Annotated in this window: 95 protein-coding genes, 1 tRNA gene and 8 pseudogenes (1 of these 104 running past the window's edge); 16 read left to right on the top strand and 88 right to left on the bottom strand. The window is 40.1% G+C overall.

The features are described from left to right. From atpD to IGJ45_RS03835, 26 genes are all read right to left on the bottom strand, one after another. On the bottom strand, positions 1–552 hold the 5' end (the start) of the coding sequence (gene atpD / locus IGJ45_RS03960; protein WP_003127589.1) for a F0F1 ATP synthase subunit beta. The gene continues 855 nt to the left of window position 1, outside the view; 552 of the gene's 1,407 nt are visible here — the first part of the coding sequence; it begins with the start codon at positions 550–552; its stop codon lies off the left edge, out of view. A gap of 26 nt (positions 553–578) precedes the next feature. Beyond that, positions 579–1,481: a F0F1 ATP synthase subunit gamma gene (locus tag IGJ45_RS03955; protein ID WP_003127588.1), complete on the bottom strand. Its 903-nt coding sequence runs from the start codon at positions 1,479–1,481 to the stop codon at positions 579–581. Between the two features lie 15 nt (positions 1,482–1,496). Further along, entirely contained in the window at positions 1,497–3,053 is a 1,557-nt protein-coding gene (gene atpA, locus IGJ45_RS03950) for a F0F1 ATP synthase subunit alpha (RefSeq protein WP_003127587.1), read from the bottom strand. Between the two features lie 23 nt (positions 3,054–3,076). Then, positions 3,077–3,619, bottom strand: coding sequence for an ATP synthase F1 subunit delta (gene atpH, locus IGJ45_RS03945; protein ID WP_349703927.1), 543 nt, complete (start codon positions 3,617–3,619; stop codon positions 3,077–3,079). After that, the gene (gene atpF / locus IGJ45_RS03940) at positions 3,606–4,130 is read right to left on the bottom strand and encodes a F0F1 ATP synthase subunit B (RefSeq protein WP_003127585.1); all 525 of its coding nucleotides are present in this window, start codon (positions 4,128–4,130) and stop codon (positions 3,606–3,608) included. Before atpF ends, atpH begins: the two co-directional genes overlap by 14 nt. Positions 4,131–4,212: 82 nt before the next feature. Beyond that, positions 4,213–4,428, bottom strand: coding sequence for an ATP synthase F0 subunit C (atpE, locus tag IGJ45_RS03935; protein ID WP_003127584.1), 216 nt, complete (start codon positions 4,426–4,428; stop codon positions 4,213–4,215). 32 nt (positions 4,429–4,460) lie between these two features. Beyond that, on the bottom strand, positions 4,461–5,180 hold the full coding sequence (gene atpB / locus IGJ45_RS03930) for a F0F1 ATP synthase subunit A (protein WP_003127582.1): 720 nt from the start codon (positions 5,178–5,180) through the stop codon (positions 4,461–4,463). 292 nt (positions 5,181–5,472) lie between these two features. Continuing rightward, positions 5,473–5,931 carry an SsrA-binding protein SmpB gene (smpB, locus tag IGJ45_RS03925; RefSeq protein WP_003127581.1) on the bottom strand — a complete coding sequence of 153 codons (459 nt, stop codon included), beginning with the start codon at positions 5,929–5,931 and terminating at the stop codon, positions 5,473–5,475. Between the two features lie 12 nt (positions 5,932–5,943). Further along, positions 5,944–8,277 (bottom strand): ribonuclease R, encoded by a 2,334-nt coding sequence (rnr, locus tag IGJ45_RS03920; protein ID WP_103300945.1) that lies wholly within the window; start codon positions 8,275–8,277, stop codon positions 5,944–5,946. A 3-nt stretch (positions 8,278–8,280) separates the two neighbouring features. Beyond that, positions 8,281–9,036 (bottom strand): alpha/beta hydrolase, encoded by a 756-nt coding sequence (locus IGJ45_RS03915; RefSeq protein WP_349703926.1) that lies wholly within the window; start codon positions 9,034–9,036, stop codon positions 8,281–8,283. A 122-nt stretch (positions 9,037–9,158) separates the two neighbouring features. Next, a complete protein-coding gene (secG, locus tag IGJ45_RS03910; protein WP_003127578.1) occupies positions 9,159–9,395 on the bottom strand; it encodes a preprotein translocase subunit SecG in 237 nt (78 codons plus the stop codon). Between the two features lie 209 nt (positions 9,396–9,604). Then, positions 9,605–9,907, bottom strand: a complete 303-nt coding sequence (locus IGJ45_RS03905; RefSeq protein WP_225585961.1) for a GNAT family N-acetyltransferase — start codon at positions 9,905–9,907, stop codon at positions 9,605–9,607. Between the two features lie 12 nt (positions 9,908–9,919). After that, a complete protein-coding gene (locus IGJ45_RS03900; protein WP_103300947.1) occupies positions 9,920–10,855 on the bottom strand; it encodes an alpha/beta hydrolase in 936 nt (311 codons plus the stop codon). Positions 10,856–10,920: 65 nt separating this feature from the next. Further along, the gene (locus IGJ45_RS03895; RefSeq protein ID WP_208774862.1) at positions 10,921–11,232 is read right to left on the bottom strand and encodes a hypothetical protein; all 312 of its coding nucleotides are present in this window, start codon (positions 11,230–11,232) and stop codon (positions 10,921–10,923) included. A gap of 2 nt (positions 11,233–11,234) precedes the next feature. After that, positions 11,235–12,578, bottom strand: coding sequence for a hypothetical protein (locus IGJ45_RS03890; protein ID WP_279282477.1), 1,344 nt, complete (start codon positions 12,576–12,578; stop codon positions 11,235–11,237). 70 nt (positions 12,579–12,648) lie between these two features. Further along, entirely contained in the window at positions 12,649–13,032 is a 384-nt protein-coding gene (locus IGJ45_RS03885) for a hypothetical protein (RefSeq protein WP_003127574.1), read from the bottom strand. After that, positions 13,029–14,045, bottom strand: coding sequence for a hypothetical protein (locus IGJ45_RS03880; RefSeq protein ID WP_349703925.1), 1,017 nt, complete (start codon positions 14,043–14,045; stop codon positions 13,029–13,031). Before IGJ45_RS03880 ends, IGJ45_RS03885 begins: the two co-directional genes overlap by 4 nt. Then, entirely contained in the window at positions 14,042–15,028 is a 987-nt protein-coding gene (locus IGJ45_RS03875; RefSeq protein WP_081131225.1) for a helix-turn-helix domain-containing protein, read from the bottom strand. The genes IGJ45_RS03880 and IGJ45_RS03875 overlap by 4 nt, the downstream gene beginning before the upstream one ends. 46 nt (positions 15,029–15,074) lie before the next feature. Further along, the gene (locus IGJ45_RS03870; RefSeq protein WP_003127570.1) at positions 15,075–15,266 is read right to left on the bottom strand and encodes a hypothetical protein; all 192 of its coding nucleotides are present in this window, start codon (positions 15,264–15,266) and stop codon (positions 15,075–15,077) included. A gap of 74 nt (positions 15,267–15,340) precedes the next feature. Further along, positions 15,341–15,874 carry a hypothetical protein gene (locus IGJ45_RS03865; protein ID WP_103300951.1) on the bottom strand — a complete coding sequence of 178 codons (534 nt, stop codon included), beginning with the start codon at positions 15,872–15,874 and terminating at the stop codon, positions 15,341–15,343. 7 nt (positions 15,875–15,881) lie between these two features. Further along, a complete protein-coding gene (locus IGJ45_RS03860) occupies positions 15,882–16,730 on the bottom strand; it encodes a DUF2963 domain-containing protein (RefSeq protein WP_003127568.1) in 849 nt (282 codons plus the stop codon). Continuing rightward, positions 16,720–18,159: a glycosyltransferase gene (locus IGJ45_RS03855; RefSeq protein WP_003127567.1), complete on the bottom strand. Its 1,440-nt coding sequence runs from the start codon at positions 18,157–18,159 to the stop codon at positions 16,720–16,722. Before IGJ45_RS03855 ends, IGJ45_RS03860 begins: the two co-directional genes overlap by 11 nt. A 16-nt stretch (positions 18,160–18,175) precedes the next feature. Next, entirely contained in the window at positions 18,176–19,069 is an 894-nt protein-coding gene (asp3, locus tag IGJ45_RS03850; RefSeq protein WP_138371633.1) for an accessory Sec system protein Asp3, read from the bottom strand. A gap of 15 nt (positions 19,070–19,084) precedes the next feature. Further along, the gene (asp2, locus tag IGJ45_RS03845) at positions 19,085–20,677 is read right to left on the bottom strand and encodes an accessory Sec system protein Asp2 (RefSeq protein WP_257602463.1); all 1,593 of its coding nucleotides are present in this window, start codon (positions 20,675–20,677) and stop codon (positions 19,085–19,087) included. Continuing rightward, the gene (asp1, locus tag IGJ45_RS03840) at positions 20,664–22,265 is read right to left on the bottom strand and encodes an accessory Sec system protein Asp1 (RefSeq protein ID WP_230321091.1); all 1,602 of its coding nucleotides are present in this window, start codon (positions 22,263–22,265) and stop codon (positions 20,664–20,666) included. The genes asp2 and asp1 overlap by 14 nt, the downstream gene beginning before the upstream one ends. 21 nt (positions 22,266–22,286) lie before the next feature. Continuing rightward, on the bottom strand, positions 22,287–23,504 hold the full coding sequence (locus IGJ45_RS03835) for an accessory Sec system protein translocase subunit SecY2 (RefSeq protein WP_103300955.1): 1,218 nt from the start codon (positions 23,502–23,504) through the stop codon (positions 22,287–22,289). Between the two features lie 263 nt (positions 23,505–23,767). On the opposite strand from IGJ45_RS03835, the gene IGJ45_RS03830 reads away from it, so the two are divergent. Further along, complete coding sequence (locus IGJ45_RS03830) at positions 23,768–24,223, top strand: hypothetical protein (RefSeq protein ID WP_103300956.1); 456 nt, start codon at positions 23,768–23,770, stop codon at positions 24,221–24,223. Positions 24,224–24,264: 41 nt separating this feature from the next. After that, on the top strand, positions 24,265–26,634 hold the full coding sequence (gene secA2 / locus IGJ45_RS03825) for an accessory Sec system translocase SecA2 (protein ID WP_156248167.1): 2,370 nt from the start codon (positions 24,265–24,267) through the stop codon (positions 26,632–26,634). A 136-nt stretch (positions 26,635–26,770) separates the two neighbouring features. On the opposite strand, the gene IGJ45_RS03820 is transcribed toward secA2, so the two are convergent. The 8 genes from IGJ45_RS03820 to rpoN form a co-directional block, all read right to left on the bottom strand. Further along, the gene (locus tag IGJ45_RS03820; protein ID WP_438768653.1) at positions 26,771–38,389 is read right to left on the bottom strand and encodes a KxYKxGKxW signal peptide domain-containing protein; all 11,619 of its coding nucleotides are present in this window, start codon (positions 38,387–38,389) and stop codon (positions 26,771–26,773) included. A gap of 159 nt (positions 38,390–38,548) precedes the next feature. Continuing rightward, positions 38,549–39,661 (bottom strand): UDP-galactopyranose mutase, encoded by a 1,113-nt coding sequence (gene glf / locus IGJ45_RS03815; RefSeq protein ID WP_103300641.1) that lies wholly within the window; start codon positions 39,659–39,661, stop codon positions 38,549–38,551. Positions 39,662–39,888: 227 nt separating this feature from the next. After that, a complete protein-coding gene (gene eno, locus IGJ45_RS03810; protein WP_003127565.1) occupies positions 39,889–41,190 on the bottom strand; it encodes a surface-displayed alpha-enolase in 1,302 nt (433 codons plus the stop codon). Positions 41,191–41,301: 111 nt separating this feature from the next. After that, positions 41,302–42,057: a triose-phosphate isomerase gene (gene tpiA, locus IGJ45_RS03805; protein ID WP_003127564.1), complete on the bottom strand. Its 756-nt coding sequence runs from the start codon at positions 42,055–42,057 to the stop codon at positions 41,302–41,304. A gap of 69 nt (positions 42,058–42,126) precedes the next feature. Then, entirely contained in the window at positions 42,127–43,317 is a 1,191-nt protein-coding gene (locus IGJ45_RS03800; RefSeq protein ID WP_003127563.1) for a phosphoglycerate kinase, read from the bottom strand. A gap of 99 nt (positions 43,318–43,416) precedes the next feature. Beyond that, on the bottom strand, positions 43,417–44,418 hold the full coding sequence (gene gap / locus IGJ45_RS03795; RefSeq protein WP_003127561.1) for a type I glyceraldehyde-3-phosphate dehydrogenase: 1,002 nt from the start codon (positions 44,416–44,418) through the stop codon (positions 43,417–43,419). A 40-nt stretch (positions 44,419–44,458) separates the two neighbouring features. Continuing rightward, positions 44,459–45,496 (bottom strand): sugar-binding transcriptional regulator, encoded by a 1,038-nt coding sequence (locus tag IGJ45_RS03790; RefSeq protein WP_003127560.1) that lies wholly within the window; start codon positions 45,494–45,496, stop codon positions 44,459–44,461. A gap of 436 nt (positions 45,497–45,932) precedes the next feature. Further along, positions 45,933–47,246 (bottom strand): RNA polymerase factor sigma-54, encoded by a 1,314-nt coding sequence (gene rpoN, locus IGJ45_RS03785; protein ID WP_135172101.1) that lies wholly within the window; start codon positions 47,244–47,246, stop codon positions 45,933–45,935. Positions 47,247–47,300: 54 nt separating this feature from the next. On the opposite strand from rpoN, the gene IGJ45_RS03780 reads away from it, so the two are divergent. Continuing rightward, positions 47,301–47,372, top strand: a tRNA-Arg gene (locus IGJ45_RS03780). A 150-nt stretch (positions 47,373–47,522) separates the two neighbouring features. Here IGJ45_RS03780 and rpoE read toward each other — a convergent pair. After that, positions 47,523–48,128, bottom strand: coding sequence for a DNA-directed RNA polymerase subunit delta (rpoE, locus tag IGJ45_RS03775; RefSeq protein ID WP_005471809.1), 606 nt, complete (start codon positions 48,126–48,128; stop codon positions 47,523–47,525). A gap of 86 nt (positions 48,129–48,214) precedes the next feature. Next, on the bottom strand, positions 48,215–48,652 hold the full coding sequence (locus tag IGJ45_RS03770) for a DUF1934 domain-containing protein (protein ID WP_005471808.1): 438 nt from the start codon (positions 48,650–48,652) through the stop codon (positions 48,215–48,217). Between the two features lie 179 nt (positions 48,653–48,831). On the opposite strand from IGJ45_RS03770, the gene IGJ45_RS03765 reads away from it, so the two are divergent. From IGJ45_RS03765 to yidA, 3 genes are read left to right on the top strand one after another with little or no spacing between them, the layout of a single operon-like run. Further along, positions 48,832–49,662, top strand: a complete 831-nt coding sequence (locus IGJ45_RS03765; protein WP_349703920.1) for a lipoate--protein ligase family protein — start codon at positions 48,832–48,834, stop codon at positions 49,660–49,662. Next, positions 49,659–51,029 carry an HD domain-containing protein gene (locus tag IGJ45_RS03760; RefSeq protein ID WP_060813523.1) on the top strand — a complete coding sequence of 457 codons (1,371 nt, stop codon included), beginning with the start codon at positions 49,659–49,661 and terminating at the stop codon, positions 51,027–51,029. Before IGJ45_RS03765 ends, IGJ45_RS03760 begins: the two co-directional genes overlap by 4 nt. A gap of 9 nt (positions 51,030–51,038) precedes the next feature. Next, entirely contained in the window at positions 51,039–51,860 is an 822-nt protein-coding gene (gene yidA, locus IGJ45_RS03755; protein WP_003127553.1) for a sugar-phosphatase, read from the top strand. A gap of 29 nt (positions 51,861–51,889) precedes the next feature. Here yidA and IGJ45_RS03750 read toward each other — a convergent pair whose 3' ends face one another. Next, positions 51,890–52,351 (bottom strand): NUDIX hydrolase, encoded by a 462-nt coding sequence (locus tag IGJ45_RS03750; protein ID WP_138371624.1) that lies wholly within the window; start codon positions 52,349–52,351, stop codon positions 51,890–51,892. 145 nt (positions 52,352–52,496) lie between these two features. Here IGJ45_RS03750 and gloA point away from each other — a divergent pair, with 145 nt between their 5' ends. Beyond that, positions 52,497–52,871 (top strand): lactoylglutathione lyase, encoded by a 375-nt coding sequence (gene gloA / locus IGJ45_RS03745; RefSeq protein ID WP_003127551.1) that lies wholly within the window; start codon positions 52,497–52,499, stop codon positions 52,869–52,871. 184 nt (positions 52,872–53,055) lie between these two features. Beyond that, on the top strand, positions 53,056–53,769 hold the full coding sequence (locus IGJ45_RS03740; protein ID WP_005471805.1) for a gamma-glutamyl-gamma-aminobutyrate hydrolase family protein: 714 nt from the start codon (positions 53,056–53,058) through the stop codon (positions 53,767–53,769). Between the two features lie 303 nt (positions 53,770–54,072). Here IGJ45_RS03740 and IGJ45_RS03735 read toward each other — a convergent pair whose 3' ends face one another. The 9 genes from IGJ45_RS03735 to zapA form a co-directional block, all read right to left on the bottom strand. After that, a complete protein-coding gene (locus tag IGJ45_RS03735; RefSeq protein WP_311809865.1) occupies positions 54,073–55,326 on the bottom strand; it encodes an ABC transporter permease in 1,254 nt (417 codons plus the stop codon). Continuing rightward, positions 55,319–56,218 (bottom strand): ABC transporter ATP-binding protein, encoded by a 900-nt coding sequence (locus IGJ45_RS03730; RefSeq protein ID WP_003127547.1) that lies wholly within the window; start codon positions 56,216–56,218, stop codon positions 55,319–55,321. The genes IGJ45_RS03735 and IGJ45_RS03730 overlap by 8 nt, the downstream gene beginning before the upstream one ends. Before the next feature lie 25 nt (positions 56,219–56,243). Next, positions 56,244–56,924 (bottom strand): DUF2812 domain-containing protein, encoded by a 681-nt coding sequence (locus IGJ45_RS03725; protein WP_349703919.1) that lies wholly within the window; start codon positions 56,922–56,924, stop codon positions 56,244–56,246. Then, positions 56,911–57,237, bottom strand: a complete 327-nt coding sequence (locus tag IGJ45_RS03720; protein WP_003127545.1) for a PadR family transcriptional regulator — start codon at positions 57,235–57,237, stop codon at positions 56,911–56,913. The genes IGJ45_RS03725 and IGJ45_RS03720 overlap by 14 nt, the downstream gene beginning before the upstream one ends. A 479-nt stretch (positions 57,238–57,716) precedes the next feature. Continuing rightward, positions 57,717–59,936, bottom strand: a complete 2,220-nt coding sequence (locus IGJ45_RS03715) for a L,D-transpeptidase family protein (protein WP_171918137.1) — start codon at positions 59,934–59,936, stop codon at positions 57,717–57,719. A 154-nt stretch (positions 59,937–60,090) separates the two neighbouring features. Then, positions 60,091–60,405, bottom strand: coding sequence for a thioredoxin (gene trxA / locus IGJ45_RS03710; RefSeq protein ID WP_021149372.1), 315 nt, complete (start codon positions 60,403–60,405; stop codon positions 60,091–60,093). 94 nt (positions 60,406–60,499) lie between these two features. Next, positions 60,500–62,863: an endonuclease MutS2 gene (locus IGJ45_RS03705; protein WP_005471799.1), complete on the bottom strand. Its 2,364-nt coding sequence runs from the start codon at positions 62,861–62,863 to the stop codon at positions 60,500–60,502. A 72-nt stretch (positions 62,864–62,935) separates the two neighbouring features. Beyond that, entirely contained in the window at positions 62,936–63,490 is a 555-nt protein-coding gene (locus IGJ45_RS03700) for a CvpA family protein (RefSeq protein WP_219645182.1), read from the bottom strand. Between the two features lie 23 nt (positions 63,491–63,513). Beyond that, positions 63,514–63,954, bottom strand: coding sequence for a cell division protein ZapA (zapA, locus tag IGJ45_RS03695; protein WP_003127539.1), 441 nt, complete (start codon positions 63,952–63,954; stop codon positions 63,514–63,516). A gap of 205 nt (positions 63,955–64,159) precedes the next feature. Here zapA and rnhC point away from each other — a divergent pair, with 205 nt between their 5' ends. Further along, positions 64,160–65,095, top strand: a complete 936-nt coding sequence (gene rnhC, locus IGJ45_RS03690; RefSeq protein ID WP_003127537.1) for a ribonuclease HIII — start codon at positions 64,160–64,162, stop codon at positions 65,093–65,095. Positions 65,096–65,221: 126 nt separating this feature from the next. Here the strand turns inward: rnhC and IGJ45_RS03685 are convergent, their stop codons facing one another. The 3 genes from IGJ45_RS03685 to IGJ45_RS03675 all read right to left on the bottom strand — a co-directional run bounded on the left by IGJ45_RS03685 (position 65,222) and on the right by IGJ45_RS03675 (position 68,925). Continuing rightward, positions 65,222–66,949: an ABC transporter permease/substrate binding protein gene (locus tag IGJ45_RS03685; RefSeq protein ID WP_349703918.1), complete on the bottom strand. Its 1,728-nt coding sequence runs from the start codon at positions 66,947–66,949 to the stop codon at positions 65,222–65,224. Further along, complete coding sequence (locus tag IGJ45_RS03680) at positions 66,942–68,153, bottom strand: quaternary amine ABC transporter ATP-binding protein (protein WP_003127535.1); 1,212 nt, start codon at positions 68,151–68,153, stop codon at positions 66,942–66,944. The genes IGJ45_RS03685 and IGJ45_RS03680 overlap by 8 nt, the downstream gene beginning before the upstream one ends. A 118-nt stretch (positions 68,154–68,271) precedes the next feature. Continuing rightward, on the bottom strand, positions 68,272–68,925 hold the full coding sequence (locus tag IGJ45_RS03675; protein WP_003127534.1) for a GntR family transcriptional regulator: 654 nt from the start codon (positions 68,923–68,925) through the stop codon (positions 68,272–68,274). 345 nt (positions 68,926–69,270) lie between these two features. Between IGJ45_RS03675 and IGJ45_RS03670 the strand changes: the two genes are divergently transcribed. Further along, complete coding sequence (locus IGJ45_RS03670) at positions 69,271–70,797, top strand: AMP-binding protein (protein WP_208774714.1); 1,527 nt, start codon at positions 69,271–69,273, stop codon at positions 70,795–70,797. 119 nt (positions 70,798–70,916) lie between these two features. On the opposite strand, the gene menC is transcribed toward IGJ45_RS03670, so the two are convergent. Genes menC through menB form a run of 6 tightly spaced genes read right to left on the bottom strand, consistent with a single transcriptional unit; the run spans position 70,917 to position 78,172 of the window. Then, positions 70,917–72,020 carry an o-succinylbenzoate synthase gene (menC, locus tag IGJ45_RS03665; protein ID WP_103300635.1) on the bottom strand — a complete coding sequence of 368 codons (1,104 nt, stop codon included), beginning with the start codon at positions 72,018–72,020 and terminating at the stop codon, positions 70,917–70,919. Positions 72,021–72,041: 21 nt separating this feature from the next. Then, positions 72,042–72,860: a 2-succinyl-6-hydroxy-2,4-cyclohexadiene-1-carboxylate synthase gene (menH, locus tag IGJ45_RS03660; protein WP_208774711.1), complete on the bottom strand. Its 819-nt coding sequence runs from the start codon at positions 72,858–72,860 to the stop codon at positions 72,042–72,044. After that, the gene (menD, locus tag IGJ45_RS03655) at positions 72,844–74,562 is read right to left on the bottom strand and encodes a 2-succinyl-5-enolpyruvyl-6-hydroxy-3-cyclohexene-1-carboxylic-acid synthase (RefSeq protein ID WP_208774709.1); all 1,719 of its coding nucleotides are present in this window, start codon (positions 74,560–74,562) and stop codon (positions 72,844–72,846) included. The genes menH and menD overlap by 17 nt, the downstream gene beginning before the upstream one ends. Then, the gene (locus IGJ45_RS03650; protein WP_003127529.1) at positions 74,540–75,916 is read right to left on the bottom strand and encodes an isochorismate synthase; all 1,377 of its coding nucleotides are present in this window, start codon (positions 75,914–75,916) and stop codon (positions 74,540–74,542) included. Before IGJ45_RS03650 ends, menD begins: the two co-directional genes overlap by 23 nt. Next, complete coding sequence (menE, locus tag IGJ45_RS03645; RefSeq protein ID WP_003127528.1) at positions 75,894–77,357, bottom strand: o-succinylbenzoate--CoA ligase; 1,464 nt, start codon at positions 77,355–77,357, stop codon at positions 75,894–75,896. Before menE ends, IGJ45_RS03650 begins: the two co-directional genes overlap by 23 nt. Beyond that, positions 77,357–78,172 carry a 1,4-dihydroxy-2-naphthoyl-CoA synthase gene (menB, locus tag IGJ45_RS03640; RefSeq protein ID WP_003127527.1) on the bottom strand — a complete coding sequence of 272 codons (816 nt, stop codon included), beginning with the start codon at positions 78,170–78,172 and terminating at the stop codon, positions 77,357–77,359. The genes menE and menB overlap by 1 nt, the downstream gene beginning before the upstream one ends. A 126-nt stretch (positions 78,173–78,298) precedes the next feature. Here menB and IGJ45_RS03635 point away from each other — a divergent pair, with 126 nt between their 5' ends. Continuing rightward, a complete protein-coding gene (locus IGJ45_RS03635) occupies positions 78,299–78,664 on the top strand; it encodes a PaaI family thioesterase (protein WP_003127525.1) in 366 nt (121 codons plus the stop codon). Positions 78,665–78,874: 210 nt separating this feature from the next. Here the strand turns inward: IGJ45_RS03635 and IGJ45_RS03630 are convergent, their stop codons facing one another. After that, positions 78,875–79,087, bottom strand: a complete 213-nt coding sequence (locus IGJ45_RS03630) for a DUF2922 domain-containing protein (RefSeq protein ID WP_003127524.1) — start codon at positions 79,085–79,087, stop codon at positions 78,875–78,877. Positions 79,088–79,104: 17 nt separating this feature from the next. Beyond that, positions 79,105–79,308, bottom strand: a complete 204-nt coding sequence (locus IGJ45_RS03625) for a hypothetical protein (protein WP_003127523.1) — start codon at positions 79,306–79,308, stop codon at positions 79,105–79,107. Positions 79,309–79,478: 170 nt separating this feature from the next. On the opposite strand from IGJ45_RS03625, the gene IGJ45_RS03620 reads away from it, so the two are divergent. Next, a complete protein-coding gene (locus IGJ45_RS03620) occupies positions 79,479–80,654 on the top strand; it encodes an AI-2E family transporter (RefSeq protein ID WP_005471785.1) in 1,176 nt (391 codons plus the stop codon). 81 nt (positions 80,655–80,735) lie between these two features. On the opposite strand, the gene IGJ45_RS03615 is transcribed toward IGJ45_RS03620, so the two are convergent. The 10 genes from IGJ45_RS03615 to IGJ45_RS03570 form a co-directional block, all read right to left on the bottom strand. Then, positions 80,736–81,377 (bottom strand): GyrI-like domain-containing protein, encoded by a 642-nt coding sequence (locus tag IGJ45_RS03615; RefSeq protein WP_005471783.1) that lies wholly within the window; start codon positions 81,375–81,377, stop codon positions 80,736–80,738. A 127-nt stretch (positions 81,378–81,504) separates the two neighbouring features. Next, the gene (locus IGJ45_RS03610) at positions 81,505–82,176 is read right to left on the bottom strand and encodes an amino acid ABC transporter permease (RefSeq protein ID WP_003127520.1); all 672 of its coding nucleotides are present in this window, start codon (positions 82,174–82,176) and stop codon (positions 81,505–81,507) included. Beyond that, positions 82,176–83,018, bottom strand: a complete 843-nt coding sequence (locus tag IGJ45_RS03605; RefSeq protein ID WP_270790846.1) for a transporter substrate-binding domain-containing protein — start codon at positions 83,016–83,018, stop codon at positions 82,176–82,178. Before IGJ45_RS03605 ends, IGJ45_RS03610 begins: the two co-directional genes overlap by 1 nt. 46 nt (positions 83,019–83,064) lie before the next feature. Next, complete coding sequence (locus tag IGJ45_RS03600; RefSeq protein WP_142434729.1) at positions 83,065–84,516, bottom strand: amidase; 1,452 nt, start codon at positions 84,514–84,516, stop codon at positions 83,065–83,067. A gap of 350 nt (positions 84,517–84,866) precedes the next feature. Next, positions 84,867–86,639, bottom strand: a complete 1,773-nt coding sequence (locus IGJ45_RS03595; RefSeq protein ID WP_005471782.1) for an oleate hydratase — start codon at positions 86,637–86,639, stop codon at positions 84,867–84,869. Between the two features lie 485 nt (positions 86,640–87,124). After that, positions 87,125–87,943, bottom strand: coding sequence for an alkaline phosphatase family protein (locus IGJ45_RS03590; protein WP_029487204.1), 819 nt, complete (start codon positions 87,941–87,943; stop codon positions 87,125–87,127). 1,051 nt (positions 87,944–88,994) lie between these two features. Then, positions 88,995–89,837, bottom strand: coding sequence for a DUF368 domain-containing protein (locus IGJ45_RS03585; RefSeq protein WP_003127514.1), 843 nt, complete (start codon positions 89,835–89,837; stop codon positions 88,995–88,997). Positions 89,838–90,034: 197 nt separating this feature from the next. Next, complete coding sequence (locus tag IGJ45_RS03580; protein ID WP_005471780.1) at positions 90,035–90,541, bottom strand: GNAT family N-acetyltransferase; 507 nt, start codon at positions 90,539–90,541, stop codon at positions 90,035–90,037. 147 nt (positions 90,542–90,688) lie between these two features. Continuing rightward, a complete protein-coding gene (locus IGJ45_RS03575) occupies positions 90,689–91,315 on the bottom strand; it encodes a glycosyltransferase family 32 protein (protein WP_003127510.1) in 627 nt (208 codons plus the stop codon). Between the two features lie 248 nt (positions 91,316–91,563). After that, on the bottom strand, positions 91,564–92,667 hold the full coding sequence (locus tag IGJ45_RS03570; protein ID WP_003127508.1) for an alpha-hydroxy-acid oxidizing protein: 1,104 nt from the start codon (positions 92,665–92,667) through the stop codon (positions 91,564–91,566). Between the two features lie 248 nt (positions 92,668–92,915). Between IGJ45_RS03570 and IGJ45_RS03565 the strand changes: the two genes are divergently transcribed. Then, positions 92,916–93,437 carry an FUSC family protein gene (locus IGJ45_RS03565; protein WP_003127505.1) on the top strand — a complete coding sequence of 174 codons (522 nt, stop codon included), beginning with the start codon at positions 92,916–92,918 and terminating at the stop codon, positions 93,435–93,437. Positions 93,438–93,628: 191 nt separating this feature from the next. On the opposite strand, the gene trhA is transcribed toward IGJ45_RS03565, so the two are convergent. From trhA to IGJ45_RS03545, 4 genes and pseudogenes are all read right to left on the bottom strand, one after another. Continuing rightward, entirely contained in the window at positions 93,629–94,270 is a 642-nt protein-coding gene (gene trhA, locus IGJ45_RS03560) for a PAQR family membrane homeostasis protein TrhA (RefSeq protein WP_021149355.1), read from the bottom strand. Between the two features lie 73 nt (positions 94,271–94,343). Then, a complete protein-coding gene (locus tag IGJ45_RS03555) occupies positions 94,344–95,204 on the bottom strand; it encodes a class C sortase (protein ID WP_170081422.1) in 861 nt (286 codons plus the stop codon). A 39-nt stretch (positions 95,205–95,243) separates the two neighbouring features. Beyond that, positions 95,244–96,413: pseudogene (locus IGJ45_RS03550) on the bottom strand (SpaA isopeptide-forming pilin-related protein); the annotation flags it as partial. Next, complete coding sequence (locus tag IGJ45_RS03545) at positions 96,358–96,735, bottom strand: hypothetical protein (protein WP_003127501.1); 378 nt, start codon at positions 96,733–96,735, stop codon at positions 96,358–96,360. The pseudogene IGJ45_RS03550 and the gene IGJ45_RS03545, both read right to left, overlap by 56 nt. A 353-nt stretch (positions 96,736–97,088) precedes the next feature. On the opposite strand from IGJ45_RS03545, the gene IGJ45_RS03540 reads away from it, so the two are divergent. Then, a complete protein-coding gene (locus tag IGJ45_RS03540; protein ID WP_124018653.1) occupies positions 97,089–98,585 on the top strand; it encodes a helix-turn-helix domain-containing protein in 1,497 nt (498 codons plus the stop codon). Between the two features lie 565 nt (positions 98,586–99,150). Here IGJ45_RS03540 and IGJ45_RS03535 read toward each other — a convergent pair. The 3 genes from IGJ45_RS03535 to IGJ45_RS03525 all read right to left on the bottom strand — a co-directional run bounded on the left by IGJ45_RS03535 (position 99,151) and on the right by IGJ45_RS03525 (position 100,738). Continuing rightward, complete coding sequence (locus tag IGJ45_RS03535) at positions 99,151–99,543, bottom strand: hypothetical protein (RefSeq protein ID WP_161667433.1); 393 nt, start codon at positions 99,541–99,543, stop codon at positions 99,151–99,153. Positions 99,544–99,598: 55 nt separating this feature from the next. After that, positions 99,599–100,291 carry a DUF3800 domain-containing protein gene (locus tag IGJ45_RS03530; protein WP_010733550.1) on the bottom strand — a complete coding sequence of 231 codons (693 nt, stop codon included), beginning with the start codon at positions 100,289–100,291 and terminating at the stop codon, positions 99,599–99,601. A 201-nt stretch (positions 100,292–100,492) separates the two neighbouring features. Further along, positions 100,493–100,738 (bottom strand): helix-turn-helix domain-containing protein, encoded by a 246-nt coding sequence (locus IGJ45_RS03525; RefSeq protein ID WP_047638989.1) that lies wholly within the window; start codon positions 100,736–100,738, stop codon positions 100,493–100,495. Between the two features lie 104 nt (positions 100,739–100,842). On the opposite strand from IGJ45_RS03525, the gene IGJ45_RS03520 reads away from it, so the two are divergent. Both IGJ45_RS03520 and IGJ45_RS03515 read left to right on the top strand, forming a co-directional pair. Further along, positions 100,843–101,616, top strand: a complete 774-nt coding sequence (locus tag IGJ45_RS03520; RefSeq protein ID WP_010733551.1) for a hypothetical protein — start codon at positions 100,843–100,845, stop codon at positions 101,614–101,616. 122 nt (positions 101,617–101,738) lie between these two features. Beyond that, positions 101,739–102,097, top strand: a pseudogene (locus IGJ45_RS03515) (tyrosine-type recombinase/integrase); the annotation flags it as partial. A gap of 3,454 nt (positions 102,098–105,551) precedes the next feature. Here the strand turns inward: IGJ45_RS03515 and IGJ45_RS03510 are convergent. The 14 genes and pseudogenes from IGJ45_RS03510 to IGJ45_RS03445 all read right to left on the bottom strand — a co-directional run. Then, positions 105,552–106,228, bottom strand: a pseudogene (locus tag IGJ45_RS03510) (helix-turn-helix transcriptional regulator); the annotation flags it as partial. Between the two features lie 45 nt (positions 106,229–106,273). Next, positions 106,274–106,435 (bottom strand): annotated as a pseudogene (locus tag IGJ45_RS03505) (helix-turn-helix transcriptional regulator); the annotation flags it as partial. Between the two features lie 275 nt (positions 106,436–106,710). Then, the gene (aph(3')-IIIa, locus tag IGJ45_RS03500) at positions 106,711–107,505 is read right to left on the bottom strand and encodes an aminoglycoside O-phosphotransferase APH(3')-IIIa (RefSeq protein ID WP_001096887.1); all 795 of its coding nucleotides are present in this window, start codon (positions 107,503–107,505) and stop codon (positions 106,711–106,713) included. A 92-nt stretch (positions 107,506–107,597) separates the two neighbouring features. After that, a complete protein-coding gene (gene sat4, locus IGJ45_RS03495; RefSeq protein WP_000627290.1) occupies positions 107,598–108,140 on the bottom strand; it encodes a streptothricin N-acetyltransferase Sat4 in 543 nt (180 codons plus the stop codon). Continuing rightward, positions 108,137–109,045: an aminoglycoside nucleotidyltransferase ANT(6)-Ia gene (locus IGJ45_RS03490; protein WP_001255866.1), complete on the bottom strand. Its 909-nt coding sequence runs from the start codon at positions 109,043–109,045 to the stop codon at positions 108,137–108,139. Before IGJ45_RS03490 ends, sat4 begins: the two co-directional genes overlap by 4 nt. A 32-nt stretch (positions 109,046–109,077) precedes the next feature. Continuing rightward, positions 109,078–109,812 (bottom strand): class I SAM-dependent methyltransferase, encoded by a 735-nt coding sequence (locus IGJ45_RS03485; RefSeq protein WP_000662263.1) that lies wholly within the window; start codon positions 109,810–109,812, stop codon positions 109,078–109,080. Then, a complete protein-coding gene (locus IGJ45_RS03480) occupies positions 109,793–110,662 on the bottom strand; it encodes a nucleotidyltransferase domain-containing protein (protein ID WP_000228166.1) in 870 nt (289 codons plus the stop codon). The genes IGJ45_RS03485 and IGJ45_RS03480 overlap by 20 nt, the downstream gene beginning before the upstream one ends. Before the next feature lie 102 nt (positions 110,663–110,764). Further along, entirely contained in the window at positions 110,765–111,010 is a 246-nt protein-coding gene (locus IGJ45_RS03475; protein WP_000567888.1) for a single-stranded DNA-binding protein, read from the bottom strand. A 35-nt stretch (positions 111,011–111,045) separates the two neighbouring features. Continuing rightward, positions 111,046–111,711: pseudogene (locus IGJ45_RS03470) on the bottom strand (IS1182-like element IS1182 family transposase); the annotation flags it as partial. A 162-nt stretch (positions 111,712–111,873) separates the two neighbouring features. Next, positions 111,874–112,134, bottom strand: a pseudogene (locus IGJ45_RS03465) (topoisomerase DNA-binding C4 zinc finger domain-containing protein); the annotation flags it as partial. A gap of 169 nt (positions 112,135–112,303) precedes the next feature. Continuing rightward, positions 112,304–113,041, bottom strand: a complete 738-nt coding sequence (erm(B), locus tag IGJ45_RS03460; protein ID WP_001038792.1) for a 23S rRNA (adenine(2058)-N(6))-methyltransferase Erm(B) — start codon at positions 113,039–113,041, stop codon at positions 112,304–112,306. A 124-nt stretch (positions 113,042–113,165) separates the two neighbouring features. After that, complete coding sequence (locus tag IGJ45_RS03455; RefSeq protein WP_001814874.1) at positions 113,166–113,249, bottom strand: 23S rRNA methyltransferase attenuation leader peptide; 84 nt, start codon at positions 113,247–113,249, stop codon at positions 113,166–113,168. A 48-nt stretch (positions 113,250–113,297) separates the two neighbouring features. Continuing rightward, positions 113,298–113,467, bottom strand: a pseudogene (locus IGJ45_RS03450) (MLS leader peptide). Positions 113,468–113,672: 205 nt separating this feature from the next. Next, positions 113,673–114,647: pseudogene (locus IGJ45_RS03445) on the bottom strand (DNA topoisomerase); the annotation flags it as partial. Positions 114,648–115,343 lie beyond the last annotated feature (696 nt).

Raw genomic sequence — 115,343 nt, 5'->3', positions numbered from 1 at the left:
ACCGGTAAATACTGAAATTCCCCCATGCTCTTGAGCGATATTGTGAATCAATTCTTGAATCAATACGGTTTTACCAACACCGGCACCACCGAACAAGCCGACTTTACCACCTTTTAAGTAAGGAGCTAATAAATCGATAACTTTGATCCCAGTTTCAAGGATTTCTGTACTTGTTGACAATTCATCGAAATCTGGAGCTTTTTTGTGGATGCCACTACGTTTGGCATCTTCTGGGAATGGTGCTTCCAAGTCGATAGTATCGCCTAGTACATTAAATACTCGGCCTAGAGTATCTGTTCCTACAGGGACAGAGATTGAGGCACCTGTATCGATGACTTCCATTCCTCGTTGCAAACCGTCTGTAGATTCCATTGCGATGGTGCGGATCACACCATCCCCTAGTTCTAAAGCGGCTTCCAATACTACTTTTGTTTTTTTCTCGTCTTTTTTGTAAACGATCAACGCATTGTTGATATCTGGTAAGGATTGGTCTAGAGAGAATTCCACGTCGACAACGGGACCAATGACTTGAACAATCTTGCCTGAACTCATTCGTATTCCTCCATTCGTTCTCGAAATTATTCTAACGCGGATGCCCCCGCAACAATTTCAGTAATTTCTTGGGTGATTGCTCCTTGACGCGCCCGGTTATAAGAAATCGTCAAATCCCCAATAATATTTTTGGCATTATCTGTTGCCGTCTTCATCGCAGTCATTCCAGCAGCATGCTCTGCTGTTTTGGCATCGACAATGGCACCATAAATCAAGCTTTCAGCATATTGCGGCAACAACTGATCCAAAATTGCTTCTCTTGAAGGCTCAAACAAATACTCTTGTTCATAGCTTTCTGCTTCTTCTGGATCCAAATCTGAGATAGGCAGCATTTTTTCCACGCGAAATTGGCTCGTCAACGAATTGATGTGATGGTTATAACAAACATATAGTTCATCAAATACTTCATTTTGATACATCGTTGTAGCTAAGGTAACAATTTTACGCACTTCGTCAAAACTTGGCTGATCGGAAAGATTTCTCAACTCATAAGCTAACTTGATTCCTCGTGTTTTAAAGAAATCTGCTCCTGTCGCACCGATGGCGATCATAACATATTCTTCATCTTGAGCATGATCTTCGTCCAGCATCGTCATCATTTGTTTCAAAATCGAACTGTTGTAGCCACCGACTAAACCGCCATCTGAAGTAATGACGATATAGCCAGTGCGCTTTACAGGACGACTAACAAGCATACTGTTGTAATTGACGCCCTCTTTAGGTCCAGCAGCTGCAAGATCTGAGAGTTGTTGCGCAGTAAGGTGAGTAACGATCTCACGCACTTTCGTTGCATAGACTTGAAATTGTTTTGAGTGTGCTTCTGATTTAGTCAATTTAGCAGCCGAAACCATTTGCATGGCGTTTGTGATCTGACTGGTTTTCTTGGTTGAGGCAATTCGTTGCTTGATCTCATTTAATGAAGCAGCCATTCATTCTCACCTCTTTTATGCATTTTGCATTGTTGACATTTTGTCTTGTGCTGAAACACGTGATGTATTTGCAGCCATGAAAATATCTTTGAATGCTTTGATTGTGTCATCTAATAAGCTTTCTTCTGGCAAGTCTTTCGTTGCACGAATCGTTTCAAACACATCTGCTTGATTTGCTTCAATGTATTCAAACAATTCTGCTTCAAAGTCTAATACTTTATTTACTGGCACACTGTCAAGGAATCCGTGCGTCAATGCGTATAAAATAACCACTTGTTTTTCAACTGCTAATGGTTCATGCAGTTTTTGTTTCAAAATTTCAACAGTCCGACGTCCACGATTCAATTTTGCTTGAGTAGCGGCATCTAAATCAGAACCAAATTGCGTGAAGGCTTCTAACTCGCGGTAACTTGCCAAGTCCAAACGCAATGTTCCAGCCACTTTCTTCATCGCTTTGATTTGTGCAGAACCCCCAACCCGTGAAACGGAAAGTCCGGCAGCTACGGCAGGGCGAACACCTGAATAAAACAGGTCATTTTCTAAGAAAATTTGTCCGTCTGTAATGGAGATCACGTTGGTTGGAATATAAGCAGAGATATCTCCTGCTTGGGTTTCAACGAATGGCAAGGCAGTCATTGAGCCTCCGCCTAGTTCATCACTTAATTTTGCAGCCCGTTCCAATAAGCGAGAATGCAAGTAGAAAACGTCCCCTGGGTAAGCTTCACGACCTGGCGGACGACGAAGTAGTAAGGAAAGTTCCCGATAAGCAACGGCTTGTTTTGATAAATCATCAAAAACGATCAAAACGTGTTTACCGTTATACATGAATTCTTCACCCATTGCTGCTCCAGCATAAGGGGCGATATATAATAGTGGTGCAGGTTGAGAAGCACCGGCTGATACCACGATCGTATAGTCAAGCGCACCATAGCGGCGCAATGTTTCTACTTGTGCACGAACCGTGGAATCTTTTTGACCGATCGCTACATAAATACAGATCATATTTTGACCTTTTTGGTTGATGATCGTATCGATTGCGATGGTTGTCTTCCCTGTTTTACGGTCACCAATGACCAATTCACGTTGTCCGCGTCCGATTGGAACTAAAGCATCAATGGCTTTCAATCCAGTCTGCATTGGTTCTGAAACGGATTTACGTTGCATAACACCAGGTGCAGCTGCTTCTACCGGACGAGATTTATCTGTATCGATTGGACCTAAGCCATCGATTGGTTGTCCTAACGGATTCACTACTCGTCCAATCAAAGCATCCCCAACAGGAACTTCCATGATTTTTCCAGTACGTTTTACTTTGTCACCTTCACGAATGGATTCAAATTCACCTAAGATGATGATCCCTACATCGTTGGATTCCAAGTTTTGGGCCATACCGTAAGAACCGTTTGAAAACTCAAGCAATTCTCCACTCATCGCATTTTCTAATCCGTGAGCCCGGGCGATCCCATCCCCTACGTATGTGACTGTTCCAATTTCTTCTACAGAAAGTTCATTTTGATAATTTTTGATTTGTTCTTTGATCAAGGCACTTATTTCTTCTGCTTTGATGGCCATCCGATTCACCTCTTATCTCTTGTTTATCTGCCGATCTGTTGTCGCAGATAATCCAGTTGGCTCTTAATACTACCGTCGATCACTTGATGATTGGCTTCCACGATGACCCCACCTAAAATGGCTGGATCAACTTTTTCTGAAAGCACTGCTTTCTGGTAGCCGAGCGTCTGTGCGATTTGTTTCGACAATTGTTCTTTTTGACTTGACGACAATGCAACTGCTGTGGTCACCGTACCACTGACTAAACCTTGCTGCTCGTCATAGCGGCGTTCATACTCATCAATGATCAGCAATAGGTCGTTCATACGATTATATTCATACACGATCTCAAGAAAATTTTTGACTAATCCATCAAAGTTATTAAATAACTGATCAACAAGTTTTCTTTTTTCATGAAGATCCAAACGATTATCGGTCACGATTTGGCCAAACATCGGAATCTCTTGATAAATCTGACGTAGTGTCATCAACTCATGATAAACAGCTTCAGCTCGTTGTTCTTCCATCGCCAATTCGAACAACGCCTTGCCATAGCGTTTACCTACAGTAAATTTATCGAGTTTCATTGACTGAACCTAATCCTTCGATATATTGATTAATTAAAGATTCATGATTTTCGGGAGTCAATTCACGGCCCAAGATTTTTTCTGCGATTTGAAGTGAAAGATCTGCAACATCATCTTTGACTTCTTTTAACGCAGCTTCTTTTTCAAGCGTGATATCTGAGTGAGCTTTTTCTTTCAAACGAGAAACTTCTTCTTTGGTCTCGTTCAAAATATTTTGGCGACTCAATTCTCCGCTGTCTTTGGCGCTTTTGATGATCTCCGCAGCTTCTGAATGGGAATTGGCCAATTTTTCTTGGCGTTCTTTTTCCAGTTTCGCTGCATTCAAGCGGGATTGTTCCGCTGAATCCAAATCATTGGCGATTTTTTCTTCCCGTTTTTGCATCATGCTACTAATGGCATCCCATGCAAAGTGTTTCAACAAGAATAGCAAAAGAAGAATTGAGCCGCTGACAAGAATAATATTGCCAAGCATAGCATTTTTTACTTCTGCTAGAACCAAGTGATTTAGCATAACGACTCTTCCTTTCTGAAAGTAATTCTCTCATTTAAAAAAGCAAAAACGAGTGCATTGTTCGTTTCTGCCTTTTTCACGTTTAGCCTTGGAAGACTAATAGCAACGCGATAACTACCCCCAAAATAGGCACAGCTTCGACTAGCGCTACCCCGATAAACATTGTTGAACGTAATTGACCTGACATTTCAGGTTGACGTGCCATTGATTCGATCGTTTTGGCGATTACTTGTCCGTTACCATAACCTGCACCAATTGCTGCTCCGATAATTGCTAATCCTGCTCCGATGAAATTCATATTGTTTTTCCTCCTAAAAGTGTTTGTTTTGATTAGTGTTCCGCCACGATTTTGTGGCTCATAAATACCATGGTCAATGTGACAAATACATAGGCTTGGATGGCGCCTATAAACAATGAGAAGCCAATCCAAATCATTTCAAGCGGCATCGCGATAGGCAATGACCACCAACCTAGACTTGTGAACATATTCGCTATCAACCCTAACAAGACCTCTCCAGCAAAAATATTCCCATAAAGCCGTAAGCCCAAAGTAATAACATTTGTAAATTCTTCGATAATTTTCAATGGTAATAAGAAACCAACTGGTTTCAAGTAAGAATTGATCATAAAGTTTTTGAAACCAAGCGTTTTGATACCAAAGAAATGTGTCAAACTAATAACCATAAGTGCAAGTGTCAAGGTGACAAAAGGATCCGCTGTGGGACTCTTCCATAAAGAGACATCATCAGCTGTCACGATCTTTGTGACCAGCCCAATTTCATTCGCCACAAACACAAAAAGAAACATTGTTACACCCAGCAAATGAAAGTTGTTCACTTGCGATCCTGGTATATTGTCAGCTACGATTCCGCGAACAAAATCAATGACCCATTCAATAAAGTTCTGCTTTCCTTTTGGCTTCATTTGCAAATTTCGTGTACAAATGAACACCACCAAAAAAACAATTATACAAGAAATGATTGTCATCATTGCTACAGTTCCATCAAACCAAATCGGACCGATGTGAAACATAAGCGATTTTTCATCCAATCTTTCTCACCTCTTTTCCTGTCATCTCCAGAAAATATCTGGTGTTACAATGCGTTTCCTCTCATAACAATCGGTATCATACCACCACGACAAGAAAATTTCAAAGTATTTTCAAGAAAATTAGACAAAAAAGTTTTTCTGCCAAAATTCGAAAAAAAACTTAATTGAAACACTGTCGTGAAATTTCATGAAAAGCTTGGTACATCAGTACCTTTGCCTTAAATGCTACCAAATTTTTCCCTAATCTCAAAGCAATACACTTTAAATGATTCTAAAAGAACTTCTTAGAAGATTAAAAGTTTCTAAGAGCACGATCAATTTGCCGTTCCTGATCTTTTCGTTTTAGGGTTTCTCGCTTGTCATATTCGCGTTTTCCTTTGGCTAAGCCGATCAAAACTTTGGCATAACCATCTTTGATATAAACTTTTAGCGGAACAATGGTCATTCCTGTATTTTTGCTTTCACCGATTAACCGAGCAATCTGCTTTTTATGCAGTAACAATTTTCTTGTACGCAAAGGATCATGATTAAAAATGTTCCCCTGTTCATAAGGACTTATATGAACATTATACAAATAGGCTTCTCCATTACGGATACGAACAAAGCCGTCTTTTAGATTGATCCGACTGTTGCGGATCGATTTGATCTCAGTTCCTTGCAGCACGATCCCTGCTTCGATCGTATCAAGGATCGTGTAGTCATGACGAGCTTTTTTGTTTTGGGCAATTAGTCTGCCCTCTCCCTTAGGCAACGGTCATCCCTCCTACTTTTTCTTAATTCCTTTATAGAAAGGTTTCTTTTTTGAATTTCCGTTTTTTTTCTTTTTACGAGAAGATTTTCCCCGTAAATTTTCTTTTTTCTGTCGATCTGAGGTTTGTCTTCGCTGTTTGTTTTCTTTATTTTGCTTTTTTTTAGGCTGTTGGATTCGTATGACTTCTTCTGCTTCAATCAATTCAAAATCGATTTCGCGAGTCTCTGGATCCGCTTTGATCACTTTGATGCGGACTTTTTGTCCGATCTTAAACGTTTGCCCAGTACGTTCACCTACTAATGCGAGGTGGTTTTCCAAGTAATGGAAGTAATCTTGTTTCAATGCAGTAATATGGATTAACCCTTCGATGGTATTCGGCAACTCCACGAAAAGTCCGAATTTTACTACTGAGCTAATAATCCCGTCAAACTCTTCTCCTACTTTATCGGCCATAAATTCAGCTTTTTTAAGAGCATCTACTTCACGTTCTGCTTCCACTGCTCTTCGCTCCATTTGTGAACTGTGTAAAGCAATATCTGGAAGGTTCTGCTCCCACTTTTCTTGATTGCTTTCTGACGGATCCGTACTGTATGAACGAATCAGCCGATGAACGATCAAATCGGGGTATCGGCGGATCGGTGATGTGAAGTGGGTATAGTAGTCTGCAGCCAGTCCATAATGCCCATAGTTATCTTCAGAATATTTTGCTTGTTGCATACTTCGCAACAGCATGGTGTTGACCACCATCGCTTCAGGTTTATCTGCAACATCTTCCACGACTTTTTGTAGATCTTTGGGCGTGATGGAGCCTTTTGTCTGCTTGACAACAATTCCTAACGCAGAAGCAAAATCAAAAAAGCGCCGCATTTTTTCTTCTTTTGGTTCTTCATGGATCCGATAAATGAACGGCAATCGACGTTTGTTGAAATGCTCTGCCACTGTTTCATTAGCAGCCAGCATAAAGGACTCAATCAATCGTTCGCCAACTCCTCGTTCGCGAAGAAGGATGTCCTGAGGATGCCCTGCTTCGTCAACCAATACTTTGGCTTCACGATCCTCAAAAGAAACTGCCCCCCGCCGAACGCGCATCGCTTCTAAGATTTGATGCAATTCAGCCATTTCCTTAAACATCGGAACAAGCGAGGCATAACGAGCCATTGTCTCAGGCTCTTGGTCTTCCAAGATTTCATTTACTGCTTGATAAGTCATTCGTTCTGTTGTTTGAATGATGCTTTGAAAAATCTCATGTTTGATCACTTTACCTGAAGAATCGATTTCCATCTCACAACTCATTGTCAACCGCGGAACGTGAGGATTCAGTGAGCAGATACCATTTGACAGCCGCTGAGGGATCATAGGAATGACCCGATCGGTCAGATAGACACTGGTGCCTCGTTCAAAAGCTTCCTTGTCTAGGGCACTGTTTTCTGTCACATAATAAGAAACATCTGCGATATGGACCCCTAAGAAAAAGTTGCCGTTGGCTAATTTACGAACGGTGACCGCATCATCAAGGTCTTTCGCATCTGCCCCATCGATCGTGACAATCAATTGTTCCCGCAGGTCACGACGTTCTGGGAATTGTGCTGGATCAATGGCATCAGGAACTGCATCAGCTTCCGCTAATGTTGCTTCTTCAAACTTTGTCGGAATGCCGTTAGCTACGACGATCGACAAAATATCCATTCCAGGATCATTTTTATGACCAACTACTTTTTTGACTAGTCCTTCCAAGCTTTTAGAGTAGCCTTTCTCCGGATAGTGAGTGATCTCAACGATCACAATGCTGCCATCTACCGGACGAACGCCTTCTGCACCGATGAATACTTTTAACTCATTCATTTTTTTATCTTTTGGCTGAACGACTCCATAGAGGTCTGTTTCTTGGATCTCCGCTTCATCAAAGAGTGTAAACTCACCGACAACTTGTGTGACTGCCCGTTTGCGGATTTCAACGACTTTGCCCTCTGCCCCTTTATCGGAAAAAGGATCAGCAGCATGAAGTATGTCGATAGCAACTGTATCTCCATCCATCGCATAGCCAGTCGATTCTTTAGGAATATAGATGTCTTCTTCTTCCTCATCGATACTCACAAATCCAAAGCCTCGTTCGTTTGCTCGGAATGTTCCTTCAACTAAGACTCGCTGCATTGGCAATTTGACTTTGCCTTTCTTATTGAAGAGAATGCTCCCCTCTCGTTCCATTGCGGCTACTGTTTGAACAAGATTTTTGAAATCCTCGCTTTTTTGCAGTTGCAATGCTTCGGCAATTTCTTCCATGGAAAAGCTTTTCTTGCGGCTTTCTTCCATGAACTGAATAATTTTTGTTTTAATCGTCTCTTTCATTTTTTACCCTTCCCAAGCGAGGCTTTCCAGAAAAGCCCAAACATCTTGTTCTAATTTTTTTCGTTCTGGGCCGACAGTCACTACATGTCCACTATGTGGATACCACTGTAATGTGTAGGGCACATGAGACAATGCTGCTGCTGTGCGAAAAACCGTCTGAGGATCAATCATACGGTCTCTTCCTGCTTGTGCAAGAAAAACAGGCACATCGATCGTGTCAAGATTAGTTGCTGTTTCTTGCCCAATCGATTCAATTTCTAGCAGCTGAGCTCTGACTTGTTGCGGTACGCGAGCCAAAATCATTTGCTGCTCTTCGGATGAATAAGAAGAGTATTCCAGAATCATCTCTGCATATTTTTCAAAATTTCGCGGCACATCATTCTTTGTTTCAAAGAGCGGTGAACAGAATAGCCCACCACCGATTAGCGCAGGTTCCGCTTGTGTCAAACTGTTCATGGCAAAGATGCCTCCCATTGACAATCCCAACACAGCAATTTTTTGGTAACCTTTTTCTTTCAAAAATTCAATCGCTGCTTTGGCATCTGCTCGCCATTGTTGAATTCCTTGATTCAAAATATCTTCAGGGTTTGTTGTCCCATGACCCGAAAACATCGGTGTATAAACAGTATACTCTTTTTGTTCTAAAAACCGGCAAAGCATCCGCACATCATTGGGACTACCAGAATAAGCATGGAACAAAATCACTGCCCGATCTCCGTGGGGAGCAAACACTGGTTTTGGTTGGTTAAAATTCTTCATTTCTTCGTTTCACCTCACGTCCAATTCTACCATAGTTCGATGATTTCAACGATAAATGCGTTCATAAGATTTTTGGCAAAGAAAAAACCCCTCGCAGCCGAGAGGTTCCAAATTTCATCCAATTATTTTGATGACAAATAGGCCAAAAGAAATAGCAAGACCATCCATACAAAGCCTAAAATGGCAGTTGAACGTTGCATTACCGCTTCAAATCCACGCGCTTTTTGTTTACCGAACAATTGGTCTGCTCCACCCGTAAACGCGCTGGCAGCACTATTTTGTTTGCTTGGTTGCATCATAATCGTAATAACCATGATCACAGAAATCACAATCACTGCTGCTAATAATATATTGTACACGATAGCTCCTCCTTGCTTGCTAGAATCGTCCTTCTAACTCTACCACATTCGGGACCTTTTTTCCAGTATATTTTATTGATGCTATGGCGATGTTCCCTGCATCCAAACAAGACAACTACTAAATCCCGGAACAAAAAAAGACACTAGCCGTACAGCAACATAAAAATCGTTGTTGCACGACTGTTGTCTCAATCATTTTCTACCGAAATTCAGCGAGCCAATACATCATCATATTCTGATTTTTCTTTGAACTCTTTGACAGCGAATGAACAAACTGGCATGATTTTTCGATCTTCGCGGCGCGCTTTTTCTACCACCGCATTCAGTAATTTTTGTGCTAACTTCTGACCGCGATACGCAGAATCAACAAATGTATGATCAACCACCAACACATCGTCTGGCGCCTCTTGCCAGGTGATTTCTCCTATTTCCTTGCCGTCATCGTATAAGGCAAAACGTTTGTTTTCTTCTTTGATTTCCATTTTTTCACATTCCTTTCTAGTTAAAAAAATTCAAATGCACTATTACTCTGTTGCCTGGATAAATTGTAGAATAGTCGGCCAATATTCTGGACTTTCTGTGACCGCTTGAAGATGGCCCATCTTTGGAAAAATGACTCGTTTTTTTTCCCCAGCAGTTGCTTCCATCAATGTGTCTGTTTCTTCTGCTGAGACAAATGGATCTTCAGAACCATGTAAAAATAAAACAGGTAAATGGTTACTGCCTAGTTGGCGTGTGACAGAGATCTGTAGAAATGGGTACCCTACTAATTGTTTACTGTAACGATTTGCCATACGCAGGAACCGTTTGACGGGTAATCCAGAAAGACGCGGTAAATTGGCTCGTATCAAACTATAGATCGAGGTATAGCTGCTGTCTGCAATCAATCCTCGAACTTGAATAGGCAATACTTCTCCACTCGCTAAGAGGACTGTTGCGGCCCCCATCCCTTGACCATACAAGAAAATCTGGCATTGTGCATCTTTTTCAACTAATTTCTCGATCCAGAGAATCAGATCTAAGCGATCCAACCAGCCTAACCCGATTTGAAGCCCTTCACTTTGCCCGTGTCCGCGAAGATCTGGCACTAAGACATTGTGTCCGGCTTGCCACAAGCGTTCCGCGGCATCTTGACAATCGACTTGTCCAGAACTGCGATAGCCATGAAGACAAATCACCCATGTTTTGGCACACTGATCAAAGACCCGTGCATGTAACAGAACATCATCCGTTGCAGTAAGGGTACATTCGGACCCTTCTTGCCAGAAAGTTGAAGGTGCTTCCTGTGATCGCTGTCCCGAAGGAACAAGTTGTTTTCTGCCTTCTTTTTCATACCAATGGTTGTTGCGCATGATCAGAGCAGATACAAAATAACGTACACCTTTTTTTAGGACTGCAGTTCGGTAAATATAGTATAACCCAGCAATCAGTCCAATAAGTACAATTATCAGCCAAAGCATAGGATCCCTCCCTTGACTCTAGTGTACCATCTGCACAGCAAATGAGCCAAAAATTTAAACAGATTTTAGGTGTCCTTATAAAATAACCAGTAATCAAAAACCTTTGAGAAAAAACATTTCTGAACCAGATAAATTGATTTTCCCCAAAGATTTTTTTTACGGTGACGGTAGCTGAAGATACCAGCAATCAGAAGGAGCAAACCTCCGAAGAAGATTAAAGCACAGAATGATTCTTCATTCATCTGCGACAGTTTGGCTGACAGATGATTGCCGATGACCAATTCTTGCCCTATTCGAGTATCGGATTTAAGCAAAAAAACCCAATCACGAGAAAAAGAGAATCTTGATCGTTTATCGATCAAAATTCTCTTTTTCATTGCTAAATGGAAGGCTCCTTGTCATCATTGATCAAGAATTTAAGCAATTCTGACTGTTCTGCAAAAATTGCTTCCACAGATGAGCTTCGATAATGACTCTTTTGCTCGGTAACTTCTGATAGCTCGGAATCAATTTGGTTAGTTGATTCGACGTACTCTTCGATTGGTGCAGATTCTGCACGCACTTCCGGTTCTGAAAAACCATGATTCATAGCTGATGGACGGCTATCCTCAAAGCGATCAGCCGAAGTCTTCGGTTGGTCTTGCCAGAACAATTCCCCAAATAAATACATTCCCAGCGCATTTTTATTATTAAACACTTTACAAGATAGCCCCATTTTAGCTAATACCTGATTCACTGTGTTTTCATTGATCGTTCCTGCAGAAATATCCCGGATCAGTATTGTATCCGCATATTGAACATCCTGATCACTATTGACATAATCAATGAATTGATCCGTCAAAGCCGTCAGCTCTTTTTTAACGATTTCGGTTAAATCGACGGTCTGACGTCCATTGATCGTCACAATAAATGGATTGTTCTTCTTCGTTGTGACCAGCATATCGTAGATTACCCCAGCATCCAAATCAAAAGTTGGCGTGGGATGATTTCCCTCATTTTCTTGGTAAGCTTGTACCACGTTGCCGGCTAATTCATACAAGCCGTCTGTAACTTTTGTACTTTTGATCAGTTCGCCATTTTCATAACTGTCACAAGTTAGATAATGATCATTAATCTCAAACACATAAGTCAATCCCGCCAGAATTTCTTCAACGCCTAACATTAAATGAATATCGTTTCGTCTACTTTCAAAAATCACAGCCAACGATTTGGGAATCAGTTTTACTCGTTCGATTCGTATCCGATAGTGGGTACCATTAACGACTGTCTCGAATTCATCTGCCAGTTGCCTCTCGATTTCTGCCAGCTGGTCAAAACTTTCTGTTGCTACGCCAATGCACAATGAGCAGCTAAAGCAATCCTTTGCAATTTCAGTGAAAAGCGAGGTTCTCTTCTCTACTAAATAAGAAAGTATCGTTTTGATATATGTCTTAAAATTTTGGTCTCCAATGGCTGCCAATGGATTTCCAAAGGTTTGGTAAGCCTTCGAACGTCGACTATATAACTTGTCGAAGCCCCAAGTAATTTCTTGCTCGCTTCCCCCGAGAAGAATTCGTTCCCCAACTTTGTTTTTGGAGTGGGTCGGTTCATTATTCTTTCCTAAAAGATACTGCAGATTATTTTTTTTGACTTCTGAATAAACAGAACTTCTGACATCTTGATAACCATAGCCAACGACGCCTACTCGAAATTCATCAATGTCTAATGCAATGATTTTGTCCACACTAATCCTCCTAACTTCCCTATTTGTCATGATTTCTTGCTCCCCAAACATTCTGTTGTTGTTTCAGCCGCTACTCTTTTGTCTCCGCTTGAATAAAGAATGCATTTGACAGTTCTTGTATTTTCTTCGCCTGTTCGTTGACTTCTGTTTCTAAAAAAAACAAATCGTTGAAAATCGCTTTTGTATTGCGTACATGTTCCAAAAGATCATTGACTTTGACCCGCTGCAAGTCAATTTTTTGGCAGAGATCTCTCAGCTCATCTTGACTGTTCTTCAGAATAAAAAAATCGCGATACCCAATGGTGGACTGTTTTTTTTCTGAGATCATTTGCTTTAATCGCTCAATTTTACTATCCCGTTGTTCGATCGTTTGATTCATCTCTGCTAGCATCTGGTCTAGCTCGCTGATCTGGACGATTGCGGATAATTTCTTTGTGATCATCGATTGTGTCATTCTTGATTTGCCCCTTTGTTTAGGAGTATTTTTACTTCTGAATCCACTAGTGCAGTCCTAGTAAATATTCCCGATCGCAGTAAGCAACTAAATGAAAGAACATTGTTCTTCATTCGCAGCATTTCTTCATCTGTTAACTCACCTAATTTATGGTCAATTTCTTCAATCCCAGCGATAACAATCCCAAGTCCTAGTTTCTGTACCATCTCTGCTATGGCTGCTTGTTGCCATACAATGACAGGGATGCCTAATGAGAGATACAATGAAATTTTGTGAGGCGCATTATACTTCGTGTACTGTTGATAGTCACCACCAGCTGGCAATTTATCATCCCACGCAAGACCAAAGCCATTCTTCTCCATCTTGCGAATCAATTCTTCTTGCTCAAATACACCACAATAATGGACATTTGCGCCAAAAGGGCGATCATTCTTTTCACCATATACGAGAATTTCAGTGCGATTGGGCCATTGCTGTAAAAAAAGGGTTTTTGCTAAATTCCCTGCAAAGACAACTCGTTTTTCTGGCCGCTCATGACTGACACTTACTTCCTTGTGTCGATAGTCAAAAAACGGTTTTTGGACCATTTTTCGGGTCACTCCTCGTTCGACTAAGGCTGTCTGCATAGCTTGACTATGAACGATTAATAATGTGGCTTCGTTGAAAAGAGCAGCTTCATCAAAGTCGACTTTCCCTCGCAACATCTCAGCATCATGGATGAATAAGATCGTATAGATCCTTCTTTGCTTCATTCTTTGTAAAAACATCCGATCGAAATGGGCACCGTTATAGCTTGGATATTGGTAGACCACCATATCTTGATTGGCAACACCAGCTGTAATGCCATCGATCCTCGAGGTAAGTGCGTAATCATCTTCATTCTCATCGATATAACGATAAATATATAAAGGCTGATAATCCATCCCCTTGGCAATGTCACAAACATCTGCTTTCGCCTTTTTGACTGAATCTGCTGCATTCGATTCAATGATCGTCGTCACCCACCGATTCACGCTTGCCCCATCTCCTTTTCCATCATTGCTCGCACAAACATCACTTCATCTTTTGGTAAGCACCATTCTGCACCTTTCAAATTTTTGGAAAACAGTTGCACAGCTGGATCTTCTTGCGAAGTATTCCTTGTAAGGATCAGATATTTGACTAGCTTTAGAACCGTTTGATTGTAGACATCAATATGCCAATGTTCTTCCATTAAACGACTCGCATGTTGAAGCAATTGAATGGCATCTTCACAGCGTTGCATATCTACCAAACATTCCGACAAATCCAATACGGCTCCTACTAAAACTGGTCGGAGTTCAGTAAAGTCAGTTGCATTTATTTTCTTTAATAGACAGCTTTCTAACAGAAAAATTTGTTTTTCTAAAGAAGAGGATTGCAATCCATAGCGATGTTTGATGCGCAACGTAGCCAAATATAAGAGACTATCAAACAATGTATAAAAATCAGTTCCGAGAAAAAATGTTTCAAGCATCTCTAAACTTGCTTGTGGGACTTTCTGGTTCATACAGCCGAACACGAGGTCAGAATAGGCCAGCATAAGTTTAAACATCACATTATCCTCAGTAGCAGGACGAAATTTTTCTAACTCTTTTCTGACTTTGAGAAAGGTGACGAACATGTCCTCTTTCGTTGATAAAGAGCTATAAATCAGTACACTTAATAGATGAAGTTGTTCATCTGTTGACATAGCAAACATGTCTAACAATTCGGTATCTGATATGCTCAACATTTTCTTGATTCCAACAACCATTTCGAAAGGCAGGTCGATTTCATATTGTACCCACCTATAGTATCGTGAGCGAGATAACCCAATCTTTCTTTCAAAAGACTTCACAGATAGACCTTTACATTTGCGGATTTCTTCTAATTTCTCGCGATCAATATTGACAGCAACTACTGATGTATCAGGTATCTTTAAGTCTGGGTTGATCGTACTGATTAATCGACAAACGCTTAGTAATCTAGTTTCCATATTTTTCAAATCCTTTTTTCTAAAATGCAGGACCTATTTCCAATTTTTACTTCTGTAATGCTTCCAACAAAGAATAGACCAACGATCCAAGGATCACGATCGACATAACCAAGGAAAGCACGATGGTGACAGCTTTCCCTTTTTTTTTCTCTTCCGAGTGATCTCTTACGTTTTCTCGTTCTTCTTGAAATCCTGCTTGAATCGTTTTATCTAACTGATTATTTGCCAACGAAATCACCTCTCCCCAGTTTATTTCCAGCTAACAACTATGAAGAATACAGTGTTTAACTATTGGATTTGATCAGTTGCCAGCTATAGCGACTCACTCATTTCTGCAACGTTTTCTGTTGGTTCGTTTTCCTCTGCACCTGTATTAGCTTCTACTTCTGTTTCTTCTAATGAACGCAATTCATGAATCAGCTCTTGACTCAATTGACTCACTTCGCTATCCTGTCTTTCTACGGTTGAGGTCAACATATCAATGATCTGATCGGTTTCATTCAAGAAATACGTCCGAAGCATTTGCTTTTCAACCTCGTAAGCAGAAAAGAGTTTTTCATAAATCATTTGCAATCTGTTTTGCTCTTCCTGTTGCTGCTCAAAAGACGCATTGAATTGTTTTTTTAACGATTGGATCTCATTTAGATCGATGTCATTTTCTGACTTATTGATCATTGCTTTCATCTCTTGATTGATCTGAATCAATTGATCAATCAATTCTTTTTGTTGATGCAGGATGCGCTTTGCCTCCTCCTGCTCATTCTCAAAAGAGAGCATGGATCCGCTGTTTTCTTTGATTAATGACATGATTTGCTCATACAATTCATTGACCTTCATTTTCTTCATTTCGTCTTCATCCTTTCAAGACAACTTTGTCCATGCAAACATTCTTATTTGCCAATAGTTGATAATTCTTCTGATCCACTTCCACCCTATGGATGTAAGGGATGTGATCATCTAAAATACTCATTAAATTTCCTTTGATATTCCCTTTGCCATCAAGAGGCGACTCTTCCAGATACAGGGTATTTCTTGAATTAGATGTTGCTAAAGCGAACAATTCTAATCCCATGTATGAAATTCCCACGGTATCATTTTCTGTTAACCGCAAAGCTAACTGTTCCCGAATGAAATCAAGTGTTGTATTAAATTTCTGGGTTACCTTCAATGTTGCAGTATCACGAATCGTGACCAAGTTGATTGCTCCCTGATAAAAGTAATAATTCAAGATGCTTTGCTGCTGATCATTGAAAAAAGCAATCTCTTGAACCTGATCGTTACAATAATAAATAGTTGAGAACAATTTCCCGTCAGCGGCATATTCTTCAATGAAGTCTATCGTGCCATCCGGATAGAAGTACCGTACCTCTTTGACATGTCTTCTAGTCATAGGGTATAAGCTCACTTTGCCTATTTCATCCCCGTCTGTAATCAACGAAATGGTACGATCTTCGTTCATATAGACTTCTGTACAATAAGCCGTTGGGACTTGGTTAAAAAATAAAAAGGTTTCTGGATCGTGGCTCCGTTGTGTGACTTGATCTAAAATATTTATTCCCTGCACCGCTTCTTTTTGAAGCATCGCTTGAAAATTTGGACTTGGTGAGATAGACAACACTTGGTTTCCTTCTTTGATTCGTGATTTTTGTGTCATCCATATCCGGTCATTGGGTCGGATTACAGTGACTAATTCATAATGCATCGATCAACTCACTCCATTTCTCTGCAATTATCGAGTCTTGAAACATCCGGACAGACTTGCGGGTGTTGGCTTTAAGTTGGTTTAAATCAGTAGCGACTAACTGACGAATTCCTTCTGTTAGTTGCTGGACATTGTAGGTATCATCATTTCTGGAAAAGTCTTTCAAATACCCATTGACCCCTTCTTTGATCAACTCCATCGCCCCAAAACGTGCCTTGTACGTCACAATTGGTAATCCCGCATTCAATGCTTCGATATAGGTCAATCCAAATCCTTCTGAAAAAGAGCCAGAAATAAAGGCATCATAATTGGGATATACCTCATTGATCGCATGGGAGTGGCCTTTTAATTGAATATATTCTTCTGCATTTAGCTCCTTGATTATTGCATTCAACTTGCTTTCTTCTCCGCCTTGACCATAGATATCTAAAGAGAGTGTTGGATGTTCTTTTTTTGCTGCAGCAATTGCACGTATCACAAGATCAATGTGCTTTTCTGATGCCAAGCGAGAGACCGTCACAAACTTCTCCGCCTGTTGTTTGCCTTTTTCAAATGATTCTTCTGTCATATCGCGAATCCCCCCCACAGGGATCGTCACAATTTTTTCGGATTCGTTTGGAAAATCGATCAGTAGATCTTGTCTCTGCAATTCTGTCGCAACAACGATGTGAGTAACTTGCTCTAAATGCGTCAATGCATATTCATAATAATTGTTCCAAAGAGGCGCACGAGGTACATCACGATCAGATAAATGATCAGCATGTACTATTTCGATCAATTTGATTTCTGGAGGACAATGATCATATAAGGCGGCCTCACTTTCTTCTCCTCGATCAATGATGATAGTTTTGGTTTCTGGGAACTCTTCCATCAATTGTTTAAAGAAAAAGCGTTGCAGCAAGACTTCATTTCTAAAGAAGCGATGTTTGCCCTTAAAAGCAAACAAGTGAATATTCGTCATCACTCTTCCTCGATGAGGATCATTGCGATAGCTGTACATGATTTTTCTTTGATTCGTTCGATAGTCAAAAATCTCTACCCGATAATCTGAAACTAGCAATAACCCTTCTTTTTTTCGGCTAGGGGATTTTTCCATGTGCTCAACGATTTTCAATCCTGATGATGTGATGGTTTCTTTAATCCTATGCGTGTTCGTGGCGTCTACCAAGAGGTCCTGTTTCGCGGTAAAATTCGCTTTAGCTCCTTGTCTTAAATAGTCACCTTCTAGGGCAAAATATTCCCACATGGAGATGACTTTATTGTCTGGTATCTTCCAAGCTGCCATCGCTTCATGAAGATTCTTTACTAATTCCATAAAAATATATTTATACGGAATATTTTTTCTATCAAAACAAGCAGCACGGTAGAACTGTGCATGTTCCACACCAGAATTGCCGATTCCCATTGCTTTATTTACAAAAAAATTCATGATGTCCCCCTTTTATTTAGGTTGATTTTTTTCTATTTTCTTTTAAATTTTCTAATACATTCAGTGCCCTTCGATTAAGTACGATTTTTTTCTGCAAACGATGCATAAGCTCAGTTGACTCAGTTTCTTTGTTTGGTTTTGCAAATAATAAAGCCAGTATAGAAAAATCATCGTGATAACAGGATTCCAGTAAAGAAAAATTTTGTCCCATTTTAAGGGTGATTTGATCAGGATTATCGATTCGCTGATAGATTTGTTCAAGCAAAACTTCCAAAAACGATGAAGCAGCCGTAACACCGGGTTCAATAAATAATCCCGCTTCACAATCAGGAAGTGAATATTCTTTGACATAACTATTCTGTTTTTCGAATACAACCGATAATGCAGCACTTTCCCCCACCAACGGAGTAACTGCAACAATGTTTGCTCCTGAGTTTGAGCCTGAGTTTGCGCCTATAGGAACCACCGCCAAAGCTTGGTTCTCCTTAGTGGATAAAACCAATTCCTTAAAAAGAATCTGTTGGTGCTTCTTGTTTACCATATGAATTTGGTAATCAGTGGCGTTTTGTGGAAAACGGAAGCTCTCCTGGGTTGTTTCGAAGACCAGTTTTTCAAGAAAAAAGCCGTCTTTATCAAAAAATTCCACCAGCAGCTGGACTGCTTCTTTACGATCGAATTCAGCATGAAGTGTTAACTCGTACTCGTGTCCAGGCAGCAACATCGGCAACATAGGTGATTTTCGACTACTGTGAAATTCTGTTTTCGAATACCAGGACTTAATACTGACGCCAGGAGGCATCAGAGGTGAAGAATAAGCGACGTCACCAGAGGATGTGTAGGCTATTTTTGCGCCATAATTGTAATTATCATTAAAGTCGATCCCCCACTTGATACGGTACATGCTATTCATCGACTCCCCCATTTCTTATAAAATTTTCTTGATATTCCGATGAAATGTATGCACAAGAATATTCTTGTATTGTTTCAAAAACCAATTGTTGATGGCGGGACTATTGTCGTTATGACGGCCTATCATGCCTTTATATAGAACACGAGTCATGGGAAAATTGTTTTTTAGAAATTCAAATAACATTGGAAATGCCTTCATGTCATAATCGTCTTGTTTCATGTAGGCGATAGCAAATGTCGTTTGCCTGTAGTCTCCACTTTTAAACTTTTCCCAGAAACGTCCATTCAATTGACTACTTGCTTCTTCTGAAACAAAGCCAATATTGTAAAGCAGCATATCCAATGAGGTTGGAAATCCTGTTGGCCGATTGATGCGTTCATTGAGTGCAATAGATCCAAGATTCGTCAACGGTTTCCCCACGATGACACTGTTTGGACTCAAATCACTCGCATAATAAAGAGCGCCAAAAGTGCCCATCGACAATCCAGATAAAATGAGATCCGATTTTTGAAATCCCAACAATGCTAGTTTTTCTAATATGATTGTTACGATTTCTTGTTCAAATTTCTGGCTGCCTAGATAGAAATTTCCTCCTTCTAGACGGGGGTCACCAATCAGCAAAAAAGGACAGCCCATGCTCCCCATCATTCCACGTCCTTCGAATCCTTCAGCAGAGCGATATCCGGAAAAATAAACCGCTAATGGAGGTTTTAGGTCTCCTGGATTAAAGTAATAGATCACTTCTCCGCCCAGATGCTCATCATCCCGGATCCGGCCGCCCCCTGGAATCATGACACTTTCATCTGCCATTGCTCGTCGCAAGTGCATTTGTCCGATCGTAAATTGTCCTTGATTTCCTTTGGCATACAATGAGACGTTGATGTATGCCTGTTGATCCAATTTGAAGTAAATCGGATCCCCATTTATGATGCGATCGTGGGCGATCTCAATCACTTGAATGACCTGATTTGTGTTTTCTTTGATGAAAAAAAGTTTGATCTTCAGTATCACCTCTCCTTGGATATTTGCGATCTCGGGATAAAAACATGTCCGTTCCTCTTTAGGGATCAGGTTCGTCATTTTCCAAGTAGTGATTTGCTGATAATCTGGTGTCAATTGTGCCTTTACCTGACAAGCTGCATGTCCTTCTTTAGTGATTTGCAACGATACATCTTTATTAAATTTCATGTGATCCATCGATAACTTATATCCTTGCTGCTTCGCTGAAAATTGTTCATTGATGCTACTAAAAACATTTTCCAACTGTTGTTCATCAAACAGTTTTGCTGCTTTTAATGTGAAGAGCGCTTGAACTTCGGGAGATAGCTGACAGTTTTTTTCGTAAAAGATTTGATAGGCTGGCAGTTGTTCCAATAGCTCCTTGTCTTCAAAAATCAACGCATCTTTCTCTAGTAGAAAAAGGGCTCGATGGTACTTGCTGTTATATTTGTCTTTCTCGAACAGCTGCAGTTCCTGCTCATCTTTTCTGAAATCATAGGCTAACGGAAGCCATTGATAAACAAACAAAGAAGAAAGCTGTTTTTGCCACTCTGAAGAAACAGCTGCAGCCGCAATATGGAATATCTTTATTTGTTTAGACGACGCCATAGAGCAGATCCCTCCATTGTTTGATGACATTTTCTTCGCTAAATCGTTCAATATAACTGATATTTTCTACTAGTGCTTGGTTCCAATTGTTTAAATCATCCATATAAAAAGCGATTGCTGGATCTAGGTCTCTGATTTGACCAATGATTTGCCCATTCTTTTGGTCATCAACATAATCGGTTTTCTTCCGAACGAGCTGAGGAATTCCTGCGCTTACTGCCAATGCTTGTTTCTGCACATCAACTTCAGCAGACAAATCAATATACAAACGTGTCTCATTAAAATCCTGTCGAATCGTCGTGAGGTGAGAATCCAATCGAAAGTGAATCCTGAAGTTGACATCAACTGCTTCTACCAGATTTCTCCAGTTTTCGCTTTCTCGGATCTCTTCAATCGCCTCTTCATCTGTTTTAAATAACTTCTTGGCTTTTTTTGCTTCAAAATACTTCAGTACCTTCTGATACTCCTCAGATTCACTATCGACACCAAAGTGAGTATCAACCATTTCTTTTTGTGCTTCACGTAAAACGACTTCGCTTTGGAATGTCGTCGTTTCGATAATTAAGTCATAACGATCATTTTGAATGACTTTTTGCAGCAATAAGTGATGGATTCTCAGAACGTCTTCGTTAAGCTCACCGGCGTTCCAATAAAGAACCAGCTGCGGAATGGAGTTGCTATTGCCTAGATGGAAAGAAGTTGTGTAAATAGGTATGCGCTGTATACGAGATGGGTCATTGACACCGGAATGTCTCATTAAAGACAAGAGCGCTGTTTGATTACTAGTGGAATCAGTAATAATTTTATTTTCGGCTGCCCACAATTCTGCTTTTTCCTCTGGTGCACACTTTGAAAGTTGGTGAGCATCAGAAACGATCTGAATCACTCGCTTTCGTTGCTCATTCGTTTTGACCAATCGCAGATTCCGCTCATTTGTCAAACAGATCAGTTGATCTTCGGATTCACTATTCCATTGAAATTGATTCATCATTTCTAAGAGAAGATCCTCCATACTTCGATACTGACTTTTCTTTAGTCCAATTCTTTGAGAATCAATCAGCTCAACATGCGGATTTTCTCCAAAGTATTCCACACATTTTTCCATTCCCGATTCGTTATAGTAAATCCTCTTTACTTGTTCCCCATTGTCTGTCTGCAATGATTTTGCAGAAATAAATCCTCGATCATCGAAGAAGAGAATTTGTCGGTAAGGGTCCGTCATTAAATACATTTGTTCCGCAAAGCCAAAAGCATTGAAACGAATTTCACCAAATGGTTGATCTTCCTTGATCAACGTGATACCAAAAGGCGTATAGACTTTCTCCACATTGTGAGAAAGAGGCAAGTCATCTACATCTAAAGGAAACCCATTGATCTTGTGAATATCTTGCAAGCGATCGTAAAGCGAAGTCATCTGAGCTGCTTCTAACCCATACGCATGCATTTTATAGCGCAAAAACGGGATATGTTCCAATAACAATAAGTGGTACGGTTCTCGATTGTTCTTGAAAAGCTGAATGACATTCATCATGTAGTCACTTTCTAAATTGCCGCTGCTGGTCGTCCAATCGGGAATAAAATAATTCAAAGAATTGCCTCCTAACATCCTCTAAAAAATCCGGTAAGTGCGTCTGGAAAAGAGGAAGCGTATTTCATTTGTGATAGTTTCTAAAATAATGATCAACATAAAAATACTTCCAAAATAAAAAGCTAAGTTGGAAATGATCTGATTTTGCAACCCAATCAATAACGGAATCATTGAAATGATCACAAGATAACTGTTGCCAAGCAATGCAACCGTAGATAATCGCTTCAATATATATCTCTCCGTCTGTTTACCAGGTGCAATATTTAAAATATAGTCTCCTGTCTCTTTAAGATTTTTGGCTATATCGTAAGGTCGAACGTTAATAAAACTAAATCCATAACCTAAAACATAGAGAATCAGACCATAAGTGAAAACACCCCGCACATTATTAAATGAAAAGTAAGTCGTAATAAAATTCGAAAAGCCTGTGTCTCCCCACTTTTCATTCAAGAGTAAAAGCTGCGGCATTGAAAAGACGGTTACCGCAAACATAAACGGCATCGCTCCTGCAGGCAAAAGACGAATGGGAATATACGAATTGTTGAAGCGACTATCAATACCTGTCCGTTCAATATTGATGCGGTATTCTGCACTGTAAAGGAAAAGCGTTAGATAAATAAAGATTAAAGTCACTATAACCAAACCAATCATAAAATTTTGACTCAAGTGGACGGATTCTGTTTGTCCCGAAATTAACATAGCTGGGATGTTCATCAATAGACCTGGAACGATAAACAAGCTTTGACCACCGATTCCTTTGTCGATATTGATATCGGCTAGCCACGCAACGAACAATCCTCCAGCAGTCAAAATAAGGACTGCTCCTAAAAACAACAAGACAACGGATCCCCCAACAGCTTTTTGATCGATCATTGATGAACGAAATTTTAACACTAATGCGCAACTTTGAAGGACAGCAAATAAAAGAGTCAAACAACGTTGAATATAGCCGATTCTTTTTGTGGAAAGATTTCCGATACTTTCTGTATCAATCATGCTGATCGTTGTCCAGATGATCAGAGCAGTCATATACGGTCCCATTCCTAAAGAAAAAAGCGTTGGAACAGTGAAATTTCCACCGGTTGATGTTGCTAAGAATTTCAGAATCAAGCTAGTTGATTCCTCTGGTATCTTTTCTGAAATAAAAAAAGGAATCGGAATATGCTTTCCTATCTCAACGATGAACAACAGGAAGAAACTCGCGATGATCCTACGAATGAGTTCTTTTTGATTCTTCATTTTCATCTCCAATTTTTCTTACTTTTTTTTCATCTGTAAGGATTAACAAAATAATAGCAAGTTTAAATCCCCCTTTTTTATTTGTTTTTTTGTTGAAACGAAAAAAAAAATGAAAAGGTGGTGTTAGTCATTGTGGTATCATCGTTTTAAATTCAAATAAGAAAACAACGCTTCATTTTTAGATGATCATCTGAGAATGACGAGGATTGGAAAAAAAAGGGGAGAAAATTCCGTAGAAACATCCCCAAAAAGAAGGATTTCATATGAAGAAACTAATTGAACTCATCATACCTCTTGTTTTGCTGTTAGGAGGTATCTTTTTTTTGAAAGATACTTTGACGAATAATGAAACACAGACTGTAGAATCAAGGACTCCTGACAATGAACCTAGTCCTAGATTAGACTTGAAAGCTGTCGTTTTACGGACTGAAGATACTTTGGAGGTAGCTGATCAAGAGTCCATCTATCATGGGGAATTTCCCTACTATAATATGGACACCACCAAAACCTATACGTTTTCCCTTCACTTCGTAACAAGTTCTGGTGAAGCGTTACTTGATCAAAACAAGGAACCACTTATTGCGTCCAAAAAAATGAAACTAGCTGCTTCGAAGGGAAAAATCGTCTTTTTTTTAGAAGCCAATGATTTGATGCGGGATTATCTTTTTGAACTAGAGGACGTAATGATTCGTGCTAAATTAGCCAGTAACACAAATTAATCTGCTAACACTATCAATTTTTGGGGGAAGGATCAGCAAAAATGAAAGATAAAAAATTTCGCAAATATATGCGGTTAGCGAGAAAGGTTCAAAATCTCGCAGACAAGTATCGGCAATTGTCGGATCAAGAATTACAAATGCAAACTATTCTTTTTCGTCAACAACTCGAACTAGGAAAAAAGTTAGAGAGTATACTCCCACAAGCCTATGCTGTAGTTGTCGAAGCAGACCGTCGTGTCTTAGGAATGGAACCTTATTTTGTCCAAATTCTTGGCGCGATTGCTCTTTTTTATGGCAATGTTGCTGAGATGAAAACCGGTGAAGGAAAAACATTGACAGCCACCATGCCGATGTACTTACACGGTCTGGGAGGCAAAGGAAATTTTTTGATTACTTCCAATACCTATTTAGCATTGCGGGATATTGAGGAAACCGGGAAAGTCTATCGTTTTCTAGGACTAACCGTGGCTGCTGGAGTCCCCGAACATGAAGATGAAGGAGAAGAAGTCGACAAAGAGGTCGTCTATGCAGCAGACATTGTCTATACTACCCATAGCGCATTGGGATTTGACTACTTGTTTGACAACTTGGCCGTTTCTCCAGATGAACAATACGTTACCCACTTCAATTATGTACTGATTGATGAAATCGATGCAATATTACTCGATATGGCTCAAACACCATTGATCATTTCAGGAGCTCCCAAAGTCCAGTCCAACTTTTTTACGCTATCTGATTGGTTTGTAAAGAGCCTGATTGAAGGGAAAGACTACCTAAGGAGCGAAAATAAGCGCCACGTCTGGTTTACAGAAACAGGTATTCAAAAAGCAGAAGACTATTTAGGTATCGAAAACATTCTTTCAGAAAAATGGAAAAATCTTTACCGCCATTTAGTCATTGCCTTGCGAGCCAATTATCTCTTGCACTTAAACAAAGACTATGTTGTGGAAGACAATGAAATTCTTTTACTTGACGAAGCAAATGGGCGCAAGTTGATCGGAACAAAACTACAAGCTGGGCTTCATCAAGCAATCGAAGCCAAAGAAGGGGTAGAGATCACCACGGAAAGCCGATCCATGGGCTCCATTACCTATCAGAATCTCTTCCGAAAATTCAAGATTTTATCCGGAATGACCGGGACAGCCAAAACAGACGCTGACGAATTTCGTGAAACTTATAATATTGACGTAATCGAAATTCCAACGAATAAACCCATTCGCCGAAAAGATCATCAGGACCTCGTATATGTTACCAATCAGTCAAAGATCATGGCTTCTTTAGAAGCAGTAAAAAATGCTTTGATCCAAGAACGTCCCGTTCTGATTGAAACAGGATCGGTCTCAATGTCGACTTTATACTCTCTGATTCTCTTAAAGCATCGAATTCCTCATAACCTTTTAAATGCTACAACAGCGACCAAAGAATCCTGGATCATCTCAGAAGCGGGCAAAAAAGGGGCCGTAACAGTAGCCACTTCAATGGCTGGACGCGGTACAGACATTAAACTTGAACAAGACGCGCGGGAAAACGGCGGTCTGTTAGTAGTTGGAACCGAACGAATGACCAGTGACCGAATCGATAATCAGCTGCGGGGGCGCTCCGGACGTCAAGGAGACCCTGGTGATAGCATTTTTTATGTATCCATGGAGGATAAAATCGTTGTTGAAAGTGCACCTAAATGGGCAGCCCAGGAACGAGAACTATTAACTGAACAAGAAAAATCAGCCAATGGTTTCAAGCCATTAAAAAAGAAAAAATACAATAAATTGATCAATCAGTCTCAAAGCAATCGCAAAAATCAAGAAATTGCTGGACGTCAAACAACGCTAGAATTTGACTCAATCATCACCATTCAAAGAGACAAAATGTACAGCATGAGGAACAGTATCATGACAGGCACGCCAGTTGAGTTAGAAAAAATCTTCAACAAATGCATGGAAGAAGTAATCAATCAATTCATCACTAAGAAAGAGAATCTAAATAAACAAGCGATCCTTGATTTCATCTTTAATAATTTGGACTATAATTTTGATATTTTTGAAATCGAGAAACTGGATAAATTTAATAAACGAACCGTCAAAAAATTCTTATTAGCTCTGATTTCAGATCGTTTGACTCACATTCAGCAATTCATGCCAGACAGTTTCCAGCAGCTGTTCTTCAAGCGAATTGTTCTTTTAAAAGCGTTGGATACTCTTTGGATCGAACAATCAGACAACTTGCAGCAATTGAAAACAGTCATCAATGGAAGAAACTGGGGACAACACCGTCCCATCTATGAGTTTCAAGTAGAGGCACACCGTTCTTTCACTCAAATGCGTGAAGCAATTTATCTAGAAGCAATCAGAAATTTATTATTATCCGAGTTGGTAAAAACAGAAGATGGTTCATTCGATGTTGAATTTCCATAATCGGCTATAGCGAATAAAAAAGCGTCACAGTTAGGCAAATCTAACTGTGACGCTTTTTTATTGAGTAGTAACACTTCTATCATTTTAGAAGAGCTAGGAAATTTATCCCAGCCCTTCATAAACTGAAAGGAACTGATTAATCCGTTTCACGCTTTGCTGCATCTTTTTTCTTTTTCATTAAAGCAATCGCAGCTAACAGCGCGGCAATTCCAGCAAGAGACATTTGACTACCGCTTGCATCAGATTCACCAGTCTTAGGAAGAGTGGCTCCAGTCGCATGTCCCCCCACTCCTATGTTGCCTTGTGACGTTCCTGTATTTCCATTCGTTGCATTATTCTGCTCGGAATTTGTAGGAGTTGAAGTAGATCCGCTGATTGATGCACTTTCTGAAAGTGAATGATCTTGACTAGTTGATTGTGATTGTAGTTCTGAAAGACTTTCAGACAAACTATTACTATGATAGTCACTGACGATTTCAGAGTTGACATCACTTGTACTTGTACTTAACGAAGCAGATTCACTAACGCTTGTACTTTCGCTGATTGATTCGCTTGCGCTCATAGAGACGGAGTCCCGATCAGAAGCACTAAAGCTTTCACTCAGACTAGCAGAGTTGCTAGCACTTGTACTATCGCTTGTAGAGCCAGATTCACTTGTCTCAGCACTGCTTGACATTGAGTCACGTTCGCTATCACTGATGCTTGTGCTTTCGCTAGCTGATTCACTCACACTTAGACTTTCACTTGTTGAGTTCGAATCACTTACACTTGCACTATTCGACATTGAATCACGTTCGCTATCACTGATACTTGTGCTCTCGCTAGCTGATTCACTCACATCCAGGCTTTCACTTGTTGAGTTCGAATCACTCGCACTTGCACTATTCGACATTGAATCACGTTCACTGTCACTAATGCTTGTGCTTTCACTGACGGATTCACTCGTACTTGTACTTTCACTCGTTGAATTCGAATCACTTACACTCGCACTATTCGACATTGAATCACGCTCACTATCACTAATGCTTGTGCTTTCGCTAACGGATTCACTCGTACTTGTACTTTCACTCATTGAATTCGAATCACTTACACTTGCACTATTCGACATTGAGTCACGTTCACTGTCACTCGTACTTGTACTTTCACTGGCTGATTCACTCATACTTGCACTTTCGCTTTGACTAATCGATGTGCTTTCACTTGCAGAAATTGACTCACTTGTACTGAAACTGCGGCTTTCTTCCGTAGAAATACTTGCGCTTTCAGACTCAGAATTACGAGTGCTGGAGCTGTCGCTTATACTCTCAGAAGCAGAGACTTGGTCGCTAGTGCTCATTGATTGACTCAAACTTGTACTGTCACTTGCACTAACCGATTCAGAATCTCGGAAACTTTCACTCGTACTAATACTTTCACTAATCGAAGTTGATTCGCTAGGTGAAACCACCGTACTATTCCGCTCGCTTTCGCTAGTACTGATGCTGACGCTAACTGATTCACTTATACTCGAACTTTGTGAATCACTTGTTGAAGCACTCACACTTTGAGACTCAATCACTTCCTGTTTTTCGCTAAGCGACGTACTGATTGATGCCGATTCGCTTAGACTCGTACTAATTGATTGTGAGGTGCTAGTGCTTTCACTAGCACTTGCTGAGACAGAATCATTGGTACTTGTACTGTCACTTGTTGAAAGGCTAGAACTATTCGATCTTGAATATAGATCACTTAAGCTGTCACTTGCACTAGCGCTATTGCTGATCGATGTGCTAGCACTATCACTCGTGCTGAAACTACGTGATTCGCTTGCACTTTCAGATCTAGATACTAAATCACTTTGGCTCGTGCTTAAACTTAAGCTGTTACTGATCGATGTGCTGCCGCTATAGCTCAGGCTGTCACTTCGCGATTCACTCGCACTCTCTGATCTAGATAGTAAATCACTTAAGCTAGTACTTGCACTCAAGCTATCACTGATTGAAGTGCTCATGCTGTTGCTTACACTATCACTCCGTGACTCACTAGCACTTGTTGATTGAGAGTTCATTTCACTTAAACTTAAGCTAGTACTGCTGCTTCCGCTAAAGGAAGTACTTGTGCTTTGACTTAAGCTATTGCTCCGCGACTCACTGGCACTGGCTGAACGAGATAGTAATTCGCTCAAGCTAGTACTGCTGCTTTCACTCGTACTAATTGACGTGCTGCTGCTATAGCTGACGCTATCACTCCGTGACTCGCTGGCACTTACTGATTGAGATAGTTGTTCACTTAGACTTGTACTAGAGCTCAAACTCGTACTAGCTGAAGTACTATTACTGAAACTATTACTTAGACTATTACTTAAGCTAATCCCTTCGGAAAGCGAGTCGCTTGTCAATTGGCTCAAGCTAGTACTCAAGCTGGTACTGTTGCTCATGCTAGTTGACGATGAATCACTCAATGAAATACTAGTACTTGTGCTGAGACTCAGACTTGCAGAAGTACTACTGCTGTAGCTTTGACTTTCACTTGCAAATGATCTACTTTCTGAAAGACTATCGCTATTGCTCAAGCTTGCACTGATTGACAACGAGTCACTGATTGATGTGCTGATACTCAAACTTTCGCTCATACTTACAGAAGCACTATTACTAATACTTGTACTATCACTAGTGCTTGCACTAATGCTTGCTGAGGTACTACTGCTGTAGCTAGAACTGTCACTAGTACTTTGACTAATACTTGCCGAAGTACTGCTGCTATAGCTTTCACTCATACTAGAACGTGAATCACTGATTGACGTACTCATACTATTCGATTCACTGTTGCTGATACTTGAACTAATTGAAGCAGAATCACTGACTGAAGTGCTGACACTTGTGCTCAGGCTCAAGCTGGTTGAAGTACTACTGCTATAACTTTGACTTTCACTAGCCCGCGAATCGCTGACTGACGTACTTTCGCTTGTTGAATCGCTACTGCTTACACTTGTGCTGCCGCTATAGCTTGCAGAATCACTCGCACTCAGTGATGTTGAAATACTTGTGCTCAATGACATGGAGTCACTGATTGATGTGCTCACACTTGCTGATTCGCTGTTACTAATACTTGTACTTACAGATAATGAATCACTGATCGACGTACTTGTACTTGTCGAGTCACTGTTACTTACGCTTGTGCTGCCACTGTAACTTGCAGAATCACTCGCACTCAGTGATGTTGAAATACTTGTACTCAATGACATAGAGTCACTGATTGACGTGCTCACACTTGCTGATTCACTGTTACTAATACTTGTACTTACAGATAATGAATCACTGATCGACGTACTTGTACTTGTTGATTCACTGTTGCTTACGCTTGTACTTAGCGACGAAGAATCACTTAGTGACGTGCTTTCGCTTGTTGAATCACTATTACTGATACTTGTGCTTACTGATAATGAATCACTGATCGAAGTGCTTGTACTTGTTGACTCACTGTTACTTACACTTGTGCTCAATGATGATGAATCACTGATCGACGTACTCGTACTTGTCGATTCGCTATTACTTACACTTGTGCTACCACTGAAGCTTGCGGAATCGCTCGCACTTAGTGATGCAGAAATGCTTGTGCTCAGAGACAACGAATCGCTGATTGATGTACTTGTACTTGTCGAATCACTGTTACTTACGCTCGTACTACCGCTGTAACTTGCAGAATCACTCGCGCTTAGTGATGCCGAAATACTTGTACTCAATGAGGATGAATCACTGATTGACGTACTCAAGCTTGTTGACTCACTGATACTTGCAGATGTTGATTCACTTGCTGACGTACTTGTACTTGTCGAATCACTGTTACTTACGCTCGTACTACCGCTGTAACTTGCAGAATCGCTCGCACTTAGTGATGCAGAAATACTTGTGCTCAATGAGGATGAATCACTGATTGACGTGCTCAAGCTTGTTGACTCACTGATACTTGCAGATGTTGATTCACTTGCTGACGTACTTGTACTTGTCGAATCACTGTTACTTACGCTCGTACTACCGCTGTAACTTGCAGAATCGCTCGCACTTAGTGATGCAGAAATACTTGTACTCAATGAGGATGAATCACTGATTGACGTACTTGTACTTGTCGAATCACTGTTACTTACGCTCGTACTACCACTGAAACTTGCAGAATCGCTCGCGCTTAGTGATGCGGAAATACTTGTGCTCAATGAGGATGAATCACTGATTGACGTACTTACGCTTGTTGAATCACTATTACTTACGCTCGTGCTTAGTGATGATGAATCACTCATTGACGTACTTGCACTTGTCGAATCACTGTTGCTTACGCTCGTACTACCGCTGTAACTTGCAGAGTCGCTCGCGCTTAATGATGCAGAAATACTTGTGCTCAATGATGATGAATCACTGATTGATGTGCTCAAGCTTGCTGACTCGCTGATACTTACGCTAGTGCTTAGTGATGATGAGTCACTGATTGATGTGCTTACGCTTGCGGATTCACTATTACTGATACTTGTGCTTACAGATAATGAATTACTGATCGACGTACTTGCGCTTGTTGAATCGCTATTACTTACGCTCGTGCTACCGCTGTAGCTTGCAGAATCACTCGCACTTAGTGATGCGGAAATACTTGTGCTTACTGACAATGAATCACTGACTGACGTACTTGCGCTTGTCGACTCACTGTTACTTACGCTCGTACTACCGCTGTAACTTGCAGAATCACTCGCGCTTAATGATGCCGAAATACTTGTACTCAATGAGGATGAATCACTGATCGACGTACTTGCACTTGCGGATTCACTGTTACTGATACTTGTGCTTACAGATAACGAATCACTGATCGACGTACTTGCGCTTGTTGACTCACTAATACTTGCAGATGTTGACTCGCTAGCTGACGTACTCGTACTTGTCGAATCACTGTTGCTTACGCTTGTGCTGCCACTGTAACTTGCGGAATCACTCGCGCTTAATGATGCAGAAATACTTGTACTCAATGAGGATGAATCACTGATTGATGTACTTACGCTTGTTGAGTCACTAATACTTGCAGATGTTGATTCGCTAGCTGACGTACTTGCACTTGTCGAATCACTGTTGCTTACGCTCGTACTACCGCTGTAACTTGCAGAGTCGCTCGCGCTTAATGATGCAGAAATACTTGTGCTCAATGAGGATGAATCACTGATTGATGTGCTCAAGCTTGTTGAATCACTGATACTTGCAGATGTTGACTCACTAGCTGACGTACTTGCACTTGTCGAATCACTGTTGCTTACGCTCGTACTACCGCTGTAACTTGCAGAATCGCTCACACTTAGTGATGCAGAAATACTTGTACTCAATGAGGATGAATCACTGATTGACGTGCTCAAGCTTGCTGACTCGCTGATACTTACGCTAGTGCTTAGTGATGATGAGTCACTGATTGATGTGCTTACGCTTGCGGATTCACTATTACTGATACTTGTGCTTACAGATAATGAATTACTGATCGACGTACTTGCGCTTGTTGAATCGCTATTACTTACGCTCGTGCTACCGCTGTAGCTTGCAGAATCACTCGCACTTAGTGATGCGGAAATACTTGTACTCAATGACATAGAGTCACTGATCGACGTACTTATGCTTGTTGACTCACTAATACTTGCAGATGTTGACTCGCTAGCTGACGTACTCGTACTTGTCGAATCACTGTTGCTTACGCTTGTGCTGCCACTGTAACTTGCGGAATCACTCGCGCTTAATGATGTCGAAATACTTGTACTCAATGAGGATGATTCACTGATTGATGTACTTACGCTTGCGGATTCACTATTACTGATACTTGTGCTTACAGATAACGAATCACTGATCGACGTACTTGCGCTTGTTGACTCACTAATACTTGCAGATGTTGATTCGCTAGTCGACGTACTTGTGCTTGTCGAGTCACTGTTGCTTACACTTGTGCTGCCGCTGTAACTTGCAGAATCGCTCGCGCTTAATGATGTCGAAATACTTGTACTCAATGAGGATGATTCACTGATTGATGTACTTACGCTTGTTGAGTCACTGTTACTTGCAGATGTTGATTCACTAGCTGACGTACTTGCACTTGTCGAATCACTGTTACTTACGCTCGTACTACCACTGTAGCTCGCAGATTCGCTCGCACTTAATGATGCCGAAATACTTGTACTCAATGAGGATGATTCACTGATTGATGTACTTACGCTTGTTGAGTCACTGATACTTGCAGATGTTGACTCACTAGCTGACGTACTTGCACTTGTCGAATCACTGTTACTTACGCTCGTACTACCACTATAGCTCGCAGATTCGCTCGCACTTAATGATGCCGAAATACTTGTACTCAATGAGGATGATTCACTGATTGATGTACTTACGCTTGTTGAGTCAATGATACTTGCAGATGTTGACTCACTAGCTGACGTACTTGCACTTGTCGAATCACTGTTACTTACGCTCGTACTACCGCTGTAACTTGCAGAGTCGCTCGCGCTTAATGATGTTGAAATACTTGTACTCAATGATAATGATTCACTGATCGAGGTACTTGTACTTGTCGAATCACTGTTACTTACGCTTGTGCTGCCGCTATAGCTTGCAGAATCACTCGCACTTAATGATGCAGAAATACTTGTGCTCAATGATGATGAATCACTGATTGACGTGCTCAAGCTTGTTGACTCACTGATACTTGCAGATGTTGATTCACTTGCTGACGTACTTGTACTTGTCGAATCACTGTTACTTACGCTTGTGCTGCCACTGTAACTTGCAGAATCACTCGCACTTAGTGAGGCGGAAATACTTGTACTCAATGACAATGAATCACTAAGTGAGGTGCTCAAGCTGGTTGACTCACTGATACTTACTGATAGTGAATTGCTTGCAGAAATACTTTCACTTGTTGAATCGCTATTACTTACACTCGTACTGCCGCTGTAACTTGTTGATTCACTTGCACTTAGTGATGTCGAAACGCTGACACTCACTGAGGATGAATCACTAAGTGAGGTACTCAAGCTTGTTGAATCACTAATACTTACCGATAAAGAATCACTAGCTGATATGCTGGCACTGATTGAGTCACTGATACTTGTAGATGTTGATTCGCTAACTGACGTACTCACACTTGTCGAATCACTGTTACTTACGCTCGTACTACTGCTGTAACTTGCAGATTCGCTCGCACTTAGTGAGGTAGAAATACTTGTACTCAATGAGGATGAATCACTGATTGATGTGCTCAAACTGGTTGACTCACTGATACTTACTGATAGTGAATTACTTGCAGAAATACTTTCACTTGTTGAATCGCTATTACTTACACTCGTACTGCCGCTATAGCTGGCTGATTCACTACTAGACTCACTATTACTATCGCTAATGCTCAATGACATCGACGTACTAATTGAATTTGAGATCGATTCTGACTCCGATAAACTTTCGGATAAACTCATGCTTGCACTCAACGAATCAGAAATAGATTCACTTAAACTAATGCTTTCACTGAGGGAAGAAGAATCCGATTCACTGATAGCGACAGATAATGATTCTGATGCTGAAATACTTTCTGATACTGAGTCACTTTCTGACAGAGATAGTGACGTGGATTCACTTAGTGATTCCGAGAGTGAAACTGATACTGACTCTGATAAAGATAAACTTTCAGAATCACTTGTACTGTTGCTCAATGATCCAGAAACAGACGCACTTAAGCTGGAACTATCACTTTCCGAATCAGACTCTGATACACTAGCTGATATAGATAACGATTCTGATGCCGAAAGGCTTTCTGACATTGAATCACTATCCGATAATGAAATAGATGTTGAAATACTTTCAGATAGGGATTCTGACAACGATTCTGAATCACTAATAGAAATTGATAGAGACATTGATTCGCTTTCTGAAATAGATGTAGATAACGAACCACTTTCTGAGTCTGATACCGAAACAGATTCACTGATAGAAAGAGACGTTGACTCTGAGTCACTCAATGAAATCGAAACCGATTCTGAATCACTTAAAGAAGTTGAAGTAGAGATTGATGTTGACAATGATTCAGAAGTCGAGTCATTCATGTCAGATTCACTTTCTGAAATAGACGATGACACTGAGTTGCTCTCTGAATCTGATACTGAAACAGACGCACTAATTGATGTAGAAATTGATTCTGATAATGAGTCACTTTCTGAAATTGATTGAGAAAGAGAAACACTTTCTGACTCAGAAGTAGAAGTAACAATGGATTCTGATAATGATTCGCTTCCCGAAATAGACTCGGACGTAGACAATGATACCGGGTCTTGTTCATAATTGACCGTAAACATCTGTGGCGAAGAATCCGTTTGAGATGCTCCATTGCTGGTAGTATCAAAAGTTTGATTGGCAGCCATAGCTTCCGCTAATGTATTGTAGACTACTCCATCTGGTCCTGTAACCGTATAGATATACCCGTTTCTCTCTAAATCTGCATCAGTCACCCCAAGAGTGAAACTTTCATTTGAAACACCGGAAGTACCATATTTTCCAACAGTGACAGTTCCTGGGATTTGCTCAAATGCTTCCCCTGTAGCAGGATCTGATTCAGGTTGATTATTACCAACGACACCGACTTCTTGATAGGATGGATAAAGAGTGATCGTAATAAATTGTTGATCACTGTCTGTTGTACTGCCATTATTACTAGTACTATCAAAAACAAATGTTCCAGTTTGATCTGCATAATAACCAGCTTGAGTTAGGTAATCCGCGATTAAGTCAGAATAGCTTAGTTCTTGACCAGTCGTCCCATTGATAGCAACTGTGCCAACTTGGTTTTGTAATGGACGGCCATCTGAATTAACAAAAGTTACATTGACAGTTTGTGTGTCTGCTGCAACGTAAATGGTTGTCAGACTCGCTTCAGTTCCGACTGTAGTAGATCCAGGCTGTACATTGCCATTCAATACGGCACCTGTTGCATAATAGTAACCCGGAGGCAAATTAGTCGAAGTATAGTAACTATTTGTCCAATCGATAACATTCCCATAGTTTGCAGGAATTCTATCTGTTCCGGAAGCTTCGGTACCAGCATTCATATACTCAGAAGAGATTACTTGACCAGTCTTAACGTCGACATATTGGTACTGAACCGAATGATTGGCAACACCATATACATAAATATTATAAGTATAATTTGTGTTCTCCATTGGAACAATCGCAACCGTCGCTTGCCCATAGCTGTCCCCATTATCGGCATTAGTCGTACTATCTCCGCCGCTTTGACCATCATTTTTAGCTGAACTAGCAACTTGGGTACCGATTGCCCACATATAATTTTCAGGCATTAACTCATTGGCATACTCCAATGTTTGCAAATCAAGATACTCACCAATGTAATTAACGTCTGGATCAATTGGCATATCAACAGTTTTAATAATATTGCCGTACTGATCAACATAATTTACGGTTACGGTTCCTGGCGCAATCGCAACAGTCGCTAATTCACGGGTAGAAGTGTCTACAATGTTAGATGTAGTAACATTTCCAGCCGTATCTTTAATAGTTGTTGTCGAACCTGAAATAGTCATTTCCACGAATTTTAAGTTACGGTTGCCTTCTGGAGCAGCGGTTTGGCTACTGCTGCCTTGCCATGTACTGATCTGAGAATTATTCATGACAAATGTTCCCGAACCGGTAATCAATCGACCTGCCGAAACAGCTCCTGAAGAAGTTAGACGGGCTAAGTGCAATGCCCGCGGTGAAATAAAGCGAACTGTTGCACCGGAAGCCACGTTCACAACAGTGTTGGCATTCCATTGTTGCAGATCAAGTACTGTTCCTGCATTAAATGTAACAACCGCTCTATTCGTGACGTTTAGCGAGTTGGAACCTACTGTACGAGTTGCCGTCATTTGCAGATTTTGACCAAAAGTTGCGGTTCGGTCATTTGATTGACTTCCCGAGTAACGAGAAAAATCGAGTAGCATTTGGAAACCGTCTTGTTTCCAAGTTACGTCATCTCCGACAGTAATTGAGTTAAATCCATAATAGACAAGGGGATAGTTGTTGCTGTTATAGGTACTTAGCTCGTTTCCAATAATTGTCGCGCCATCGCCCACTTTAAAGGTGTGATTGAATCCTGTATCACTCGCATTATTGCCACGGATTGCCATATAGTAAAACATGGAGTAGCCGGTAGTACCAGCTGTCCGATTCAACTCTACATGGGCTCCGTTAGCGATTGCTACTTCACCAATTTGCATCAATTCTTGTTTGACATTTGCGATGACTTTACCTGATAAAGTAACGTGACTGTCCTCTGCATCCAGCAATCGTCGTGGTTGATAAGCGGTATCTGTCCCGCTAACACCATCTCGACCTTCGAGAGTCACATTATTGATATTGAAGTACCAGTACCCATAACCTCCGGTTGCTGATCGTGAATCGATCACTCCATCTGCATTACCTGTGCCACTGTCTCCTGAGTTGGTACCTGATTGCCAATGAATCAAATTCACATCTGTGATCGTAAAGATAGAACCGCGAACTGTAGAACTTGTCCCTACATTAAATGCTGCTCCTGCCATATTGACTGTAAACCCATTACCGTCAATAATCACACTCGTTGCCCGCCATCCTAAATCACGGGTAGCCACATTGGTAGCTGCCGTAATATTAGCGGTTACCTCAATATAGGTAATCGAAGCATTTCCATATGCTGCTTTCAGCGTAGCCCAGTCATTCACTGCTGCATAAGTGCCATTAGCAATAGCTGTTTGCTTGTATAATTCCTTATTTTTCACTTGGTCCGGAACATCAACCGTCACCCCAGAAGGTGAATTGGTTTTGTTACCATCGTTGATTGCCTGCTCAAATTCTTCTCGGCCCATATCTGGATCCGCAGAAACATTGATTTTAACAATCTGCCCTGATTGGGTGGTGATGGCAAAACTAGCAATCAAATTATTGGCACTAGCATATTGTTGTGCTGCCCGAATCAAAGATGTGCTTGGTGATTTGCCATCTTTGACAACAATTTCTAATGCATTCGTCGTGGTGTCAACCGACGCTTGTACTTTCTTGGGTACTAATTGATCGAAGAGATCTTGTGCTTTTTGTGACTCCACTTTATTTTTTTCGGAAACAGTTTGTTTTGGTTGGTTCTTTTGACTTACTGAAGTTGAATGAGAGCCACTTGTCGATTGTGACAACGATAGACTTGTCGATTCTGAGGCACTTGACGACAATGAGCCACTTTCAGAAATCGAGGCACTTTCAGAGATACTCAAACTTTCTGATTCAGATCCGCTCTTCTCTTCCGAAAGACTCATTGATTCAGAAACACTTTGAGATGCCTCGATACTGGTAGCTTTGTTTTCAGTTTCTGAATCACTCCTACTCTGTGATTCTGTTACACTCGTTGACTCTGTCGCACTTTGTGACTGGGTGTTGCTTTCGGATTCAGAAAAACTTTCCGATGGACGCATGCTTTCAGATTGTGAAGTAGCCTCACTTTCTTGCGTCGATGAAGCAGGAATTTTGGCATTCGTTTTATTTGCCAAGACGTTCTCGGCATTTGCTTCTTTACTTGCATCTAAAGGCGGTGTGATTTCTGAAGCATGCGCCACGATTGGTGTGATACTCAATCCAGCAATGCCAGTAAAAGAAGTGATCGTTGCATAGACCCAATGTTTTCCGCTTTTATACATCTTGTAGCGTTCACTTTTATTGGAGCGTAGCAACTTTCGATAATTATTCTTTTTACTCATTACGTTTATTTTTCTCCCCTTTCATAAAACTATTTTTATAAGCTTCCCCTAGTCCTATTTTTAAAAGATAGGACAATTCATTATTTCATAACTAGTAAAAAATTTACGTTTTGTCCCAGAATCGGGACAAAAAAAGAGCAACCTCTTCCATAAAAGAAGTTACTCTGCTTGAAATTCATGTTTGACTAGTTTTAAAGCGGCTGCAATCGTATCATCCATATCATAATAACGATAGTTTGCTAGACGCCCACCAAATAAACATTTTTTTTGCTGATGCGCTAATTTTTCATACTTGCGATACAGTGCATGATTGATTTGATCGTTAATTGGGTAGTAAGGAATGTCTCCCTTCCGCCAAGTTTTTGGAAATTCTTTCGTGACAACTGTTTTTTTTGTCACAACTGGACAAAAATGTTTATGCTCAATGATTCGCGTATAGGGCGTTTGACTGTCTGTAAAGTTCATGACTGCTGTTCCTTGATAATTATCTGTATCATATGTTTCAGTTTCAAAATGTAAAGAACGATAGGCCAACTCCCCGTAACAATATTCAAAATATTGGTCAATCATTCCAGTATAAACAATCTTCTTGGTTGATGCTTCATGACGCGTACGGTCTGCAAAAAAATCAGTTTCTAAAGAAACTTCAATCAGTGGATTTGAAAGCATTTTTTGAATCATTTCTGTATAGCCCAATTTTGGAATGCCTTGAAAAGTATCCGTAAAATAATTGTTGTTAAATGTATACCGGACCGGCAGTCTTTTAATAATAAAAGAAGGTAGCTGAGCACATCCTCGTCCCCACTGTTTTTCCGTATAGCCTTTGATCAGCTTATGATAAATATCTGTCCCCACCAAAGAAAGAGCTTGTTCTTCTAAATTTCGGGGTCTTTTTATTCCTGTCTTTTCAATTTGAGCCATTAGTTTGATGCGAGCTTCATCTGGTCTTTTGGTTCCCCATAATTGGTAAAACGTGTTCATATTGAAGGGGAGATTATATAGCTCACCTTTATAGTTTGCAATAGGTTCATGAATATAGGGATAAAAATCAGCAAACTGATTGACGTAGTCCCAAATTTTTTTGCTCGATGTGTGAAAGATATGCGCACCATATTTATGTATGTCAATTCCGACTTGTTTTTCTGTATAACAGTTGCCACCAATATGTGCTCGTTTTTCCAACATTTTCACCGAGTGTCCCCGTTTAGCTGCTTCATAAGCAAAAACCGAGCCAAATAGTCCTGTACCAACGATTAGATAATCATACACCATGTATTTCTCCTAAATTTATTTTTTCTTTTATTATAGAGTTTCGCTAAACCAGAACTATAATTTCTTTTTTTAGAAAAAGAAAATAAAGAAGAAAAGACTGCTCTCTGTTCCATGAGAAAAATAAGTCTTGATTCAAATCACTTAATCCAGACAGCAAAAAAGCTCTGAAATCACAGCGGTTGTTAAATCAACCGCTGCTCTTTCAGAGCAATGTAATCATCGAAAGATTATTTGTTTTTCAAGTTGTAAAAAGCTTGCAAGCCTTTGTATTCAGCAACTTCACCAAGTTGGTCTTCGATACGTAGTAATTGGTTGTATTTAGCAATACGGTCAGTACGTGAAAGAGAACCAGTTTTGATTTGGCCAGCATTTGTTGCAACTGCGATATCAGAGATTGTTGAATCTTCTGTTTCACCTGAACGGTGAGAAACAACGGCAGTATAACCAGCTTCTTTAGCCATTTCGATCGCATTGAATGTTTCAGTCAATGTACCGATTTGGTTTACTTTGATTAGGATTGAGTTACCGATACCGTTTTTGATTCCTTTTTCAAGGATTTCAGTGTTTGTAACAAACAAGTCGTCACCAACTAATTGAACTTTGTCGCCTAGGCGTTCAGTCAATAGTTTCCAACCATCCCAGTCGTTTTCATCCATACCATCTTCGATTGTGATGATTGGGTATTTGTTAACTAACTCTTCCAAGTAGTCAACTTGTTCTGCAGCTGTACGTTTCACACCGTTTTCGCCTTCAAATTTCGTGTAGTCGTACACGCCATTTTCGTAGAATTCAGAAGAAGCACAGTCAAATCCTAGGTAAACGTCTTTACCTGGTTCTAAACCAGCAGCTTTGATAGCTTCTAAGATTGTTTCAACACCATCTTCAGTTCCTTCAAAACGAGGAGCGAAACCACCTTCGTCACCTACTGATGTTTCTAAACCACGTTTAGATAAGATTGATTTCAATGCATGGAATACTTCAGCACCCCAACGTAGACCTTCTTTGAATGTAGGTGCGCCTACAGGCAAGATCATGAATTCTTGGAAAGCGATCGGAGCATCTGAGTGAGATCCGCCGTTGATGATGTTCATCATAGGTGTTGGCAATACTTTTGTATTGAATCCGCCTAAGTAGTGGTATAAAGGTACTTCTAAATAATCAGCAGCTGCACGAGCAACGGCAATAGAAACACCAAGAATTGCGTTAGCACCTAATTTGCCTTTGTTAGGAGTTCCATCTAAAGCGATCATTGCTTTATCGATAGCCATTTGGTCACGTACATCGTAGCCGATGATTGCTTCAGCAATGACGTTATTTACATTGTCAACTGCTTTCGTTACACCTTTACCACCATAACGAGCTTTGTCGCCATCACGTAATTCAACTGCTTCGTGTTCACCTGTTGAAGCTCCTGAAGGAACCATTCCACGGCCGAAAGCACCTGATTCTGTGTAGACTTCTACTTCGATAGTTGGGTTACCACGTGAGTCTAGGACTTCGCGTGCGTAAACATCAGTAATAATTGACATGTTTTGTCTCTCCTTTGAGTTTGTTTTATCTTAAGGGAATCTCCCTTGCGAACATCTTAATTGTAGTGAAAAAAGCTGTTTTCTGCAAACAATATTTTCATGAGAATGAAATTATTTTACTGCATCCAACAATGCTAGGAATGAATCAGCTTGCAAGCTTGCGCCGCCAACTAATGCTCCATCTACATTTTCTTTTGCCATGTATTCTGCAATATTTTCAGGTTTTACAGAACCACCGTATTGGATGCGTACAGCATCAGAAACTTCTTTACCGTATAATTTTTCAACTGTTTGACGTACAACACCACAGATTTCATCAGCAATTTGTGCATCTGCTGATTTACCTGTACCGATCGCCCAAATTGGTTCGTAAGCAATGACTAGATTGCTGACTTGGCCATCTGTCAATCCTTCTAAACCGGCAGTGATTTGTCCTTCGATCCATTCAGCTGTTTTTCCAGCTTCATAAGTTTCTAAAGATTCACCACAACATAGGATTGGGATCATACCATTTGCGAAAATTGCTTTCGCTTTTTTGTTGATGTCTTCGTCAGTTTCATGGAAATATTCACGGCGTTCTGAGTGACCGATGATTACATAGTCAACACCTAAGTCAGCTAAAGCAGCTGGTGAAGTTTCTCCTGTAAAGGCACCTTCATTTTCCCAGTAGCTGTTTTGAGCAGCAATTTTTAATTCTGTACCTTCTGCAGCTGTTACTAATGTTTCCAAGAACAACGCTGGTGCTCCGATAACAGAATCTACTTTATCGTTGCTAGGAATTTTTGTTTTGACTGCTTCAGCAAATTCTTTTGCTTCTTTCGCAGTTTTATTCATTTTCCAGTTTCCGGCAATAATTGGTTTGCGCATTTTTCTGGCACTCCTTTGTTATTTAAGGGTCACGGCTGCTTATTGCAACGCAGCCGCGTCATTGCTTGATTATTTGTCGTTGATTGCTGCTAATCCAGGAAGAGTTTTACCTTCTAGAAGTTCTAAACTAGCACCGCCACCTGTTGAGATGTGAGTGAATTTATCAGCAAAACCTAATTGTTCTGCAGCTGCAGCTGAATCTCCACCACCGATGATTGTTGTTGCATCTTCAAGGTTTGCGATTGCTTCACAAACACCGATGGTACCATTAGCAAAGTTTGACATTTCGAACACACCCATTGGTCCGTTCCAAACAACTGTTTTTGCACCTTTTAATGTTTCAGCGAACAATGCAATTGTTTCAGGTCCGATATCTAAGCCCATTTGACCTTCAGGAACATCACCAGTATGTTCTTCTGTTGGAACATCATTTGAAAATTCAGCAGCTGTGATTGAGTCAACTGGTAAAACAAGTTTATCGCCAGCTTTTTCGATCAATTCTTTTGCCAACTCAACTTTATCCGCTTCAACAAGAGAGTTACCAATTTCCATTCCTTTTGCTTTGTAGAATGTATAAGTCATTCCGCCACCGATCAAGATCTTGTCTGCTTTAGGAATCAAGTTTTCAATGACACCGATTTTGTCAGATACTTTCGCACCACCAAGAATCGCTACCATTGGACGTTTTGGTTCTTCGACTGCTTCACCAATAAATTTGATTTCTTTTTCCATTAAGAATCCAGCAACTGTTGGGATTCCTGTAGAAGCGATTCCGACGTTTGAAGCATGGGCACGGTGAGCTGTACCAAATGCATCATTGACAAAAACATCCCCTAATGAAGCCCAATATTTACCAAGCTCTGGATCGTTTTTGCTTTCTTTTTTGCCGTCAACATCTTCAAAACGAGTATTTTCGAAAACAACAACATCGCCGTCTTTCATGTTGTTGATTGCTGCTTCCAATTTTTCCCCACGTGTTTCAGGAACGAAAGTCACTTCTTTGCCTAACAATTCGCCTAGACGTTTTGCTACTGGTGCTAAAGATTTGCCTTCTTTATCTGCTTCTTCTTTGACACGACCTAAGTGAGAGAAAAGAATTGCTTTTCCGCCATTTTCGATCACGTAATTAATTGTTGGAAGTGCTGCTTTGATACGAGTGTCGTCACCGATCACACCGTCTTTCAATGGAACATTGAAATCCACACGCACAAGAACTTTTTTATCTTTTAAATCGATATCTTGAACTGTCATTTTAGCCATGAACAGATTCCTCCTAATGTAATTGTTAAAAAAAGCGGAGAAGCGCGCTGCTTCCCCGCTTTCTCTTGCGATGGTTTAAATGAATGTACGACGCAAATCTTATAATTTAGCGAAGTATTCTAAAGTACGTACTAATTGTGCAGTGTATGACATTTCGTTATCATACCAAGCAACAGTTTTAACTAATTGTTTGTCGCCAACAGTCATAACTTTTGTTTGAGTTGCATCAAATAGTGAACCGTAAGTCATACCAACGATATCAGAAGAAACGATTTCGTCTGTGTTGTAACCGTAAGATTCGTTTGAAGCTTCTTTCATTGCTGCGTTTACTTCGTCAACAGTTACTTCTTTGTCAAGAACTGTAACTAATTCAGTTAATGAACCAGTTGCAACAGGAACACGTTGAGCAGCTCCGTCTAATTTACCGTTCAATTCAGGAATTACCAAGCCAATAGCTTTAGCAGCACCAGTTGAGTTAGGAACGATGTTTGCTGCAGCAGCACGCGCACGGCGGAAGTCACCTTTAGGGTGTGGTCCGTCTAGAGTCATTTGGTCACCTGTGTAAGCATGGATCGTAGTCATCAAGCCTTCGATCACACCAAATTTGTCATTCAATGTTTTAGCCATAGGAGCTAAACAGTTAGTTGTACATGAAGCACCAGAAATTACTGTTTCATCACCTGTTAAAGTTTCGTGGTTTGTGTTGTAAACGATTGTTGGTACATCGTTTCCGCCAGGAGCTGAGATAACTACACGTTTTGCACCAGCTGTTAAATGTTTTTCAGCAGCTGATTTAGAAGTGAAGAATCCAGTACATTCTAGCACGATTTCAACACCTAATTCGCCCCAAGGCAATTCTTCAGGGTTGCGGTTTGCTAGAACTTTGATTTCGTTTCCGTTCACGTTGAATGATCCTTCATGAACTTCAACTGTACCGTTGAAACGTCCTTGTGTTGTATCATATTTTAACAAGTGTGCTAACATTTTAGCGTCTGTTAAGTCGTTGATAGCCACAACTTCGATTCCTTCTACTTCTTGGATACGACGAAATGCTAAGCGTCCGATACGTCCAAATCCATTAATACCTACTTTAACTGTCATTTAAGATTTCCTCCTTATGAAAATCATAAAAATATTTATTTTAAAGGGTTGCCCCTTTTAAAATCTCATTGGCACAGGCTTCATCTGTGATGAGCCATGTTTGTTTTGGTGCATTTTTCATGTATGCATTGATCGCTTTGGCTTTTGATTTACCGCCTGCGATTGCGAAAATGATCGGCACGTTCTGCAAGTCCTTCAACTGCAGTCCGATACGAGGAATCTTATAAACGACCTCGCCTGCTTCATTAAAGAAATAACCGAAGGATTCCGCTACTGCATTCTTTTGTTTCAGCATCAGGATCTCTTTTTCTGACATCTTTCTTCGAGCTGCCATATGCAATGCTCGTCCAATACTATGAATAACACAATTTGCTTGACTTATCAAGTTTAAGACATCAAGGATTGCTGGTTCTTTCAACAAAAATTCATAGGTGTTAGTGCTTAATTGTTCCGGTACAAATAGGGAACGATAATTACCATTGGTACGCATCGCCATCACTGATCCGACTGAATTTGCCTGAACATTGACTGCTTCTCCGATGCCCCCTCTGGCTGGGACAAACAAGTTATGGCGTTTGCCAGTTTCAAGATTGCCTAGTTCTTCGGCAACTTTTGCCATTGTCGTACCGCCCATCACAGCGATCGTATTCTCACCATCTGGCAGCAATAAGTCTAACGACTCATTAAGCAGCTGACCGAATTCAGCAATCACTTTCGGTTGACGGTCCCCATCACCGCTGGCAATCAAGCAACGATCAATCCCGAAGTACTCGGATAACCGCTTCTCTGTTTGATGCATGCCAAACAATTGATCCATCAAACTGCCGATTTTTGTATAGATTTCTTCGCCATAGGCCGTTAATTGCATACCGCTTTTAGACGAATCAATCAATTTAAGTTTTTTGAGGATATCCGTTTCAGACCTCAACACACGTTCCGTCATTGCTAAGCTTTCAGACAATGTCCGCCGCCCTACTGGTTGCATCCAATAGATAGTCCGTAAAATACGGTAACGTTCTTGAAGCACCGCGAGGATATCCGGGGTGATTGCCTCAATCAATTTCAATTCATCGAGCATTTTGCATCCTCCCGTTGGACTTTTTTTGTCCTACAATGACTTAAAATGACCCATCTATTCCAAAAAAAATTTAATTCATCTCTTACACCAATAATAGTAGCACTTCTGGACGCCTCATGCAACTATTTCAATTATAAAAAATGATTCTCCAAACTTTTTTAACCGTAAAGCGGATTCTTATCACAGCCAAAAATAGCTTTCAAACTAGTAAAAGAAATCAACAAAGAAAAACTCGATCAAAAGGATCAGCGACCGCCTATGAAAAGCGGGCAGAGCTATTTATCACAAGTAGCCCTGCCTTTGCTACGGTTATATGAAACCCAAATTGCTTACCTGTCTTCTTATGTATAAGAGGTGGGGTCATTGGACTTTTTGCCGTCATTCTTGTTGAATCTTTCTTCAATAGCTGGACCAGAACAAGAACTGTATCGAAAAATCAATCAAACCGCTTTCGTTTAGAAGATCCAGGAATATTAAGAGCCTCACGATACTTGGCAACAGTCCGGCGAGAAATTTCCACTTCTTCCGCTTTTAACAAATCAGCCAATTTTTGATCAGAAAGCGGCTTCTGCTTATTCTCTTCGTTGATCAAAGCTGCCAAACGTCGCTTGATTGCCTCCGTGGTGACATCCTCTCCACTTTGGGTGGACACTTTTTGACCAAAGAAGGACTTCAGTTCAAAAACACCAAATTCTGTCTCCAAATATTTCCCATTGACGGCACGACTGACTGTCGATTCGTGAATACCTAATTCGTCAGCGATTTCTTTGAGGATCAATGGCTTCAATGGTCGGTCAGCTTGTAAAAAAAAGGCTTGCTGATGATGAACGATCGCTTCTCCCACTCGATAGATGGTATCTCCTCGCTGCTGGAGAGTCTTTTTTAGCCATTCAAATTCTTGGGCTTTGTTGTCTAAATATTTCTTTACCTCAGCATCGCCACTTTGTTTTAATTGATCAAAATAGTGTTGTTGGAAACGGACTTCCGGCATTGCTCGTCGATTAGAGGTAACCACTGGCTGGCCTTCAGTAATCGTAACTCGCAAATCTGGGATGATATACAAACCATCTGTAGACCCAAAGGCCGCCCCTGGTGTTGGGGTCAACGTTTGGATATAGTCAAACACCTTCTGAATTTCTGAAAGCGAAACTGCTAGATTTTTCGCTATTTTGTCCCACTTACGCTCTGCTAATTCCGTGAACCATTCTTCAAGAACGATATAGGCGAGTTCTGGCGCAGCATCGTCCCGTTCAGTTTGAAGCATGAGGCATTCTCGTAGATCTCGTGCGCCAACACCCGCTGGATCCAACTGCTGAATCAGTGTCAAGGCATCGAGCATCTGAATCTCTGAAGCTCCGATCATTTGACCAGCCTTCACCAAATCAATGGTCAAAAATCCATTCAAATCAATATATTCCACTAGAAATAACACGACAGTGCGTAGAAAGGTATCTCGGTAATTTAAATGGATTTGATCGATCAAATACTCAAAGAGCGAACTTCCTCTATTTGGGATCTGATTCAAATATTCATTGAATTGCTCAGATGTCCCACTGCCTTGAGTATAACTCGTCGGATATTCATGGTCCGTTAAATCGATCAGGGGATTCTCTAATGCCTGATTATCTACGAAAGCAAGCAGTTCATCTGATGAAAATTGCAGCACTTGGATCGACTGCTGTAATTTCTGCGTCATCGCCAACTTTTGTGTCTGTTTTTGTTGTTGCGAAAATTGTTGTTGAAATTTCATCATTTTACCTCTTGTTTTTTCTGAGAAAATTGGTTAAACTGTTATTTGTGCTTCGCGCCTTTAGTGTAGTGGATATCACGTAAGATTCCGGTTCTTGAGACGGGGGTTCGATTCCCTCAAGGCGCGTTTTTCATTTCATTTATAGTATACTTTATCTCAAGGGATAATTCAAAAAACCACGGAAGTGCTGACAGCACTTCCGTTTTTTTTATTTTGATTGAGCTCTTGCCATCTTCCATACGCTGTTGCCTTTGCTAAACACAAAAAAGAAGAGGCCTATTCCTCTTCTTCCTCGTCATCAAATTCGTCTTCTTCATCATCATCGATGATCGTTAGATCTTCTTCAATGTTCCCTGGTAGTTCCTCTTCGTCATCATCGTTATTGTCTGCACCAATTTCTTGCAGATCTGAGTTATATGCGGAGATTTCTTCATCCTCATCGTCATCATCGTCAAAAAGATCCTCTTCATCGTCATCAGACAAATCAGTATCCTCTGGGTCATCATCGTTATAATCGATCGCGTCTTCATCGTCACTAATAAAGGCATTCACTTTCTTACGTTTGCGACGACGCGGTGTATCTTCATCTTCATCATCGATTCCGTGGTTGACTTCTTCATCGATTGAGTCGATCGCATACCATGAACGCAATCCCCAGCGATTGTCTCCCAAAGAAATAAAACTGCCATCGATATTCAAGTCTGTATAAAACTGCGCCAAAGAATCACGAATCTCGCTGTCCGAAGTTTCTAGATAGTTTTGGATTTGGTTGACCAAATCAGAAAAATCCATCACGTCACCGCGTTGCTCTAAAATCGCATGGGCAACTTCGATCATTGACAATTCGTTTTTATTTACACCTTCAAATACATTAATTTCCAAACGGGACACGTCCTTTCACAGTCTACTCCTAATCATACAAAAATGTGAGACAAATTGCAATTTATTCTTTCAAAATTTGCATTTATTTAAGCAGTAAACTCCAAAGAAAGTTTGTATTCTCCCACTTTGTCTTCCATCATAAATAAATCATAATGGACATCGACTTTACCTGAATAAGGACGATCTTTCAAACTGACATGTAAGTGACTTGTATATGTATGGAAATGCATCGTGCCGTAAGGCGTTTGATAACTTGTTTCTAAACGCTCTTTGTAAGCGAATTTCAAGCGTGTTCGCATTTCTCCCGAGCGAATCAGTTGGATCACGCCATCTGGCATAATTTTCATCGTCACTGGTACTTCGGCTCCTTCTGGCTGAATCTCTTTGTATCTCAGATACAGCGTATCGCCGATTTTGACCGCCTGTCCTTGTAAATCAAACAAAAAATCTTGTGTTTCTCCCGCTTGTTCGACCTTTGTCGTTAAATGGATCGAAATCGGAATTCCTTGTGACAATTCCCTCATGATAGTGTGCCTCCTTAGCAGATTTCAGTTCCATTTTTCCTTTTTTCCCCTCTTTTGTCAATCATTTCAGCTAAAACATCCACTATAGAACGTTTTCTTAGCTTTTTGATTAAGTTTTTTCATGATCTTCATATATAATAGTAGGAGATCTTATTATTGAAGGAGAATCTAAGCCTACCGTGACCATTGAAATGATTGATCAAATGTTGCCATTTGATCCCCAAACTACCGAGAATCGTTTTTTACCGTTTGCATTGACCGATGTATTGAGTGAATATGCAGGCGTTCATCATCAGGAATTTTTACACTTTTGGCAGTTGCCTGATACTATGATTTTAGGAATGAAAGATACCCGAGTGCCTTATTTCACCGAAGGAATATCCGCTTTGACGACTGCTGGCTTTCAACCAATCATCCGCAACTCAGGCGGGCTTGGGGTCATCAACGATGCCGGTGTTCTGAATGTATCGTGGATTTTCCCAAAAACGTTAGCTGCTACTACAGATGCGGCTTATCAGCGAATGGTCGACTTGATGCGAGAAGCATTTCCCGAAAAAGAAATTGCTGCCTATGAAATCCCAAACTCTTATTGTCCCGGTACCTTTGACTTGAGTATGGACGGAAAGAAAATCGCAGGGACTGCCCAGCGCAGGATCAAAGCAGGAATTGCAGTCATGATGTACCTTAGTGTCAACGGCGACCAACACTATCGAGGAGAAGTAGTAAGAACGTTTTATCAAAGAAGCTTGAAAGAGCAGTTTGGTACTAATGGCTATCCCGCCGTTGAACCTACCAGTATGACAACACTCCAAGATGTGCTTCAGCGCTCTTTCTCTGTATCAGAAGCTGCCTCACGACTGCAAGAGGCCTTGATGCGGCTATCTAAGTCCTCTCTCAGCCCTGTGACTGCATCCGAATGGGTTGAAAAAAATGATCAAGCGGCATTACTAGAGGCTCGTATGACCAGTATGTATCAACGAAATCAACCGATAAAGGAGAGTTCACAATGAGCATCCCATATAAGTATCAAACACTTGCTATTGAAAAAGTATTCCGTGATCCTGTACACAACTATGTGCATGTGCAGCATCAAGTGATCTTGGACTTGATCAATTCGAAAGAAGTACAGCGCCTGCGAAGGATCAAACAACTAGGAACTTCTTCGTTTACTTTTCATGGTGCTGAACATAGTCGCTTCTCACATTCGTTAGGAGTCTACGAAATTAGCCGCCGCATCTGTGATTTGTTTCAACGAAATTTCCCAGTTGAAAAAGTTGGGTCTGATGGCTGGGATGACCGGGAACGATTGGTCACGCTTTGTGCTGCTTTGTTGCATGATGTTGGCCATGGCCCTTATTCTCACACTTTTGAACATATTTTTCATACCGATCACGAAGCCATCACTGTAGCGATCATTACTTCTCCAGAAACAGAAGTCTATCAAATCCTCAATCGTGTGGAAGAAGGTTTTCCTGAAAAAGTGGCCAGTGTCATTACTAAGACATACCCAAACCCACAAGTGGTGCAAATGATTTCCAGTCAGATCGATGCGGATCGCATGGATTATTTACTGCGGGATGCATACTTCACGGGAACGGAATACGGCACATTTGATTTGACACGTATTCTGCGAGTCATTCGTCCCTATGCTGGCGGGATCGCATTTTCTATGAGTGGCATGCATGCGGTAGAAGATTATATTGTCAGCCGCTACCAAATGTATGTCCAAGTCTATTTCCATGCCAGTTCTCGGGGAATGGAAGTTATCTTGGCACATTTACTAAATCGCGCTGCCGAATTGTATCAAGAGCATGAAGAACTTTTCCAATCGCATTCCCAGCTTTTGCTGCCCTTTCTTAAACAGCACTTTACTTTGGAAGAATACCTAAAACTAGACGATGGCGTCTTGAATACGTACTTCACTCAGTGGACGGAAGAAAATGATCCGATTCTTAGTGACTTAGCCAAACGATTCTTGAACCGCAAACCGCTGAAGTCTGCACGTTTTGAAGAAGACACTCAATTGCCATTGATTCATGAACTGCAATCTCTTGTCGAAAAAGTCGGTTTTAACCCCGACTATTACACAGCAATCAATTCTAGTTTCGATTTACCTTATGACTTTTATCGCCCAACTTCCGGCATGCATCGGACACAAATCGAACTGCAAGAAAAAGACGGCTCCCTAGTGGAATTATCCAAGGCTAGTCAACTAGTAGCTGCACTTGCTGGGCAAACACAAGGAGACCAGCGCTTTTATTTCCCAAAAGAAATGATTGACCCCGCACTACAAAATCACTATGATTTATTTTGGGATACGTATCAAGAGTTTGCGAAACATATTCGCAATGGTGCCTTGATCAATACGAACAACTAGGAGGAAGTTATGAGCATCAAACTGATTGCTATCGATATCGATGGCACGTTACTGAACAATGATCGAAAAATCACACCTGGAGTGTACCAAGCACTAAAAGCTGCGGAGGCACAGGGTGTTCGAATCGTCTTATGTACTGGACGCCCCTTAACAGGTGTCCAAGATTTATTAAGTGAACTAGACTTGTTTTCAGAAACGGACTACGTAATCACATATAATGGTTCTCTCGTACAAAAGACTAAAACAAAAGAAATCGTTTCTGAATTCGGATTGACGCATGAAGAATACTTAGAAGTAGAAATGACTGCCCGTAAATTAGGGGTTCATTTGCATGTGGAAACCCAAGATACGATGTACACAGCGAATCGAGACATCAGTCCTTATACCGTCTATGAAGCCTTTTTGGTCAATATGCCTTTGAAATATCGTACACCGGAAGAAATGACTGCGGATCTGAATATCATCAAAATGATGATGATCGATGAGCCTGAATTGATCGATGCTATTATTCCGCAATTGCCAACTTCATTGACTGAGCGTTTCAATATCGTCAAAAGTGCGCCATTTTTCTTAGAAGTCTTGAATAAGAAAGCTCATAAAGGGGCTGCGGTTCAGAAGTTAGCTGAGGAACTAGGTATCTCACAAGCAGAAGTCATGGCGATTGGTGATAACGAAAATGATCTAACGATGGTCGAATATGCGGGTCTTGGCGTTGCAATGGCTAATGCAACAGAAAACGTCAAACAAGCGGCCGACGTCATCACTGCTTCCAATGAAGAAGATGGTGTAGCTAAAGTTATCAATGACTATGTGTTAAATGAACTAAAATAAAAGAGTAAAAAAGACAACGATCACTGCCTTTATGCATGATCGTTGTCTTTTTGATTTACCCATTGTTTCACTGCCCAGGCATGACTGCCGCGTTTCAATAAATGAATGGCTTCTTCTGGTGTATGCCACGAAAGTTGGTTGTGTTGTTCTGTTGGCTCACCTATTTTTTGCCAATCGGTCATCAAATAAAAATAAGCCGGATGATGGTAATACGTTTCTCGATGTCGCGAGTAAAAATAATCAACCGCCTCCCCTAAATAACTGGCGATCTTTCCTGCAAATCCTACTTCTTCGACCAATTCCCGTTTGATCGTTTGTTCCTTCGATTCACCGGGTTCAATCTCCCCTCCTGGTAAAAAAAAGGCGCCATTTGGCGCTTGGACCAAAATCACTTGTTGGTGTTCATTCGGAATCACGACATAGGCACCGAATCGTGAAATATAGTCAGCCCCCGGCTCTTTTTGCCCAAACACTTTCTCCTTGTTCCCCATGTTTCCCTCCATCATCTCTTTCTTTCCATTCTACCTTAGGAAGCCACTGGCGACAAGCTGCAACTTGACGGGGTGCACTTTTCTTACCACAAAAAATCGGGTTATGTTATTATAGGCTTACCACAATTGAAAGGATGAATGACAAATGAAAATGGCACATACTTGTGTGCGAGTGAAAGATCTTGAAGCATCACTTGCATTTTATCAAGAAGCATTCGGTTTTGAAGAATCGCGCCGTCGTGATTTTCCAGAAAACAAATTTACGTTGGTTTACTTGACATTACCAGGAGATGATTATGAATTAGAATTAACTTATAACTATGATCATCCCGGCTATGATCTAGGTGACGGCTATGGTCATATCGCGATCAGTACCGATGATTTAGAGAAACTTCACGAGCAGCATAAAGCAGCTGGTTTTGATGTTACTGACTTAAAAGGCTTGCCTGGTACTTCTCCTTCTTACTATTTCGTGAAAGACCCAGATGGCTACAAAATAGAAGTGATTCGCGAAAAATAAAAAAGTACTGTGACTTAAGTGCAGCAACAAATGGACCATCCGAACGATAACGAAATTGCATCTACTCTCTAGTAGGTCCTCGCAATTTCGTGGAAAAAGTCAGTTCGGATAGCTTCCTTTGTTTTCCTTTTGTCACAGTTTTTTATTCATTACTGCTGTCAAAACAGCTGGAAGGAGAATGCTTATGAAACCAGTGATTGGAATTGCTGGTAACGAACGAACGATGATTGATGGGGAAGCCCATTGGATTACATATACCCCGAGAAATTTTGTGACACAGATTCAACAAGCCTCTGGCCTTCCCCTTATTTTACCCATGGGAGCTCCCGAAAATGCCGCCCAATATGTTGCCCAGATTGATAAATTACTTTTGGCAGGGGGGCATGATGTGACTCCTCGCTATTATGGCGAAGAGATGCATCCACTGATCCAAGGTACACATCCTGAACGAGACGCATTTGAATTGGCGTTGATCAAAGAAGCTGTCGCACAAGAAAAACCAATTTTTGGTGTCTGTCGTGGCATGCAGCTATTGAATGTTGCTTTCGGCGGCAACCTCTATCAAGACTTGTCATTGGTCGAACAACCAACCATCAAGCATGTGCAAGCACCGACACCCTTTCGCTTTCCTACTCATGCCGTTGAGATCGTTGCTGACAGTCGTTTAGGAAAATTATTAGGAACCACCTATCAAGTGAATTCGTTTCACCATCAAGCCATTAAAGATGTTGCAAAAGATTTCCAAGTGATCGCAACTGCCCCTGACGGTATCGTAGAAGCCATTGAAACTTCTGCCTTTGCGGCGCCGATTTTAGGGATCCAATGGCATCCTGAATTAACCGCACAAGAGATTGCTTCAGAACAGCAAATTTTCGACTACTTTGTTCATCAGTTTTGACATTATGCCAACAAAGATTTCGCTAGCAGAGGCAATGCCTGATTGAAAAAAGACTTGGTTATATTTGAAACTAGTAGTTTAAATGACTCGTTTAACTTTAATAGTTAGTAATTAAAGGCTGAGTGGATACTAGCTTGATCAATTGGCGGTCTTGACTCATTAAAGCTACTTTACCTAATTCTACGTAGAAAAAAACCGATGAAAAGCAGAGGGTTTTCTGGATACCATTTGGTAATCAGAAAGCACAAGCTTTTCATCGGTTTCTTTATTGAAGCCTAACTAATCGGAGAATTTGTTGGCTGGTCATTTTTCATTCTTCATCAAAACGAAAGATTGTTTCAATGAAGCCAAAATGCCGTTATCGTTATAAATCAGTACGTTTGACTTATACATTCTTGCTGAGATCAGCATCAATGCCAATGTACTTACTGCTAAGATGGCTACAGAGACTGCCGCGCCTCCGATACCTACTGTGTCGTTAGCCAATCGGACTGGCATGATAAATGAAGATAAAAACGGGATATAAGAAGTGACCCGCAAAATGATATTGTTAGGATCTGTACCGCCTAGAATCAAACCTAACATATAACCGGCTAAAGAAAGGTAAGTGACAGGAATGATCGCCTTGGCAGTATCCTCTGCTTTATTGACTAATGAACCGCACAAAGCAGACAGGACAGAGTAAATCAAAATTCCTAATAGGACAAAGATGACCGAGTAAATCAAGAATGGACCGAATAATCCATCAATTGAGAAATTGGCTAATACATCTTTGACCATTGAAATGTCTTTGATCCAATAATAACTGATAGCAAAGATACCGGCGTAAGCCAATAACTGAGCTAATGCGACCATAATTACACCGGTTAATTTGGCATAAAAGTGAACCTGTGCTCTCGTACTGGACAAAATAACTTCCATGATCCGGGTCCCTTTTTCGGAAGCAATCTCTTGGGCAATGATTTGAGCGTAAGTCAAAATAAACATGAATAAAATAATTGTTCCGACATAACTCACAATGTATTGGATCGAACTATTGTCTTCCCCAAGCTCCATTTTGCCATCTTCGGTGAAAGAAACTTTTTGTTTACTGAAGTTTGCTGGCTCACTTAAACTAGCCACTTGCTCCTGATTTAATCCGAGTGCTGCGGCCCGTCCCGAGGCTTGCAATCCAGACAATAATTGCTGAACCGTCAACTCTGTGGTTTGTCCCATAGAAGATTCACTCAATAATTCACCTTTGATACTGTCGGCCTCTGAAGTAACGATCAAGAATGCATCGACCTTTTCATTCGCTAATTGTTTTTTTCCAGCTTCTTCAGAATCCACCACTTCAAATTGATAGTCTTCATTTTTCTGAGCTGCGATTGTTTGTGCAATAGCTGGTTCATTCGCATAAACAGCAATTTTATCGGCACTGTTCATTCCATCGGTAAAAATTCCTACCACATAAATAATGCCCAATGCAATAAATGGAATCAATATCATGATCAAAAATGAGATCGATTTCACGTTTTTCTTAAACACATCGAGCGCGATCACCCAAAATTTACTCATTGTCTTTTCCCGCCTTTCTCTTAAAGATTTCTTCTAATGTCGGCGGTTGTTGGTTAAACATCGGGATATAGCCATCAGCTGTGGCCAAATCAAACAATGTGCGACCGACTTCAGGATGCGATAATGTAATGTCATAACTCCCATCTTCTTTATGAAGAACTTTTTCGACACCTTCAACTGCTAGGATGGTTTCTTTTGACAATGAAGATTCCAAGAAGACTTTTGTCCGTCCAAACGATTCACGGATCTCATGAACTTTTCCGTTGAGAACCGTTTGACCATCTCTTAGCATGATCAAATGATCGCAGATTTTCTCAACATTATCCATGTTATGACTAGAAAAAATGACACAAGACCCTTTTTCTTTTAGTTCAATAATGCCATCTTTCAGCAACTCAGCATTGACAGGGTCCAATCCGCTAAATGGTTCATCCAAAATGACTAATTTAGGTTCATGAATCAATGTTGCGATCAATTGGACTTTTTGCTGATTCCCCTTCGATAATGATTTAACTTTATCTGTCTTTTTCCCTTTTACTTGGAATTTTTCCATCCATTCGTCGATCTTAGGTTCAATTTCTTCTTTCTTTTTTCCACGCAAGCGTGCAAAATAAATCAGTTGATCTTGGATGGTTACTTTAGGGTAAAGTCCCCGTTCTTCTGGCAAATAACCAATCAAATTGTATTCCTTTTCTGTGATTTGATGGCCATTCCATAGTACTTCTCCTTGTTCAGCCCGTAAGAAATCTAGAATCAATCGGAATGTCGTGGTTTTACCAGCACCATTTTGACCGATCAACCCCATGATCTCGCCATCGTTGATTTGAAAGGACAATTGATCCACTGCCCGATAGTCCCCAAATGTTTTCACTAAATTCTTTGCTTCTAACACAATTTCACCTTCCTTGTCTTTTAAGTTAGTATAAATAACCGGCTAAAAAGCCGATAATTCCTCCAATTAATGCGCCGACTCCCATAAAGAGCAGCGTATCCCGTAACACGTGTTGCCGCTTAGCTAGTTTCTCTGGTTCTTTGTAAAAAGAGGCGCGGTTCTTGTACAAGCGACGCATGAGAAATGACACCACACCGATGATAAGAGGCGCACAAATCAGCCCAACTGCAACACCATATGAGAAACCTAGTATCTCATTATAGGTAAGTACTAGCCAGCGAGCGAGGAGATAAATCAAAAGCAGAATAACCAAGCCAACACCTGTTATGCCAAAAGAACGTTTCATAAGATAGCGTGCCTCACTATCGATTCGTTCTTGATAGCTTTGCTGATCACTAAAAATAGCTGGTGTCTCTAAAGGAGCCTGAAAATAGTAGTAACGGCTTTTGTAGGAACTAATATACTCCCATCCGCCGGCTTCATACATTGCCAAGTATTCATCAACATCAGATTTGTCTCCTTGAAAAAAATCGACAGCAAACTTCTTCTCTTGTGGTTGGCTTTGAATAAACTTCAAAAAACCGAACTGATTCATATGCACAAACTGCCAACCTTTTGCTGCTTGCTCTTGCAGCCGCATCATTTCTTTTTCTGGATAATAGGCAACACCTAATGAATACAAATATTTTGTCTTACGTTTGCTCATCTGCCAGTCCCCCCAACTCACCCATAATCTGTTCACCAATCTCAAAGAAATGTTTTCGTCGCTGAATGTCCTTTTCTAAAGCCGTTTTTCCTTTGGCTGTGATCTGATAGATTTTTTTACGATCTGTCGTCTCTTCTAAACTGATCATTTCATTTTTGGTCAATTTTTTCAATATAGTATACATTGTTGCCGGACCGATTTCATAGGTACCTTGGCTTAATTCATTGATTTGCTTCATGATCACATAGCCATGTTTTGGCTTTAATAAAGCTAACAAAATCAAATAAGTTGAATCGGTCAATGGTTCATCCATGTGTTTTCCCCCATCCTAGGAAACTATATCACTTACTGATATATTATCGAATGATATAATAAGTGTCAATCTCTTTTTGTAAGCAATTTTCTCCCGGATTTGGGTAGTTTTCTGATTATCTATCGGCGTATTTCAGAACTATTTACACTTAGTTGACCGCTTTATACTTACCTTAGTTAGCAACTAGGGATTCGAGATTGATGCTCCCTATCAAGCTTCGAACGGACATGTCAGTCATTCAAAAGAGAAATCCTTTTCCCAAACGGGCGACACAGCTTTCAAAGGGCAGTTTTTAGTCAATTGACCCACTTTACAAATCTAACTTCTATCAAAATATCAAAAAGTAAAATATCAAAAAGGCCTTGATCTCTATTCAGAAGATAAAAACTTTCAACTCTAATTAGTGAAGTGCAAATCAACAACTCTTTTCGCTACAAAAAAACTGCTGCATCCTTATTCAAAGGATGCAGCAGCTAGAATCAGTTAACGATTTTTACGGGAGTGTTGTAAGGCATGTTGTAATAGAACCATTTAGCATCAGGGACTGCTAATCGAATACAGCCATGAGAAGCTCGCTGTCCTAGTTTTTTGCCTTCCACCGAACTAAATGAATTGGTTGACCAAGCAATGCTTGTTGGAACGGTATGGAATAGATAGACACCATGATCTTTGAAAGAACGGTAATAAGCCGCTCCTGAAAAGGCGGAGCCTTTCTCCTGCTGAATTCTAAAATTACCTAACGGTGTCGGCGTAAAAACTGTCCCCGTGGAACAAAGCATGGTATAAATGACTTTGTCGCCTGACTTAATGTAAACTCGCTGCTTACTGATGGACACATGAATGTTTAAATTTTTGACATTTAGCGAGGGGTACTTGCCACCAGTAGTGTACATCCAGAATTTATCATTCACGCTATACGTCTGATTCTCTTTGATCCACCCGATTTTCCCTGCTGGTGAAACCAGATACAGATAATTGCCATCACTCGTTTTGGCTAATTTGGTTGCTTTCGCCATATACCCTTTATAATTACTCTTTTTTCCTAATTTGCTGCTGTTAGGATCAGCAGCATTCAGAAAATTCCCGCTGGCATTGTTGACGATCACATAACGGCTAATATTGCTCTGCGAATGGATTACATGAGCATTTGTGACACCTGTAGCATTGATATAGCCGATCCATGTATTGTTTAAATACAATGAGTAATAGGTCGCACCGTTATAATGCTGATATTTTCCGGTGACTTTGATATTTTTGTTCATATAATTGCCACTCGAAGCTTTCTTCTTAGAAAAATTCAAATCTTGCCACAATGTATAGTTCTTACTTTTCATCCGGATCGTCTTGTTTTCACTCTGCCATATGCCACCTTGATTATTAGCCACAGTAGCGGCTTCAGCATTCAAATAGCCGATCCATTTGCCAGTAGAATCAGACAATGAGTAGTAAGTTGATCCGTTCCAATGTTCATATTTTCCTTTAGCCTGGTAAGTTTTTCCATACAATGAAGAGGTAGTGTTCTTTTTGCTCGACCAGTTAAAATTACCCCAAATTGTATAATTTTTCTTTGTTAGAGTAACATATTTACCGTAAGCCTGGTAAGCTCCCTGTGCATTTGATGTCGTTTTGACACCGGCAGCGTTGATATAACCTAACCACTTGTTCTTATTGTCATACAACGAATAATACGTTGCACCATTAACATGGCGGTATTTTCCTGTGGCTTTGACGGTCTTTCCATTTAAAGCAGCTGTCGTTCCTTTTTTGGCTGACCAATCAAAATTTTGCCATAATGTGTAGTTGCCACTGATGATCGTGGCGTATTTTGATTCAGATTGCCATATGCCTCCAGGTGATTTGGCATCCGCGGCTCCTTTGGCATTAATCCAACCAATAAATTGGTTCTTATCCGTGTACAGAGCATAATAGGTCGAGCCGTTTCCGTGTTTGAAACTTTCTTTTACTTGAAACGTTTGTTGATTGATTGTTTTTGTCGTGCCTAACTGTTTATCAAAAAAAATTGACTCCCATAAAGGATAATTGCCACTTTGAACAGTAGCATATTTTTTTTCTGACTGAAACACCCCATCTGCTGTCGTGACAGACTCTGCTTCAACAATACCAATCACGTGATTCTGTTCATCAAGTAGTTCACTATACTTCTTTTTCGTCGCTGTATCTTGGTACTGTTTGACACTTTTATAAACGTGACCCGCAAGTTCAGTAATTGATCCTGTGGCTGTTAGTTGCGATTGATTGAGGGTATATAAAACCTGACGACTATCCATTGCTTGCGACTCCGTTGTAGTCGCTGTGAAAGTGTTGATTTTGACATAGCGATTTGAATTGGCTAATTCCTTAACAGTGATGACTGGATTCACTTCTGAAGTATCCGTTTCTTCTGTGGAAGAAACAGTTATTTCTGAACTACTTGTAGTTGTTTCCCCAAAGCTATCAGTCGAACTGTTGGTACTCGCTTCGGAAGTTGACGTGTCTATTGTAGACGATGTCGCAGTTGTTGAGTCAGTCGTTTCGGTTGTCGTCCTACTGGTATTGGTGGTTGATTCAGTGACTTGATTGACTGAAGAAGTTCCTGTATCAATTGTTTCCGCGTAGGTCGCACCTGCAGATACAAGCGGTGCACTGACCAAGGAAATGATACAGAGCAGCCGGTACCCCCATCCTCTATTCTTTTTCATTTTTCATCCCCCTTTTCAAATAAAAGCACTCCATAGAAAGTAAACGCTCCCCATATTCACACTTTCATTATACCATTGCAAGAATAAATCCTCGCTTAAAACTACTCAAAAAAAGCAGCGATCGCTTAAGATCGCTGCTTAAAATAAAATTTTCTTACATGTGGCTTGCTACCATTTCTTTCAATTGATCTTTGGTATGAACACCAACGGCTTTATCTACCACTTGGCCATCTTTTTTCAACAATAGCGTAGGGATCGACATGATACCAAATGAAGCTGGCGTTTCAGGATTTTCATCCACATCCATTTTGACGATTTTTAATTCGTCTTCTTCATATTCATTTGCTAATTGTTCCAAGATTGGTGCTTGCATCCGACATGGACCGCACCATGTTGCCCAAAAATCAATAAGGACTAAGCCTTTATCGGTTTCTTCTGAAAAAGTTTTATCTGTAATTTCTTTTGCCATATTGTTCGCCTCCATTTGATTGCTAAAAAAAGTATAGCATGTTCACGTGCTTTTTTGAAATCCTCTGCTTACAAAAGGTAAGAAGCCTTAACGATTATTTAAATTTTACGATGGTCGCCCCATTGCCACCTTGATTTGCCGGTGCAAACTCAAAACTTTTGACACTACGATGATTTTTCAAATATTCCGTAATTCCTTGCCGTAATGCCCCCGTCCCTTTTCCGTGAACGATCGTCACTTGTGGGTAACCAGCAAGAATCGCCGCATCGAGATACTGATCAACTTCATTCAATGCCTCTTCATAGCGTTTGCCACGAAGATCCAGCTGATTAGGAACATGCGAAGACTCCGCTGAACGGACGGTATGAACGACGCGCTGCACAGGTTCTTTGACAGGTGCTGCCGGCTGTAGATCTGATTCAGGCAGCGTCATTTTTAAGATTCCCAATTGCACTTGCCATTGTGATTGTCCCATCTTTTTGATCAAAGTTCCTCGCTGACCATAGGAAGTAACTAACACTTCATCGCCGACCTTCAATGTTTTCGCAGCTTTGGCTTTTTGCAAGACCTTGTTCTTTTGCAAATGTTCTTCTTGATGAAGATCAGACAATTTTGTGCGGGCTGCGATCAACTCATGTTCTTTGACATGGCTCTGTCCGCTGCTCAATTGCATGTTGCGGATATCCGAAATGATTTTTTCCGATTCCTCTTTTGCTTCTTCAACGATTTGATTTGCTTTCTTGCGGGCTTTTGCTAGTTCTGCTTCGCGTTCTTCAAAGAAAAAGTTATATGCTTGTTTCAATTCTTTTTGCAGCCGTTCCGCTTCTTCTACATAATGCCGCATTTCCAAATACTCTGTTTCGGTCATCTTGCGCCGGTTTTCTAAGTCGGCGATCATCTCATTCAAGTCCTGACTTTCGCCATCCATGATTTGCTTGGCTTGCTCAATGATCTGGGTGTCCAAGCCCAGACGTTTGGAGATTTCAAAAGCATTACTGCGACCAGGCACACCGATCAGCAAACGATATGTTGGGCTTAGGGTATCGACATCAAACTCCATTGAAGCATTGATGGTATTGGCACGATTGTAACCGTACACTTTCAATTCCGGATAATGAGTCGTCGCCATCACATAGGCAGAGCGTGCACCAAGTTCATCAAGAATAGCAATCGCTAACGCCGCGCCTTCTTGCGGATCGGTCCCAGCTCCCAGTTCATCGAATAAAACTAAACTTGTATGGTCCACTTTTTTGAGAACATCGACGATCGTCGTCATGTGAGAAGAGAAGGTAGATAAACTTTGTTCGATGGATTGCTCATCCCCAATATCAGCAAAAATTTCTTGAAAAATGCCCATTTGGCTCTCTTCATCGACTAAAATCGGCAATCCAGATTGCCCCATGATTTGAAGCAATCCCAGCGTCTTCAAGGTGATTGTTTTCCCACCAGTATTCGGACCGGTAATTACCACCGCTTGATAGTCTTCACCAATAGCAATATCATTCGGTACGACTTTTTCTTGATCGATCAGCGGATGACGTGCTTGTTTGAAAACGACATGATTATCTGTATTGATAGCCGGCACGATTGCCTGCAATTCTTTCCCAAAACGTGCTTTGGCATTCATGAAGTCCATCATCCCGATCACATAGGCGTTGTGCAGAATTTCGCGTTGATAAGGAGCTAGCTCTGCAGAAAGTTCCGCTAAGATTCGTTCAATCTCCGTACGCTCAGCGATTTGATGTTGGCGCAGTCGATTATTCTGATCCACCACTTGTTTTGGTTCAATAAATAATGTCTGCCCAGAAGAACTCTGATCATGCACGACCCCGCCAAACACGCCACGATATTCTTGCTTCACCGGAATCACATAGCGCTCATTTCGCATCGTGACAATGGTATCGCTCAAATACTTGGCATTTCCGCCACGTACGAGACTATCTAACGTTTCTCTGATCGTTCGTTCAGAACGACGAATATTTTGTCGAATGACACGTAGCTCTGGAGATGCTTCGTCAGTCAACCGACCGTCTTCATCCACTGCTTCTTTCAGGCGACGGCTAAGCGTGGGCAGCGTTACTAACTGCTTTTCCCATTCATACAGTCGCTCGAACTCGATTTCGCTGTCTGATAGATCTTCAAAGAAACGCTTCAATTCATTGGCTGTCACCAACACTCGACCTACTTGCGCTAATTCTAAACCATTAAGGTCCGCTCCGATTTCGATTCGTTTCATTTGCGGACGAATATTTTCAATTTTTGGTACAGGAATACCGCCCCGCAATCGCTGTACTTTTAACGCATCTTCTGTTTCAGCCAGCCAAGTGGAAATTTGCTGAGCATCTGCTGATGGCGCTAATTGAGCTAATTCTTCTTTCCCTTGGGCGGTCACTAGATACTGCCCAACCAATTGTTTTACTTGATCGAAAGCTAAAACATCAAGAATTTTTTTATTCATAGTCTCACCTACTTTTTCATTTTTTTACTTAAGAAAAAAAGCAGCATGGGTCTAATGACCAGCTGCCTTATACTAACCAATCACATTAGTGATCCACAAACGGTAAAAGTAATCAGAAATGATTGGCGAACTTTCAACGATAAAGTGTGCCGTGCTGCTCTTATCAAACAAATTTTGGATAGTCGCTAAAGGAATCATCGAGAGGATCATAAAAAAGAAATAGATATTCAGGTAAACTAATAGCGTATTCAAGATCCCTGCTACGACCCAATCATAGCCTTTCAAAAAACGCAGACGTTTGAAACGCAGTCCATTTGCAAAAATGCAAATCAATTTTGTCACTAACCAGCCAGCAAAAAGGATCATAATAAAAGCGACAGCTGCATAGTACGCTTTGTCTAGGTCTAGAGCAAGATCTAGGTTATAAAAGACCAACTTTGAGTCTGCGGTCACAGACATATAAGGAACATATAATTCAATTTTTTTTGCCAAAGCTTGGTAATTTGCCACTGCAACTAAAAAAGAAAAAAGGTATCCTAAAACGGAGACCAGCTGCAATGAAGTCCCTCGCCGCGCGCCACCATAAAATGCCGCTAACAAAAGAATCAGAACCAAAAATCCTATCATTTCAGAGTCCTTTCCGCGCCTACTTAACCATGAGCTGCTTTTTCTTGGATTTTGCGCTTACGTTGTTCATTTAGTATTTGTTGAGCTTCCACATGATTATGGATCTCCACATCTCCGCGACCTGTCTCATCCAATACTTGGCGCGCTTCAGACTCAATCGCTTCGATTCGCTTAATCCGATTCTCTAGTTCGGTCGCCTTAATCGCTTGACTGCGTAACTCTTCTACCTTATTTTGCAAACTTAATACTTGCTCTTGTTTTTTCAACTGATCAGAAATCGCATTGATTGCTAATAGAATTGCTGCTTGCTCTTTATCGACTTGAGAAGACAGCCCCATGATTTCTGTCAATTGGTCATTGACTAATTTCGTTACCATATCCATATGTTGTTTACTTTCACGCCCAATAATCGTGTAGCTTTGATTGGCGATTACTGCTTTATAACGTTTCTTTTGCTCCGTCATAGGAAAGATTCCTCCCATTGCTGTTCTGTACTATTTTATCACTTTCTGCACGCGTATCGCAAACTCCTACCTATTATACGTGATTTCTAGTGTAATTTCCATGCCAATCGTTTTTTTAGAAAGAGGCTTCGTAAAATTTTTACCTATGGTAGAATCTAAGAAGATGTTCTATTCAAATAACCAGTATGTATATCGGAGGAAGACAATGAGTAATATCGTCATTAAAGTATCTCAAAAAACTATCGCAGAAATGATGAACTTCTATCAGCAAGCGCTGTTGAATAAAAAAGTTCCTTATACCGTGTTTGTTGCCAAAAAAGAACAAACGACCATCACCGCTTATACTTCTGGTAAAGTGATGTTTCAAGGCAGTGGTGCAGAAGCTGAAGCAGCTCGTTGGAGCAATTCTGCCGACTTGTCCAAAACAGCAAATGCGAACAACAAGGCTCCTTCATCCTCCTTGCCTGCTGACTTTTCACAGTGGAGTGTCGTTGGTAGTGATGAAGTTGGCAATGGCAGTTATTTTGGTCCTTTAGTCGTTTGCGCTGTCTATGCCAGTAAAGATCAGCTACCCGCATTGAAAGCATTAGGTGTCAAAGACTCCAAAATGTTGACTGATCCACAAATTCGGGCAATGGCCCCAAAAATAAAAAAACTTGTGCCTTATCAATTACTGACAGTTGAACCAACTAAATACAATGAGATCCAACCTAAATACAACACCGTTCGAATGAAAGTTGCGCTACACAATCAAGCCATTCGGCTACTGTTGCAAAAAATCGCACCAAAAACACCGGATGCTATCTTGATTGATCAATTCACTAGCGAAAAAAATTACCGTACCTATCTAAAATCAGAAAAAAATCAAATCACAGAAAAATTGTTTTTTGCAACAAAAGGGGAGCAATATCATTTAGCAGTGGCTGCGGCCTCCATTCTATGCCGCACTGTTTTTCTGGAGGAACTAGAGAAGGCCTCACAAGAAGTTGGATTACAGCTTCCTTCGGGTGCCGGCAGCAAATCCGATCAGGTCGCTGCTCAGCTTTTGCAAAAAGGCGGAATGCCTTTATTAGCAAAGTATACCAAACTGCATTTCGCCAATACTGAAAAAGCACAAAAAATTGCTGGCTACTATCAGTAGACAGTCAGTAGACAGTCAGTAGACAGTGAAAAAAACGAAAGTCTCACACCTGAACTCGGACACCGAGTCTAGATGCGAAACTTTCTTTTTTTGTTTATTTATCTGATCCTTTCATGCTTCATTGACTTACTTCGTCCAAGCTGCCACTTCTTCTGGGTGTTTGGTTACCCAATCTTTTGCAGCATCTTCAGCAGAAGTTCCATCGTTGATTGCCAGCATGACTTCTTCCATATCTTCTTGTGTCCAATTGAATTTATCCAGTACTTCATAAACTTCTGGCAGATCATCAGCTAATCCTTGGCGTACCATCGTATTGATACTCTCTGCTTCTCCCATCGTTCCTTCAGGATCATCTAGATATTTCAAATCATATTTTGCAAACATCCAATGAGGCGACCAGCCAGTGATCACAATGTCTTCTTTATTCTTGATGGCTTGTCCTAACGCCACAGTCATTGCCCCGGAAGAAGATGTCGCCACATTCCAATCAGAAAGATTATCATATGTTGCAACTGTATTTTCAGCAGCAGCGACCACACCTGCACCTGGTTCAATTCCCGTGATCGTTTTTCCTGCCTCATCAGATAGATCTGCGATAGAGTCAACTGCCATGTAGCTAGGAACTGCAATTCCCAGTTTAGCTCCCTCTAAGTTTGGTCCTAGATTTTCTACTTGGTCTTTATATTGTTCATATTGAGCTTGATGAGTTGAAGGCAACCAGGCAGCTACCATCCCGTCAACTTCGCCTTTAGCCACAGATTCCCACATGATCGCATTGTCTAATGGTGTCGTCTTGACTTCATAGCCCATTTCTTTTAACACTTCAGCTACCACATGAGTGGAAGCCACTTCTGTATCCCATTCGACATATGCTAAGTTGACTGTTCCTTTATTGTCTGAAACACGACCAAAAGCTACAGAAGCACCAATCAGCGCAACAACAGCTGCGGCAGCGATCCCGCCAAAGAGACGTTTTTGCTTGCGGCTTTTCGCGGACACGGCTTTTTTCTTATGAGCGGGTTTATTCAAGTTTTGGGTAAACCGATCCATAATGATCGCTAAGATCACTAATGAAACCCCACTCACAAATCCATTTCCGACTTGTGCCCGCTGCAGTGCAGATAGGACACCTCGTCCAAGACCAGGGGCACCGATCATCGAAGCAATCACTACCATTGAAAGAGCAAGCATCGTGGTTTGATTGACACCTGCTAAAATCGTACTTTTCGCTAATGGCAATTCTAACTTGACCAATTTCTGCCAGCCAGTTCCCCCAAAGGAATCCGAAGCTTCGACTAATTCACGAGAAATTTGACGGATTCCTAAATTAGTCATCCGTACAGTCGGCGGCAATGCAAAAATCACTGAGGCAAAAACCCCTGGTACCATGCCGATCCCAAAGAAAGCGACTGCTGGGATCAGATAGACGAAGCCAGGCATCGTTTGCATGAAATCTAAGATTGGCGTAACGATGCTTTGCGCCTTTTCGCTTTTTGCCATTAAGATTCCGAGGGGAATACCGATAATGATCGATACCAGACTAGAGAGCAGAACCAATGTGACAGTATTCATCAAATCAGTCCACAAACCTTGATTGTAGATAAACAGTAGCCCGACAAATGTAAATGCCGTCAGCCCCCATTTTTTACTTGAAACAAAAAATGCAGCGATTGTCAGCAGCAGGATCATGACTAGTGGTGGCACAAAAAGCAAAGTATTGGTCATTCCATCCATCACGAACTGACCAAAAGACTGCAATGCGGAAAAGAGCCCACTAAAAGTTCCTGTTAGCCAATCTGTAAAGGACTCTACCCAATCAGCAACTGGAATCGTTTGTTGAATAAAATTACCCATTGACGACCACTCCTTCCTCTGTCACTGATGAATCCGTTTCTGCCAGTGCTTCGATCACACTGCCTCGAATAACTACACCGATCAGACGATCATTTTCAACCACCGCTAACGGTGTCGGGGAATCATAAATTAAATTGAAAATATCCGTCACTAGCATATCTTTGTCGATTTTTTGTACATTTTTATCGATGACTTCTTTTAGGGTCAAATTGTTTTTGCGTGCTTCGCGAGCCGACTCAGCTGTCAAACTACCTTTTAGATGACGTTTTTTGTCTACCGCCAGCAACATACTAACTTCCTCTTTACGCATTCGATTTAGCGCAACGCTTGGCCCATCGATTTCGATATTTGTCGTTAGTGCTGGTACCATGATGTTTTGAGCCGTCAAAACTTTCGAGCGATCGACATCTTCGACGAAATCTCTCACATATTGGTTCGCAGGATTGGTCAGAATCTCTTCTCCTGTCCCAATTTGCATGATTTGCCCATCTTTCATCAAAGCGATGCGATCACCAATTCGCAAGGCTTCATTCAAATCATGAGTGATAAAAATAATTGTCTTTTGGACATTGGCTTGTAATTCTAACAACTCATCTTGCATTTCACGACGAATCAACGGATCTAACGCTGAGAATGCTTCGTCCATCAATAAGATCTCTGGATCATTTGCTAATGCTCGCGCCAGACCAACCCGTTGTTGCATCCCACCAGACAGTTGATCAGGATATTGATCCTTGAAAGATAATAGCCCAGAATTAGCTAAAGCTTTTTCGGCTTTGGCTACTCGCTCTTCTTTGGGAACCCCTCGCACCTCTAAGCCATATTCTGTATTCTCAAGAATCGTTCGGTGAGGGAACAAACCAAAGCTTTGGAAAACCATGTTGATCTTATGGCGTCGGACTTCACGTAATTCTTCTTTACTCATCTTCGCAATGTCTTCCCCATCAATATAAATGTCCCCACCGGATGGTTCGATCAACCGATTCAATAAACGGATCAAGGTTGACTTCCCACTACCAGAAAGTCCCATAATCACAAAGATTTCTCCTTCATTGACTTCAAAATTCACATCATAGACGCCAACAGTGGCCCCAGTTTTTTCTAGAATTTCATTCTTGCTGCGTTGTTCTTGAATCATGGCAAACGCTTGTTGCTTCTTCTTGCCAAAGATTTTCGTTAAATGTGCAACTTTAACTTTACTCACTTATACTGACTCCTTTTTCTGAAAAATTTCACGAAAGTGACCATACTATACTAACAGCATGTGGTCACTTTGTCAAAAAAAGATTCCATCTCTTCTTAGAAATGGAATCTTTCGCTCTTCAATTAGCGGAGTCTTGTGGATAAAAAAAGTTCGTCATACGTTGTAGTGCCAACTCATTTCCGACAAAATAAATCGTATTGCCGGCACTAAACTTGGCGTAAGGGCCTGGTGAGAGCAATAACTCCTGTTCCGTTTGGATTGCCACGATGGTTGCTCCCGTTACTTGCCAAATATTCAGCTCGTGGACACTTTTCTCTAAGTGCTGGGCATCTTCTTTCAATAACAATTCAAATGGCAGAAAAGGGCTCATATTATGCACTTTTTTCGTTTGCCGAACCAAAACATTCAATAGTTCCGAAAAATTATCCAGCTCTTGTTGTTGCCGTTCAACGCTTTCTAAAATGTCTTTACGAATCTCTTGGATCGATTGAACATCTTTGTACTGATCCAAAAAAGATTGCGCCTTTTCTTTTGAGGCAATATACGCGCCGCTCCCATGACGGACATCCATTATCCCCAAATCGACCAAGACATTGATTGCTTTACGGGCTGTTTCTGGCGACACATTGAAGTTACTGGCTAATGTCGAACGGGCATGAACCTTTTGTCCAACTTCGTAGCGATTTTCCACGATTCTTTCCGCGATCTCCACAGCGATCTGCTGGTATCGAGGAAGCGAAACATGTTTTTTATTTTGTATCTTTTTGGCCATCGGGATCTTCCTTTGTCTTTTTTTTCATGATAGCAATAAAAAGACATACTGACAACTATCGTCCTGCTGATGTTCGCAATAGAATCTTTTGTTCTAACTATCCTCGGTTGCCCTTGTGCCAATCAAAACATACCAATCGAGTATCACTAATCAAACTTGATTGTCTCAAAATAGCCCTACCCGGCTTGTAAGTCAGTTGATTTAAGACGTTATGTGAAAAAAATCCCAAAGTAACTATTCTTAAAAAAAACGCTATGTTAAAATGAACCATAGTTTGAGAAAGGTGACTTTATTAACCATCGAAGTTAACAAAACACCGTCATCAATTTAAAGGAGTGTGTTATTTTGTCTATTTTAGCGTATCAACCATTGAATCTTTATACCAATTACCGCGATGCGGCGGAGGCTTATCCAGACGTCCCAATCATTCATGATGAGATCTTGCCAGCTTTTCCTGAATTGGGTTACCGCAGCACATATCATTCAAGTCATGAAATAATCTTAAAGCGGGCGTATCAACTTGCCCACCTTGGCGTTCAAGCCGGAGATAAAATCATTATCTATAAATCATCAAAATTTGATACGTATCTTTTAGCTACAGCTGCTGCTTATTTAGGCGCTGTCCCAGCAATGATTTCTTATCATTTTCCAGCTTCAACGATCGAAGTCTTTGTTGACCGCTTAGAAGATCCTTATATCCTTTTTGATGAAGAGACAGAAAACCGAGTGGCAGCTGTCAAAAACAGCAGCCCGAACAAGCAGATTGCTGTCCGCAATCTATTGTTGCAACCAGCTGAACCTGTTGGCCAAACCGAATTGCCTCACGATCAAATTTCTTATATGACCCACACCTCAGGCACAACAGGAATACCAAAATTGATTTGTCACTCGGCCAATTCTATGGGGTGGCGGACAAAGTGGCAGCGAACTGTCTTCACAAAAATCGCAGAAACAAAATTAGTGGCGTTCCATATTTCACCGGTTCATTCTCGCTTCAATATTGGGATCTCTTCTTTGATGTCTATGGGCTTTCCAATGATGCCTCTTGCTAGTGCGAATGGTCCTCATATCGTTCGGATGTTGAAAGAGAATCCACCGATTGCCTTAGAGACACACCCAAATAACTTCGTGCAATGGCGATTCGTTGCAGAAGAACATCCTGAAGCTTTTGCTGGAATACGGTATTATCACTCCACATTCGATGCCATCAATAATCAAACAATGGCAGCTTTCTTACAAACTTCTGCCAATCAAGATGCCATCTTCTTGCAAGTATACGGCCAAAGCGAGTGCGGCCCAATGATCCTGAAAGCACATACGCTAGAAAGTATACAATCAAATGATGCTCGCGATATGGGGATTGGTTTAGGCGATTTGACCAAAGCACGAATCGCAGATGCTGACGGCAATGAGTTGCCTGCAAATACAGACGGACATATCCACTTCCTATCCAAAGGACGGGCATTGACTTATTATAAAGAAGATCAGCGTTTTACTGAGAATGTTTATGGAGATTGGTGGGATAGCGGCGATTATGGCAGCATGAATGAAGAAGGCCATTTATTCTTGAAAGACCGCCAAGTGGATCTGATTGAATCCATCGATAGTAATTTAGCTTTAGAAGATCTGCTTTTAGATACATTGGATTTTCTAGCTGAAGTGGTCATCGTTCGTGACAAAGAAAATTCACCGCAACCGATCATTGCCTTAGCACCAAACCGTGAAATGGATTGGACAGCTTGGTGGCAAGCAGTAGAAGATCTTCCTCGCTTGAATCAGCCAATTCTCTGGGACTTTGAAAAGATCCCTCGTACAGCAACAATGAAAGTTCGCCGTTTGCAAATTGAGAAAGAATTTAAAGAACAGGCTTAGCAACAGGCGCTTGCACGCCCTTTTATCCAAATAACAGCAAAAAGCACCCTCTCTAAAAGCGAGAAGGTGCTTTTTGCTGCTTGATAATTGATCTGCTGATCAAAAACTATTTCTAAAGTTCAACCTAACAAACGAGTACGGGAAACACAATAGTCAGCTATTTTCTTTTCATCTAGTGTGAAGCCCGCTCCCACACCAACAGGCACCTGAAGACAGCCATTTTTGATCTTCGCAGGTTCAGTGACGATGTCATCGTAAAAATAACGATCAGAAGCAGATAGATCACCAGGGAAGTGGAAGGGAGCTTGGCTGGCAAACTGCAGATTCAACGCTCGTCCCACTCCTGATTCGAACATTCCACCTAGCCAGACATCCAATCCATAATGTTGGCAGGCTGAAACAATTCGCATCGCTTCGGTGATTCCTCCCACTCGCGGAATTTTTAGATTGATTGCTCGGCAACTATCTAATGAGGCAACAACAGCGACATCTTCTGCAGTACGTATATCTTCATCTAAACATAGCGGCGTCTTTAACTGCTTCTGCAGACGGCGATGCCCCACTAGATCCCGGATCTTCAACGGTTGCTCGATCATTGCCAGCCCCAATTCATCTAATGCGAGAATCTTTTCCGGTTGATCTTCATAAGCGCCGTTCGCATCAGCCATCAGCACTAGCTCGGGAAAGGTTTCCCGAACGGCTGTCAACGGCTCTAAGTCGACTCCCGGCTTGATTTTGATTTTTACTCGCTGATATCCTTGCGCTACATAATCAGCGACTTGTGCGACTAGCTGTTCTGTGGATGCTTGAATCCCCACACTGACCCCTACAGCAAGCTTGTCTCTTGTTGTAGGATAAAAAGAGGTCAGACTGCAATGTTTTTGGCGGCCATATAAATCCCAAATCGCCGTTTCAACTGCTGATTTGGCCATAAAATTTCCTTGAACTGTTTGAAATAACGTCCAAACATCTCGCGGATGATCGATGTTTCCTGTCAGCAATGGGAATAAGAACTTGCTAATGACTTCTCGAGCTGAAGCCAACGTTTCTTCAATATAATCTGGTTGCTGAAAAGCCACCAATTCTCCAACACCTACGGTTCCGTCTTGGTCGGTCAGTACAAGCAGGTCAAATGCTTTTTCCGTCAAGCGACCATAACTCGTCTCAAAAGGCTGCCTCAATGGGAGTCGACAAGCAATCCGTTCTGCTTTGACGATTTTCATACGCGCTCTCCTTTTCCAATATCAGTGTGCGGTCAACCAAGCATGCACTTCATTTGCCACTACATCTGGACGTTCCAAATGCACGCAATGACCGGCTTTTGACACCGAGAGGATAGTCAACGCTGGTTGTTGCTGCTGCATTTTTTTAGCGATCAGGAAAAATTTTTCATCCCATTCCCCAGTGAGAACCAGAAATGGGCACTGAATGTCTGCCAAATTTTGCCAGAAGCTAGGTTGTGTTCCTGTTCCGCTATAGTACAAACTCATCGCCAAACCAAACGCCTGTTGGCTCAAACGCGTCGCTCGTACTTGCTGCTGTATTTCCTTTGGTAACCGTTTTTGACTAGCAAACAATGGCAGTTCTTGCCAATAATCAACAAAGTCAACCAGCGGTTGCTGAATCAATCGTATCGCCAAACGTTGATCATTGCGTCGGCGAAGACTGCGGGCAGATTCTGATTCCAGTCCCGGAGAGCCGCTCTCCATGATCAAGCCAGCGATCTTGTCTGGGAAAGCAACCGTCCATGCCAATGCCGTACGAGCACCCATTGAATAGCCATAAAGATAATAACGGTCAACCGTTAAACGATCCACCAATTCTGCCAGATCCGTTACCATCTGAATCATCTCATAGCGTGACGGGTGCACATGACTGGCGGAACCACCATGACCCAACAAATCGATTGCTAAGACATTGAAGGACGTTTCTTGAGCAAACACTGGGCGAAAAGAATCTGAAGTGCCAGTAAATCCGTGCAGAACTACGAGGGTCGGCAGATCAGCCAGATAAGGTCGATACCACTGATACAAATAGTTCACACCGTTAACGTTTATTTTCATTGGAGATCCTTTTCTGAAACTCCTGTTGCAACGCTTGCCAAGCGATCACAGGATCTTTTTGCAGGCCAACTACTTCAATGATCTGAAAACAAGGCGTCGTTAATGATTGCTCGATTTGGGAGGCAAAATCAGTCAAAGTTGCTGGAGCGTGCCATTTCGCGCCATAAAGTTTTGCAGCTTGCTGAAAGTCAAGATCCAACGGGGTGCCAAATAGCGGCACAAAGTCACTTTCTGACAAGGTATTTTGCGATAAGAAGGAAAAAATCCCCCCACCGTTATTATTCAGTAAAATGATCGTGACTGGCAGCTGATATTGTTTGAGCAATTGCAGCCCATTCATATCATGAAAGAAAGCTAGATCGCCAATCAATAAATAGGTCGGTTTTTGGCTGGCAGCTGCGATCCCAGCAACGGTCGATATCAACCCATCGATACCATTCACACCGCGATTGCCAAATACTTGGTAAGCACTACCTGTAACCGTTCCGTATCGATCAACAAAGCGGATCGCATTACTATTTGCTAAGAGCAATTGGGCATCATGTCCCAATGTTTGTTGCAAGATCCGTACAGCAGCAGTTTCATTCCACTCCGTTAAAGAATGAGTCGTTGCCAATGCTTCCTCAGCGACGGCTTGCAGCTTTTGCCATGGCTGAAACCATTCTGGTTGTGGTCTGCTAGGCAACTTGCTTACTTGCTCCACAAAATCCTCTATCGTAAGCTGTAGCAAAAAGGCTGAGCGATGCAATTGATCTTGCCACTGTCCAGATTCATCCACGAAAAGCCAGTCGATGCCTTCCGGCAGACCGCTTAACCAAAGCAAGACATTTTTGGTCACTGGCAAGCGACCAAAACGAATAACGACTTCGGGAATAAAGTCCGCATCTAGTTGTGGAAAAATCAAATCAGCCTGTGGGAGAAAATGAGCCGACGTTTCCCCGCAAGTGGCCAAATTTGTCAGTGGATCCCCCACTAGCGGCCAGCCAAGATGATTGGCAAGCGCATGCAGCGTTTCTGCTTCAGAAGGTGTCAAACTTTCACCCACCACTAGGAGCCCTTTTTTCATAAACAATGGTGCCAGTTCTGTCAATACAGCTGCAGGTAGCGATTGCTGTGTAGGGAGGTAAGCGATATTTTGTTGGATCGAACAAGTCCGCGTGAAGTCAGGCAGTAATGGTTCCCGCAAAGGAAAATTCAGGTGTACGGGACCACGTGGCTGCTTTAATGCTTCGATCGTTGTCGTGGCAGCCTGCCAAAAGCTGTACTTCAGCATGTTGGGTGTATTCTCCGGCACAGTCATTTCTACCATTTTTTTTACATGAGAAGCATACAGACTTTGCTGATCCATGGCTTGCGGTGCACCAACACCACGTAGTTCCGGTGGCCGATCAGCAGTTAAGACGATCAATGGCAAATTTGTGGCTTCCGCCTCACAAATTGCTGGATAGTAATTGGCTGCAGCAGTACCTGATGTACATAGTAAAAGTGTCGGCTGCAAATCGACTTTGGTCATTCCCAACGCAAAAAAAGCTGCTGAACGTTCATCGACATCGATCCAACAAGTGATTTCTGGATCCCGATGCAAAAGCAATGCCAACGGTGTCGACCGCGATCCGGGACTGATCACCGCTCGCTTTATTCCAGCGGCTTTAAACCCATGGATTGCTGCCAACAAGTAGTCAGTCATGACTTGCTGATTCATTCTCTATCACTCCTCTTAGCATAGGTTGGAATTTCAAGGCTGTCTCTTGGCGCTCTTCTTCTGCAACAGAATCGGCGACGATCCCGCATCCTGCGTAAAGGATGCCTTCTGTCCCATGAAAAACACCAGAACGAATCGCTACTGCAAATTCTCCGATATCTTCTTGGATACCTAGCCACCCGATTGGTCCACCATATAATCCCCGACGCGCAGGTTCGTGGTTACGAATCCATGCCAGCGCATCAGCTTTTGGCTCCCCACCTAGGGCTGGTGTTGGATGCAGCTTAGCCACTGCTTCTAAAAAAGAAACAGCGGGCTTCCGCTTGCCAGACAAAGGCACGAATAAGTGCTGAATGTCGCGATTCTTGATGATCGATCGCGCCTCTGAATGGAACCCTTCCGCCAATAAGGAAGACAACGCCTGCTCCAGACGATTGACAACTACTTGATGCTCATGGGTATTTTTGGGATCAGTTAATAATGCATCAGCTATTTGCTGATCTTCTGCTGGTGTGCTGCCTCGAGGCGCAGACCCTGCAATGCTGACTGTCTCGAAATGACTGGCAGTCGCCTTTAACAAGCGCTCCGGTGTGGCACCAATAAACGAAACCTCGTCTTCAAAAGCAAAGAGATAGGTATTGGTTTGTTGCTCTGCAAGACGGGCCAACACCGCAAAGGAATCAATCTCCTTCTTAGTAGTGATTTTCATTCGCCGAGCTAAAACAACCTTCTCCAAAGGCGTTTTTGCAGAGCGGATCGCAGCGACTGTCTCATCGACCGCTTTTACCCATTGTGGTACGTCTAATTCTGTTTGCTGCAACAAACAAGCCCCTACAGGCTGTTGTGCTTGCTTTCCCCATTGCTCAACGAGTTGTTGTAAATCAGCAAACTGTCCGAACAGCGTTTCCACGTCATTCGTATCCTTCGCTTCGACGGTCAAGATCACACCATACACATCATTTATTTTTCTAAAAAGAATTTTCGGCAACACAAAAAGACCATTGCCGATTGTGCCCCATTCTGCTGCTCCTTGGCTTTGTTCATCAAAAGCAAAAGCCCCTAATAATGTAGCAGCCATTTGGTCCGTATTTGGTTGAAAATGCTGCTTTTTAAGGTTTCGACGCTGCCGCTCAAAATCAATCAATGATGGGTTCGCGTACCGTTTCACACTGCCGATACCCAAAAAACAGGTTGCTTGATCTGATGATCGCCAAAAATAACGTTCACCAATAAATTGACTGGCAGCAGCATATAACTGAACAAAATCACAAGGTGCAAGTGGGTAATAATGACTAAACACCTTTTTGCCAGCAGCTAATGCATGTTGATACTCATTCTTTGATTTGCTGTTCAATGTAGTTCACTCTTTCTTCTGTCAGCAATACACGCTTTACTATTTTCCCGCTAGCGGTACGCGGCATTTCTTTTACTTGATAATAGCGACGGGGGTGTTTGTACCGAGCAAGCTGTGGGGTTAGATAGGCGATCAATTCTGGTAATGTAATCGGCTCTTTGAGTGTAAGATAAGCAACTGGCTCTTGTCCCCACACTCCACTTGGCTCGCCCACCACTGCCGCTTCTTCAATTGCAGGGTGGCTAACTAATGCCTGTTCAACTTCAGCTGGATAAATATTTTCGCCACCGGAAATAATCAATTCGCTCAAACGAGATACCACATACAAATACCCTTCAGAATCCAAATAGCCAAGATCACCGGTGGCAAACCAGCCATCCTGCGTCCACTGCTCCAACCCGCGATCATTCAAATAGCACGTAACGATCGCAGGTCCTTGCAACTGGATTTCCCCCAGTTTTCCTTCTTTTTCGATAACAGATTCTTTCAAAGACTGCGACTGAATCCGCAAATTGACTTGGGCTAATGGTAATCCAGCAGAACCAATTTTTTCCTCGGCTTTATCTGGAGGCAAAGCAACGACTTGCGAACAAGTTTCAGTCATCCCATAGGATTGAATAACTGATAAGCACTTGTCTTGGCATTGCATCAAGACTGATCTGGCAATCGGACCACCACCTAAAAGAATATAGCGCAATGAAGGGTAACCATTGTCTCCAGTCAAAGGCAAAAGATCGATCAGCATTTTGGTCACTAACGAGAGCACCGTTCCTTTACCAGCAGCTAGGTCTGATGCGATTTGCTGCGCATCGAATCGATCATATAATCGAACACTGATCCCTAAAATCAAGGAACGCAACAAAATTGATAAACCGCTAATATGATACAACGGAACGACACAACACCAGCAGTCGTCAGCAGTCACCGACAAGTTGATCTGCGTGGCTTGTGCACTGGCAAAATGATTGCCAAATGTTTGAGGCACTCCTTTGGGATTACCCGTCGTGCCAGAAGTGTACATGATCGATGCAACTTGTGTTTTTTGGTAAATCGAAATCGGCGCAGAAAAAAAACGTTCTTGCAATTTGCCAAAAGGCAGGAACTTGATTCTCGGCAAGGAAAGCGATCGATTGGTGACTACCCACTGACAGGCAGCATCGGTTAATTGATAGTACAGCTCTTTTTCAGTCAATCGAGTGTTTAAGAACTGAATTTGTTTTCCTAATTCCCAAAGTGCCAAAATCGTGAAATACATCTCAGGAGAGTTATTGCTTAAAATCGCTACTCGCTCGATTGTTTGAGGAATCCGATGTTCATAATAGCAAGCATAAGCCGTGACTTCTTTTTGCAAGGCAGCAAACGACCAGCTTTTATCTTGCCAATAAAAAGCTGGTCGTTCTGGATGAAGTTGTGCTTGCCGTTGCAGCCAACTACCATTCATTAAGGGAATTTAGGGAATTGGTCGAAATTAGGCTGACGTTTTTCTTTAAACGCATCGCGGCCTTCTTTTGCTTCATCCATTGTGTAATACAATAAGGTCGCATCGCCAGCAAGTTGTTGGATTCCGGCTAGCCCATCTGTATCGGCATTCATTGAGGCTTTGATCATGCGCAAAGCCAATGGGCTTTTTTGCAGCATCGTTTCTGCCCATTCCATCGTCACATCTTCCACTTGATCAAGAGGAACGACTGTATTGATCCAGTTCATTGCTAAAGCTTCTTCTGCTGTATACTGTTTCGTCATAAACCAAACTTCTTTGGCTTTCTTGTGGCCAATCGTTCGAGCAAGATAGCCTGAACCGTAGCCACCATCGAAACTGCCGACATTCGGTCCTGTTTGACCAAATTTCGCATTATCTGCCGCGATCGTTAGATCACAAACCAGCTGCAGCACGTTTCCGCCTCCAATAGACCAACCTTTGACCATAGCGATCACCGGTTTTGGTAATGTCCGGATCAAACGTTGCAAGTCCAGCACATTGAGACGAGGAACTTGATCTTCACCAACATAGCCGCCATGTCCGCGAACTTTTTGGTCGCCGCCAGAACAAAAAGCTTTGTCGCCAGCTCCTGTTAGAATGATCACACCAATGCCAGGTTCATCGCGACTGATTGAAAAAGCATCGATCATTTCAAACACCGTTTTCGGTGTAAAGGCATTGTGGACTTCTGGACGATTGATCGTGATCTTCGCCACTTTACCATGCTGTTCAAATAAAATTTCATCGTATTCTTTTAAGGTTTTCCATTCTCTCATTACAGGTTCCTCCTTATGTCACATGTTTCCATTATACACATTTCTGAGCGAATTTCGTTAGAAATTGCTTTCTGTCAAACGTTTGTTATAATCAAATCATCAAATTCTCAGAAAACGAGGAACTCTATGAACTTACTTGACTATTTAGGCATCCAGATCGAAGAAACAACCGCTACTCAGGTTCGGTTATCTTTAGTGGTCACCGATCAGCATAAACAACCTTTTGGTCTTCTGCACGGTGGTATCAATGCCGTCTTGATTGAAACAGCTTGTAGTCTGGGGGCAAATCAAGCCGTAGCTGAAGACCAATTTGCCGCCGCGATTGATCTACAAGTCAATCATTTAAAAGCGGTCAAACAAGGAACTGTTACTGTGGAAGCTGTCCCTGATCGAATCGGTGGAAAGATCCAAACTTGGCAAGCTACGATCAGACAATCCGATGGCACGAAAACGGCTGTCGGACGTTGTACATTAACTGCCGTCACCAAATAAAGGGACTGTGCCATAAGTCTCCTACAAGTAACACTAGCCGAACATTAATGATTATTGCTCCTGCGGTGCAGGGACTCCTCGTCGCAAAAGTCAGAGGAATCTATGCTAGCAACAGACTATTATTCGGTTTAACTTGTTGGATACTGACTTATGGCACAGTCCCTTTTGATTGTCGAGCATTTCTTGATGAACGTTCTACTTCAACTTATTTCAAAACAATGGCGTCTCAATCGTCTCTACGATTTTGGCGCCAGACAGCTCATTGTAATAACGGACACCATCTGATTCAAAGATACCGATTTTTGTAATATTCTCCATTGCTGTTCGTGCTGCTTCTGCCGTTATCTCTTCATCAAAAACTTTTGGCTGCAATGTGTGTTTTTTGCCCTCGCTAGTCAAAAATAATGCATGAAGCTTTTTCATCGCTTTCTCTCCTTTCGTTATTTTACGTACTCATTCTGGATCGTTTCTACCACGCCAGCCAAAGACGCATTCTTAGAAAATCCTGCCATGGCTTCACCAAACGCTAACATCTTAGCCTCCTCTGGAGCATTCATGACTTGATTGACGGTCTGACTGACAGTTTTTTCTGCATCTGGTGCTTGGATTCGAATCGTCAGCCTTGTGGTGGTTTTGGTCTTCATCGCTTCTTTTCCTCCTCTATTGTATTTTGATTGCTTCGTAAGTGGCGCCCTTACATATCTATAAACGAATCAAATAAGCAAAAGTAAAAAATAAAATTGGTTTGACTCGCTCTTTTTTTACAGAAAGTGCTGCTTTCGTTATAATGAGGCTAAGAAAGTGAGGCTCTTCTATGAAAAAAAACCGTTTAATCCAATTTTTAGGAGGAAAAACCAGCTATTATGTACTGGGATTGATCATTCTCTGTGCGATCGCTGCTTTTTTACTTAAACAAATCTCGTTTCTTTTTGATCCTTTTTTTGTCATTATTTCTACTCTTATTCCACCATTTTTATTCGGCCTGATCTTGTATTATTTGTTCAATCCGTTAGTTGATCGCTTAGAAACGAAAAAGATTCCCCGCATTGTTTCCATTGGCGGGATCTATCTTCTGATTCTTTTAGTGATCGTTTTGGCTGGGTTTCAGCTTTATCCAATCATCCAAAAACAAACAACCGATTTGATCAATCAATTCCCAGATTTGATTGCTGATTTCGAGCGAAACGCTGACTCATTCCTAGCGAATACGCCATTTGGTGCTCAGATCGATCAGATCACGGATACTCTTCAAAAAGTTGCCAACAATATCATGGATTTCATTGGTGACTATTGGCAAACCGGTGCTGCAGGGCTTAGCAGTATCTTTTCGACGATCTCAACGTTGTTTATCGCATTGTTTACAGGTCCGATCATTGCTTTTTTCTTACTAAGAAATCCAAACAAGTTTTATTATTCTCTCCTGTCAATCGTACCACCGCGATTTCGTAAAGATTTCAACACGATCGTAAAGATCGCTGACCTACAAGTTGGTGCCTTTCTGAAAGGACAGATTATTTCTTCCTTTATTTTAGGCGGAATTTATTGGGTGATTTTTTTGCTGATTGGTTTAGAATATGCAAGTATCTTGGCGATCGCTGCCGGAATTTTATGTATCATTCCATATATCGGTCCATTTATCGTCTTCTTCCCGGCCCTTTTCATCGCAGCACAAGATTCAACAGGAATGCTGATCAAATTCCTGATTGCTTGGTTCGCCGTACAGCTGCTTCATGGTGACTTGGTCGTTCCTCGTGTAATGGGAGATCGTCTGCAGATCCATCCGATCACGATTCTCGTTGTTTTATTAGTTATGGGGGATTTGATGGGGATCGTAGGTGTCATTTTCGGAATACCGATCTACTGTCTCTTAAAAGTATTAGTGGTGTATGGATTCCGCAAATTCAAGCAACGGTACAATACCTATTACGGCGACGAAGGCAAGTATTTTCACAGTGAATTCACCAGTGAAGACTACTTAAAAGATGAGTAGTAAAAGAGAGAGAATCGCTTAAGCGCGGTTCTCTCTCTTTTCATTACGTGTTTTCATTAAGTACACCAACGGTTAAATGGATCAAGCGGATTCTTTGTTTGTTTTGGCTACCCGCCAGCGTAAGACTGTTTTTGCTTTTTCTGGTGCTGTCTTTCGCGGATCTGACAGATAGATCTCCCGATGCTGATAATTGCCCATCGTGGGAACAATTGATAGATCGTGGGCTTCGCAATAGTCTTGCATTTTCGCAAACGTTTCTGTTTCTGTGTCAAAAGGACCGATGTGACAAGCTTGCACGGACCAGCCTTCTTGGTATTCTTCGAAACGAATTCGTTCCAAAAAACGATTTTCTTTTTTCTTCATGATTTGTGTCAACTGTTCGGCGGCTAAATCAGCAGTTACTTGTTCCGGTTGCCGAATCATGATTTTATAGATCAACTCTTCTTTAGCAATCGGTCCTTGTGGTTTTTCAGGTAAAGTCCATACGCCTTCTAGCGGGTATACCGTATACTCAAAAGGCGTATTGCCGAAGGAGCCTTTTTTCAATCCCATGCGCAATCCATAGGCCATCATATAAAGTGCACTGATTTGCTCGGAAAATTCAGGACGGTTAGGGTTTCCTTCGCCAGTCAACGTAATGAATTGATAAGCAGGCACTTCGATCAGCTGTGGTTCTTTTGGTAAATAGTAAGCTTTTTCTTGTTTTCGCCATTCATATTTCATTGTCCAAACTCCTTTTTTGTAAAGTGTACCACAAACAAAGAGATTGATTCATAAATAATCCAACCAGCGAATTTTTTTAGCTACTTTTTTGACGATCAGCTTTTTTGACGATCAGCTTTTTTGACGATCAGCCTTTTTGACTTTCAAAGCGGTCAGCAAATCGTTTTTCTAAGCGATGTTGGAGCGCTTCGATCCCGATACACAGCAACCAGTAAATGATCGCCACTAACACGTACATCGACATATAATCAAACGTCCGGCCGCCAACAATTTTGGCTTTTTGAAAAATGTCCGGGATCGTGATCATTGCCGCTAACGAGGTTCCTTTCAACAGGTCCATCGCGACATTGCTTAATGCTGGGACCGATATGCGAAATGCCTGAGGCAGAATGATCAACCGTAATGTTTTAGAAAAACTCAATCCCAGAGCATACGCTGCATCCCATTGCCCGCGATCCACTCCGGCGATCGATCCTCGATAAATTTCTCCAATAAAAGCACTGCTAGTCAAACTAAAACAAATAATGGCAGCTGTCAATGCGGGTAATTGATACGGCAATCCGAAATAGAGCAAAAACAACAGCACCAATGCGGGTACTCCTCGCAGAAAGGAGATATAGCCTCGAACGATCCTTCTTACCCAAGGGTTTTGAAGCATCCCCAGAAAAGTCAGCAATAAACCTAACGCATTTCCTGCGAGAAAAGAAGCAATGGCAATCCCTAACGTATAGGATAACCCTGTCAGTAAAAAAGGAAGCGACTCCCACATCAGTGGAAGATCAAGAGTTGGGATATACATTACTTTTCAACCTTTTGGATCTCTTTGTCAGATGGTACAGATACATCTGTTTGGAAGTATTTTTCGGAAATTTCTTTTAACGTCCCGTCTGCTTTCATCTCTTTTAAAACACGATCGACTTCGTCATGCAGTGCTTGGTTGTCTTTCGCAAAAAGAAAGCCTGTTTCGTTCGGATTGAAGTAGACATCTTCCAAGATTTTAACTGGAATATCTGGCAAAGCTGCCACCGACATCTTTTGCAGATAATAATCATTAAGGATCACATCGGTCCGTCCGTTTGCCACATCTGTCAGATACTGGTCATTCGTGGCATTATCATAGGTCACAAGTTTCGCACCATATTCTTCGGCTAACTTCATGTAGCCTGTATTGGGTTCTCCCGCTGCTTTTTTGCCTGCTAAATCATCTAGAGAGGCAATGCCAGAATCATCGCTTTTTCGCACGATCATACTATCAAATGAATACTTGATTGGTTCAGACAGACGAAACTTATCTCCACGGTCTCCGCTGAGACCGAAATCATTTGCGGCAAAGTCCGCTTCACCTCTAGTCAAGGACGCCACTTGTCCGTCTACATTGTATTCTTTGAACTGGATCGAAACACCCATCCGCTTGGCTACTTCTTTTGCAACGTCTACGTCATAGCCAACTAATTGATTGTCATCATTGTAATAAGAGGAAGGAAATAACGTACCTGACGTAGCAACAGTCAATTCTTTTGACTCTTGAACACGACTTAAACTATTGTCCTCTTTAGCCTTACTTCCGCAAGCACCTAACAACATCACAAAGGCACCTAGTACAACGATATTTTTCCACTTGTTTATTTTGATTGTTTCCATCTTTATCCCCCTAGAAAATCATTCTTGAACCGTCATTCATCGACAGTTATTTTTTGGGTAAATGAAATTGCTCCCATCGTTCAAACAATTCACCCACTTGAAAAAGTAAATCTTCACGGCCTTTTGATGCCATAAACTGAATTCCCAATGGCAAACCTTCCTCACTAACAGCTGTTGGAAGGCTGATTGCAGGTTGGCCCGTTAGATTGGCCAATTGCGTATAGGGCGTCAGTGCCAAACTTTTGTCGAACATCTGATAAATCAAGTCTCCGGCAGCAGCAGCTGTTCGTCTTTCTATCTCTTGCAGTTCGCTTCGAATCGTATCACTTTGCAAATCCTCTTCAATCAATGGCGCCGTTTGTGCTGTTGCAGGGGTCAAAAACAACTCATAATCTGCAAACAAAGCTTCCATCGTTACTGCCAGCTGATCCCAATATTGCATTGCCTGGATATAATCGGCAGCCGCTAATTTTTTGCCATATTGGTACAGCCCCCAAGTCATCAGCTCCATATCTTTCTGTTCCACTGGTCGTTGCAGCATTGCCTCGATCTCGGCAAACATTGCTGCTGTCTCTCCACCATTCATACGATAATAGCTTGCCATCATCGTTTGACCGTCAACAGGATAACGGATTTCTGTAACCTGATGTCCTTGATCTTCCAAAAATGCGACAGCTTTCTTGACAGCTAAGACAGCAGTTTGTGAAACTGGACTCCCGGCTGGAGACTCGGTTGTGTACGCAACTCTCAGTGTTCGATTCTGACTGGGTCCATGATGTTTCCATTCGATTCTAGGTGCCTGATAGGGAGCCGCCGGTTGAGACGTTCGTAATCCATAAAACAAACGTTCCGTATCTCTCATAGAAAGCGTCAATGCAAAATTGATCGAAGCACCTTGCCAACTACGCCATTCTTGAGGTCCCACTGGCATAGTTCCTCGCGTCGGTTTTAACCCAATTAGTCCGTTGAAAGAAGCTGGGATACGAATGGAACCGCCTCCATCACTAGCAGCAGCTAATGGAAATAGTCCAGCCGCTACGACGGCCGCCGCTCCACCGCTGGATCCCCCTGCCGAATAGGCGGACTGCCACGGATTGCGTGTTGGACCGTACAATACTGGATCGGTAACATTTTTGAAACCAAATTCCGGAGCATTGGTTTGTCCCAAAGGAATCAATCCTAGCTGTTCCAGCCCGTTGACAAATGCACTCGTCTGCTCTGCTTTTGCATTTGCAAACAATGCAGCCGCCGATGTGGCCGGCCACCCCGCTTTACTTTGACCCAATATTTTAAGTGGTATTGGCAGCCCGCTGAATAAAGCCGCTTTTGTTTGCGGATTTTGTTCATACTGCTTAATTGCTGCTTGCCGATCAAAAGAAACAAGCGCATTTAACGTTGGCTCAACTTGCTGAATTTTTTCTTCGATCCTAGCTGTCAATTCCGAAAAACTGATTTTCTTCTGCGTTAATTGCTCTGCCCAATAGGTCGCATCTTCCATAAATCTCCCGCCTTTCATCGTAACAATTATAGCTTCTGTACTAAAAGCAAAAAAAGCTTTTAATTAACAACCAATATACCAAACAGAGTGAAAAAGTTCAATAGAAATATAACAGAATAACACTCTGTATTATTAAAAAGAAGCAATTTGTTTGATAGCGGTTCCCTTATTTTTCGCTACTCTTGTGTACATCACACAGGGGGGTCTACAGCATGGAAATCGTTCCCAAAAAAACAGTGCCATCCGTCAGACATACGTAACCTCGAAGAAAAGAGAGGCCGTTTAATGGCCTCTCTGGTTCTTTCGGGTATCCTGTCTTTAAGTAACGGATGTCACAGCATTCAAGTGTGTTAAACTAAATGATTTTTTTCAAGGATTTCGCCGATATAGGTATCTTTCGTCTTCTTAACAAATCCTTCTACTAATTTGCGTTCGATAAATGGCAGCTCCATCTCAGTCAATTTTTTCTTGTCCGATAAATAGTAAATCGCATTGGCCAATGTACGCAGATCATAGGCGGAAGCAAAGACTTCTGGAACGCCTCGTTCAATAGCTAACAATTGGTAGACAGCTTCCATCGCCGTTCGTACAGAATATTCAGTCGTAAAGACGGTATCACGTTGCGTTTCGGCAAAGTTGCCGATGAAGGCTAAGTTTCGTGAACCATTCGGTATCACAAGCGGACGATCTCCAGGTTCCCGCAACATGAAGTAAGAAGTGATGAAAGGCATATACACAGGGATCGCTGAACATGATTCATTAGAGATCCGTAGAATTTCATCTTCTGGAACACCTAAGTGATACAATAGTTCTTGAACGATTTCTTGTCCGGAACAGTGTTCAATCGGTTTTTTGATATAATTTCCTGGTGTATTAGACAATAGACCATAAACCCAAGTCACCGTTTGTTGATCGCCTTGCTCTTTGAAATGAGGTTGACGATGGGTCGCAAAACTCATCAGCCAATTTGAATCTTTGATAGTGACGATCCCACCGGTCACTACTCTTCCTGTCCGTAATTTCCGTTTTGTCAAACGAGAAATATAAGGTTCAATATCAAAGTTTTGCCATGTGACTGTCGCTGATACAAACCAGCTTTCTGCTGGCAGATTGTCATAAAAGACTTCTGGGCGACCAAATTCAGGAGATTGAGCAGCCAAGTTCTTCCAAAGATTCCAACTGCCACCTAATTCATGAGTAATAGGGGCAGGTGTATGGTGATCCCCTTCAGTCGAACTCTCCGTGATTGAGCCGTTTGTTACAAACACCAGATCATCTGCTGTCAAAGTGATTTCTTGGGCTTTGCCATTTTTCATCAGTGTGATACTTTGGGCGATTTTCTCTCCTTCAGTGATCTTCACGTCAATATTCATGACTTTGGTTTCATATTGGAAATCGACACCTTGTGCATCAAGGTAAGCTAATAATGGTTTAACTAACGATTCATATTGATTGTAACGAGTAAATTTCAAAGCCGTGAAATCAGGCAATCCATCGATATGGTGAATGAATCTTAAAACATATCTACGCATTTCGATGGCAGAATGCCATTTTTCAAAAGCAAACATCGTACACCAATAAAGCCAAAAGTTTGATTCAAAGAACTCGTCTCCAAAAACATCCTCGATCCGTTTGCCAACAAGCTGATCTTCTGAAGTCATAAATAGTTGGACCAACTCTTTTTGGGCTGCTGCTGATAAAGTGAATTCTCCGTCATCTGCTGCTCGTTGGCCACGATCATGAATGATCCGACAATTGGATGAGTTTGGATCGTCATGATCCAACCAATAAAATTCATCTAAGACGGAGGCATCTTCTACCTCCAATGATGGAATCGAACGGAATAAATCCCATAAACATTCAAAATGATTTTCCATTTCACGGCCGCCTCGAGTGACAAAGCCATCATGAGGAATAAATTTGCCGTCGAGTGAGCCGCCTGAAAGAGACAGCTCCTCCAGCACATGGATTTTCTTTCCCTCCATGTGTCCGTCACGAATCAAAAAGACTGCTGCTGCTAATCCAGCTAATCCGCCACCAACAATATAGGCCTGTTTCTTTTCGACATCTTTCGGTTTTCTGCTTCTTGCAAAAGCTTCATAATTTCCGTTTGTATATCTCATATGATCCCCTCCTAATATTGGTACAAATCCATGGTAGCAGTATCTTCTATTTGTGACAAAAATAACAACCGCTATTTTTCACAGATTTAGACAAATAAAGTCGTTTGTCTAAAAGTGCAAAGAATAGCAGCACTTCGTTGCCTTGTTCTAATTAAAAAAGACGGTCCCATAAACAGTCAACAAACAGACGGAACGACCGGATCTAAACAAAACCCAATAAATTCTAACGATCGCAACTGCTGCTATAGTACCTAGGCACTCTCACAGTTTCCAAGACGCGGCAGCCACTTTCTCTCATTTACAATGTCCGTTTATTTTCACTCATGGCACAGTTCTCTGTAGCGGAACAACAATCGATTACTTTTTTGCTTATTCATCTGATATAAGCCATCTATTTATGCCCGTTAAGCCAAACCAAATAGACCTCTAGCAATGATGCCCTAATTTGAGCACCTGACTTTAGCGGCTTTGTTCGTTTCTACAAATCAGCTGCGCCCAATCTGCATGCGTTCAGAAGTATCGATTTTTAATAAACTGCAAATCAGTGGTGCCAACTCTAATTGATTCATTTTTTCGATCCCACAGTCTGGCGGAAAAATATCTGAAAAAATATAGAGGGGGACTTCGCGATGAGCAGCCATGCTTCCGCCATGCAACCCATATTCATCCATCCCGTGGTCCGCAGTAACAATCACTTGATAACCTGCAGCCAACCAATCGTGCAAATACAGGCCAATCAATTGGTCTGCTTGGTTTACGGCTTTTCGGTATTCTTTTGAAACAGCCGTATAACGATGTCCCGCGGCATCGATATTCATGGAATGTATCAGTAACAAATTCGGCTGATACGTGTGCAGTAAATAATGTCCATCTGCAAACACATGTGAATCGGGATACTGGTTTTCACTATAAAAGATTCCATGTTGGATACTTTTTTTGTGGTCGTGTTGAATACGATCTCGTTTGATTTCATAAGGTGCTTGATTGAATAATTCACTTTGCCAATAATGTGCTGCAGCTGCAGTACTTCCGCCGGCAGCTTTGACAAGATCAAAAATCGAGAGTTCTTTGGAATGTTGACCATCAGCATTGGTCAGAATCCCATTCCGGTAGCTTGGTACACCAGTAGCCAACACTTCATACAATGGCCGAGAACTGCTAGGCATTTCAGCATGGACTTTGATCAGTTGTGCTTGTTTATAATCCACATGATGATTCAAGATCCCCATCTGTTCAACCGCGGTATCGTATCGGCAGCCATCCAAAACCAGTAAAAGCAGCTTTTCGGTTATTTGCGATTTAATGGACATAGCTTGTCACCCCCATCTGTCGGTCTTTGCTGATTCTCAAAAGCCATTTCCTAATTACTATTATAGCTAGCCCATTTAGCATCTTTTTCTTAGCAAGTCCACGTTGGAACCGGATACTTTTTTGAGGATCCAAAATCCGTTTGCTTTTGGAGGTGTTTCGTTTACAATCCCTTGCAGGGATATGGGGCAGTCTCTTTTCAATAAGTACCTTTAGCCTATCATGATTCATCTTTTCACCTCATTACTCATTTACTCCATCCTATCAAGCAATCGTTAACATCCAGTAAGCGTTATGAAAAGTTCATGTTAAGTTGGTAAACTTTTGCGCCTAACACAATAAAGGACTCGTAAGTGCCCCCCTTAAAAAAGCGACAAAAAAGAGCCAAATCATCACTTTGATGGCTTGGCTCTCCCAGGAAAAAATTTATTTTTTCAGTCTTTCTCATATCAATAAATAAATATTGACTTTTATTGACAAATCTCACAGAATTCTGTTATCTTTTCACGTTTTTCTAATAAAACACTTGCATTTTTTCATTAAATATGGAAACGTTCCCTTGATTTATACCCTCGCTTTCTATAAAATAAAAGCGAATAGAAACCAAAAAAGGCACCCCATCCCTTAGCGGCAACTAAGGAATAGGGCCTTGATTTGTCAGCAGCAACTGACCATCAAGTTTGCCATAGTCAATGCAGTACATCAACGTGTTTATTGTACCCAATTTTCTGGGTGATTTCTACCTCTTTTTAGGTAAATCAACACGCTTTGGTCTGCTTATTTCACTATGACAAAGGTATTGGGCAGGATCGTCCGATACCTCTTTTATATATATATCCTTTTTTAAATTTGGGCGCTTAGCGATCAGATGTAAGTTGTCCCGTTCGATCCTGTCCCCTTTTTCCAGCGACGTTTCATGATTATCTTCCAAGGGGGAGTGAGGATAGTACGTGTGAACGTCGCTATTCAGACAAAGGTTGCCTCGGTTTCTATTCCATAAAAAAACAATCGATCATCTGACCGATTGTTTTTTTGTCCACGCAGTGGTTATTTATATTTTTCTTCTAATTTACTCATCCAAGCCCCTAACCAGTACCCTAAAACAAACAGTATCACACCGCTGACCGCAGTCAGCCAAGTAAATCCGCTATAATCAGCCACTGGTGGCAAGACGATTAATACTGTTGATGCAATCACAATTCCCAAAATAAAGTGATAGACTTTCGAATGATAATGCTCCAAGAGCCACTCCATCAATTTTGAGAACAGCAGCATCACGAGTAGACCACCAATTGCGATCGGCAAGAAGACGCCTAAAATGTCGAACCCCTTGAAGCCTTTCAACATCGGATCATACAAACCTAATACGAGCAATAAGTTAGATGGGCTTAATCCAGGCACCAACACACCTAATGCAATCAATCCGCCGGCCAAAACAAATCCTAAAAAGTTTGCTGGGATCGTTCCTAGAATATCACCCATGAAATAAAGAAATAAGAAACCGATGATCATTGTACCAAAGAACCAAAACAAATCCCCCATAGTTCGTTTGCTTTTAAGAGTCGATTCTTTTGCAAGTGCAGGCAATGTACCAATAATGGCTCCGGCAAATCCCCATAAGACGACAATCTGATAATTTTGCAGCAGCCATTCTAACGGTTTCGATAAAAGCCCGATCCCAACGATCCCGCCGATCCCTACTGGCAAGAAAAAGAGCAGATTTTCTTTGAAGTTTTTCGTTAAATGTGCCATAAAACGCAGCATTCGTTCATAGATCCCTAAAATTGCTGCTAGAACTCCACCGGAGACCCCCGGCAAAATAAATCCTAAAGCAATAACGACTCCTTTTAAAAATCGTGATAATACACTTTCAGTTTTTTGTTGTCCCATTCTTGTCTCCTTCATCTGTCACCATAATTTTCATTTTTTAGTTAGTCATTTACTACTATACTGGAAGCTCTATTAATTGAAAAGGAATTTTCATCCTCCTCTTGCTCCCTCTTTCGAAGTCACTAATGGCATCTCTCATCGACAGGTTTTCGACTTTGATTTTTCAACAACAACGAATCGAAGAAGAGTGACTCTCTTCATATTTGTTTTTCCATTAAATAATCGGTCTGTTCATCATCCCCCATGAAGAAAGAATGACTGCCTACTCGTCGAAAGCCCATCTTGTTATAAAAAGCCAATGCATTGGCATTGTGTTCCCATACGCCTAACCACAAAGACGTCTTTTGTTTTGCCTTGGCAAACTCTTCCGCAAAAGACAACAATTGCTGACCATAGCCGCGGCGTTTGTAGTCACTTCGGATGTAGATCCGCTCAACTTCAAGTCCCTCTGGTGCAATCGGCTCAGTTTGAGCTGTTCCCCAATTAAGCTTTAGATAACCAGCAATTGCTTCTTCTTGCAAAAAGAAAAAAGCAGACTGCGGATTTTTCAGTTCTTTGTGCAACTTTTCTGAATGATAAGCAGCCTCTAAATAAGCTTGCATATTTTCTTCCGTATTATATGGCGCAAATGTGTCCTGATACGTCTCAATACTGATGGCTTTCAACTCAACAAGGTCAGCCGGTGTACATTGGATAATTCCCATGATAAACTCTCACTCCGATCCATTTCATTTCGTTCTATTGTGGCATAATTCATTGCCAAAGACAATAAAAAATAGTTCGTCAGCAGGCGCCCATTCAACTGTTGCTGGGATTCTGCTTGACGAACTATCGGATCAGTAAAAAACTGTTTATAGCCAAGATCCGGAAAATTGGTGGATCACCATAGTAGTTGGATCTTCCTCAACTTCGCCGGTAATATAACTTTTTGGAGAGAAAGTCATTTGCGGGAAAATTTCTACCCCTTTAACCGTTTGACGCTGATTGTTTAGTTGCAGACCATATTCCTGCAACAATTCAGTGACTCGAATGACGTTGGTTACTACATCTTCCGTTTTTTCTGCTCGCACAAATTCACGATCATCATAGTCATGATACCATTCTTCCATGAAAGGATGATGAGGCACTGCACCGATGATACCGGTGGAAATTTTGGTTTCGATCTCAAATCCCATAAATGCCTCATAGTTTAATAGATCATCTAATGGTTTCACCACTTCGACATCGGTATCCATATAAATGCCGCCTTCTGTCACTAATGCATACAAACGAACAACGTCAGAAACAAAGGCCCATTCTTCTTGTTTGTAGGCTTCTTGTAAGTAAGAACCAAATTTTGAAAGATCGATCGTTGATTCATCCCAGCGTTTGATCTCATAGTCTGGGCAAAATTTGCGCCAGGTTTCGATATATTTCTGTTCGCTTTCCCCTAATTCATTGCCCCCAAACCAGCAATAATGAATGATTTTTGGAATCATTTTCCCCTCTCCTTTTTGATTTCGTTAATTTAAGTGTACAGGGTTTTCTCTCCTTTTCAAAATCATATACACTGTTACTATCAAATAAATCGTAGCAGTTCGTTCTTGATACCGGTGATTTCCTATAATCAACCCAGATACAAAAAAGCCATAAAAAAAGCCCCGCTGCCGTGGCTTTCAAAGGTTTCAGTTCTTTGAATTTCTGGCTGCGTGCGGCAGAGGAAGGCTCTTTTTATTACTATTTTTTATTACATATAATGATTGTCCCGTAGTTTCGCTTGGCGAATATCTGCAATCGTTTGAGTCCCTGCTAATTGCATTACCATCTCTAATTCTTTTTTGAAGAAATCGAACACTTGCTGAACGCCTGTTGAACCGCCTAACGCTAATCCGTAAATCACTGGACGTCCAATCGCCACTAGATCAGCACCAGAGGCGATTGCTTTAAAGACGTGCTGCCCACGGCGAACACCGCTGTCAAAGACGATCGGAACTCTGCCAGCGACGGCATCTGCTACGATCTGTAAAGAATCAAAAGCAGCTGGTCCACCATCTAACTGACGGCCACCATGATTTGAGACCCAAATCCCTTGTGCTCCAGCATCTAACGCACGTGCTACATCTTCTTCTGATTGAACCCCTTTGACATAAACAGGTAAGTCAGATTCCTTCGCAATGAACGCCACATCTTGAGGACTCAGTTTTTGTTTGGAGGAGCCATATACCGCATCCATTGTTTGTCCGATTCCAGACTGATAAGCTTGCACAATTGGCATAGCCAATGGAAAGGTAAAGCCGTTACGGCGATCCGTTTCTCGGTTGCCACCAACTGTGGCATCCGCCGTTAAAACAATCGCTTTGGCACCATTGCGTTTCGCCATCGCCAAAATATCCCGATTGATGCCATCATCTTTGCTCATATAGAATTGAAACCACTGAGGTGCTTGTTCTCCGCCGGCTGCCCGAATTTCTTCTAGCGTACAGGAAGCATAAGAACTAGCTGTGTAAATTGTACCGAAGCGCGCAACTCCTTTTGCCGAGGCTTTCTCCGCATTGACATTGGCCAAGCCATGAGCGGCCACCGGAGCCATGATAATCGGTGCATTTAATGTATCACCGGAAAAATTAGTCCTGGTGTCTGGTAATTCAATGTCTTTGAGGACATGAGGAATAATCAGCTTATGATTGAATGCGCGTTCATTTTCTCGATAAGTGAAGGTATCTCCCGCACCGCTAGAGATGTAGCCATAGCCTCCTTTGGGAATCACTTCTTTTGCTGCCTCTTCTAAATCACGCATGTTGATAAAATCGACTGCGCCTTCTGCCGTACTTGCTTGATAAATTTTTTCCATCCCTATCCCTGCTCTCCAATAAGATAACGTTTACAATATTATGTTACGCTTGTTTGGTCAGCCAAGCAACTGATTCGCTCCAACGATGGTATTCACTCTTTTTTGATCACTCTCAAGCTAATTGATGTATTCTCCAGGAGAGCCACGAAGGTTTTTCACAAAGAAAAGCCTTTGCAGCAACCTTTCGGACTTTTTTTCACTAGCAAATACAGCTTATGGTATGATATGATTCGTTTGAAAGGGTTAAGATGATTTCTTATGAAAGGATGGCATTATTGAATCTATTCGGATTAAAATTTGGTTTGCGAAATCTAAAAACGGGGATCAGCGTCTTCATTTGTATTCTTCTAAGTTTTCTTCTACAGCGTGAGACATACGTTGTTTCAACGATCACCGCTGTCTTTACCTTAAGAGAAGATCATGGGACTACTGTCAAATACGGCCGGCATCGGATTGCTGGAAATACCTTTGGCGCATTAGCATCGATCATCTGTATCGGAATTTTTAAATTTTTTGGCTACACACACCTTGTTCAGCTGCTATCGATTCCTTTCGTTATCATGCTGATGATCGCATTATTAGTGAAATTCGACTATCACGAAGGAACGGTCGGTGCCTGTGCTACCCTATTGACGATTTTATTTATGGTTCCCCAAACTGAATCCTATCTTTATGCCTTTAACCGGGTGATCGATAGTTTCATTGGGATGGCCGTTGCGATTGCCGTCAACCGCTGCTTGCCTGCATCAGCTAAAATAGTAGAAGAATAAGGTAAAAAAACGTGCTGAGCTAAATTGCTCGGCACGTTTTTGCTTTAGTCATAAAGGATTTCCTCGCATTCCCTTTTCAAACAAGAAGCACTCGAAAAATAAACCATTTTCGAGTGCTTCTATTTTTTTGAGAGTGTAACGAACCTATGTCCCAACAATTTGTTCATTCTTATTTCATCATGCACAACGTCTTAATTACTTACGTAAATCGCAAAAAACATCAATGCTGCACCTAACATGACAAACAAATGCCAGATTACATGGGTGAATCGTCTATTTTTCATACTATAAAAGAGCGAGCCTACAGAATAAGCGATTCCTCCAGCAACTAACAGTAGTAATCCGGTCAAATCGATATTCTGATAGAGCTTAGGTAAGACAACAATGATTGCCCACCCCATCACATTGTAGATGATCGTTGAAACTTTCGATACTTTGTTCGTTTTTGTCAACGTCAAAGATTTGTAAATAATCCCTATTACTGCGGTGGTCCAAATGACACTAAGCAAGATCAACCCAGCCATTCCCTGTACGACTAAGAGGCAAAATGGGGTATACGTACCAGCGATCAAGAGATAGATCGAGCAATGATCGAATACTTGGAAAACTTTCTTTGCCTTCGTAAAAATCAGGCTATGAAATAACGTAGAGGAAAAGAAAAGCAGAAAAAGCGAACTTCCATAAATCGCAAAAGCGACATAATCTAAGGTGGTATGGGCGCGATCCATCAGCAAATTAAAGCAAAACAAACTTAACAACGCTGCGATCCCATGGGTCACTGCATTTAATACTTCATTGATGATTTGATACTTTCGACTAAATTCTATCTCCATCTTGATCCACTCCGTTTCATTTCTTCGACTCCATTATACTCGAAAAACTATCTGATTACCAAAACTTTTGAATCTAGTTTTTAAAACTACATGTATTTTTAACTTTTGTAAAATGTTTTATCACCATCACCAAAGACAGCATCAAAAGGACAACGATCAAACCAGTCACGAGTAAAAAGGTCGTTCGTTTTGCTTGCTGCACTTTTGACAATGACGCGCTTATTTCCTCTTGCTCAACTGCGACCCTGTGTCCGCGAACCAGCAAACGGTGACTATTGATCATATAAGGGGTGCAAGTAACTAGTGTGACCAGGTCTTGGTTATCTTGGATCTGAAGTGTTTCTGTTTTTGTCGGCGCGACAGTTTGTATTTGATCGATTTGATACGCAAGATATTGACCATTGATTTCGATATAAAAGCGATCCTCTATCTGTAACCGAGGTAGATCTGTAAAGAGTTTTGCTTGTGGTAATCCTCGGTGACTAGAAAGTACCGCATGCGTCGATACTCCTCCGACTGGATATGAAGTTCCCTCGAGCAGACAGGCCCCTTTCTCCAATAGTTTTGTTGTCGTCTGATCAAAGATTGGTAAATTGACATTGATTTTTGGGATCGTCAAAACACCTATCGTGTGTGCTTCTATATAAGATTTCAGCGAGTTCTGCTTTTCCTTTTTTTCCTTGGAAAATGGGTCTGCTTCTGTCTTAGGTTCATTTGATGCCATTTTTTCATTTGCTTCACGCATCTGCTTGTTCAACTCAGCAATCACTGACGCATGTTCAGATTTTGCTTTTTTCTGATAGTTTTTGATGATTTGTTGATCGAGATAGTCATTCAATGTATCGCTAACAAAGGGATACGCCAAGCTGAGGATACCGATAAAAAATACCAATAGCATGATTAGATCTAAAGGATGCCTTTTTTTTTGCTTCATTTCATTCTCCTCAGCTATCCATTCGTTCTTCGTTTGACACTAAGCCTTATATCTTTTTATCCAGTAGACACCTACTATCGTCAATAAAACGACACCCAAACCAATATACAAAGTAACTCCCTCGCCGCCAGTTGCTGGTAATGTTCCTTTCTGTTTGTTTGGTACTTTTTCTGGAGTAACCAATTCATTCGCCACCGCATAAGATTGTGCATCTACTTTGAAAGCAATTCGTTCATTTAATTTGATATAGCTATTCGGTGCTTTGGTTTCTTCCAAATAGTAGGTTCCATAAGCTAATCCTGTAATGTCTACTAATCCATCGTTCGTTGTATTGAAAGTTGTTGCTTTCTCCGGAGAATTCGTCCACGCCACTGCTTTTGTGACTGGATCAATGATCAAATAGTTCGCGGTCGCCGAATTTTCGTCGCGTACGACAAACGATGCACCTGCCAATGGCCGTAGCTCAATCACTGCCCCATCTACTTTTATGAATCTTTTTCCCCCTGTCAGAACCTCAACAGTCGGTGGTGTTTGATCTGTCGTGTGACCATTATCGACATTTGCTTCGTTTTTATAACCTTTCGTCGGATCTGCTAGTTGATTCAAATACATGTAATAAACGAATCGCAACGTTCCACCTGGAGTCAGGGAAGGGATATATGTGGGCGCAATTGCTACTGTAAAACCATTGGCATGTTCAGTGATCTGATAATTATTAGTATCAATGAGACGTTCACCATCATAGAGTGCATAGCTTGTTTCTCCCTTGGACTGATTCATAAATGTCAATGCAGGATCGTGGCTATCGATCAATTTGAATGAGGTATACTTGTTGCTCTCCTCCTCTTTATCGGCAATCCCATCAGGTATATTGACAGTGATCTCATAGTTGATTGCTTCACCGATGGCTACATCTTGTCCTTCTAATTGGGGCGTGTCTTTTTCTACTTTAGTCGTATCATTTTTTACCGTCTTTGCTACAGGCATTTGACTTCCTGAAATGATGGTAAATAGCGTAGTTGTTTGGTCGGCAATCATCTCAGCATTTTCAGGCGCTTTGACTTCCTCCAATACATACTCTCCGACCTCTAAACCAGCGACGATCATTTGTCCTTTAGCCGCAGCACTCTCGACAAAGTCCTCTTCTCCTATTTCATAACGATTGCCGCTGACAAAGTGTTTCGCCTTTGATTTGTCTGACGTCCATGTATTTCTGTTGCTTCTCATCTGTATATTCTTGGTATTCCTGAGAAGTGTAAGAAGTAAGCAAATTGTTTTCAGCTGCATCCTTGGCATGCAGCTGAAATAAAAATCGTCTTTCTTGTGTTGACTCATTTAAGCGATAAAAGAGGATCAAATGATCATCTGTTTGCTTGATACTCACTTCTCCATAATCATTTTTCAACACCTCTACTACATCAACAACATCTTCATCATTTGCTACTACCTTGTTTATGTGTTGAGAATATAAGTAAGCGATGAAAAAGATGGCCAACAAACTAAGAAGGACAAGATGCTTTCCCTTTTTCATTTTTAGTGCCTCCTTCGAAATTTTTTTAAAATTCAAATAGATAATAAAAAAAAAGAAAAGATTCACTAATATTTCTAATTCTTTCCCCTTCAGCTTCTAAATATTCAATTATAGTTATTTATATCCATTAAACACACTAACAAGGAAGCAAAAAAAATATTGATATCGTTATTTAAAATTGTGGGTTATTTCTTTTCTCTCAAAAAACATACTCGCTGAACGCTATTTTTGAGACAAGTGAAATAGAAATATTTCTAAACCTTGTATAGACTTGTTAGAAATCTGAGACACGTATTTACAAGAGAAATTAAATACGCTAATAATAATAATTACAAAAAAAGGAAGGTGATCAATTGATTGAAAAAATTTTGTTAGATGATCATGCCAGAACGAAATTGAGTGTCTACGGCAAGTTGATGACACTCTCACCCGGGGAATACAGCATAGATCAGGTGCGGGAAAACTTGGATTTTTATTACGGCCCTGCACGCTTCAAAAAAATCTTGAGCGCAATCCAAGATGATTTAGAAAAATTTACTCCCATCAAGCTATTACATAGTAAAAATAAGTTAACCGTCAATGAACAACTTGTTCAATACACCCAATACCAACATTACCTTTCAACTGAAAGTGTTCCTTATAAATTGTTGCTCAGTATGCTAATAGAAGAGGACGACGATCTCGCTGCTTTTTGTAACCGGCACTATATCAGTCGCTCGACCTGTTTTCGTCAAACAAAAAAGCTGGTTGAATATTTGAAGGAATACAATATCAACTTGAATTTATCGAATCTGACCTTGTCAGGTTCCGAAATGTTGATTCGTATCCTCTTTTTTAATTTCTTTTGGTTTGTATCATTAGGTGAAAGTTTGGACATAGTTCCTTATAGCCAAGAAGTGAGAGCATTGATTTATAAACATGAAGAAGCACAGCATAAGAACAAGTTTGACTTAGGAAAAAAACAAGCCAGTCTCCATTGTCTGATTTGTTTGCTGAGGATCAAAAACAGCCACTTTACTGATATCTATCACTTATCAAGGGATTCTTTCATTCCAAGTGGTACAGACCTCAACTTCTTTTACGATTTCTTCAAGATCGCCAATCTGCGTTTAGACCTCTTGGAGGTAAACTCTTTGTTCTATTTGTTTTATTATTGGCCGTTTCTGACTTCCAACCAAGACATTCGTCTGCCGATCATCCAACATTCTTATCAGCAACCAAGTAATGACCCCAAGGAGATTTTGGACGAATTCCAAGACCATTGTCAGACGTTTATCGGTACGTTTCATTTTGAAAATGAGCCAGCTCTATATTTGAACATCTACCTATCGATTGGTAACTTTAGCTTGTTCAAACAAAAAATCCCTTTGACCACATTGTTTATTTCTTCGTATATCAAAGAAAAGTACCCACTCTTACATATCTTGACAATCAAAATCGAAGGCTTCTGGAAAAAATTTTCCCAACGGAAAAATTATACGTGGCTGAAATCTTGTGTAAGTGAATTAGCTTTCATCCAAGCTTGTTTGCTTTATCCGTATTATTCAGAAATCGACGAAAACTATAAGTTGAAAGTTGGTTTTGTCAATGTTTCTGAGCATCTGATTTCCGCTGAGATCTTAAACCTAGGCAAAAAGATCCCATTTGTTGCTATCGAACAGCTGACACTTCCAATCACTGAAGAATATGACTTTATCATCTTGGGGTCACCTTTGCTGATTCCGAAGGGCCTAGATCCTTTTAAATATACGGTCCTTGATTATTGCCATTACAGTGATTTCGAAACTGATTTATATCAACGCCTTCTAGAAGTCCATCATCAAAAACTACAAACTTTGTTTTCTAGTTAACTGATTTATGTAAAACTGGCTGTGGTAAAATTCAAAAAAAAAACCGTCAGAAATAAGCTATTTCATTTCTGACGGTTTTTTAGATAAAAAAGCTGAACCCTTGACTATCAAAGGTTCAGCCATCAATTCTTTATTCAGATTCTTCTTCAGCCATGAAGTTAAGTTCATTGACGATAATTGAAGATAGTTGACATTTCAATGATTTTTGAATAGAGCTAATCATTTTATTGATGATAATTCATCTTGATTTACTTTCTTATCGTATTCAAAAACGTATTCAAGTGGCGTGCTTTTGATAGGAAAATCATAAAACTTTTTTATCCGGAACTTTGTAAAGTAAAATTATAACTCACCATTTTTTTCTCTAAATTATTCACTTAGCAACGAAACCATATTATCTATTAAACAGAAAAATCTCCCGTATAGGGAGATTACTGGTGCACTGATTATCGGGTTCATTACACAAAACCTTTGCGGATCCCAAACCATAGGTAGAGGACAATCAATATCAACCTATCTGATATTTCATATTTATCATAATCCACAAATCTACTAGTGTCAACAATTATAATTCATATATGATAGGATTTGATTTTATCTTATCGAATACTGAAAGATCATCAATCACATAAGCTGTAACGAATGTTGCCTTCGAATCATTAATTTTCCTTATCACTACTACATAGCCATCAGGCGTTATAAGTGAAGCTCTATGACTAAAATCATGTCTTTTTCTCTTACTGTCCCAACCAGCATAAATCGTAACATTGGGATCCTTCAAAACTTCTTCAATCCAGTCAATCCGTTCAGCTCTTTCTAGTGAAAACAACGACTTATCTTTTGTTCGCCGATTACTATTTTTATAAAAAGCATGATCAAAACGCTCTGGATAAAAACGAACAGGTAATCCTTGGTGAGTCAGGATTGTCGAAGTGCAATATTTCTTTTCATAATGCATCCGATATTCATCCATAGTCTGTAGTTTCTTTAGTGGTCTATAGAATGCCATACAATCACCTCAACATTATCTTAAACACATTGAATTTTCTCTCCGAACCATATGTTGGTTGGATTGCATGATCTAAGTACTCTTCAATCAGTTCAATCAGTTCATTTTTTGCATCGCTAGAATAATCTGCATTATAATATTCGTTAAATACATAGCCTACGGCACCTATCAATAAATCAGCATACTGAACAAATACAGATTCTTTAGAATCAATGGATAAAACAGAGCTTACCTTTGCAAAGCTCGCATAATTTAAAATCCGTTCTAAATCTGGAATTCTTGAGCTCATTTTATTTTGTTTATTATCAAGATAAATTCTATAGGTTTCGTCCCAATCAAACCATTTGTAGAGCATAAAATAGTAAAATTTATAAAATCCTAATTCACCGTCTGACTGATGATATTTTTCTAAATCAACTGCGCTAGAATCCACAACAATACATCGGAATCGAATATGTTTATTTTGAAAAAAATAATCAATTAGTTCCTTGTAAAATTCAATTTTAGAAGGACTCACCTTATTCCATTTAAATTCACCGTGCACATTGTAAGTTTTTTTTAGATATTTTATTTTATTTTTTATTTTTTTTCGTTCACTAGACGGGAACCAAATACCGCCAATAACCATATATTGATCGACTGATTCATCACCAAATATAGTTTCTGGGCGACTTTCGTCACAATAGACCTCTATCATAGTTAGACCCCTCCTTCATTTTCTATTCATCCTTAAGCTACAATAATTCCCGAGTATATTCAATAAGCTAGTATACAACAGACTAACTGTAACATCCAAGTATACCCTAACGTTACACATATCAATCATTATTATACCAGTATTTCTTCGTGACACATAAGGGTGTACCATAATAATTTTAAACGAAATGACTACAAGTAGTCATTGAAGCAAATCTTCATAAGACACCTGCAGAACATCCCTAATAGCTCTCAATTGATCCAACTTAATGTGTTGGCGGCCGCCTTCGATCTTAACCAATGTTTCCCTAGTTATAGCGATTTTCTTGAGCTGTAGGTCTCTAATCAGCTCGGTCTGACCAATTCCTTTTTCTAATCGGATTCGTCTAATATTGCTACCGATTACATTTTCTCTATCATTAATTCTTTCCTCTTTCAAGAATAGCACACCTTTTGGACTAAAATTAGTCCTTTTTCTTATTAATATTAAAGATTTGGTATGCTACAATGGGACTAGTATTAGTCCACGTACGATTTTAAGGAGGAATTTTTTTGAAGAAATTTGCAATCATTCTAACCTACGCTTTACTCATCGGAACTATAAGCGGGTGTAACACTTCTGACACAAGTTCTACAAGTACAGAAACTAGTACAACAACCTCAGAAAAAAATTACCCAATACATTTTTTTCCGGTTCCAGATGGATTTGAAGCTTATTATCATGATAAAAAACTAGATGTTCCTTTATCAGAAACTGAATCTACTGAAAAGATTTTGCCAATTGAAATTGAAAGAAATCAAGACGATATTAAACTAAAAGCTGATCTTCCCTTACTGAACAGCACACAAATTGATAGACATGAAAATATCAAAGTTAATATTGAAAAAGGAGCGTTAGCACAACTTTATACTAAAAAAGTTGAACAATTTTTTGAGGCTGGTGCCAATAAAGACTTTTCAAAAATAAGCGATTATTCGGATAATTTTTTTAATGAAACCCAAGATGAAATCACGAACTCAACTTTGATGGCTGAAGATATGTACAATATGACGTTAAAAAAAATAAAAGCTTACGACCATCCATTAAATCTGACACTAAATAATGGATTACTCTCTTTTGTATTAGCAGGTTACGTTGACTATGAATATTCACCAGATTATTTGGAGACACCTCTTCAACACGAGAACAATGATATTAATTTTAGATTTGTCTACGAGTCAAAAAGTAAAACATGGTTAGTTGATCAATTAAGCACTATAAACACATGCTTCCATGAATTACCTAAACCTGAAAATGAAGCTGATATGGTCATTAAAATCTTCTAAAAAAAGAAGCGTTGAAAAAATTAAATTTTCTTCAACGCTTCTTTTATTGATTCAATTTGCAATATTACTTGAATGTATAATCTGATTTCTAAATAGTCAAAAAACTTCTTGTGGCAGATAATAGAATGAAAATAATGATTCTATATGGCTATAATACGTATTCATCATGATAGTTCTTATTCACTACAAACTAAAACAAGCTTCACTATACTCAAGTAGTAAACATTGGTTAGAATAGATTTACAAAAGGACACCGATGGAACTTCAAATCACTCTACATATATTTAGGCACACCCACTGTAGCTTATTGTTTGAAAGTGGGGCTTTAATAAAAGAAGTACAAAAACGTTTAGGTTTTAAAAATATTAAATCTACTATGAATATCTATGCTAACGTCACACCACAATTCGTTAAGAAAACTGGGAATAAAAAATTCGAGGTACTACAATATCAACGTTTCGAGCAAAGATTTAATTCTTAACAAACTGACTCTTCCAGCAGAAAGTTAGCTTTTCTTAGTGGCTCTAACAGGTGCTCAACGTTGATATAACAGTATTTATTTTTATAATGAATAATTCTGTATCTCGCTAATTTTTGACAATTGTAGTTAGTTTTAATTAAAAAGCACGGATATTTTTTAAAATTTTTAATAACAAGTTTTCTATTGCGAGATACAATAAATACTTGATATTCTCCATTTATTATAGGTTTTATCGATCATAATATCCATGTTTGTTGTCTTGCTCAAAATAGATGTACTGATTACCTTCTTTGACAAAATAATAATGGGAATCATGGTATTGATTTAGTCCAATCTTATCATAATAACAAAACCAAACAATTGTGTATTCATTTTTCAAACAAAACTCATCGATAAAATCCTTTTTTACTAATAGTACTCTCTCTCCACCAATAAATCTTCCATCAAAACAAACACATTCATTCTTATCATTTTTCCATTTATAGTCTGAATCCATTTTCAACTGTCCAAAATCTACCAAAATTTTGCTTGGCATTAGTAAAGAAAGAGACTCATTAGTTTTATCCTCATCTAGTGAAGTATATTGATCAGCTTTTTCCCACCCATAGCAATGACTTGAATGTATATATACTTTTTTATCGTACTCACTTCTCTCTTTTTCCCAGTTAATATATGCTTCATGCCAATAATATTCTCTTAAAAAAATATTGTAAGTAGTTGGTGAAGAGACATTACCAATATCATTCATGGCTTCTTGATGAAGTTTTTTTAATTCAGATTTTTTAACAAATACTGCTCTTCCCATTATTGTTAGATTTTCAGTTTTATCCTGTGTAAAACCTTGAGAACCATCCTTTTGTCTTCTATCATCATTATAAAACGACAAAGCATAGTATTCTTCAGATTCAAATTCTGTTGATATATAATAACGAAGCATTTTTACATCTATATTTTCTTTCATCCAAATATCAGTTAAATAATCGGGTAAAGAAAAATCAAATATTCTTTTTTTGGATAATGGAGGTGTTTCATCTGTTACTGATACGTCTATGTTTCGTATATACGAGTCACTAACAGTCCATTTTTTTTGATAATCCCTTTCTATATTTATTATATGGTCATTTTCGTCCAGCTCCTCTTCATATTCATATAATCCTGAAAAATCTTTATTTGTAATTGCAGAAATCCACAACTCATCCTTGTGTTTTATATATTGATTATATTCATCATCAAAAGTGACTTTAAGATTATAAGGAATAAAATTATCTGAGATATTTGCTAATATCTCATAAAAAGCAATCCACTGATATTTTTTCCCAATTCGTTCTTCTTTATTTGAAAATCTATCAAAGTAACGACCATCCAGAGTATCAAATTCAGAAAACAACTCCGGAGAATAGCCAAGATCTAAGCATAATTTAACAACGATATTACTCAAATCTTGTATATCAAATTGTTCTTCCCAAGGAGAAAGAGCTGATTGAAAAGTGTATCTACCAAAATCGCCATACATTCCATTAGCTCTTCCAAAATTTGTCATCATTGAACGTGTGATACTGCTAAAACCAGAATGTTTTTCATATATTTTTTTTAACTCTAAAATATGTTCATCAGTCACTTCTTCGTATTCCCAAATACCTTCATATTTGGGAAATACTTTAGATAAATCTACTTTTTCGTTTAATGCATTATGATGGATAGCATAATTAATTATTTGACGCCCATAATCCCTCGCTAACACATTGGGAATCAAATCTTCAACATCGAAAAATGAATCATAAACCTGTTTTGATACTTCTTCGATTTTCTTAGGATCATTTAAATTAATTGTTGCTCCGTATATAGCAGCCATAGCACGCTCTACAACGTATCGATCTTTTACATTTACAAAGCTCGAAATGAAAAACTTTATCAATTCTGAATCAAAATTTAATATTTTAACAATTGCAAGAGTTGCCTGATCCCTGTAATATCTATTAGTACTTGAAAGTATCCATCCTAATTGAAGTAATATTAACTCAGCATCTTTTTTATTTGTATATTCGTAAAATTCTCTATACCATTTTGTAAACTGACCAACAAAAGTTCTATAATACTTTGATATATTCATGGTCCAAACTAAATCAATTTCTTGCTGATTTTTTTTCAATAAAAAATTGTGCAACCATCTAGAATTGATAGGAGAATTGTGATTTATTGATAACTGAAATTGAGATGTTACAAAATACATCATTAACTCATTTATCATAGATACATCAGTTTCAATAAATTTTACCAGTTCAAATGAAATTGCACTTGAATTTCTATAAGGAAAACTATCAAAAATAATTTCAAACATTAAATAACTCATTCCTAATTTAGGAAAATACGAAAATATTTCTTTTTTTTCATGATTTGCAATGAGGGTGGAAAGCATAATCAATACTCCATAATTATTGCGTAAGGCTAAATCATCTTTAAAATATGAAGCTAATTCTGGAACGCTTTCCAAATCTACAATTTTTTTAGTTCTTATATATTTTTGATAAATATAATCTGCAATAAAAAAATCACTGAATTTTTCAAATTGGAAATCTAAAAAGATTTTTTCTTCGCCTGCTTCAATAACTTGTAGTAGTCCCTCATTAATTAATTCCTTAAGTAAAATACCGGGACTATCAATAGCTAGTTTATGTCCAACAGTTATTAATTTGTCGTACACGGTGTTATATTCTAGCATTGACCATTTACTTTCAATTTTTAATTCTGAAATAGACAGTATTAATTCATTTAATATACCTCTTTTAGGATCGAAGTTCATTCGGTCTTTTGCAGATAGATTCAACTCTAACTTATTTAGATAATGTTTCATAATGGTTTCTATTGAAAAATTTGAAGTAAATTGCTTTATATTTGAATCTATGAGCAACTGGCATACCATTTTTAAAAACAACGGATTATTATATTCCTCATTAAAAGAGGGTACGGTAGGATACGCCAGTTTATAGTATTGGCAAAATGCTTTAATTGAATCATTAACCGTCCCTTCCAGACCAGTATGCTTCAACTTACTAAAATTTAATTTATTAAAATCTTCTGGAAGAATAGTCATTTCATATTCAGTTCTAATAGATAAAACAATCCCTATATTTGGGTATTCTTGAATTTCTTTTATGAAGCCTATTAGACGCTCTTTCCACAAAGTTAAACCTGCGCCTTCATTTAAAGCATCTATAAAAATTATTGATCGGTTTCCAGTCTCTACGCTTTTTCTCTCAAGCTCCTCCAAAACCGACTTGAAAGAAGAATTAGGAATTCTTAAAGATTCCATAATTTGACTGACAGGATCAGCATTTTTATAAAAATAAGACCCTAAGAATAAAAAAGTTGAATGCCCTCTTCCAGTAAATTTCTTAGCATAATCAGCTAACAAATGACTTTTCCCAATTCCTGCTTTCCCCGTAACTAATAAATAAGGTTGGACTATTTCAATGCCTGATCCATATTCAATCAGCTGCTTGCTCAATATCTCAAAGGAATCTGTCTGGAATTCGATTTCCATTTTACTTCCCAAATCGGTTTCTTCAAGGAAGCCGAGAGAATACCTGTTCTTGATAGAATTGTATGTCTCCCCTTTTTCAGCTCTAAGAATTACATTATATAGTTTTTTATATGAAAGCATTTGTTTTAATATTTGTTCCAAAGAGCCATCATGGCTTTGACAGAGCTCTTCTTCTATGCAAATGCTTTTAATCCGATCCACACGAAAATTCCTATATTCATTTCTTAGCCTGCAAAACCGATTAAGTACCAGTTCTGTTCATAAAACCCCAGTGATATAGGCTCTATCATTCTGCTTTCCGGTTCTTGCCCTCCTGATGCAGGATATTGAATTGATATTACCCTTTTATTGCAGATTGCAGTCTGAATTGCTGCAATAACGTTATCCGCCAATGTATTTTTCTGTCCAGATGTGCTGTACACGTTAATACTGTTCTCCAACTCCTGTGCATAGTTTTTTTCACCATGCTTCAAAATAGATTTGATTTTATACATAGCTGAATCAAAATCCTTTATAAATGATTCATCTCCATGGCAATTTAAAAATTTCCCTGCTGTAATCAATGCACCCACTTCCGCCGCTGTAAACATTACCGGCGGAAGTAGGAAGCCCTCTACAAGAAAATATCCTTTTCCGGCCTCAGATCCAATTGGTATTCCGGCTTCTTCAAGTGTCCGGATATCTCTGTAAACTGTCCTTAAGCTTATATTAAATCGCTGTGCAATTTCTTTGGCAGGAATTATTTTTTTTGATTGCAGCTGAATAAGAATAGAGGTTACTCTGTTAATCCTGTTCAAATTTTATTCCTCCTCTGTGACTTCCATAAAAAGTATATCCTATGCGTTCTTAAGCTAGCTGCTGTTAGTGCTTCTCATTGCACCCTGGTTATAAAAGCCATACTCACAAACCTCTTCACCAAAACTCTTTACATCTCTAATATAGAACTCTATCTAGCGAACTTTTAGAAAAGATATAAAACATCAGAGTATGGACAGTTGCGGATGTACTTCAGAAAAGATTAGATGTCTAAAAAGCTTGTAGTTAAAGCTTTTTAGACATCTAAATCTAGGTACTAAAACAATTCATCCAGTAAAATATAATATTTTATTTTCTCCCAATCAGGCTTGATCCCCAGTAAGTCAAAAAATAGCTCGACATACTGTTCTTCCCCGATATCCTCCCTGATCGACCGGACGCAGAAGGCAATGTCATACCACTTGTCCGCCCTGCCGCTTCTCCCAAGATCAATAAAGCCACTTACTTTGCCATCTTTCACAAAGATGTTGCTGTCTCCCAGGTCGCCGTGGGAAAAGACAAGTTCCTCTTCGGGCTTTTCCGTCTTTAAAAAATCATACAGCTCGCGCGGATCTTTAAATGGAGTGTCTTCTTCCCAGTTTTCGCAATCCACATCGGCCAGATCGTTATTCAGTAAGTAATCCAATTCGGCTAAGCGGCTGTCTAAGCTATTCGTATAGGGACAATCCGATATGTCGATGGAGTGAAAGAGCCTGATGCACTCCGCATACAGCTCGATAATCTTTTCAGGGCTTTGTTCATCTTCATACTCTTCCGAGCAAAGGACGCCATCGGCCTCACTCATGAGCAGATTGCTCCAGCCATCATGCCGTTCAAAGTGCAGGACCTTTGGAACAGGCAGCTTTCCTTCCAGCCATAGCATCATGTCCTTTTCCCGTTCCACATCATAGGTGGTCCCTTTATACCGGCTGTCCGTCATTTTTAAATATAGGTTTTCATTTTCTCCCACCAGCTTATATACCTTAGCAGGAGACATTCCTTCCGTATCTTTTACGCAGCGGTATTTTTCGATCAGTTTTTTCAATTCCGGTGATATTCTCATTTTAGCCATTTATTATTTCCTTCCTCTTTTCTACAGTATTTAAAGATACCCCAAGAAGCTAATTATAACAAGACGAACTCCAATTCACTGTTCCTTGCATTCTAAAACCTTAAATACCAGAAAACAGCTTTTTCAAAGTTGTTTTCAAAGTTGGCGTATAACATAGTATCGACGGAGCCGATTTTGAAACCACAATTATGATAGAATTTACAAGCTATAAGGTTATTGTCCTGGGTTTCAAGCATTAGTCCATGCAAGTTTTTATGCTTTGCCCATTCTATAGATATATTGATAAGCGCGCTGCCTATGCCTTGCCCCCTGAAATCCTTACATACGGCGATATCTTCTATATAAGCGTACCGGTTCCAATTTTTTCGCAGTTTAACTTTTCCGACGCATTTATCGTCTTGGTAGTAAAGATATATTATCTTATCAGTATTGTCAATATATTCAAGGCAATCTGCCTCCTCATCCTCTTCATCCTCTTCGTCTTGGTAGCTTTTTAAATATGGCGCTTCATAGAGTAATTCTGTAAAGGTCCAATTCTCGTTTTCATACCTCGGTATAATCTTACCTATCACCTCAAATGGTTCGCTGGGTTTATCGATATCTTTCAGGTGCCCTGCTTTCATTTCTGTAATCACTGTTCCCGCCTCTCTTCTATATCAGCGGCATATGTGCTATCCAGGCAGCCGGTTTTACCAGTGTATTTTTTATACATGTCCCTGGTATATTTTGTTATATTCCTATCATACTCCGGATAGGCATAATGAAGCCTTTCCGCCACCTCACCGGATACCGCCCTGAACAATTGATGGCATAGAAATAATGCTTCCCATATGTTTTCATAGGAATCCATCCGGTAGGTGGACAAAAGTTTCTCCCACAAATCCTCGGATATATACCTTTCAATAAACTTATAGTTCTTGCCTACACTTAATTTAAAGCCTGTTTCGATGCCGACCTTCCATGATATCATTCTCAGCAGCTCATGGCGAACAATCTGATTAAAATGATCAATAGCAAATAAAATTTCCTTACGGCACAATCCTTTAATAACATAAGGTGTTACATTCCAAAATTCATTGCAGCAATCATCATACTCCCTTGCGCTTGGCTTTCTTACATGATAATCTATATCAGTCGGAACTATGTCCCTTTTAATTCTACAATCTTTATCAATTAGAACCTTTATTAATTTATCGCCCTTTAGGTAATTATCTAACTCTTCCAAGGGCAATAAGGTAAGATCAATTTTATTGTAATCATCAAATAGCATAAGATAGGAAAATCCCTTTTCTTCAGGTGGGAATAATTCCATATCCTCCGGCTTTTGCATCATTATTATATTCCCAAATTGATTAAGCCAGTCATCATTAGATATAAACGGTTCTATATCACTTACAAAATATGTAATATCATAATCCTGAAATTCATCTTTAGGTATATTAATATTTGCGCGTGACCCCTCAAGGGTCACAATTCGAATACGTTCATCCTGTTCTGCTAAAGAAAGTACTAAATCCATCATTTCTTTTTCTGATCTCATTTACATACTCCTCGTTTATTTTTTCTATATTATTACATCTTCTTTTTTGCCGATACAATCAGCATCATTGGGCGTCGCATTTCATCCGCCATCCCCGGAATATCCATCATGTTCTCTGGCGGCTGTGGCTCCACAATCTGATTTATTATAAAACTATTTGAAAGCAGTGTATTTAGATATGTGGTCAGTGTTCTATGATATTTTGTAACCTTTTCTTCCAAAAACATAGCTGTCCGTTTGCCCTCATAATAATAATTGTCCACCGGGAAATGCAGTATTTCTCCTTTTTCGTTATAATACCAGTCTTGTGTTCCATGAGCAGTAAAAACAGGATGTTCAACTGTAAAAACTAAATTGCCACCAGCCTTCAGCATCCTATATATCTTTTTTATTAAATTCTCATAGTCTGCTACATAATGAAACGCAAGCGAACTTAGTATTACATCAAAGCTCTCCTCTGGGAAATCCACATCTTCTATGGCACAGCATTCATATTCAATCTGTGGAAAATGGGTTTTTCCTTTTGCTACTTCGAGCATTTTATGAGAAATATCAACACCTACTACAGAGGAAGCACCGTTTTCCATCGCATATATACAGTGCCATCCATAGCCGCATCCTAAATCAAGCACACGCTTACCCTTAAAATCAGGTAGCATCTTTTTCAAAGTCTCCCATTCTCCCGCACCAGCCAGTCCTTTCTGCGAGCGACTCATTTGACTGTATTTTTGAAAAAATATATTATCATCATATTTGTTTTCTTTCATCTGAACTCTCCTCGTTTAAAAAGTTATTTATCTCCGATACAATTTCATTCACTTCATTATAAAGCTTCTCGGTCATGTCGTAGCATTCAAAAAGTGAGATACCGAGTACTTCAAAAATATGATTTACCTTCTCGGTATATTTTTCAGGTTTATGTTCAAAAGTTTCAAGCAGTTTTATAGCTTTCTTTTCGTTGATACAATAAGCATTATTACATGCAAATAACACTTGATTTAAACATGAAACTATACGAAAAACATGACCCGCAATATAATATTTATCGTCTGTTCCCGAATTTGCTTTTACAAACATTAAAGAGAACCCTGCTTCAAACATAAAAAAGTTAACTAAACTTTTCTGCAAAGCATTGGGATAAGTTTCTGCCTGTTTTTTTAATTCGCATAAGCTTTCATTCTTAGCATATAGTATTTTGCTAATCGCTAATTCTCCTCGATACATTGCACTAATATAACCATGGGGATGCCCAGTCTGATAATTGGCAGTAACAATTCCGTGCTCTGTATCTTTCATTATTTGTTCCACACGTTTAATATCACGTAAAATTAAATCCACATGATACCCGTTTATGACTAACCATCCGCCGCCATTAATCCAATCACCCCATGCTCCGGGAGGTACAACAAGGTTATTTCTATGCTCATCATCCAGCTTTGTAGCGAATTGATTAATAGTATTTATGTCAAATGATTCTGAATTGTAATAGATGCCGATATCTATATCCGAATCCTCTGTATGGGTGCCCCTTGCACGTGAACCACCTAAAACAATACCTTCTATATAAGACAGAGAGGATAATTTCTCTGCTACTGATTTAATAATATTATCTACCATCAAGCATGCTCCTTTTATCGATTCACTGCTGTAAAAATTCCAAGCCAAATCTTTTGCTTCTACTCAACATATTTATAATTTTTTTAATTTCACAAAAGATAGTTAAAACTTATCAATTGTCTTTTTATACCTCTGCTGATTAGATGAAGTCTTTTCAATAGCCTTTAAATTACCATTCATTTTGCTAACATGGTTTAAAAATAACGTTCCAAGCAGAAGTCGATCCTTTCTGGGTATCCTATTCCCCACATATCCCTTGAATAAATCTTTAACAAGAAAAACTTCGCCATCATTTAGATTTTCAGTTTCTCTAATAGCTTCTTCCAATAGCTCATTTACATCAATCATGTTGTCCACTCCTTATTAATAATGGGTCAGCCCCCTTCTACTGTTTCGGTTTGGTCAATCGCTTCAATTAATTGATTTTCCTTTTCTTCCAAAGATTGACGAATCCTTTCAATCTCTTCTATAGAAAGTTCATCCTTTAAATCATCTATTAACTCAGGTAAGATTTTTGTTTCCACCATTTGTTGGTAGTTTTCAAGGGCTTTTTGATCAAGGCTATCCTTATACTTTAAAATACTTTTTTTCCAAACGAAAGAGTATTTATTCGCATCCGCTTCAATTTTTGTACCATCAATGTATAGAGCACTGCCACTGATTAAGCCACTTTGAACCAGTAGCTCACGAAATTGAACAAATGAATGATCTAGAATATCGTTCATAATCGGATGAACGCGAAAACGATTAATAGTACGAAAGTTAGGGAATTGCTCTTGAGATAAGTAGCGCATCCGAATACTATCTATCAGCATATTTTGTATTTGGCGGCCCGAATAAACCCCTTGAATATAGGCACAAAGAATAATGGAAAGTAGCATACGAGGATGATATTGGGGTCTACCCATAGATTGATAATAAGGAAGAAAGACTTCATCGGGAATAGAGTCAACAAACTGCACAATGGCATGAGCAAAATCATTTTCTTCTAATTTAATTTCAAGATCTATAGGCAAACAAAGTTGGTTTATGGTATAATTTTGATACATGATAAAGCACCTCTCTCAAATGGATTAATCACCTATATTATAGCAGAGTGTGCTTTATTTTTGTATTCACTTTCAAAAGATAAATAGAGGTCTTTCCACTACTATCTAAATGGAAAGACCTCTATTTTTCATATAGGAGCTACTTTTGGGTCAGCCCCATGTTTATTTTGAAAAAGAGATAAAATCAATATATCCCTTTTCCCCAATTTTTACAACGGCATTGTAGGGCTTTTTCTCTTTGTTTTTGATTCCTTTTACCAGGGTTTCTTTTCCCTCCAGTAATTCTTTTACATTCGTTTTGGTTAGTTTTTTCTTTCTAAAATGTTCAGCTAAAGTAAACTTACATTCAGGATAATTTGAACAACCATAAAACGATTTTTTTAATACAATATTGTTGCCACACTTAGGACATTTTCCTACAAGGGGTCCCGAGCGCTTAGTGGGAATTTGTACCCCTTATCGATACAAATTCCCCGTAGGCGCTAGGGACCTCTTTAGCTTCTTGGAAGCTGTCAGTAGTATATCTAATAATTTATCTCCATTCCCTTTAGTAACGTGTAACTTTCCAAATTTAAAAAAGCGACTCATAGAATTATTTCCTCCCGTTAAATAATAGATAACTATTAAAAATAGACAATACTTGCTCATAAGTAACGGTACTTAAATTGTTTACTTTGGCGTGTTTCATTGCTTGATGAAACTGATTTTTAGTAAACAGTTGACGATATTCTCGATTGACCCATTTTGAAACAAAGTACGTATATAGCTTCCAATATTTATCTGGAACATCTGTGGTATGGCGGGTAAGTTTTATTAAGACACTGTTTACTTTTGGTTTAGGATGAAAGCATTCCGCTGGCAGCTTAAGCAATTGCTGAATCGAGACTTGAGTGTGCAAGAGCAACCCTAGTGTTCGGTGAATATCCAAGGTACGCTTGTAGAATCCTTCTTCAACAATCAGATAGATGTCAGACGCATGGCTTTCAAAAACCACTTTTTTAATAATTTGTGTGCTTAAATGGTAAGGAATACTCCCAACAATTTTATACCTCTGTTTGTTAGGGAATTGAAACTGTAGAATATCTTGGTGAATTAAAGTGACACGAATGTTCAGTTTTAATTTTTCTGACGATAAGTTGAATAGATGACTGTCTAATTCAATAGACGTTACCTGTTTACTTATTTTAGCCAGTTTCGTCGTTAAATGCCCTTTACCTGTTCCAATTTCGTAAACGGTATCGGTTTCTTTTAAATTCAATTGTTTTATTATTTGGTTGAGTACTTTTTCACTCGTTAAAAAGTTTTGAGAATATTTTATATTTTTGTTCATGTAATCACTCCTGAAGTGATTACATCTGTAAATAAATACAGAAGTTAAACGATTTGTTTGTAATTTTAGTTATCTGTTTAAAAAGTCATAAGATTAGTCACTGGTAGGAATTAATCTAACGTATTTATTTATCTGCGTAATCACTGTTTTTAGTCTGTTTCAAAACAGTAGATGTTTTATCTACATTACGCATTTGGAATACCAACATGACGAATCCCTCCTTCTTAATTACAAATTTTTAGCATCTAATTTAACTTCAATTCCTATTATACACAAAATTTTAAGATACTGCACTATCAACACACTCTTAAGTTTGCTTCTAAGTCTTATTTCCATAACTTCTTTTACGTTTCCGCCATTCTTTGCTGTTTCGATTTTTATGATATGGTGCAAGTCAGCACGAACACGAACCGTCTTATCTCCCATTATATCTTTTTTTGCACTGATTGGTGTATCATTTCGTTTTTCTTTTTGTGCGCCTAAATTTCCCACAATCACTCACTTCTTTCTATTTCTTCTTATTCTTATTTTATCATCAACAATCACAAATCACTTGTGATTTGTGATAAGTGATTTGTGATAAGTGATTTGTGATTAATATATAAAAGCCCTCTTTAAAGGGCTTTTATGTTTATTTTGAGAAAGATATAAAATCAATATATCCCTTTTCCCCAATTTTTACAACGGCATTGTAGGGCTTTTTCTCTTTGTTTTTGATTCCTTTTACCAGGGTTTCTTTTCCCTCCAGTAATTCTTTTACATTCGTTTTGGTTAGTTTTTTCTTTCTAAAATGTTCAGCTAAAGTAAACTTACATTCAGGATAATTTGAACAACCATAAAACGATTTTTTTAATACAATATTGTTGCCACACTTAGGACATTTTCCTACAATACTTTTTTCTGCTTCTTTTTCTTTCTGTTCCTGGTAATCAGAAAAATTTAGTTTTTCTATATCGTTAGGTACAGCTTCCAGTAAATGAACAATGAATTTTTTGATATTCGTAATAAAGTTCTCTTGATTGCCTTCTCTTTTACCGATTTTTTTTAAATACGTTTCCCATTTAGCCGTCATTTCAGCACTCGTTAAAAGGTGCTGACTTTCAACTGCCTGGCACAATAATTTTCCTTTTTCAGTTACAACAAGCTTATTCTTAATCACTTGGATATATTCTTTTTGTTTTAACGCTTCAATAATACTTGCTCTTGTCGCTTCTGTTCCAATCCCCTCAACTTCTTGTAAAATCTTGATTGCTTCTTCATCATCAACCGTTTTATTCGCCGTTTTCATAGCAGTTAATAATGTACCCTCTGTAAAAGCTTTTGGCGGTTGCGTTTCTTTTTCAACACTCTTAACACCAACTTCGGCACGTTCGCCAATGATAACGAGTGGTAACGTTTGAACGTCCTCTTTTTCTTCTTTGGTTTGTTGTTTGAAAAGAATTTTCCACCCTTCTTGCTTTGGTGTCTTTCCGATCGATTGAAACAGCAAATCAGCTACTTTCGTTTGTATCTTGGTTTCTTCATACAAGTAATCAGGTAAAAACATGGCAACGGTCGTTTTAACGACTAAAGCATAAATTTTTCGTTGTAAATCGTCCATTATTGCGGACGTGTCAGATTCTCTCTATCATTTTTCAGTGCATAGATTACTTGTAATACACGGCCATGTTTTGTAAACTTTTTTAGTTAGTCGAATATTTTTTAAATGTGCGTTTCATACCATACGGTTGATAGATTTTCTCCTATTTTTTTAATCTTTTATCACAACTTTTATCGTTTTTTCTTCTGAAAAAATTCTTGCTTACATCATTACATAGTTTCCAAAAAGATACATTACTAGTAGAAACAACAAGATTCCTTTATTTCCCGCTGAAATGGGAAGAATATTTTAAATATTTTTTCTCCTTTAACTTACACTATAAAGTATCTTAATCACACGATATGCTAGCCACTAAATTCATTATATTTGATTCCTTTTTTAAGATAATTTAGCATTTTTTTATCCAATAACGCAATTGTTTTCAAGGATAAATTTCTTAAGATGGTACATTTCAAAATGGTATTTAAACTATAAAACAAAAAAGAAAGAAAAGAGCATAAGGGAAAACTGATAGCACCTTCCTAAAGGAAGGTGGCTAAGTTGGCTGTGCCAACTGGTTTTCTTTCAAAATCACTTCATATTTTTTTGCTATCACAAAAAATCCATTTTCGACCTATTTTCGGTCATAATATAGTACCTACTTTTGGTCATAGTTTCGTCCATAGTTTTGGTCATAGTGACTAAGGCTTTTACGCACAAAAA

The sequence above is a fragment of the Enterococcus sp. DIV0574 genome, from assembly GCF_051711125.1.
Taxonomy (GTDB): domain Bacteria; phylum Bacillota; class Bacilli; order Lactobacillales; family Enterococcaceae; genus Enterococcus_D; species Enterococcus_D gallinarum.
Note: the sequence above shows the minus strand (reverse complement) of the source record. Positions and strands in the feature narration are given on the sequence as shown.

Bases quoted from the DNA above. Each gene is read 5' to 3' on its own strand.
- IGJ45_RS03955 (WP_003127588.1), bottom strand. From the start codon at position 1,481: ATGGCTGCTTCATTAAATGAGATCAAGCAACGAATTGCCTCAACCAAG.
- atpA (WP_003127587.1), bottom strand. From the start codon at position 3,053: ATGGCCATCAAAGCAGAAGAAATAAGTGCCTTGATCAAAGAACAAATC.
- atpH (WP_349703927.1), bottom strand. From the start codon at position 3,619: ATGAAACTCGATAAATTTACTGTAGGTAAACGCTATGGCAAGGCGTTG.
- atpF (WP_003127585.1), bottom strand. From the start codon at position 4,130: ATGCTAAATCACTTGGTTCTAGCAGAAGTAAAAAATGCTATGCTTGGC.
- atpE (WP_003127584.1), bottom strand. From the start codon at position 4,428: ATGAATTTCATCGGAGCAGGATTAGCAATTATCGGAGCAGCAATTGGT.
- rnr (WP_103300945.1), bottom strand. From the start codon at position 8,277: ATGAAAGAGACGATTAAAACAAAAATTATTCAGTTCATGGAAGAAAGC.
- IGJ45_RS03915 (WP_349703926.1), bottom strand. From the start codon at position 9,036: ATGAAGAATTTTAACCAACCAAAACCAGTGTTTGCTCCCCACGGAGAT.
- IGJ45_RS03900 (WP_103300947.1), bottom strand. From the start codon at position 10,855: ATGCTTTGGCTGATAATTGTACTTATTGGACTGATTGCTGGGTTATAC.
- IGJ45_RS03895 (WP_208774862.1), bottom strand. From the start codon at position 11,232: ATGAAAAAGAGAATTTTGATCGATAAACGATCAAGATTCTCTTTTTCT.
- IGJ45_RS03885 (WP_003127574.1), bottom strand. From the start codon at position 13,032: ATGACACAATCGATGATCACAAAGAAATTATCCGCAATCGTCCAGATC.
- IGJ45_RS03875 (WP_081131225.1), bottom strand. From the start codon at position 15,028: ATGGAAACTAGATTACTAAGCGTTTGTCGATTAATCAGTACGATCAAC.
- IGJ45_RS03865 (WP_103300951.1), bottom strand. From the start codon at position 15,874: ATGAAGAAAATGAAGGTCAATGAATTGTATGAGCAAATCATGTCATTA.
- IGJ45_RS03860 (WP_003127568.1), bottom strand. From the start codon at position 16,730: ATGCATTATGAATTAGTCACTGTAATCCGACCCAATGACCGGATATGG.
- IGJ45_RS03855 (WP_003127567.1), bottom strand. From the start codon at position 18,159: ATGAATTTTTTTGTAAATAAAGCAATGGGAATCGGCAATTCTGGTGTG.
- asp3 (WP_138371633.1), bottom strand. From the start codon at position 19,069: ATGAATAGCATGTACCGTATCAAGTGGGGGATCGACTTTAATGATAAT.
- asp2 (WP_257602463.1), bottom strand. From the start codon at position 20,677: ATGGCGTCGTCTAAACAAATAAAGATATTCCATATTGCGGCTGCAGCT.
- IGJ45_RS03835 (WP_103300955.1), bottom strand. From the start codon at position 23,504: ATGAAGAATCAAAAAGAACTCATTCGTAGGATCATCGCGAGTTTCTTC.
- IGJ45_RS03830 (WP_103300956.1), top strand. From the start codon at position 23,768: ATGAAGAAACTAATTGAACTCATCATACCTCTTGTTTTGCTGTTAGGA.
- secA2 (WP_156248167.1), top strand. From the start codon at position 24,265: ATGAAAGATAAAAAATTTCGCAAATATATGCGGTTAGCGAGAAAGGTT.
- IGJ45_RS03820 (WP_438768653.1), bottom strand. From the start codon at position 38,389: ATGAGTAAAAAGAATAATTATCGAAAGTTGCTACGCTCCAATAAAAGT.
- glf (WP_103300641.1), bottom strand. From the start codon at position 39,661: ATGGTGTATGATTATCTAATCGTTGGTACAGGACTATTTGGCTCGGTT.
- eno (WP_003127565.1), bottom strand. From the start codon at position 41,190: ATGTCAATTATTACTGATGTTTACGCACGCGAAGTCCTAGACTCACGT.
- tpiA (WP_003127564.1), bottom strand. From the start codon at position 42,057: ATGCGCAAACCAATTATTGCCGGAAACTGGAAAATGAATAAAACTGCG.
- IGJ45_RS03800 (WP_003127563.1), bottom strand. From the start codon at position 43,317: ATGGCTAAAATGACAGTTCAAGATATCGATTTAAAAGATAAAAAAGTT.
- gap (WP_003127561.1), bottom strand. From the start codon at position 44,418: ATGACAGTTAAAGTAGGTATTAATGGATTTGGACGTATCGGACGCTTA.
- IGJ45_RS03790 (WP_003127560.1), bottom strand. From the start codon at position 45,496: ATGCTCGATGAATTGAAATTGATTGAGGCAATCACCCCGGATATCCTC.
- rpoN (WP_135172101.1), bottom strand. From the start codon at position 47,246: ATGAAATTTCAACAACAATTTTCGCAACAACAAAAACAGACACAAAAG.
- IGJ45_RS03770 (WP_005471808.1), bottom strand. From the start codon at position 48,652: ATGAGGGAATTGTCACAAGGAATTCCGATTTCGATCCATTTAACGACA.
- IGJ45_RS03760 (WP_060813523.1), top strand. From the start codon at position 49,659: ATGAGCATCCCATATAAGTATCAAACACTTGCTATTGAAAAAGTATTC.
- yidA (WP_003127553.1), top strand. From the start codon at position 51,039: ATGAGCATCAAACTGATTGCTATCGATATCGATGGCACGTTACTGAAC.
- IGJ45_RS03750 (WP_138371624.1), bottom strand. From the start codon at position 52,351: ATGGGGAACAAGGAGAAAGTGTTTGGGCAAAAAGAGCCGGGGGCTGAC.
- gloA (WP_003127551.1), top strand. From the start codon at position 52,497: ATGAAAATGGCACATACTTGTGTGCGAGTGAAAGATCTTGAAGCATCA.
- IGJ45_RS03740 (WP_005471805.1), top strand. From the start codon at position 53,056: ATGAAACCAGTGATTGGAATTGCTGGTAACGAACGAACGATGATTGAT.
- IGJ45_RS03735 (WP_311809865.1), bottom strand. From the start codon at position 55,326: ATGAGTAAATTTTGGGTGATCGCGCTCGATGTGTTTAAGAAAAACGTG.
- IGJ45_RS03725 (WP_349703919.1), bottom strand. From the start codon at position 56,924: ATGAGCAAACGTAAGACAAAATATTTGTATTCATTAGGTGTTGCCTAT.
- IGJ45_RS03720 (WP_003127545.1), bottom strand. From the start codon at position 57,237: ATGGATGAACCATTGACCGATTCAACTTATTTGATTTTGTTAGCTTTA.
- IGJ45_RS03715 (WP_171918137.1), bottom strand. From the start codon at position 59,936: ATGAAAAAGAATAGAGGATGGGGGTACCGGCTGCTCTGTATCATTTCC.
- trxA (WP_021149372.1), bottom strand. From the start codon at position 60,405: ATGGCAAAAGAAATTACAGATAAAACTTTTTCAGAAGAAACCGATAAA.
- IGJ45_RS03705 (WP_005471799.1), bottom strand. From the start codon at position 62,863: ATGAATAAAAAAATTCTTGATGTTTTAGCTTTCGATCAAGTAAAACAA.
- IGJ45_RS03700 (WP_219645182.1), bottom strand. From the start codon at position 63,490: ATGATAGGATTTTTGGTTCTGATTCTTTTGTTAGCGGCATTTTATGGT.
- zapA (WP_003127539.1), bottom strand. From the start codon at position 63,954: ATGACGGAGCAAAAGAAACGTTATAAAGCAGTAATCGCCAATCAAAGC.
- rnhC (WP_003127537.1), top strand. From the start codon at position 64,160: ATGAGTAATATCGTCATTAAAGTATCTCAAAAAACTATCGCAGAAATG.
- IGJ45_RS03685 (WP_349703918.1), bottom strand. From the start codon at position 66,949: ATGGGTAATTTTATTCAACAAACGATTCCAGTTGCTGATTGGGTAGAG.
- IGJ45_RS03675 (WP_003127534.1), bottom strand. From the start codon at position 68,925: ATGGCCAAAAAGATACAAAATAAAAAACATGTTTCGCTTCCTCGATAC.
- menC (WP_103300635.1), bottom strand. From the start codon at position 72,020: ATGAAAATCGTCAAAGCAGAACGGATTGCTTGTCGACTCCCATTGAGG.
- menH (WP_208774711.1), bottom strand. From the start codon at position 72,860: ATGAAAATAAACGTTAACGGTGTGAACTATTTGTATCAGTGGTATCGA.
- menD (WP_208774709.1), bottom strand. From the start codon at position 74,562: ATGAATCAGCAAGTCATGACTGACTACTTGTTGGCAGCAATCCATGGG.
- menE (WP_003127528.1), bottom strand. From the start codon at position 77,357: ATGAATGGTAGTTGGCTGCAACGGCAAGCACAACTTCATCCAGAACGA.
- menB (WP_003127527.1), bottom strand. From the start codon at position 78,172: ATGAGAGAATGGAAAACCTTAAAAGAATACGATGAAATTTTATTTGAA.
- IGJ45_RS03635 (WP_003127525.1), top strand. From the start codon at position 78,299: ATGAACTTACTTGACTATTTAGGCATCCAGATCGAAGAAACAACCGCT.
- IGJ45_RS03630 (WP_003127524.1), bottom strand. From the start codon at position 79,087: ATGAAAAAGCTTCATGCATTATTTTTGACTAGCGAGGGCAAAAAACAC.
- IGJ45_RS03625 (WP_003127523.1), bottom strand. From the start codon at position 79,308: ATGAAGACCAAAACCACCACAAGGCTGACGATTCGAATCCAAGCACCA.
- IGJ45_RS03620 (WP_005471785.1), top strand. From the start codon at position 79,479: ATGAAAAAAAACCGTTTAATCCAATTTTTAGGAGGAAAAACCAGCTAT.
- IGJ45_RS03615 (WP_005471783.1), bottom strand. From the start codon at position 81,377: ATGAAATATGAATGGCGAAAACAAGAAAAAGCTTACTATTTACCAAAA.
- IGJ45_RS03610 (WP_003127520.1), bottom strand. From the start codon at position 82,176: ATGTATATCCCAACTCTTGATCTTCCACTGATGTGGGAGTCGCTTCCT.
- IGJ45_RS03605 (WP_270790846.1), bottom strand. From the start codon at position 83,018: ATGGAAACAATCAAAATAAACAAGTGGAAAAATATCGTTGTACTAGGT.
- IGJ45_RS03600 (WP_142434729.1), bottom strand. From the start codon at position 84,516: ATGGAAGATGCGACCTATTGGGCAGAGCAATTAACGCAGAAGAAAATC.
- IGJ45_RS03595 (WP_005471782.1), bottom strand. From the start codon at position 86,639: ATGAGATATACAAACGGAAATTATGAAGCTTTTGCAAGAAGCAGAAAA.
- IGJ45_RS03585 (WP_003127514.1), bottom strand. From the start codon at position 89,837: ATGGGACAACAAAAAACTGAAAGTGTATTATCACGATTTTTAAAAGGA.
- IGJ45_RS03580 (WP_005471780.1), bottom strand. From the start codon at position 90,541: ATGGGAATTATCCAATGTACACCGGCTGACCTTGTTGAGTTGAAAGCC.
- IGJ45_RS03575 (WP_003127510.1), bottom strand. From the start codon at position 91,315: ATGATTCCAAAAATCATTCATTATTGCTGGTTTGGGGGCAATGAATTA.
- IGJ45_RS03570 (WP_003127508.1), bottom strand. From the start codon at position 92,667: ATGGAAAAAATTTATCAAGCAAGTACGGCAGAAGGCGCAGTCGATTTT.
- IGJ45_RS03565 (WP_003127505.1), top strand. From the start codon at position 92,916: ATGATTTCTTATGAAAGGATGGCATTATTGAATCTATTCGGATTAAAA.
- trhA (WP_021149355.1), bottom strand. From the start codon at position 94,270: ATGGAGATAGAATTTAGTCGAAAGTATCAAATCATCAATGAAGTATTA.
- IGJ45_RS03555 (WP_170081422.1), bottom strand. From the start codon at position 95,204: ATGAAGCAAAAAAAAAGGCATCCTTTAGATCTAATCATGCTATTGGTA.
- IGJ45_RS03545 (WP_003127501.1), bottom strand. From the start codon at position 96,735: ATGAAAAAGGGAAAGCATCTTGTCCTTCTTAGTTTGTTGGCCATCTTT.
- IGJ45_RS03535 (WP_161667433.1), bottom strand. From the start codon at position 99,543: ATGCATTATGAAAAGAAATATTGCACTTCGACAATCCTGACTCACCAA.
- IGJ45_RS03530 (WP_010733550.1), bottom strand. From the start codon at position 100,291: ATGATAGAGGTCTATTGTGACGAAAGTCGCCCAGAAACTATATTTGGT.
- IGJ45_RS03490 (WP_001255866.1), bottom strand. From the start codon at position 109,045: ATGAGATCAGAAAAAGAAATGATGGATTTAGTACTTTCTTTAGCAGAA.
- IGJ45_RS03485 (WP_000662263.1), bottom strand. From the start codon at position 109,812: ATGAAAGAAAACAAATATGATGATAATATATTTTTTCAAAAATACAGT.
- IGJ45_RS03480 (WP_000228166.1), bottom strand. From the start codon at position 110,662: ATGGTAGATAATATTATTAAATCAGTAGCAGAGAAATTATCCTCTCTG.
- IGJ45_RS03475 (WP_000567888.1), bottom strand. From the start codon at position 111,010: ATGATTGATGTAAATGAGCTATTGGAAGAAGCTATTAGAGAAACTGAA.
- IGJ45_RS03455 (WP_001814874.1), bottom strand. From the start codon at position 113,249: ATGTTGGTATTCCAAATGCGTAATGTAGATAAAACATCTACTGTTTTG.